97 protein-coding genes, 1 other RNA gene and 2 pseudogenes (1 of these 100 only partly in view) are annotated in these 115,343 nt (G+C 42.4%); 46 read left to right on the forward strand and 54 right to left on the reverse strand.

The annotated features are described in order from the left end of the window. On the forward strand, positions 1-355 hold the 3' portion of the coding sequence (locus IPZ60_RS04140) for a TIGR00645 family protein (protein WP_194196596.1). Its footprint begins 170 nt before the window's first position; the window shows 355 of its 525 coding nt (coding positions 171-525); its start codon lies beyond the left edge, outside the window; it ends in the stop codon at positions 353-355. Positions 356-484: 129 nt separating this feature from the next. Then, positions 485-2,068 carry a cell envelope integrity protein CreD gene (creD, locus tag IPZ60_RS04145; protein WP_194196597.1) on the forward strand — a complete coding sequence of 528 codons (1,584 nt, stop codon included), beginning with the start codon at positions 485-487 and terminating at the stop codon, positions 2,066-2,068. Positions 2,069-2,165: 97 nt separating this feature from the next. Here creD and IPZ60_RS04150 read toward each other — a convergent pair whose 3' ends face one another. Beyond that, positions 2,166-2,849, reverse strand: a complete 684-nt coding sequence (locus IPZ60_RS04150) for a DUF421 domain-containing protein (protein ID WP_194196598.1) — start codon at positions 2,847-2,849, stop codon at positions 2,166-2,168. 302 nt (positions 2,850-3,151) lie between these two features. Between IPZ60_RS04150 and IPZ60_RS04155 the strand changes: the two genes are divergently transcribed. Beyond that, positions 3,152-4,072: a DMT family transporter gene (locus IPZ60_RS04155; RefSeq protein ID WP_194196599.1), complete on the forward strand. Its 921-nt coding sequence runs from the start codon at positions 3,152-3,154 to the stop codon at positions 4,070-4,072. A gap of 685 nt (positions 4,073-4,757) precedes the next feature. Further along, on the forward strand, positions 4,758-5,087 hold the full coding sequence (locus IPZ60_RS04160; protein ID WP_194196600.1) for a hypothetical protein: 330 nt from the start codon (positions 4,758-4,760) through the stop codon (positions 5,085-5,087). A gap of 95 nt (positions 5,088-5,182) precedes the next feature. On the opposite strand, the gene IPZ60_RS04165 is transcribed toward IPZ60_RS04160, so the two are convergent. The 6 genes from IPZ60_RS04165 to IPZ60_RS04190 form a co-directional block, all read right to left on the reverse strand. Next, positions 5,183-5,788, reverse strand: a complete 606-nt coding sequence (locus tag IPZ60_RS04165) for a bifunctional 2-polyprenyl-6-hydroxyphenol methylase/3-demethylubiquinol 3-O-methyltransferase UbiG (RefSeq protein ID WP_194196601.1) — start codon at positions 5,786-5,788, stop codon at positions 5,183-5,185. A gap of 165 nt (positions 5,789-5,953) precedes the next feature. Further along, entirely contained in the window at positions 5,954-10,087 is a 4,134-nt protein-coding gene (gene hrpA, locus IPZ60_RS04170; RefSeq protein WP_194196823.1) for an ATP-dependent RNA helicase HrpA, read from the reverse strand. 273 nt (positions 10,088-10,360) lie between these two features. Then, the gene (locus IPZ60_RS04175; RefSeq protein ID WP_194196602.1) at positions 10,361-11,119 is read right to left on the reverse strand and encodes a hypothetical protein; all 759 of its coding nucleotides are present in this window, start codon (positions 11,117-11,119) and stop codon (positions 10,361-10,363) included. A 70-nt stretch (positions 11,120-11,189) separates the two neighbouring features. Next, positions 11,190-11,798 carry a DUF1543 domain-containing protein gene (locus IPZ60_RS04180; RefSeq protein ID WP_194196603.1) on the reverse strand — a complete coding sequence of 203 codons (609 nt, stop codon included), beginning with the start codon at positions 11,796-11,798 and terminating at the stop codon, positions 11,190-11,192. Positions 11,799-11,966: 168 nt separating this feature from the next. Continuing rightward, the gene (locus IPZ60_RS04185; protein ID WP_227669215.1) at positions 11,967-12,755 is read right to left on the reverse strand and encodes a metallophosphoesterase; all 789 of its coding nucleotides are present in this window, start codon (positions 12,753-12,755) and stop codon (positions 11,967-11,969) included. Between the two features lie 140 nt (positions 12,756-12,895). Beyond that, a complete protein-coding gene (locus IPZ60_RS04190) occupies positions 12,896-14,317 on the reverse strand; it encodes a DASS family sodium-coupled anion symporter (protein WP_194196604.1) in 1,422 nt (473 codons plus the stop codon). Between the two features lie 446 nt (positions 14,318-14,763). Here IPZ60_RS04190 and IPZ60_RS04195 point away from each other — a divergent pair, with 446 nt between their 5' ends. Beyond that, complete coding sequence (locus tag IPZ60_RS04195) at positions 14,764-14,928, forward strand: hypothetical protein (RefSeq protein ID WP_194196605.1); 165 nt, start codon at positions 14,764-14,766, stop codon at positions 14,926-14,928. 44 nt (positions 14,929-14,972) lie between these two features. On the opposite strand, the gene IPZ60_RS04200 is transcribed toward IPZ60_RS04195, so the two are convergent. Both IPZ60_RS04200 and IPZ60_RS04205 read right to left on the reverse strand, forming a co-directional pair. Continuing rightward, positions 14,973-15,668 carry a YoaK family protein gene (locus IPZ60_RS04200; protein WP_194196606.1) on the reverse strand — a complete coding sequence of 232 codons (696 nt, stop codon included), beginning with the start codon at positions 15,666-15,668 and terminating at the stop codon, positions 14,973-14,975. Positions 15,669-15,812: 144 nt separating this feature from the next. Next, the gene (locus IPZ60_RS04205; RefSeq protein WP_194196607.1) at positions 15,813-16,619 is read right to left on the reverse strand and encodes an enoyl-ACP reductase; all 807 of its coding nucleotides are present in this window, start codon (positions 16,617-16,619) and stop codon (positions 15,813-15,815) included. 342 nt (positions 16,620-16,961) lie between these two features. Here IPZ60_RS04205 and folE point away from each other — a divergent pair, with 342 nt between their 5' ends. Next, the gene (gene folE / locus IPZ60_RS04210) at positions 16,962-17,558 is read left to right on the forward strand and encodes a GTP cyclohydrolase I FolE (RefSeq protein WP_227669216.1); all 597 of its coding nucleotides are present in this window, start codon (positions 16,962-16,964) and stop codon (positions 17,556-17,558) included. A gap of 114 nt (positions 17,559-17,672) precedes the next feature. Here the strand turns inward: folE and msrB are convergent, their stop codons facing one another. The 12 genes from msrB to ffs all read right to left on the reverse strand — a co-directional run bounded on the left by msrB (position 17,673) and on the right by ffs (position 34,011). After that, complete coding sequence (msrB, locus tag IPZ60_RS04215) at positions 17,673-18,896, reverse strand: peptide-methionine (R)-S-oxide reductase MsrB (protein ID WP_194196609.1); 1,224 nt, start codon at positions 18,894-18,896, stop codon at positions 17,673-17,675. A 290-nt stretch (positions 18,897-19,186) separates the two neighbouring features. Then, positions 19,187-20,506 carry an iron-containing alcohol dehydrogenase gene (locus tag IPZ60_RS04220; protein ID WP_194196610.1) on the reverse strand — a complete coding sequence of 440 codons (1,320 nt, stop codon included), beginning with the start codon at positions 20,504-20,506 and terminating at the stop codon, positions 19,187-19,189. A gap of 409 nt (positions 20,507-20,915) precedes the next feature. Next, entirely contained in the window at positions 20,916-22,580 is a 1,665-nt protein-coding gene (locus IPZ60_RS04225) for an ABC transporter ATP-binding protein (protein WP_227669238.1), read from the reverse strand. Between the two features lie 7 nt (positions 22,581-22,587). Continuing rightward, the gene (locus IPZ60_RS04230) at positions 22,588-23,619 is read right to left on the reverse strand and encodes an ABC transporter permease (protein WP_265087440.1); all 1,032 of its coding nucleotides are present in this window, start codon (positions 23,617-23,619) and stop codon (positions 22,588-22,590) included. A 50-nt stretch (positions 23,620-23,669) separates the two neighbouring features. Beyond that, positions 23,670-24,740, reverse strand: a complete 1,071-nt coding sequence (gene yejB, locus IPZ60_RS04235; RefSeq protein WP_194196613.1) for a microcin C ABC transporter permease YejB — start codon at positions 24,738-24,740, stop codon at positions 23,670-23,672. A gap of 58 nt (positions 24,741-24,798) precedes the next feature. Continuing rightward, positions 24,799-25,578, reverse strand: coding sequence for a hydroxyacylglutathione hydrolase (gene gloB, locus IPZ60_RS04240; RefSeq protein ID WP_194196614.1), 780 nt, complete (start codon positions 25,576-25,578; stop codon positions 24,799-24,801). A 103-nt stretch (positions 25,579-25,681) separates the two neighbouring features. Continuing rightward, positions 25,682-27,514: an extracellular solute-binding protein gene (locus IPZ60_RS04245; RefSeq protein ID WP_194196615.1), complete on the reverse strand. Its 1,833-nt coding sequence runs from the start codon at positions 27,512-27,514 to the stop codon at positions 25,682-25,684. A gap of 278 nt (positions 27,515-27,792) precedes the next feature. Then, positions 27,793-28,917, reverse strand: coding sequence for a 3-phosphoserine/phosphohydroxythreonine transaminase (serC, locus tag IPZ60_RS04250; protein WP_194196616.1), 1,125 nt, complete (start codon positions 28,915-28,917; stop codon positions 27,793-27,795). A 166-nt stretch (positions 28,918-29,083) separates the two neighbouring features. Beyond that, on the reverse strand, positions 29,084-29,935 hold the full coding sequence (locus IPZ60_RS04255; RefSeq protein ID WP_194196617.1) for a hypothetical protein: 852 nt from the start codon (positions 29,933-29,935) through the stop codon (positions 29,084-29,086). 156 nt (positions 29,936-30,091) lie between these two features. After that, a complete protein-coding gene (locus tag IPZ60_RS04260) occupies positions 30,092-32,962 on the reverse strand; it encodes a M48 family metalloprotease (protein ID WP_194196618.1) in 2,871 nt (956 codons plus the stop codon). A gap of 72 nt (positions 32,963-33,034) precedes the next feature. Next, on the reverse strand, positions 33,035-33,631 hold the full coding sequence (locus IPZ60_RS04265) for a LemA family protein (RefSeq protein ID WP_194196619.1): 597 nt from the start codon (positions 33,629-33,631) through the stop codon (positions 33,035-33,037). 283 nt (positions 33,632-33,914) lie between these two features. Next, positions 33,915-34,011: signal recognition particle sRNA small type (ffs, locus tag IPZ60_RS04270), an RNA gene on the reverse strand. Between the two features lie 261 nt (positions 34,012-34,272). Between ffs and IPZ60_RS04275 the strand changes: the two genes are divergently transcribed. Continuing rightward, positions 34,273-34,986 (forward strand): SIMPL domain-containing protein, encoded by a 714-nt coding sequence (locus IPZ60_RS04275; protein ID WP_194196620.1) that lies wholly within the window; start codon positions 34,273-34,275, stop codon positions 34,984-34,986. A 139-nt stretch (positions 34,987-35,125) separates the two neighbouring features. On the opposite strand, the gene IPZ60_RS04280 is transcribed toward IPZ60_RS04275, so the two are convergent. Beyond that, positions 35,126-35,833, reverse strand: coding sequence for a DUF4124 domain-containing protein (locus IPZ60_RS04280; RefSeq protein WP_194196621.1), 708 nt, complete (start codon positions 35,831-35,833; stop codon positions 35,126-35,128). A 203-nt stretch (positions 35,834-36,036) separates the two neighbouring features. Further along, the gene (gene glnA / locus IPZ60_RS04285) at positions 36,037-37,446 is read right to left on the reverse strand and encodes a type I glutamate--ammonia ligase (RefSeq protein WP_194196622.1); all 1,410 of its coding nucleotides are present in this window, start codon (positions 37,444-37,446) and stop codon (positions 36,037-36,039) included. 772 nt (positions 37,447-38,218) lie between these two features. On the opposite strand from glnA, the gene IPZ60_RS04290 reads away from it, so the two are divergent. The 5 genes from IPZ60_RS04290 to IPZ60_RS04310 all read left to right on the forward strand — a co-directional run bounded on the left by IPZ60_RS04290 (position 38,219) and on the right by IPZ60_RS04310 (position 42,725). Beyond that, positions 38,219-38,842, forward strand: a complete 624-nt coding sequence (locus IPZ60_RS04290; RefSeq protein WP_194196623.1) for an aminodeoxychorismate/anthranilate synthase component II — start codon at positions 38,219-38,221, stop codon at positions 38,840-38,842. Between the two features lie 85 nt (positions 38,843-38,927). Then, positions 38,928-40,049: an anthranilate phosphoribosyltransferase gene (trpD, locus tag IPZ60_RS04295; protein ID WP_194196624.1), complete on the forward strand. Its 1,122-nt coding sequence runs from the start codon at positions 38,928-38,930 to the stop codon at positions 40,047-40,049. Positions 40,050-40,226: 177 nt separating this feature from the next. Then, positions 40,227-41,096 (forward strand): indole-3-glycerol phosphate synthase TrpC, encoded by an 870-nt coding sequence (gene trpC, locus IPZ60_RS04300; RefSeq protein ID WP_194196625.1) that lies wholly within the window; start codon positions 40,227-40,229, stop codon positions 41,094-41,096. A gap of 115 nt (positions 41,097-41,211) precedes the next feature. Beyond that, positions 41,212-41,943, forward strand: a complete 732-nt coding sequence (locus IPZ60_RS04305) for a Smr/MutS family protein (RefSeq protein ID WP_194196626.1) — start codon at positions 41,212-41,214, stop codon at positions 41,941-41,943. A gap of 149 nt (positions 41,944-42,092) precedes the next feature. Further along, positions 42,093-42,725, forward strand: coding sequence for a DNA-3-methyladenine glycosylase (locus IPZ60_RS04310; RefSeq protein ID WP_194196627.1), 633 nt, complete (start codon positions 42,093-42,095; stop codon positions 42,723-42,725). A 101-nt stretch (positions 42,726-42,826) separates the two neighbouring features. Here the strand turns inward: IPZ60_RS04310 and IPZ60_RS04315 are convergent, their stop codons facing one another. Next, positions 42,827-44,755 (reverse strand): mechanosensitive ion channel family protein, encoded by a 1,929-nt coding sequence (locus tag IPZ60_RS04315; RefSeq protein WP_194196825.1) that lies wholly within the window; start codon positions 44,753-44,755, stop codon positions 42,827-42,829. Between the two features lie 459 nt (positions 44,756-45,214). Here IPZ60_RS04315 and IPZ60_RS04320 point away from each other — a divergent pair, with 459 nt between their 5' ends. From IPZ60_RS04320 to IPZ60_RS04375, 12 genes and pseudogenes are all read left to right on the forward strand, one after another. Continuing rightward, positions 45,215-47,143 carry a TonB-dependent receptor gene (locus tag IPZ60_RS04320; protein ID WP_194196628.1) on the forward strand — a complete coding sequence of 643 codons (1,929 nt, stop codon included), beginning with the start codon at positions 45,215-45,217 and terminating at the stop codon, positions 47,141-47,143. Between the two features lie 346 nt (positions 47,144-47,489). Next, on the forward strand, positions 47,490-48,914 hold the full coding sequence (gene ahcY, locus IPZ60_RS04325) for an adenosylhomocysteinase (RefSeq protein ID WP_194196629.1): 1,425 nt from the start codon (positions 47,490-47,492) through the stop codon (positions 48,912-48,914). A 13-nt stretch (positions 48,915-48,927) separates the two neighbouring features. Continuing rightward, positions 48,928-49,776 carry a methylenetetrahydrofolate reductase [NAD(P)H] gene (metF, locus tag IPZ60_RS04330; protein ID WP_194196630.1) on the forward strand — a complete coding sequence of 283 codons (849 nt, stop codon included), beginning with the start codon at positions 48,928-48,930 and terminating at the stop codon, positions 49,774-49,776. Positions 49,777-50,048: 272 nt separating this feature from the next. Next, positions 50,049-50,909 carry a 16S rRNA (uracil(1498)-N(3))-methyltransferase gene (locus tag IPZ60_RS04335; protein ID WP_194196631.1) on the forward strand — a complete coding sequence of 287 codons (861 nt, stop codon included), beginning with the start codon at positions 50,049-50,051 and terminating at the stop codon, positions 50,907-50,909. A 62-nt stretch (positions 50,910-50,971) separates the two neighbouring features. Beyond that, positions 50,972-52,675 (forward strand): bifunctional diguanylate cyclase/phosphodiesterase, encoded by a 1,704-nt coding sequence (locus IPZ60_RS04340; RefSeq protein WP_194196632.1) that lies wholly within the window; start codon positions 50,972-50,974, stop codon positions 52,673-52,675. A 387-nt stretch (positions 52,676-53,062) separates the two neighbouring features. Continuing rightward, positions 53,063-54,856, forward strand: a complete 1,794-nt coding sequence (locus IPZ60_RS04345; RefSeq protein WP_194196633.1) for an acyl-CoA dehydrogenase C-terminal domain-containing protein — start codon at positions 53,063-53,065, stop codon at positions 54,854-54,856. Positions 54,857-55,273: 417 nt separating this feature from the next. Continuing rightward, positions 55,274-57,058, forward strand: coding sequence for an acyl-CoA dehydrogenase C-terminal domain-containing protein (locus tag IPZ60_RS04350; RefSeq protein ID WP_194196634.1), 1,785 nt, complete (start codon positions 55,274-55,276; stop codon positions 57,056-57,058). 247 nt (positions 57,059-57,305) lie between these two features. Further along, entirely contained in the window at positions 57,306-59,759 is a 2,454-nt protein-coding gene (locus tag IPZ60_RS04355; protein ID WP_194196635.1) for a site-specific recombinase, read from the forward strand. Between the two features lie 86 nt (positions 59,760-59,845). Then, positions 59,846-60,280 (forward strand): annotated as a pseudogene (locus IPZ60_RS04360) (hypothetical protein); the annotation flags it as partial. 73 nt (positions 60,281-60,353) lie between these two features. Further along, positions 60,354-61,133 (forward strand): transglutaminase family protein, encoded by a 780-nt coding sequence (locus IPZ60_RS04365; RefSeq protein ID WP_194196637.1) that lies wholly within the window; start codon positions 60,354-60,356, stop codon positions 61,131-61,133. A gap of 445 nt (positions 61,134-61,578) precedes the next feature. Then, the gene (locus IPZ60_RS04370) at positions 61,579-61,806 is read left to right on the forward strand and encodes a hypothetical protein (RefSeq protein ID WP_194196638.1); all 228 of its coding nucleotides are present in this window, start codon (positions 61,579-61,581) and stop codon (positions 61,804-61,806) included. A 21-nt stretch (positions 61,807-61,827) separates the two neighbouring features. Beyond that, the gene (locus IPZ60_RS04375) at positions 61,828-62,325 is read left to right on the forward strand and encodes a GNAT family N-acetyltransferase (protein ID WP_194196639.1); all 498 of its coding nucleotides are present in this window, start codon (positions 61,828-61,830) and stop codon (positions 62,323-62,325) included. Between the two features lie 150 nt (positions 62,326-62,475). Here the strand turns inward: IPZ60_RS04375 and IPZ60_RS04380 are convergent, their stop codons facing one another. From IPZ60_RS04380 to pdxA, 4 genes are all read right to left on the reverse strand, one after another. Beyond that, a complete protein-coding gene (locus IPZ60_RS04380) occupies positions 62,476-63,315 on the reverse strand; it encodes a symmetrical bis(5'-nucleosyl)-tetraphosphatase (protein ID WP_194196640.1) in 840 nt (279 codons plus the stop codon). 117 nt (positions 63,316-63,432) lie between these two features. Next, complete coding sequence (rsmA, locus tag IPZ60_RS04385; RefSeq protein WP_110923808.1) at positions 63,433-64,296, reverse strand: 16S rRNA (adenine(1518)-N(6)/adenine(1519)-N(6))-dimethyltransferase RsmA; 864 nt, start codon at positions 64,294-64,296, stop codon at positions 63,433-63,435. A gap of 185 nt (positions 64,297-64,481) precedes the next feature. Then, the gene (locus IPZ60_RS04390) at positions 64,482-65,225 is read right to left on the reverse strand and encodes a hypothetical protein (protein WP_194196641.1); all 744 of its coding nucleotides are present in this window, start codon (positions 65,223-65,225) and stop codon (positions 64,482-64,484) included. 300 nt (positions 65,226-65,525) lie between these two features. Continuing rightward, a complete protein-coding gene (gene pdxA / locus IPZ60_RS04395; RefSeq protein WP_194196826.1) occupies positions 65,526-66,599 on the reverse strand; it encodes a 4-hydroxythreonine-4-phosphate dehydrogenase PdxA in 1,074 nt (357 codons plus the stop codon). A 337-nt stretch (positions 66,600-66,936) separates the two neighbouring features. Here pdxA and dnaB point away from each other — a divergent pair, with 337 nt between their 5' ends. The 3 genes from dnaB (at position 66,937) to argF (ending at position 70,693) form a co-directional block, all read left to right on the forward strand. Further along, positions 66,937-68,340, forward strand: a complete 1,404-nt coding sequence (gene dnaB, locus IPZ60_RS04400) for a replicative DNA helicase (RefSeq protein ID WP_110923805.1) — start codon at positions 66,937-66,939, stop codon at positions 68,338-68,340. Between the two features lie 142 nt (positions 68,341-68,482). Then, complete coding sequence (gene alr, locus IPZ60_RS04405) at positions 68,483-69,589, forward strand: alanine racemase (protein ID WP_194196642.1); 1,107 nt, start codon at positions 68,483-68,485, stop codon at positions 69,587-69,589. Between the two features lie 186 nt (positions 69,590-69,775). Further along, positions 69,776-70,693, forward strand: coding sequence for an ornithine carbamoyltransferase (gene argF, locus IPZ60_RS04410; protein WP_110923803.1), 918 nt, complete (start codon positions 69,776-69,778; stop codon positions 70,691-70,693). Positions 70,694-70,806: 113 nt separating this feature from the next. Here the strand turns inward: argF and rpiA are convergent, their stop codons facing one another. From rpiA to IPZ60_RS04435, 5 genes are all read right to left on the reverse strand, one after another. After that, on the reverse strand, positions 70,807-71,466 hold the full coding sequence (gene rpiA, locus IPZ60_RS04415) for a ribose-5-phosphate isomerase RpiA (protein ID WP_194196643.1): 660 nt from the start codon (positions 71,464-71,466) through the stop codon (positions 70,807-70,809). Between the two features lie 229 nt (positions 71,467-71,695). Further along, the gene (locus tag IPZ60_RS04420; RefSeq protein WP_194196644.1) at positions 71,696-73,006 is read right to left on the reverse strand and encodes an arsenic transporter; all 1,311 of its coding nucleotides are present in this window, start codon (positions 73,004-73,006) and stop codon (positions 71,696-71,698) included. Between the two features lie 67 nt (positions 73,007-73,073). Further along, complete coding sequence (gene arsH, locus IPZ60_RS04425; protein ID WP_194196645.1) at positions 73,074-73,820, reverse strand: arsenical resistance protein ArsH; 747 nt, start codon at positions 73,818-73,820, stop codon at positions 73,074-73,076. Continuing rightward, positions 73,807-74,214 (reverse strand): arsenate reductase (glutaredoxin), encoded by a 408-nt coding sequence (gene arsC / locus IPZ60_RS04430; protein ID WP_194196646.1) that lies wholly within the window; start codon positions 74,212-74,214, stop codon positions 73,807-73,809. The genes arsH and arsC overlap by 14 nt, the downstream gene beginning before the upstream one ends. Before the next feature lie 74 nt (positions 74,215-74,288). Next, complete coding sequence (locus IPZ60_RS04435) at positions 74,289-74,651, reverse strand: helix-turn-helix transcriptional regulator (protein WP_194196647.1); 363 nt, start codon at positions 74,649-74,651, stop codon at positions 74,289-74,291. 194 nt (positions 74,652-74,845) lie between these two features. Here IPZ60_RS04435 and ilvA point away from each other — a divergent pair, with 194 nt between their 5' ends. From ilvA to IPZ60_RS04475, 8 genes and pseudogenes are all read left to right on the forward strand, one after another. After that, complete coding sequence (gene ilvA / locus IPZ60_RS04440) at positions 74,846-76,399, forward strand: threonine ammonia-lyase, biosynthetic (protein ID WP_194196648.1); 1,554 nt, start codon at positions 74,846-74,848, stop codon at positions 76,397-76,399. A gap of 355 nt (positions 76,400-76,754) precedes the next feature. Further along, a pseudogene (locus IPZ60_RS14160) lies at positions 76,755-76,901 on the forward strand (excalibur calcium-binding domain-containing protein); the annotation flags it as partial. 141 nt (positions 76,902-77,042) lie between these two features. Next, positions 77,043-77,465 carry an RNA-binding S4 domain-containing protein gene (locus IPZ60_RS04450; protein WP_194196649.1) on the forward strand — a complete coding sequence of 141 codons (423 nt, stop codon included), beginning with the start codon at positions 77,043-77,045 and terminating at the stop codon, positions 77,463-77,465. A gap of 208 nt (positions 77,466-77,673) precedes the next feature. Further along, the gene (locus tag IPZ60_RS04455) at positions 77,674-78,171 is read left to right on the forward strand and encodes a low molecular weight protein-tyrosine-phosphatase (protein WP_194196650.1); all 498 of its coding nucleotides are present in this window, start codon (positions 77,674-77,676) and stop codon (positions 78,169-78,171) included. A gap of 93 nt (positions 78,172-78,264) precedes the next feature. After that, positions 78,265-79,413, forward strand: coding sequence for a UDP-N-acetylmuramate dehydrogenase (gene murB / locus IPZ60_RS04460; protein ID WP_194196651.1), 1,149 nt, complete (start codon positions 78,265-78,267; stop codon positions 79,411-79,413). Between the two features lie 49 nt (positions 79,414-79,462). Continuing rightward, positions 79,463-80,191: a YdcF family protein gene (locus IPZ60_RS04465; RefSeq protein ID WP_227669219.1), complete on the forward strand. Its 729-nt coding sequence runs from the start codon at positions 79,463-79,465 to the stop codon at positions 80,189-80,191. Between the two features lie 139 nt (positions 80,192-80,330). Next, positions 80,331-80,597 (forward strand): cbb3-type cytochrome oxidase assembly protein CcoS, encoded by a 267-nt coding sequence (ccoS, locus tag IPZ60_RS04470; protein WP_194196653.1) that lies wholly within the window; start codon positions 80,331-80,333, stop codon positions 80,595-80,597. Positions 80,598-80,803: 206 nt separating this feature from the next. Next, positions 80,804-81,703: a sulfite exporter TauE/SafE family protein gene (locus IPZ60_RS04475; RefSeq protein ID WP_194196654.1), complete on the forward strand. Its 900-nt coding sequence runs from the start codon at positions 80,804-80,806 to the stop codon at positions 81,701-81,703. 364 nt (positions 81,704-82,067) lie between these two features. Here IPZ60_RS04475 and IPZ60_RS04480 read toward each other — a convergent pair whose 3' ends face one another. Together IPZ60_RS04480 and IPZ60_RS04485 are read right to left on the reverse strand one after the other, a co-directional pair. Continuing rightward, the gene (locus IPZ60_RS04480; protein ID WP_194196655.1) at positions 82,068-83,222 is read right to left on the reverse strand and encodes a DEAD/DEAH box helicase; all 1,155 of its coding nucleotides are present in this window, start codon (positions 83,220-83,222) and stop codon (positions 82,068-82,070) included. 280 nt (positions 83,223-83,502) lie between these two features. Then, entirely contained in the window at positions 83,503-83,718 is a 216-nt protein-coding gene (locus tag IPZ60_RS04485; protein ID WP_110923792.1) for a cold-shock protein, read from the reverse strand. A gap of 464 nt (positions 83,719-84,182) precedes the next feature. On the opposite strand from IPZ60_RS04485, the gene aroQ reads away from it, so the two are divergent. Together aroQ and IPZ60_RS04495 are read left to right on the forward strand one after the other, a co-directional pair. After that, positions 84,183-84,719 carry a type II 3-dehydroquinate dehydratase gene (gene aroQ / locus IPZ60_RS04490; protein ID WP_194196656.1) on the forward strand — a complete coding sequence of 179 codons (537 nt, stop codon included), beginning with the start codon at positions 84,183-84,185 and terminating at the stop codon, positions 84,717-84,719. 337 nt (positions 84,720-85,056) lie between these two features. Continuing rightward, complete coding sequence (locus IPZ60_RS04495) at positions 85,057-86,358, forward strand: AarF/ABC1/UbiB kinase family protein (RefSeq protein WP_194196657.1); 1,302 nt, start codon at positions 85,057-85,059, stop codon at positions 86,356-86,358. A 43-nt stretch (positions 86,359-86,401) separates the two neighbouring features. Here IPZ60_RS04495 and IPZ60_RS04500 read toward each other — a convergent pair whose 3' ends face one another. Continuing rightward, positions 86,402-87,232 carry an ion transporter gene (locus IPZ60_RS04500; protein WP_194196658.1) on the reverse strand — a complete coding sequence of 277 codons (831 nt, stop codon included), beginning with the start codon at positions 87,230-87,232 and terminating at the stop codon, positions 86,402-86,404. A 318-nt stretch (positions 87,233-87,550) separates the two neighbouring features. Here IPZ60_RS04500 and IPZ60_RS04505 point away from each other — a divergent pair, with 318 nt between their 5' ends. From IPZ60_RS04505 to IPZ60_RS04515, 3 genes are all read left to right on the forward strand, one after another. Further along, complete coding sequence (locus IPZ60_RS04505) at positions 87,551-88,300, forward strand: YebC/PmpR family DNA-binding transcriptional regulator (RefSeq protein WP_194196659.1); 750 nt, start codon at positions 87,551-87,553, stop codon at positions 88,298-88,300. A gap of 231 nt (positions 88,301-88,531) precedes the next feature. Further along, positions 88,532-88,870, forward strand: coding sequence for a ferrous iron transport protein A (locus IPZ60_RS04510; protein WP_194196660.1), 339 nt, complete (start codon positions 88,532-88,534; stop codon positions 88,868-88,870). 198 nt (positions 88,871-89,068) lie between these two features. Next, positions 89,069-90,988 (forward strand): ferrous iron transporter B, encoded by a 1,920-nt coding sequence (locus IPZ60_RS04515; protein ID WP_194196661.1) that lies wholly within the window; start codon positions 89,069-89,071, stop codon positions 90,986-90,988. Positions 90,989-91,186: 198 nt separating this feature from the next. On the opposite strand, the gene IPZ60_RS04520 is transcribed toward IPZ60_RS04515, so the two are convergent. Then, complete coding sequence (locus IPZ60_RS04520; protein WP_194196662.1) at positions 91,187-91,759, reverse strand: methylated-DNA--[protein]-cysteine S-methyltransferase; 573 nt, start codon at positions 91,757-91,759, stop codon at positions 91,187-91,189. Between the two features lie 226 nt (positions 91,760-91,985). Then, positions 91,986-93,326 carry a signal recognition particle-docking protein FtsY gene (gene ftsY / locus IPZ60_RS04525; RefSeq protein WP_227669220.1) on the reverse strand — a complete coding sequence of 447 codons (1,341 nt, stop codon included), beginning with the start codon at positions 93,324-93,326 and terminating at the stop codon, positions 91,986-91,988. 333 nt (positions 93,327-93,659) lie between these two features. Here ftsY and IPZ60_RS04530 point away from each other — a divergent pair, with 333 nt between their 5' ends. From IPZ60_RS04530 to IPZ60_RS04540, 3 genes are all read left to right on the forward strand, one after another. After that, positions 93,660-93,824: a hypothetical protein gene (locus tag IPZ60_RS04530; RefSeq protein ID WP_194196663.1), complete on the forward strand. Its 165-nt coding sequence runs from the start codon at positions 93,660-93,662 to the stop codon at positions 93,822-93,824. 188 nt (positions 93,825-94,012) lie between these two features. Continuing rightward, complete coding sequence (locus IPZ60_RS04535; RefSeq protein ID WP_370463017.1) at positions 94,013-95,512, forward strand: M16 family metallopeptidase; 1,500 nt, start codon at positions 94,013-94,015, stop codon at positions 95,510-95,512. 54 nt (positions 95,513-95,566) lie between these two features. Beyond that, positions 95,567-97,135, forward strand: a complete 1,569-nt coding sequence (locus IPZ60_RS04540; RefSeq protein ID WP_194196664.1) for a pitrilysin family protein — start codon at positions 95,567-95,569, stop codon at positions 97,133-97,135. Between the two features lie 80 nt (positions 97,136-97,215). On the opposite strand, the gene IPZ60_RS04545 is transcribed toward IPZ60_RS04540, so the two are convergent. After that, complete coding sequence (locus IPZ60_RS04545) at positions 97,216-97,785, reverse strand: hypothetical protein (RefSeq protein ID WP_194196665.1); 570 nt, start codon at positions 97,783-97,785, stop codon at positions 97,216-97,218. A gap of 232 nt (positions 97,786-98,017) precedes the next feature. Further along, positions 98,018-98,914: a D-Ala-D-Ala carboxypeptidase family metallohydrolase gene (locus tag IPZ60_RS04550; protein WP_227669221.1), complete on the reverse strand. Its 897-nt coding sequence runs from the start codon at positions 98,912-98,914 to the stop codon at positions 98,018-98,020. A gap of 301 nt (positions 98,915-99,215) precedes the next feature. On the opposite strand from IPZ60_RS04550, the gene rodA reads away from it, so the two are divergent. Further along, positions 99,216-100,358: a rod shape-determining protein RodA gene (gene rodA / locus IPZ60_RS04555; RefSeq protein WP_194196667.1), complete on the forward strand. Its 1,143-nt coding sequence runs from the start codon at positions 99,216-99,218 to the stop codon at positions 100,356-100,358. An 852-nt stretch (positions 100,359-101,210) separates the two neighbouring features. Then, positions 101,211-101,825: a septal ring lytic transglycosylase RlpA family protein gene (locus IPZ60_RS04560; RefSeq protein ID WP_194196668.1), complete on the forward strand. Its 615-nt coding sequence runs from the start codon at positions 101,211-101,213 to the stop codon at positions 101,823-101,825. 146 nt (positions 101,826-101,971) lie between these two features. Here IPZ60_RS04560 and radA read toward each other — a convergent pair whose 3' ends face one another. The 11 genes from radA to IPZ60_RS04615 form a co-directional block, all read right to left on the reverse strand. Then, positions 101,972-103,408 (reverse strand): DNA repair protein RadA, encoded by a 1,437-nt coding sequence (gene radA, locus IPZ60_RS04565; protein ID WP_110923779.1) that lies wholly within the window; start codon positions 103,406-103,408, stop codon positions 101,972-101,974. A 315-nt stretch (positions 103,409-103,723) separates the two neighbouring features. Continuing rightward, on the reverse strand, positions 103,724-104,503 hold the full coding sequence (gene lptB / locus IPZ60_RS04570; RefSeq protein WP_194196669.1) for an LPS export ABC transporter ATP-binding protein: 780 nt from the start codon (positions 104,501-104,503) through the stop codon (positions 103,724-103,726). A 77-nt stretch (positions 104,504-104,580) separates the two neighbouring features. After that, the gene (gene lptA / locus IPZ60_RS04575; RefSeq protein ID WP_227669241.1) at positions 104,581-105,069 is read right to left on the reverse strand and encodes a lipopolysaccharide transport periplasmic protein LptA; all 489 of its coding nucleotides are present in this window, start codon (positions 105,067-105,069) and stop codon (positions 104,581-104,583) included. A gap of 163 nt (positions 105,070-105,232) precedes the next feature. Next, complete coding sequence (gene lptC / locus IPZ60_RS04580; protein ID WP_194196671.1) at positions 105,233-105,817, reverse strand: LPS export ABC transporter periplasmic protein LptC; 585 nt, start codon at positions 105,815-105,817, stop codon at positions 105,233-105,235. Continuing rightward, on the reverse strand, positions 105,814-106,380 hold the full coding sequence (locus tag IPZ60_RS04585) for an HAD family hydrolase (RefSeq protein ID WP_194196830.1): 567 nt from the start codon (positions 106,378-106,380) through the stop codon (positions 105,814-105,816). Before IPZ60_RS04585 ends, lptC begins: the two co-directional genes overlap by 4 nt. A gap of 65 nt (positions 106,381-106,445) precedes the next feature. Beyond that, entirely contained in the window at positions 106,446-107,438 is a 993-nt protein-coding gene (locus tag IPZ60_RS04590; RefSeq protein ID WP_194196672.1) for an SIS domain-containing protein, read from the reverse strand. Between the two features lie 232 nt (positions 107,439-107,670). Further along, positions 107,671-108,204: an RNA chaperone Hfq gene (hfq, locus tag IPZ60_RS04595; protein WP_194196673.1), complete on the reverse strand. Its 534-nt coding sequence runs from the start codon at positions 108,202-108,204 to the stop codon at positions 107,671-107,673. 429 nt (positions 108,205-108,633) lie between these two features. Next, entirely contained in the window at positions 108,634-109,812 is a 1,179-nt protein-coding gene (gene miaA / locus IPZ60_RS04600) for a tRNA (adenosine(37)-N6)-dimethylallyltransferase MiaA (protein ID WP_194196674.1), read from the reverse strand. Positions 109,813-109,880: 68 nt separating this feature from the next. Then, positions 109,881-111,734 carry a DNA mismatch repair endonuclease MutL gene (gene mutL, locus IPZ60_RS04605; RefSeq protein ID WP_194196675.1) on the reverse strand — a complete coding sequence of 618 codons (1,854 nt, stop codon included), beginning with the start codon at positions 111,732-111,734 and terminating at the stop codon, positions 109,881-109,883. Between the two features lie 44 nt (positions 111,735-111,778). Then, positions 111,779-112,309, reverse strand: coding sequence for a tRNA (adenosine(37)-N6)-threonylcarbamoyltransferase complex ATPase subunit type 1 TsaE (tsaE, locus tag IPZ60_RS04610; protein ID WP_194196676.1), 531 nt, complete (start codon positions 112,307-112,309; stop codon positions 111,779-111,781). Further along, on the reverse strand, positions 112,309-112,914 hold the full coding sequence (locus IPZ60_RS04615) for a 6-carboxytetrahydropterin synthase (protein ID WP_194196677.1): 606 nt from the start codon (positions 112,912-112,914) through the stop codon (positions 112,309-112,311). Before IPZ60_RS04615 ends, tsaE begins: the two co-directional genes overlap by 1 nt. A 450-nt stretch (positions 112,915-113,364) precedes the next feature. Between IPZ60_RS04615 and IPZ60_RS14270 the strand changes: the two genes are divergently transcribed. Further along, positions 113,365-113,487 carry a hypothetical protein gene (locus IPZ60_RS14270; RefSeq protein ID WP_264753840.1) on the forward strand — a complete coding sequence of 41 codons (123 nt, stop codon included), beginning with the start codon at positions 113,365-113,367 and terminating at the stop codon, positions 113,485-113,487. Between the two features lie 75 nt (positions 113,488-113,562). Here the strand turns inward: IPZ60_RS14270 and IPZ60_RS04620 are convergent, their stop codons facing one another. The 3 genes from IPZ60_RS04620 to IPZ60_RS04630 all read right to left on the reverse strand — a co-directional run bounded on the left by IPZ60_RS04620 (position 113,563) and on the right by IPZ60_RS04630 (position 115,282). Then, a complete protein-coding gene (locus IPZ60_RS04620) occupies positions 113,563-113,895 on the reverse strand; it encodes a YnfA family protein (RefSeq protein ID WP_194196678.1) in 333 nt (110 codons plus the stop codon). A 138-nt stretch (positions 113,896-114,033) separates the two neighbouring features. After that, positions 114,034-114,495 (reverse strand): isoprenylcysteine carboxylmethyltransferase family protein, encoded by a 462-nt coding sequence (locus IPZ60_RS04625; RefSeq protein WP_194196679.1) that lies wholly within the window; start codon positions 114,493-114,495, stop codon positions 114,034-114,036. A 145-nt stretch (positions 114,496-114,640) separates the two neighbouring features. Further along, positions 114,641-115,282: a hypothetical protein gene (locus IPZ60_RS04630; RefSeq protein WP_194196680.1), complete on the reverse strand. Its 642-nt coding sequence runs from the start codon at positions 115,280-115,282 to the stop codon at positions 114,641-114,643. Between the last annotated feature and the right edge of the window lie 61 nt (positions 115,283-115,343).

Here is a 115,343-nt window from a genome sequence, read left to right on the forward strand (position 1 = left end):
AATCGTAGACATACTGGTCCTGGTGGACATCTCATTAGTTGCTAGCTTATTGCTCATCATCATATTCAGTGGTTACGAAATTTTCGTTTCCAAAATCGATACAAATGATCATGACGATCGACCTAACTGGATGGGCAAAGTAGATTTCTCTGGTTTAAAGCTAAAAGTCATTGGTGCTATCGTCGCCATTTCTGCAATTGATCTTTTAAAGTCATTTATGGACATCACAAGTGGTATGAGCGAAGGTGATGCAGACAAGCTCATGTGGAAGGTCATTATTCATATGACATTTGTCCTGTCAGGCTTGCTATTTGCCATTATGGATAAAGTCGTTGGCGATACAAAAAAACACTAGCGCTTATTTTTCCACATACTCTCCACTGTTCTTACATATTTTTTCTTCATCCCTCCTCTATCCTTTTCTTTAAACCTGCTGACTGTTGTATTGACAGTTTTGGACTAAAGATTTATATGAGGAGCTCCCATGCAAAAGACATTACTGATTAAATTATCTATCATCGCGGGGCTATGCGTTCTGTTTGCCATTGGTCTCAACATGATTGGCTCGGTCATCTATGAGAGGCAAAGTTATTCAGAGTCGGTTATCAGAGAAATCGCTCAACAGCACGTCAACCCACAAGAAGTCATTACGCCATTTATCGCCATTCCTACCACGGTCATACCTGAATGTGAGATTGAAGGGTCCGAATCAACCAGTAACTGCGCCGCCCCCTACTCAAAAATTGAAACCGTTTTTGCCAATCAAACCCAAGCAGTTCAAGATCTTGAGGTAAACACGGACACCTATAAGCGCGGTGTTTATCATGCGACCAGTTATAACGGTGCGCTGAAATTTGACCAAAATTATAATTTTGATTCGGCCCTTAGTAGCTTAAACGATTCTAACAGCACGAACAGCCAATCATCAAATTTAGTCGATAGCGCTAAAAACCCATTTATCAATAAAATAAAACCTGAAAAAACCATCATTCATTGGAATAAAGCCAAATTAATTATTCCTGTATCAGATCTACGCGGTGTAGCGACACTACCGACAGTGACCATTGATAAAAAATCAATACAAGCAACATATCCACAGACACCTATGCTGAAAGAGCTAACCTATGTAGAGGTGGCAATTCCTCAAAATTTATTGAATCGTCTAGCAAAACCTGTTGCTAGCCCGCAGGATAACGAAACATTATCTGGTACAGACTTGACCAATCAGCCATCCGATACCGAAAGTACTCAAGCGATTAGCATCATAGTAGACTTACCTTTAGCAGGTATTAGCAATTTAAATACGGTTCCTACTGGGCAGAACTTTAGCCTAACCATGCGCAGTAACTGGCATGCACCCAACTTCATTGGCAAAGCCCTTCCAAATGCTAAAAAATTCACTACGAAAGGGTTTGAAGCCAATTGGCAGAATCAATATTTAACCGTCACTAACAACCAATATTTATCACATTGTATCGGTAGCGCCAATAATGAATGTGCTGTTACGAGTCAAGCCAGCCTTGATACTAGCAGTCAGTCGATGTCTCGCAATGACTTGATTGCAGTAGAAGGTGGCACAATGCCTGATAGTATGCGCCTAAGCAGCTTTGGGGTTAGTTTTGCCGAGCCTAATGATGTATATCTACAGACTCAACGAACCATGAAATATGCGCTGCTATTAATCTTAGTATCGTTTGGTACCTTCTTCTTATTTGAGGTCATTAAATCCAGCCGTATTCACCCGATTCAATATCTATTAGTCGGTTGTGCGCTATTTGTCTTTTATGTGTTGTTACTACCGTTGGCTGAGCAGATTGTGTTTTGGAAAGCGTATGCCATTGCGGCTAGTGCCTGTGTCGGACTCATTGGCTGGTATACCTACTATGTGTTCGGTGGTATAAAACGAGCAGTGATATTTACCATCACACTCGCAGGATTATACGCATCGTTTTTCGGTATTCTTACCACAGAAGATATGAACTTATTGCTTGGTGCCGTATTCTGCTTTGTACTGCTCGCCTGTGTGATGGTCATGACTCGTAAAATTGACTGGTATAAAGTCGCTTAAGTTCATCAAAATATCTAGAAAGGATGACACTTTAAATAATTGGGCTGTTCCCGTCTGCATAATAGAACTGCATAAGGAGAACAGCCCAAGCATTTTCTCATCTCACAATTTCGCTCTTCAACGCTATTGCCCAGTTTCGACAGTCATCCTCACAGCGTATACACAGCTGTTTGGCGTCAGAGATAGTGTCAATATAGCCACAATGCATACAAGCATAATAACCCCCTGACTCTACTTGCTCGACTGGCTGGTACTGCTTGGGAAATAGTGGCATGCCATAGCCTGTGTTTTCAGGTGGGTATAATAAGATACTAAAGTTGCCATCTGTTTCCAAAAGCCCCGTACGCACTTGACCCAAATGCTCAACGCCTTGTTGACGCATTTCCGCAAAAAACTCATCATGCGACATCTTACCTTTTTTAATCTTTTCTAGTACCAATAATCCATCTTCGACAATGTATAGCGACTTACCCTCTAGTAAATCTTCGAACGGCTGAAACTTCATCATTGCCCACGTACACAATCGGTAAAGAAAAATAACCGAACTCATGATCAATACCGCCTGAACAATCGGCAGGTCTTCAGTAAACATTGGATCACCTGCGATAGAGCCCAGTGATAAAATAATAGTCAACTCAAAAATTGACAACTGACGGACACCGCGCTTACCCGTAAAGCGTAAAAATGAAATAATAAGCACAAACATGACGGTGACGCGTACCAATATTTCAAGTACGAGTACCCACGTTGTGTCATATATAAAAATACCTGCCCAATCCATGTTATCGTTTCCTACGTATAATTTTTATTTGACTGATTAAATGAGATTGATCGCCTATTCGTCTTACAGGCCTTATCATCAATGCAACTATCGTTATTCTCATTTAAAAAAGATTTTTGATTGTAATTACGACAAAATATCACTTCTTTTGAACCAGCTATTGAGCGTATTTTGAATGAGCAGCCCTCATTTTCGCGAAGCAGTCAGTCCTAAGAGGTCGGTATTATAATACAGCCAAAACTCATAGCCAAAAGCATGTACTCGCTTGTTTGAAGCGCCACTTCTTTATTGTAGGAATTATTGTGAAAGCCACGCTTTATACTGTTATCGCATTGATCGCATTTGCTGCAAATTCTCTCTTTGGAAGAATGGCACTAGCAGAAAGCTATATAGATGCCTGGAGCTTTACCATTATTCGCTTAGTGAGTGCAGCTGTCTGTCTGGCTATCATTATGACGATTCATACCTATCGATTACGACATCAAGCGCTCCATCTAGGTAGCACCTCTTATGAGGCTATTTTGAATGATAAAGGCAGTTGGCTTAGTAGCGCCAGCTTGGTGATTTATGCGTTGTGCTTCTCGATTGCTTATGTAGAGCTAGATACTGGCACTGGTGCACTGATTTTGTTTTCAGCGGTTCAGCTCACGATGATTGGCTGGGGCATTTATAAAAAAGAACAATTAAGCGTATTGCAGTGGATCGCTTTTATCGTTGCAGTCGTCGGATTTATTTATTTAATGCTACCGTCAGCAGCTGTACCTTCATTATTCGCAGCGGCACTCATGACAATAAGTGGTGTAGCTTGGGGCATCTATAGCATACGCGGTAAATCATGCGTGTCACCGCTACGTGCCACTGGCTTCAACTTTATCCGGAGCCTTGTCGCTGTTCCTATCCTGTTATTAATCGGCATGGTGTATCTTGATAATATCGGCTTGGAAAACATCGATTTAGGTAATATTACTGTCAAAGGAATACTGTTGGCATGTGCATCAGGGGCGATAGCATCGGGTATGGGCTATAGCATTTGGTATATGGCAATGCCGCTGTTAAAGAATACCCAAGCAGCTGTGGTACAGCTGTGCGTGCCTGTGCTTGCCGCTATACTGGGCGTGGTGTTTTTATCTGAGCAATTGACCATGCAGTTCGTAGTGGCAAGTACGGTGATATTGGGTGCGGTGTTGGTATTTATTTTGAATAAGAAAGCAGTAAGAGTTTAGAAAACTCTAGAGTCTATTAGTCACACCATTTAAAGACATTCTGGAAAACTATTCTTTTTGTTGCGAGAAAAAATAAAAAGACCCTAGCATTATAAAAAAGTAGCTACTTGCATAGTGGCCAACTGTCTATCAGTCATCCCAAGCCGTATCATCAATGAACATATTTACACATTGAACGATATTAAAATGGCTAAATATCGTCAGAAGTTTTGCCAATATGTTCATATTAACGATAATTGTTTGCATGCTTATCTACAATTTTTCCCATTTTAAGTCTCACAATCTAACTGATGATATGCCGTAGCTAACGCGATCGTACATTTGGAATCCCTCAGTATAAAAACACAGCATTTGTATATAAATACCATGCAATAGCTGTGCATAAACCACTATCTCTATTTTATACCATCACTTTTTGAGTCATAACGACTCTATATTGGGTATCTAACTCGACAATTAGAAGCCACTGATTTTCTTATAAAAACTAACAATAGTCAATTTTAATACAAGGATATACTTTAGTTTTACTAAAAGGACATGCGTATCGATCTTTTGTAGTAAAAAATCAAAAAAAACAGTTGACTTATATATTCATTTTTAAACATATATGTTATATTCATTACTATGGAATTATTACAACAACTTCTCTAAATGTCATTATCAAAATACTTTGGGAGAAACTAACATGATTCGTTTAAGCTACACTCTCAAATGCTGGATGCTAGGTATCACCTATTTTTCAGTGTTTTACTTCATAGTTGTCATGAGCGACCCTAGCTTTGCTAAGTATGTTTATGCATTAGCACTAAGTACTCTACTATTCCCTATTGCCAAGCGTGCAGTCGATGTGATGACGGACTTTTTTGCACCGGATATGGAGCTATTCAATGGATTACTGCCATCAGTCTTAGTCAATGTCGTAATTTGGATATTCACACCAGTTATTGTTGCGCTAACAGTAGTTGCATACGTACTATATAGTATGGGTGTGCTGACAGAAAATATTAGCGACTGAACATTGGACAGCTATACAAATAATGCTTTATACAAGAGCTTCTTTAATCATGCCTGATAGTCTTGACAACCTTCAGCCATCTACTCCTAACTATTTTACTTGCTATCCTTTTTTCCAACAAACTGTACAACAGCGCTAAGTCCTTGATGACGTTTTCCCTCTGACACCATACGCAGCTTTTCGACACCAATGATTTCTGTAAGCCCTGTGAGTTCACTCTGAAAGTAATGTAGTGATCCAAAACGCTCTATTTGACTCGCAGGTGGTCCTCCGATAGCATCTGTCTCAAGCTGGTCTTTGGTATATGCTTCAACGATAAAAACACCCTTTGGCTTTAGTGCAGTCGCAATCTGTGTATGTATATAGTGACGTATCGTGTCAGGTACATGTACCCAAATAGAAACAATGGCATCCCATTTATTCGTACCGAATGGATAATCGGCTAAATCAGCCACTTGAGTTGTGATTGTCACCCCTCTGTCTTTTGCCAACTGTGTCGCTTTTGTCAGACCCACTTCGGACATATCCATCGCAGTAACGTTATAGCCTTGCTGGGCTAAGAAAATGGCGTTCCTACCCTCGCCTTCTGCCAGACATAATACGTGCCCACCTGTGGGAATCTGCTCAAACGTCTCTCTCAAAAAATCATTAGGCTCTTTACCAAATGCAAATTCTGTGCCGCTGTAGCGTTCGTCCCACATGTTTATCATCCTTTTTGTTTGAGATTGTCTCTTACTTTAGTAGCAGTTTGCATAAGATAGGCATAGAGTGCCAGTAAAATAGTCTGTGTTAAATCAGTGGTTTAAAATTCGTCACACTACCAAATTTTAAAAAACTTATGATTGTTTAGCACTATAACTCTCTGACTAACTTACCTTATCCCACATCTTACTAAGACGCTTCGGCGATACTGCCATACGGGTCTTCATTGGCTGGGCAAACAGCTGAATACGATACTCCTCCACCATCCAGCGGTAGTCACTAATGGCGTCTTTATCCGCACGCCCTGCTAGTCGCTCCATGTGTAAATCTAGCGCATAGACGCCATCAAGATCTGCATCTAGGTTATGCTCAAGGCGTTCAAGACGAATCTCTAACGCTTCTAGGTAGCGTGGATACTGTTGCCAATGGCTATAATCCATCCGATAGACAAAATCAGCCAAATGTAAATCTTCTAGCTGGTCTTCAATATCTTCGATAGACTCACCGAATATCTCTCGATCTAGCATCAATAATCCTTGGCGAATACGCTGCCATCGGGTATAGACGTTTTTGAGGGTTTTGATGACGCTTTGACCAGTCAATAAGAAGTTGCCAGCCACTACTTCTAATGTTTTTTGATACTCTTCTGAGGTAAACGGTAGCTCCTCAGCAAGCGCCACAGCGATATCGTCTGCATTTTCAGGCAAGTCTGTACTGTGATCAAATAGCACGTAATGCTCTTCAAGCGCCGCGTCTAATGCTGCATCGATGATGATGGTCTTAAGCTTACCCATATCGCCAAGTGGTGCAAAGGCCAATTTAAAGATGCTATCAACTTGACTAGTGAGCTGTTTTTTCTTCGCGCCAAGCTTACCTTTTACTAAGGTCAACACCCCGATGCGATGCGCCTGTAGTGCCGCATTGACATCCGTATATTGATGAATCGATACCGCTTCACCTGCTTCATCAGCGACCAAAGCCGCAAACTGCTTCATCACCACGCCTGCACTATGATGGTTTTTGCTAAAGGCAAAATGTTCAGGGAATTCAGTATGTGCCCCTTGCTGCTCATTAACGGCTTGACGGGTTTCACTGGCATGTCGAACCTGCAACGTTTGCAGGTCACGACCTTTTTCGATAATACGGTTTTTATCATCGACTACACAGATTTGGGGCTGTAAGTAGCGGTCAATCGTAGACGGATTAAATTTATCTGGTGTCACTGACATAATACCGCGACGATTCAACGCTTGGCAGAGCTGCTTCAATAGTCCTTGTCCACCAGCGGGTTGCAACTCGTCAAACAAACCATCAGCCGTATCAGGAATAGGTACTATCTGACGGCGAATGTCTTTAGGTAATGACTTGAGTAGTTGCAGCACTAGCTCATAGCGCCAGCCAGGCACGCCCCACAATAGCTCGATGGCATCAAGCTGCGGCAACGCGACAAGTGGTACGCGAATGGTTACACCATCATCATCACTTGCCGGGTCAAAGATGTAACGTAGCGGTAGTTTTAAGTCACCCAACTTCCATACTTCTGGGAAGTCTCCCGTGGTCGGTGCTTGGCTATTGAGTACGTCATCATCGGTAAAGAATAAATGCTTGGTGTCAGATTTTTCAACCTCAGCGCGCCAATCTTCAAAAGATTTACGACTGGCAATATGCTCAGGAATTTTTTTGTCATAAAACTGGTACAGCGACTCTTCATCGACCAACAAATCACGGCGACGTAACTTATCTTCAATGCGTTCGATGTCTGCAATTTTATCCATGTTGTGCTGTAAAAATGGCGCTTGACGACCTAAATTACCAGTGACCAGACCATCACGGATAAAGATTTCACGTGACTCACTTAGATTGACTTGCTCATAATTGGTCAGCTGCTTACTGATAATAATCAAACCAAATAGACTAATCTGTGCGTAGGCTTTGACGCGACCTGTCTTCTTCGACCAATGTGGCTCAAAGTAGTGATACTTCAACAAGTCACCAGCAGCGGAGATAATCCATTCCGGTTCAATCTTGGCCACCGTACGCATAAATACCTGAGAGGTTTCTACCACCTCAAACGCCATCACCCATGGTGGTATTTGCTTAAATACCGTACTGGCTGGAAATATCTTGGCTTTTTGTTGTCGAGCAGCGAGATATTCGCCACGATTTTCAGTTTTGTGAGCGATAGTAGATAACAGACCTGTCATCAATGCACGATGCAGGTTCGCGTATTTAACCGCTTTTAGCTCTTCATCTTCAATCGCTGTAGGATCACTAGTAGTAACCTCTAGCGCCTTGCCTTTAGCAGTAGCTTTAGCATCATTGACATCCGTAAGCTTCAAATCAGTGACCATTTGCACCAGTTGACGATGCGTCTGATGCCACTCTCGTACACGTGGAAAGCTTAGATAATTTTTCTTAGTAAACTGCTTTCGCTGATTTCCAGACAACTTATTGCCGTCTTCATCCTTTTCAAACAATGCTTTCCATAGGCTTAAATAGAACAAGAAGTCAGAGTCATCCTGGCGAAACTCAGCATGCTTTTGATCCGCTTGCTGACGTTTATTAACAGGACGCTCGCGTGGGTCCTGAACTGCAAGTGCGGCGACGACAATGAGCATTTCACGAATACAATCAAAGTCAGAACCAGCCACCAACATACGTGCCAGCCTTGGATCGATCGGCATGCGTGCCATCTTTTGACCAGTAGGCGTTAGGGCGAGATGATCGAGACCTTTTTTTGGTTTTGGCTTATTGGTTTTATTCGCAGAAGTGGCTTCAGTTTTAGAGGTAATTGCCCCTAGCTCGTCGAGCAATTTATGCCCGTCCGTGACCAAGCGACTGTCAGGTGGCTCGATAAACGCAAAATCATCGACACTACCTAAGCGCAGATTGGCCATCTGTAAGATGACTGACGCTAAGTTGGTTCGTAGAATCTCAGGTTCAGTGAACTCGGGACGACCGCTAAAGTCTTCTTCACTATATAGACGAATACAGACACCCGGCGCAACTCGACCACAACGACCTTTACGCTGATTCGCTGCTGCTTGTGAAATCGCTTCAATAGGCAAACGCTGTACACGTGAGCGGTAGGAATAACGGGAGATTCTCGCAAAGCCCAAATCAATGACATAGCGAATACCGGGTACGGTCAGCGCTGTCTCAGCCACGTTGGTAGCGATAACGATACGGCGGCCGCGGCCGGACGGCTGAAAAATACGCTGCTGCTCTTCGTAGGTCTGCCGCGCAAACAAAGGCAATACTTCGGTGTGCTTAGGCCCATGACGCTCTAAGACCTCTTGTGTCTCACGAATCTCGGCTTCCGTCGCGGCAAATATCAAGATATCTGCCTGATCAGCATGTCCTTTGCCTTGTGCATCGCTAAAGCACTCTTCTACTGCGGCAACGATGGCACGCGGTAAGTTTTCTTCAAAGTCATCATAACTGTCATCATCGGAGCTCGTCACAGGCTCATCAGTGAGTGGACGATAGCGTACTTCCACCGGAAAACTTCGACCTTCCACATTGAAGATTGGCGCAGGCACTTTACGTTTAAGTTTGGCATCGTAATGACTAAAATACTCACTAAAGCGTTTGGTATCTAACGTCGCTGAAGTAATAATGACTTTTAAATCAGGGCGTTTGGGTAGCATCTTTTTCAGATAACCCATAATAAAGTCAATATTTAAACTACGCTCATGCGCTTCATCGATGATAATCGTATCGTACTTACTCAAGAACCGATCATGACCCAGTTCAGCCAATAAAATACCATCGGTCATAAGCTTCACAACGGATTGCGCCGACCCTTGCTCATTAAAACGAATTTTAAAACTAATGGTATTCCCTAAGGGTTCGCCTAATTCTTCTGCAATGCGGTTTGCCACGCTTCTCGCTGCTAGACGCCTCGGTTGCGTATGCCCTATCTGCCCTTTGATGCCACGCCCTGCCAGCATCGCAAGCTTCGGTAACTGCGTCGTCTTACCAGAACCGGTCTCACCTGCGACGATAATGACTTGATTATCGATGATGGCTTGAATCAAATCATCAGCACGTTGACTCACGGGCAAATCAAGGTTTAGCTTGGCTGGCAAGTCTGCAGGAATGCTATCCATACGTGCCTGTACCGCTTCCTGAGATCGAGTTTTGATTTTGTCGTATTGCTCGCGTTTTTTCGTTAACGCTTCATTGGCTTTTTCACTATTCTCTTTTTTACTTGACACAACAGCACGTGCCAGCTCTCGCTCTAGACGCGTTAAGTAATAGCTGTCTTTAGCGAGTACTGGAAAATCAGCGCTCATATGAGATTGAGCAGCTGTTTTATCACTGCGTGGTGTGGCACTTTTTGGTGTGATATTTAAGTTTTTGTGGTTTGTATCACCGTTTTCTTGATTCGGATTTATGGTGTTGTTGGTTTGACGAGTAGCATTTTCGTTAGATGCTTGTGTGGTATTTTCAGAATTATTGGGCATATATACTTAGGCTATTTATTATTTAAAAGTGTTTAGATTATGGGGGTAATTTGAGTGTGATTCAAGTTGGTTCTGATGTTTGGTCGGTAACCAAAAAGGCTTTTACTGATTTTCAAAGCGCTCATTCAAAATATTTCTAAGCTCATCAGTCATAGGCTTAAATTTAAAATGTTCTGGCTCCATTTGAGCAATCAAAGCATACTGATCATTTTCAATCGAGTTATTCTCACAAGAAAAATAATTCATCTCCTGACCAGTGATGGCATTAATAATATAAAAAGAGGTATCGCTATCTTCAAACTGTGTCAAATTATAATAATTATTCGGATCCCGCATAACGAGATTAGTACCATTAGAAAGAGTCGTATAATAGGTATCCTCAGTAGCTTGCTGTGCTTCTAGCTTTAAAGGGCTACCTTGAGTGGCAAAATAGTACTTGAGCATATAACCAATATCGCTATTAATCACATCCAAACGTAAATGCTCACCGTCTTCCGTGACACATTGATATATTATAAAGGGCTCGTACACACGTGGATTAGTGGTCGTGTTTTCATCTTTCACACTCTCCCATTCCATGCCCATAATAGGTGCATCTAACATGACACCTCCCTCTTCCATCAATTTATAACCTATTGGTACATCTTGATCATTTACCATAGATTGAGAGCTTGATAACTCACTGTTATCTTCTATAGCATTTTCAGCCTCGTTACTTAATACTCCTGTAGTGTCATCAGATTTTTCTGGTTCATTCTTATTATTCCAAAACGCTACAACCACTAGAACAATGAACAGTCCTATTCCAATGCCAATACCTGCAATAACCCACTTGAAAAATCCTTTCATGAAATTTTGCAAACCTGCTCGCCCTATTTTATTTTTGTGAATGAATCATTTATTTAATCAGCTTGTTAATCATACTTATTAATCACAATGCCAATTTTTTCAAATTCTTGATACTCAAATAGCCGACATATTCTTTATCTGCTAAATCCTCATCTATTGCTTTATCGACAACATCGATAGGCTCAATCACTAACTGAAAGTCTGATATCAGATCATTCACGTTATATATATCGTCTATATCCACTTCAAACTTATCATCAATATGTGAAGCAGCATCAAAAGGCGAGTTGCTATCTTTAAAAGTAAAATTCTGATAAAACGCACTCTGTTTTGCTTGTTTAATAGCATCCGCTTGATTGGTGGCAACGATGAGTAACTTATAATGAAACTCTTCAAAACTGCCCTGCTGGTATCCGCCGAGATTAATGAAAAACAGCTTTAGGCTTTTATTATGGTCTGTGTGATTGTCAATTTCATTACTGGGCTCAACCAATTTAATGGTATAACCATCGACGTTAGTAACCGCACGATACGAATCAATATGCCATTTGTTCTTTACTTCTGGCCAATGCTCATTGATATCTACAATTAACTCACTCACCTGATTGGCCACACCAAAAAAAATATCGTGCTGTTCAATCAAGCGACCTTTGGGCCGAGCGCCCAGTTGAATCATATATAGGGTTGGCATAAATTATTGCCTTATATCGTCATTCCACTATGAAAGTATTACAGCGTTAACCTTGCTTGAAGTATTTAATATACATCTACACTCGGTTGCCTTGTACTACTTTTAAATTGAATCGACTATAGTTAAAGTTATGGGGTAAATTATTAAATAAATAATGTCATACCAAGCTTAAAACACACGTCCCGTCCTCAGTGCAAACGCCCAATCCTCTCGACCATTCTTTGAAGCCAATTGAGCAGCAGCCTCATAATCATAAGGCATCTTAATATGCTCTGCTTGCCAGCGTTTCCCCTGCTCGGTATCAACACATCTAATAATTGCATAACTTGCATGAGGAGAATACGTCTGCATTCTATGGGCATTAGGTAAGTCATCTTCATAGGCGGGATAACCAACGCTACCAGTATTGATAACTATTTGATCGGTCGATAGCTTTACCGTACGGGGAATATGGGTGTGACCACATATGATCACGGCACTATCAATACCATTGAGCAATGCCAAAATATCTGCATCGCTACGTACTCTCGGTTGACCTGTTTCTATATTTTCTAACAGATATACCATGTCATCCATCGGCGACCCATGACACAGATAAACGTCTTTGCTTAAATGGCAATCAAAAGGTAAGTTTTGCATCCACTCAATAGCCGACTTAGGCAAATTTTTAATAATAAAATCTAGCGTTGAATTACTCTCAATATCTGCCGCTATCGCCTCATATATCTGTCTATCTTGATTACCACAAATAGTAATAATATCGTCTCGATATGTCATCAACAGATCATAAGTTGCTTTCGGCGCGATGGGGCCATACAAAATATCACCAAGATTGACGATTTGTTCTACATCACGACGTTTTATATCTGCAAGAACTGCTTCTAGAGCAAAGACATTGCTATGAATGTCAGAAATTGCAGCGATGGTACTTATCTGCTGATCATCAAGGTTCATCATATTACTTACCTCCTCTCACCAATAAGGTCTTATACAAATACTAAGAAGCAAATATTAAAAACCTCAGAAAGTAAAAAACCCGATGTTTAAGCATCACTTAAAACATCGGGTTTAGTTTCATTACTATATTATTTGCTAAGCTATATTAAGAAAAAATATGCCCACAGCCCCACGACAAAGGTGGCGATAATATTAAGAATGATACCAGTACGAATCATCTCTGTTTGCTTGATGAGACCCGTACCAAACACGATAGCATTCGGTGGCGTCGCAACTGGTAGCATAAAGGCACATGATGCACCAATACCGATGACCAATACTAGCACTTCATGTGGCAAGCCCATCTGCTCTGCAATAGCCGCAAATACTGGCACTAACAATGCAGCAGATGCTGTGTTAGATGCAAACTCGGTTAAGAAGATAATGAACGCAGATACCGCAATCATCACCACAACCAGTGGTGCAGAAGACAATGCATTAGCGACCGTTTCACCCAGTACTAGAGACGCGCCTGATACTTTCAACACGGTCGAAAGCGCAATACCGCCACCGAACAGCATGAGTACACCCCAGTCAGTATTGTCAGAGACTTGCTTCCACGATACCAAACCCAAGCTCACCACTGCTGCTGCCGCTGATAAAGCAATAATGGCATCTGTATCAGTAACATCTAGTGCTTCACCAATTTGTTTGGAAAATATCCAACTCAACGCGGTAACAATGAAGACAATAATCGTCACCACACGTGGTTTATTCCAAGCAATAGGCTCATCTTCCACTATCACGATTTTACGATTTAGATTGGGTTTGAGGTACACATACATCGCACCTAATAAGAGTGGCAATAGCACCAACATCATAGGTATGCCGAACTTCATCCAGTCAATAAAGGCGATATCCAGTGCCTTTGCTGCGATAGCATTAGGTGGCGAACCAACGATAGTACCTAAACCACCTAGACTTGCCGAATAAGCAATACCTAATAGTACAAATACAAACGTACCGCGATCTTTCTCACGATCGACCTGTGTCAATATACCAAGCGCTAACGGTAGCATCATCGCCGCAGTGGCTGTATTCGATATCCACATTGACAAAAATGCTGTCACGCCAAATATCAAAAACACAGCGGTGTTTAGCTTACCACCTGACATTGATAAAATCTTTAATGCGATTTTTTTGTCCAATTGCTGTACATGCAAGGCGGCTGCCAAAGCAAAACCACCAAAGAACAAATAAATCGTCGGACTAGCAAAGCTCTCTAAACCAATTTTGGCGTCGAAGTCTGGTATGCCAATCAATGCGCCCACGACCACGACCAATAGCGCAGTAATGGTAACGTGTACCGCTTCCGTTAACCAAAGCACGCCAATGAAAAACAATAAGGCAAGACCTTTATTGGCATTGATATCGAACGGCAGCACATTATAAATAATCATAGCGATAATCGCCGCAATAGCGACGACTATCAAACCTTTACCAGTACCCTTTGGAAAGGTATCGGTAAATAAATACTCATTACCATCATTAGGTAGATGGCTGTCTAGTTTTTGCTCTGACATAAAACGTCCTTATTTCCTCAAAGACAGTGTGAATACACCCTCTGTATAAACGGCATAATAGTATTGACTTTGTCATTAACCCAGAAAATACGTGGCTATCATAGCAGATATATGACAGAAAAATTAATTGACAAATCACTTAATAAATTTACTCCAGAACATCCTTTTAACCATCTTTAATGCTGACATATTTATTCCCAATAAGTTCCATCTTAATTTTGGTGTCATTATGCCTTTTATCCATGCACTAGAAATAGATATACACTATTCAAAGCCTATATGATATCTGGTTACATATATTCACTAAACAAGTGTACACTGTATATATACAAGAGTATAGCTGTCTCTCATACTGACTGTTAAGCCAAATAATAATAGACATGGTTAAAGTCTATTTCTATTAGAGATTTATACTGGAAATACATAAAAATAAATAGGAGTACTTTATGACAGACGCAAATAAAACTGATTCAACCACGAAAATGGCACCAAAAGACATCAATCAAGACGGTCTAGCCAAAAAAGACCAGCAACGTACCGATGACTCTGCATTAGATATGATGCAAGGTATGCATGAACATGAAAACCACAGCGAAGAAGACGATAAATAAATTACCGTTTTATGTTTAACGCAAAAAAGAATAGGCGCTTATCATTATGATGAGTGCCTTTTTTGTCTTGGTTCTCTCTTTTCTGGCAAATGATCTGATGCATAGTTATATATAAATGCCGCCGTCAATACGATGGTGATGGGCACCAATAACGCACCATAGCCTACTTTGGCATACAAAAATGCCCCGACAACACTACCACCGCAAAAGCAGTACCAAATAATAGCCTGAAAACCCAGTGTCGGCTTGCTGATTGAGCGACCTGCTAACCAATTACCCATCGCTGCGCCCATGTCTGACGTCAAGCCTGTGAGATGAGTCGTACGAATGACGGCACCACTATAAGTAGCGACCATTGCATTCTGCAATCCACACGCCATCGCAGCGGCTAGCTGCCCTAAATAATCATGCTGCTGGTACAACCAATAGCTAATCAGCAGTAATGATGCCTCGAGATATAACGCACGGCCATAACGTTTGCCTAGCTTTAAAGGCGCTTGTCCAATCACGAAACCACTCAAGACCGCACCTGCTAAAAAAGACAGCAGCAGCGCACCAATATACAAAATACTGTGTACATCTAAATAAGCAATCGCTGATGCAAACAAGCTTACATTACCAGTGACATGCGAAACTGATAAATTAGCAAAGCCCATCAATGCAGCAGTATTGACACAGCCCGCACTAAATGCAAGCACTGCACCACCCCACAATATCCACTTTGGTAGTTTAGTTATCATATCTACTGCCTGAAGGCTAACTTAAAAATGGTCTCTAGTATAACCAAAAAAGGCAGCCAATTGGCTGCCTTCCTTATTTCTTAAACGCTATTTTTTAAACAATGCTATTAATTACCTAAGAATACTCTTAATTATCTAAAACAGTTACTTTGGTTCGTCCAGCATCATTAACTGCTCGCTAATGGCAACGGTATTAAAACCAGCATCAACAAACATAATCTCACCAGTAATACCGGATGCCCACGGTGATAGTAAGAACAATGCAGCATTCCCTACTTCTGTCTGCGTAATATTACGCTGTAGTGGTGCTATTTTTTCACTAATATCAAGCATTTTACGGAATGATTTGATACCACTAGCAGCAAGCGTACGGATAGGGCCTGCTGAAATCGCATTGACACGAATACCTTCACCGCCCATAGAGGTCGCAAGATAGCGAACACTGGCTTCAAGACTGGCTTTTGCCATGCCCATTACATTGTAGTTCGGTAAAACTGAAATGCTACCTTCATAAGTCAACGTCAGCATAGAGCCATGACGCATGGCTAATAATGCACGAGCTTCTTTCGCCAACGCAACAAAGCTATAGCTTGAGATGTCATGCGCAATATGACTACCTTCACGAGTGGTCGCGTTGACAAAGTCACCATCTAGCTGATCCATTGGGGCAAAGCCAATTGCATGTACCACACCGTCAATACCATCACCCCAATGAGCACTCACTTGCTCAAAGCAAGCAGCAATAGACTCGTCAGATGCTACGTCACACTCTAGTACCAAATCTGCTTCGAATTTTTCTGCGGCCATATCCACACGTTTTTTGATCTTATCGTTTGGATACGTCAAAATCAGTGAGGCACCCTCACGGTGTAACGCTTCTGCGATTGCCCAAGCGATAGAGAGCTTGCTTGCGATGCCCGTTACGACAAATCTTTGTCCTTGAAGTAGCATAGTATTTCCTTTTGAATCGATCAAATTTATTGATATTAAAAAATTATTTAGAGTTGTTATATATGACAGATAGCCAGTGATAATTAAACACAAATGATAGGTGAACTATTATACACGAATTAATTTAAGTAAACAGTCGTAAACTAGATTTGCCTACAATGGCGTCTAATATTGATTAAACATTGAACTACGAACCACAGCAGTATGAAGTTAAGCAGATTTCAAGTATAATCACAGCCCTTCCCAGCTTGCACAATTTTTATAAAAATCCTTTATAACCGTTATTTATAACCAAGGATTTAGCGTTAAGCTACACCCACATTTTGGATGGCTGCCAAACTTATGAGTAACACCCCAACAATAACATTAGATTACCTAGAAAGCGCTGAGTCATATCGTCAATTAATTGGCTCAACTGGCGAAGACTTACAGCGCCCTGGTCTTGAAGAAACGCCCATGCGTGCGGCAAAGGCTTTTGCCCATTTAACCCAAGGTTATCATCAAAACTTAGATGAGGTCGTCAATGATGCGCTGTTCCCATCGAGCAATCGTGAGCTAGTTTTGGTACAAAATATTGAATTCTACTCATTATGCGAACATCATATGTTGCCGTTTCATGGTATCGCACATGTCGGCTATTTACCTAACGGACAAGTCTTGGGCTTATCAAAATTTGCCCGTATCGTTGATATGTTTGCCCGTCGTTTGCAAGTTCAAGAGAACCTAAGCGAACAAATAGCACAAACTATTATGGAAGTCACTGGTTGCCGCGGCGTCGCTGTCGTGATGGATGCCGCACATATGTGTATGATGATGCGTGGTGTAGGTAAACAGCATTCCACTACACGTACGATGTCGATGTTAGGCGAGTTTGTCCATGATAATCAAGCTCGTACGGAATTTTTGAGCGCGATACCTAAGCGTCAACCTGCTTTTTAATTATTAAAATAAGTAGTCATTAAAGATATAATCATTAAATATAGAGTCATTAAATATTCAAAAATAAGAAAAGGACGCATAAGCGTCCTTTTCTTATTTTTATTCTGTCAAAAGTTAAGAAGCGATTGGTTTTACGTCATCAATCCAATCACCGTAACCTTCTTTTTCCATATCCGCTAATGGTACAAAACGCAGTGCTGCTGAGTTCATACAGTAGCGCTTGCCTGTCGGAGCAGGACCATCATCAAACACATGGCCGACATGAGAGTCAGCATAACGACTACGTATCTCCGTACGAACAGAGAATATACCGCGATCTTCTTTTTCAACGACCATATCTGTACTTAATGGACGAGTAAAGCTTGGCCAGCCTGTTCCAGACTTGTATTTATCACGAGAAGAGTACAGCGGCTCACCGGATACGACATCGACATATAAACCAGGCGCTTTATTATCCCAGTATTCATTATCAAAAGCGCGCTCAGTGCCCTCTTCTTGAGTCACTTTATACTGAATATCACTGAGTGATTTCTTTAATTCACTCTTGGCAGGCTTTACAAAGGTCTTTGAATTAAAACCAGTAGTAGCCACGGCGGTACTTGAAGGTGTGGTTGATGTATTTACTTTTACACTACCGGCCGCTGGTTTGAACTGACTAAAGTCCAACTCATAGTTTTTACCATATACGCTCTCGATAAACTGGTAGCGACCAGAGTTGAAGGTATACGCTTTATAACGAAGTGGGTTCTTTTTATAGTAATCCTGATGATACTCTTCTGCCGGGTAGAAGGTGCTGGCAGGAACGACTTCTATCACCACTGGCTTGTCATAGACCCCAGAGTCTTGCAGCGCTTTTTTCGCCGCTTCTGCCGTTTGCTTTTCTTGTTGGTTATTATAGAAAATAGCAGGTCGATACTGGGTTCCACGATCTACATACTGGCCGTCAGCATCGGTTGGATCAGCGATACGCCATAATGCTTGTACTATGCCATTATACGTTATTTTCGTCGGATCATAATATACTTGTGCCGCTTCCGTATGACCGGTACCACCTGCCGATACCTGTTTATAAGTTGGATTCTGAGTCTCACCACCTGTATAACCTGATACCACTTCCACAACACCAGGTATCTTCTCATAACCCGCTTCTACACACCAAAAACAGCCGCCAGCGACTGTCGCCACAGCCAAATTAGGATCTGTAGGCGCATAAGGGTTATTACCAGTGGTTGGTGGCGTGGTCTTCGCAGTATTTTCAGTGGCAGCACAGCCGACAAAGAAAGTACTGCTCGCCGCAACAACCATAGCAGCGACCTTTGTGTTTAGTTTGAGGTTCATTAGAATATCCTAAAAATAATGTTATGGAGTGAGGCTACACAGTTATCATAACCCTTGTGTGTCACTGGAATACACCTAGTTTGTTATAAAAATTTAACGTAGATTAAAAACTCTGTACTTAAACTGAACAATCATCGTCTAATGTTTTTGGTTTAAGCTATTTTTTAGGTTTTTACTTTTCGAATAGCCGTTTTTTGAGTATTTACAAGCTAAACCCATACAGCGTAATATGAAAAAAGAGCATGCTACACTGGTGGTAGCATGCTCTTTTTATACCGCATTTATATATCTTAGGCTACCTTAATACTTTCTCTTTTATCATTCATACAGCGATCACTTGCCTGCTTGATCTTTGTTAAGATATCTTTTATTTCAGATGCTGTGAGGTAAAGTGGTACTGCATAGGTATCACTGACTTCTTTTGCAGCGGCTTTAGCAATATTATCAAAATCACTGGTTTGTAAGCCATTAACAGTGGGTTCTATATTTAAGTCTGCAATCAGCTCACGTACTTGAGCGATTAGATGATCGGTTATCGTACTGTCAATACTGTCACTTCCAGCTGCTTGATCTGTGTTTACTATGCCTGTTTTTCTAGCCAATGCCGCCAGTCTTTTTTGGCTTGCTTGACGGTTCACATCCAAAACGTAAGGCAACACAATAGCATTTGCACGACCATGAGGAATACGATAATGCGCCCCTAATTGATGAGCAATCGCATGCACATAGCCGAGGCCCGCTTTATTAAAGGCAATACCACCATAGTGAGCCGCTACACCCATCGCTTCTCTTGCTTTCAGGTCGCCACCATCTTTATAGACTATCGGTAAGTAATGCATAACAGACTTGACCGCAGAGGCTGCATAATAGTCGGTCTCTACGCTAGCGTTCACACTCATCCATGCCTCTAACGCATGTGTCAATACATCGATACCTGTATCAGCGGTAATATGGGCTGGCATGCCTTTCATAATAACTGGATCAATCGCGGCTGCTAATGGCACCATCCTAGGATCAATGGAGAGTGCTTTTTGATGCGTCTTGTCATCAGACACTACTGCGCCAAGCGTGGCTTCTGAGCCAGTGCCTGCCGTCGTCGGCACGCAGTACAAAGGAATGGCGGGTTTTCTTGCTTTGAGAATACCAATGAGCTGCTTAGGTTTGCAGCCATTACCCTGCGACATCGCCATCATTTTGGCAGCATCAATGACCGAACCGCCACCGATGGCGATGATTGCATCACACTTTGCTGCAATAGACTGGCTTAGACCTTCTTCGATTACCGTAAAAGTAGGATCTGGCGTAATACCATCGTAGACATGATAGCTGATATTTTTTGCCTCTAAATATTCAGTGACTTTCGCAGGTATACCAAGCTTATTTAGCACTGCATCAGTGACAATAAATACGTTAGTGCTTCCTTCATTGATGAGCATATCACACAGCTCATGACAAGCAGACTCACCGACGAACAGCATTGGTCTTCTGATAGGAATGACATAAGAGACAGCTTTAAGCACTTTGGCGCGAGTCTTAGCAACAGCGACATACCCTGCATGTTGCAATCTGTTACTGCTTACTAATTTAGAAATACTATTTTGCTTCTTCATGGGTAAACAGTCCTTTTAATAATACCAAAATAGCAATAACAACCATTTTAATCAGCGACTAAAAGCCATTAGCAAAGTAACAGCTCATCTATAGTTGATTCAGTTTAAAAGAGATACAAGGCAACCGAATGTAGATGTATATGTAATACTTCAAGCGAGGTTAACGCTGTCACTCTTTTATAGAGGATTGGATACGGTGTCAGTCTCGCTTAGTCTACGACTTGTAGTACTTTAACTCGGCTTCCTTGTATCCAAATTATATTGAACTAACTATAGTGTCAAAGTGAGCCTTAATATTTACGCTGAAAAATCACTTTCTAACCGTAGTTTATCACTGCCATCTATATGATATCGCTATTAATATGAACTGCTACAGTCAACTTCATTTAGGTAAGCTATGGGGTCACACTTAAGTAATACTCGCCTGCAGCAAACGCCTAACATACGGATGTTGCGGATTATGAAAAATATCTTCAGTACTCCCTGACTCTACACACGTACCGTCTTTTAACACCATGATTTTTTGGCATAGCGCCCGCACGACTTTTAGGTCATGGCTGATAAATACATAGCTGATTTGCAGTTTTTGTTGAATCTCACGTAGCAGGTTAACCACTGTCACCTGCGTGGTACTGTCTAGTGCGGAAGTCGGTTCATCCAATATTAATAGACTTGGCTGCATGATAAGCGCGCGCGCGAGTGCCACGCGTTGTCGCTGACCACCAGACAACTCATGCGGATAGCGCTGTGAAAACTCAGCTGGTAGATGTACGGTAGCCAGACTATCAATAACTGCCTGCTGACGAGTGGCCTTATCGACACCTTGGACGAGCAACCCTTCTTCAACGATTTGCATTACGGTCATACGAGGATTAATACTGGCAAATGGGTCTTGAAATACCATCTGAATCTGCGAGCGAAAGATGCGTAGATCACGTTTCGATAATGCCGAAATATCTTGCTCATTGACTATTATCTGTCCACTAACACGCCCTGTATTACCAAGTAATTGACTTAAAGCAAGCGCCGTCGTCGTTTTTCCAGAGCCGGATTCACCTACGATACCCAATGCCTGTCCTTTATGCAGCGTTATATCTAAACCTTTAACCGCATCAAACCAACGCTTGGTACCGCCAAATAGACTTTTTTCCATTGGGAACTGTACTTGTAGCGTATTTACTTGTAATACCGTTAACTGTTCACTTTTATTATCATCCAATATAGTCAATACTTGACCAAAATCCTGCTGGATAAGCGTGCGGGTATACTCTGCTTTGGGCTGATTAAATACAGCGGCCGTTTGTCCTTGTTCAATCGTTTTTCCTTGGCGCATGACAATGACATCATCACTATAACGTCTGACCAAATTGAGGTCATGACTGATAAGCACCATGGCCATATTATGCTGACGCTTGAGATCATCTAACAGCTCAAGAATCTCATGTTGCAACGTCACATCGAGTGCTGTAGTCGGCTCATCAGCGATTAAAATATCGGGCTGCTGTGCCAATGCCATCGCAATCATGACGCGCTGACGCTGACCACCTGATAGCTCATGCGGATAGCGATTCAACTTATCAGCAGGATCAGTAATATTGACATCATCTAACAAGGCGATACTTTGTTCGCGCCATTGCTTTTTAGGAATACCACTTAGGCGCAGTGACTCAGCAATTTGTTTAGCAACCGTATGTAGAGGGTTAAGCGCCGTCATTGGCTCTTGAAACACCATACCAATACGCTGCCCACGTATAGCACGTAATGCCGTGTTCTGCCCTTTTCCATTAGCTATCGGTAAGATTGTCATACCTGCTGAATCTGCTAGCTGCACCTTGCCCGTAATGGTCAAGCTATCTGGTAATAATCCTAGCAGCGCGAGACTGGCTATTGATTTGCCAGAACCTGACTCACCAACGATGGCTAGGGTTTGCCCTTGTGTGAGCTCATAAGACAGTGTATCAACCAAAGGCACGCCCACATCGGTATGAATACTGAGCTTATCTACCGACAGTATGACTGTGTTTGTTGCCTGATCATCATTTTTATTTGATCGGTTATTTTTAGCAGTCGTCATTGTCATATTAAGAGCGCCTCGGATCAAACGCATCACGCAGCGCTTCGCCAACGAAGATGAGTAACGATAAAATAAAGGTCAAACTGAAGAACCCAGATAAAGCCAGCCACGGTGCATCCAGATTATTTTTGCCTTGTACCATCAGTTCACCAAGCGACGGTGAGCCCGGCGGTAAACCGTACCCTAAGAAGTCTAGCGCCGTTAAGGCAATGATATTCGCCGTTAAAATAAAGGGTAGTTGAGATAAACTTGAGGCCAAAGCATTCGGCAATATGTGTCTCAGCATAATCTGGCTGTCCGACACACCAAGATTGCGAGCAGCTCGAACATAGTCAAAGTTACGCGCGCGCAAAAACTCTGCCCGTACCAAACCCACCAGACCCATCCAGCCAAACAATAGCATCAGGGCAAACAGCATGGTGATACTCGGACTGAATAAACTGACCAAAATAATAATCATAAACAACTGAGGCATCCCGCCCCACACTTCCATAAAACGCTGTCCAATCAAGTCCACCCAGCCACCGTAATAGCCTTGGATAGCACCAACGATAATACCAATCAATGCGCCCGCAAGTGTCAATGCCAAGCCAAACAATAAAGACACTCGCAGCCCATAAAGTATGCGCGCCAGTACATCACGGCCCAAATCATCCGTACCAAGCCAATTTTGGGCGTTGGGTGCCGCTGGATAAGGAATGCCTAGCTCTACGTTGGGTGTCTGATCGGCAAAGGGAATGAGCGGCATAATATAAAAGCCCTGCTCATCAATCAATGCTTGCACCGCAGGATCTTTGTAATTGGTTTCGGTTTCGAACACACCACCAAAAGTCGTTTCAGGATAAGCCTTTACGACAGGAAAGTAATAATCACCTTGATACTGCACCAGTAGCGGCTTGTCATTCGCAATCACATTGGCTGCCATACAAATGGTAAATATCAGCGCAAAAACAAATAGCGAGATAACACCAAGGCGATTTTGGCGAAAACGATTTAGCCGTGCCTGCCAGATAGGATTTAGCCGACGTTTTTTTGGCATAGAGACAGGAGATTCAGATGAGGGCGTAGAAGGTGATGGATGACTTGACATTAGCGCCCCTCAAAATCAATACGGGGATCAATCAGGTGATAACTTAAATCGCTGATTAATTGTAATAACAATCCCACCAAGGTAAAGATAAATAACGTACCAAAGATTACGGGATAATCGCGCTGCTGAATGGCTTCAAAGCCAAGTAAGCCCAAACCATCTAATTTGAAGATAATCTCAATCAGAAAGTTACCGGCAAAGAAAATGCCAACGATAGCGGCTGGAATACCAGCGATAATGATTAACATAGCATTACGGAAAACATGCCCATATAAGACTTGCCGCTCTCCTAAACCTTTGGCACGAGCAGTAAGTACATACTGCTTACCTAATTCTTCTAAAAAGCTGAATTTGGTCAAATAGGTCAAGCCAGCAAACCCGCCAACCGTACTTGCTAAGAGTGGCAACGCCAAATGCCAAAAGTAATCTTTTACTTTGCCAAAGGCGCTTAGTTGGTCAAAGTTCTCAGAGGTTAGCCCTTGTAGTGGAAAGATATTCCAGTAGCTGCCACCAGCAAAGAAAACCAGTAGTATGACGGCAAATACAAAGACGGGTATCGCATGACCGATAGCGAGCAGCATAGCCGTTGCTTTATCAATCCCAGAACCATGATGCATGGCTTTATAGACCCCGAGTGGAATGGCTATCATATAAATCAGCAGCGTACTCCATAGCCCAAGCGAGATTGATACTGGCAGTTTTTCTACAATGAGATCGGTTACCGTCTGACCTTTAAAAAATGACTCACCAAAATCTAGCTGGACATAGTTTTTTAGCATTAGCCAAAAGCGCTCGGGGGCTGATTTATCAAAACCATATTGCGCATTAATCGCTGCCACCATCTCTTCAGATAGGCCGCGCGTACCTTGATACGTGCTGTTATTGCTACCTGCACTGCCCGCACCAATATTACCAGCTAATGCATTGTCTTTTGCGCCTTGTTCAATAAGCGCAAGCTGCTGCTCAACAGGACCGCCGGGGGCTGCTTGTACAATGACAAAGTTTGCGAGCAATATCAAAAATAGCGTCGGTAATATCAACAGTAATCTTTTTAAGATATAACGACCCATAACAGCAGCTTCCTAGCATAACAAACATGACGACAGAGAAAACGAGCGGTGAACGCAGTTAGAAGTTATTTTTCAGCTCGCGTAAAGCAGCAAATACGGTCAAAGACTTATCATCGTTGATGCTCACTTTAGCCTTCACGCCTGCTATCACACTTGGCTCTTGTGTACGTAAGAATACATTTACCATACGCTCATGCTCTAGGGTCACAGGTAATGTCGGCATACCCTGTGCGGTTTGCGCTTCTGCTTGCGCTAACGCTTGTTGCATTGCCTCATTGGCGGGCTCAATTGATAATCCAAAACGTAAGTTGCTGGCCGTATATTCATGTGCAGGATACAGTAGCGTCTCAGCGGCTAGACCATTCAAACGCTTAAAGCTGTCATGCAATTGCTCAATCGTACCGGTAAATACACGTCCGCACCCTGCACTAAATAGCGTGTCACCACAGAAGCAATGCTTGCGACCATCGATATCTAAAATATAGGCCACATGGCTAGCTGTATGGCCTGATACATCCCAAACTTGCGCGGAGCAGCCCCATGCACTTACCGTACTGCCATCTTTTATGGTTTGATCTTCATCCACATTATGCTCAGTATGCGCCACTAGGTGCGTCATCGGATAAGACTCTTGTAGCGCTGCGACGCCGCCGATGTGATCATGATGATGATGCGTGGTCCAAATAGACGTCAGTTCTAGATTATTTTCTTCTAGGTAGGCAACGACAGGCTCAGCCTGACCTGGATCAATGACAATCGCTTGCTTATTATTTTCATTAATCAATGTCCAGATATAATTGTCATTGAACGCTCTAATCGGGTGAATACGAATACTCATGGCAAATCCTTACGAATAGTTATCTCTGTTACTTAATTTTTATCAAACGTTTTTGTGAAACGCTTTAACATTCAAAATTGTTAGCTTTTACCATTTTAAACAGCTACTTTTTTAAATAGGTATTAATACGAGCTTCTGCTGCTTTATCCGTCCACCAGTAGTCGATACCAACGGCATTGGTAGGCAGTTTTTCAGTATGGCGGTATTGATTCCAGTAGGCGACATTGGTACCCGACTTTCCATATAGTGGCACTAAATAATGACCAGCACGTAATAAGCGGTCCAGCACTTGTGTATATAGCACAATCTCTTCACGGTTCTTAGCGCGGCCCAACTTGTCTATGACATCGTCGATTGCCACGTTTTTAATACCCGCTGTATTTCTATTGCCCGCTTGGTCAGCTGCCGCGCTACCCCAAAAGCTCGCCTGTTCAGCGCCAGGTGATAAACTCTGCGCAAATATATCCACCACCATATCATAATCAAAATTGCGCATACGCTCATAATATTGTGGACCATCCACTTGGCGCAAAGTCGTGTCAAACCCTAAACGCTTTAAATTACGAATATAGGGCAACAGCACTCGTCCCATAGTCTCACCCGTCATCAAAATCTCAATTTGAGCGATCTGCCCATCAGGCTGATACAGCTTCATATCCTCATAATAGAAACCTGCATCTAACAATAGCTGACGTGCCTCTAATAGCCCTTGACGATTAAAACCGCTACCATCGGTAGTAGGCAACTGCCATTCTGCCAATACAGCCTGACGTTGTATGGGTTCAAGCTTGGATAGTAAAGGAGTAAGCACTTGCATCTCAGCAGTCGAAGGCGTAGCCGTTGCAGCAAGCTCCGAGCCATGAAAGAAGCTCTGTAAGCGCTCATATTGCCCATGAAATAAGGTTTTATTCATCCATTCAAAATCATAAGCTGCGGTTAATGCCTGACGAACCCGAATATCTTGAAAAACTGGCTGACGCATATTCATTACCAGACCTTGCATCGGTACTGGATTTTGACTGCTTATCGTCTCTTTGTTAATTAGCTTCGCTTTTACTGCGGGGAAATTATAACCCGTTGCCCAATTGGACGCTTTATTCTCAGGGCGGAAGCGATATTGACCAGATTTAAACCCTTCAAACGCAATCTCATCACTTTGATAATACACAAACTTAATCATATCAAAGTTATAACGACCACGATTGACCATCAAATCACGTCCCCAATAATTGACATCGCGTATATAGCTGACTGCTCGTCCTGCATCTACACGTCCGAGCTTATAAGGACCACTGCCCATCAATGGCGTTAGACTAATCTTCTCAAAATCAGCATCGATAGAGGATTTGGCAAAGATAGGAAACTGTCCAACAGTTAACAAGATTTCTTTATTCTCATCAGAAGCAAAGACAAACTTCACTCGTTGCTCATCCAGAACTTGAATTTCTTTAATATCACCCAAATAGCTGCGAATATACATCGGCCCTTTGTTCAAAATCGCATCATAAGTGGCTTTGACATCATCGCTAGTGACTGGTGACCCATCCCAAAAGCGTGCAGCAGGATTGATATGATAAACAATCCAACTGGTGTCATCAGGGTCATACGTCACCTTGCTTGCCAGCTGCGGATACATCGTAAAGGCTTCATTTAATGAGCCAGTCATCAAGGTATCATACAGATAGTCGGTACCAGCCATTGCCACACCAGTGGTCATCCATTTATTGGCAGCATTAAAAGTGCCGCGCGCATCGAGCGAGAGCGTGCCGCCTGTCGGTGCATTTGGATTGGCATAAGGCATAAATGGTGCGTCAATATAGTTGGTAGGACTATTATGACCAAGCGCAGTCGTGGTGATGGGCGCTGCGATACTGACAGGTGCCCAGCTCACTGCGACAATTAGCATTATGGCTTTTAGCATGGTGTTTTTTATCATAATAAAGTTATAACAAGCCCTTTTGCCAAACCGATGAATATATTTAGAATTTAACTAGTGACTGCATGCTAATTGAAAACTCGCTAAGCATGATAAGTTGCACAAAATTTATCATAACAAACTTCAGTTTTTTAACCTAATGGTTTGCAATGCAAAGTGCGTGGTATTACAAACAAGCCACCTATCCATACACCAGCCTAGCAAACAGAGACGTTGGTTTTAGACAAAAAAAGACGCAGCTCATAAAGTTGCGTCTTTTTTCTAAAACTGGTGCTGATTTAAGCGTGCTTTTTTTCAAAGGCACTCATAAAATCAACCAGTTGCTGTACCCAGTCTAGTGATACGGCATTGTAGATGCTGGCACGCATACCGCCTACATCACGATGACCTTTTAAGTTCATCAAGCCTGCAGCGGCTGACTCTTCTAAAAATACTTTATCAAGACTGCTGTCTGCCAAGGTAAACGGCACATTCATGATAGAACGATGTTTAATAGCTACTGGGTTGTTATAAAAATCGCTGTCATCAATCGTTTTATAGAGTAAGTCTGCTTTTTGCTGATTAATCTTGCCGATAGCAGCCACCCCGCCTTGCTCTTCTAACCAATCAAAGACCAGTCCTGCCAAGTACCAAGAATACGTCGCTGGCGTGTTTGACATAGACTCTTTTTCGGCCTGATGCTCGTAGTTCATTAGCAGCGGACACCACTCACTCGCCTGCCCTAATAGATCCTCACGAATAATCACAATAATCAGTCCTGCTGGACCAATGTTCTTTTGTGCACCTGCATAAATCATCCCAAACTTAGAGACGTCAATTGGCTGTGACAAAATGCAAGAAGACATATCAACGATAATCGGCGCATCAACGATTGGCGGCTCAAATATTTGCAAGCCATGAATGGTTTCATTAGCACAATAATGGAAATATGCTGCATTTTCACTTAACTGCCACTCACTTTGGTCAGGCACATCGGTAAAGTTACTTTCTTTGCCCGTTGCGACCACGTTAGTCTCGCCCAGACCCAGTTTGGCATAGCGATCAGCTTCTTTGATGGCCTTGCCTGACCAAGCACCTGTCGTTAGATAATCTGCGCGCCCACCATTTAATAGGTTTAATGGAATCGCTGAAAACTGTAAGCTGGCACCACCTTGTAAAAATAGCACTTTATAATTATCTGGAATGTCCATCAACGAACGCAATTTCGCTTCAGCTTTTTCCGTAATAGCAATGTACTCTTTACTACGGTGACTTACTTCCATGACCGACATACCGCTTCCCTGCCAATCAAGCAACTCGTCTTGAGCGCGTGATAATACAGCAGTTGGTATCGTAGCAGGCCCCGCTGAAAAGTTAGGCACACGGTTAGGAGCGACGGTATTGATAGTTGATGCGGTGGTCATAGTCATTATCCTAAATATGATGAAATCATCGTTGTTTGTTGGAGCGTAAAAGTTATCGATTAAAATCACTTCAAAAGTGACTTTCGTTGTTTTTATTTGCTAATGTCTGTTGTTTATGCCGATAGTTTATACAAATAATTTATGACCACACCAATGATCAGCTAGCTTAACCAGATAATTTATCCCAAAGCTGGCGCTTGAAGCTGCTATCAGCGAGCATTTCATCTAACCTAGGCACAGCCGTAAGCGTCGGATGCTCAAGCCCTTCAGGCAATTCAGTCAATGCTACCACTTGTATTTCTTCACTGCGACCAATTTTGAAGACATATCCCGCGAGACTGGCATTGGCAAGCTCAGCGGTATCCATTCCTTCACAAATAGGAAAAGAGGTGGTCTCACAAGTGATGGATAACGCTTGGGTGATATTCTGCCATAGCTTTTGACTGTCATTATTGAGTGCTTGGATATCAATCAAAACCACCCAATCACCATAGCGACCGCCTTGCAAATCGAATGGTGCTATTTTTTTAAAGCTCTCATCGTTGTTTATATGAGCAATAGGGCTCTGCTTGATAGCGGCAGTGGTTTGCTGAGCTATGTTATCTACGAGAGGCCTAACTGCCACATCAGGAGTAGTGGTATCAAAACTATAAGTGACAGGGCTTTGTTCGTTAGGTGATTCTAACTCTACATCACTAGCATCATGGTAATAATTACGAGTGGCGTCATCATCGATAGCCGCTGATACAGAATCAGCAAACGCTATATTTGACATCTCGATGCTCACAGCATTATTACTTTGCTGCTCTATACTTGGTTGTTCAATGTTAGTAACAGACGACACAGCCTGAGTAGGCGTATCAATTGTAGAATCAGGAATAGTAGGCGCAGAGATATCTGCCATATTGATGGTGGTGGAGCTTGGCTGTATCCATTGATTGATACCCATCATCGCTAAAATTTGGCGCTGCTGCATACGATGTTGCAATACAATTAGCGGGTCTTGGATATCACTCATACGTCTTTACTATCCTACTCATCTAAGATGGGTTTACAGAATATCTGTATTAAAAAATGTCAAATAACAACTTAAATCATGCTACTTCTAGCCAGCCCAATGCGTGTCAAACAATGCCTAAACACTTCGCTCAGTAGCATCACTCAGTCGCATCATTCAAAAGAGCTTTCGAACGCCTAGCCAGCGCTCTGCTAACAGCATTAAGCAATCATACTCATCTTGGCTGACTATCGTATCGTGTAACATCACTGTATGCAATGTACTCAGCCATTGCTGATAATTATTGTAGGTGTAACTCTCACCAGTCGTATCATTATAATCTATTTGGCTGCTATCCTGTTGTCTCTCTCGATAATTATCAGTGTTTTGAGCGTCTATTACAGACGACTCAACGGTAGATGCTATGAACACAGGCACAGTCTCTATCAAGGCCAATAGCTGAATACTATTGAGGTTTTGAGCCGTCAACAGCAACCACTGTAGATTGGCATTGCTAATGGCTGCTAAATCAATATCAATCAAGCGTGCATGGCGGCGTAAATCCACGATATAGTGGGCCACACTAGCATCGTTATAGTTAAGCATTGAACTATCTAGCGCTGATGTCATTTGACCTTTGACATCTTTTGATAAACGATATGCCAGTAAAATCAGCATCGTTCTCTTAACATCGTTCAGTCGAGCAAACACTTGACCTGAAGGATCAAGCTGAGCATATATACTTTCTGTGCCAGCTCTCAATGTGTACTGCCATGACTCATATTTTCGTACATGTGACGGCTCATCACTTAGCACCGTAGATAGTATCGGTAGCAGCTGTTGTAAATGTAGCGCTTGCCATAGTGACAAAATAGAAGGCGTCCAAGATGTAGCACTTTTGGCGTCAGCTGATTCTGACTGAATACTGTCCGTAAGAAAATCTTTGTCCGTCACCGCCATCTTATCTGCTAAGTCTATACTCAGATCAGCAGTTAGCTGGCCGTTAAAAAGTTCAGTGATACCTTGTTGATAGCGCATGAGCATCATACGACATTTTTTCTGCTGACTATAATATTGATAGCTTTCATTACTGTGGCTGCTCTCATGCTTCAGACGTAGCTCTGCAATCACGCTTTCGGATAAATTATGCTGACTCAGATTTTTTATGGCAGTTGTGATTAGCGCACTGTCCAATCGTCGATCGATACTCGCCACGATTTCTATCAATTTATGGTCGATGGCATGCGGTAGAATTTGCGCTTGGCGATGATCATCGGTTTTATTGGTAGTAACTTCGTACCAAATGTCAGCCAAATCATAAGTGCTCGTCGTTGCTAGGGCTTGACCTTGATGGCATAACATCACCGCTTCAACCAAGGCCTGCGCACCTAACGGGTGGTGACTGTGATTGAGCACATACTGTGGTAGCGAGACTTTTTCAATATCATCAATGCTAATCAGCGCTGCCGATGGCAAATCGCTATCAGGTTTGGCCTGCCAAGGTTTTAACCGTTCATGGATATCCATATCTTGCGACTGCACTTGCAATCGCCCATCAATGACAACATCTTCTGTTACAACGAAATCTAGCCCTTTTTCTTCTTCTTTCTCTAATTCACTATTCAATGCTTGAGTAGAGAGTGGTTCTGCGTGGAGTGATTGTTTGTTAGTATTTTCTTTTTTATCTATACTTAGGCTATTTGTTTTTACTTTCTCCACGTCCCCGAGTCGACGCTGCTCATATATTTCTTTTATTTTTTGCTGGTTGATGCGTTTTTCTTTAGCAACTTGTACGGCAAACTTATGGTAAGCGTTGGCATTAATAGCACCCATACGCTCAGACAAACTGGGATGAGTCGCAAACCAAGAAACATCTCCCAGGTCTGTGCCACTACTGGCAAAGAAAAAATGACTGAGTCCATTGATATCAGTGATACCTGTCAAGCGTGAACCAAGTGAATCTTGATGAATGGCTTTTAGTGTCTCCATAATCGCAGGAGAGCGCGTCAGCTGCACACTGGTCGCGTCGGCAAGCAGTTCACGCTCACGATTGAAGCTATGTTTGATAAGTTGAGCACTGGCCATGCTCGAAAAGCTCAACCCATGTAACAACAATGTCCAAACGCTACGAGGCGCTTTGATATCTACTACTGGTTTATTTTGTAGCCATTTCGACTGACTTTTTGCGGTTGACTGCTGATTTTGCGACTGACTCTGCCAGTACGCCACCCACTCACTATGGGTGGTAAAACTTGCGGTTTTCGCTTCAGTACTGCGAGCATGATTATCGATGGACTTCTGTGATAGATCAAGGTTTTGATTGACGGCATTATCAAAATAATTGCTATTACCGATAGGATCGCTCCAGTCATATAGTATCTGCAAGCCTGCCAAAACTACCATCAGCTGCAGATTGAAGGTGGCATCGCCATGGAGGATGTGACCATATTCATGACCAATGAGCCCGTACAAAGCCTCATCAGACAACTTATCCAGCGCACCTTGCGTCACGACCAGCACCATATCCTGACTATGCCGACCAGCCACAAAACCATTGATGCCCTGCTCATCAGGCAGCACATATAAGATAGGCATACTTAAGCCTGAAGCAATGGCCAACTGTTGCGCAATTTCATGATAGCGGCGGTAGACTGGTGGAAAATCACGCTCATCACGCACTGCGATATGACGTGCACTATAGCGAACCTTTTGTATAGGCTCATGCTGATGAGCAATGCCCTCACTGTGTTCCCAAGCGTCTTGGCTATGATCAATAAACAATCTAACAGCACCTACGCGCTGAGCAATAGCACGACCGCCCGCTTTTAGACGACGATACTCTAAAAAACTACCACCAGCGAAGCTACCTAATGTCCAGATAATGACCAGTACTAATGCCCAATAATAAATGCCACCCGTAAATAACGTGAGCAACAGGGCCATGACACCGAGTGCCACTGCCATATGCGCAAATACAATGAGAAAAAACAGCCCATAGAGCAATAGACTGCGCTGAGTACGTGTGCGCTGTTCACCAAAAAAATCCATCTACTTGTCTTACCTAAACTTTATATGGTCTAAATTTTATATTATCTAAACATAGCCGAACGCATGTGAATATCAGCCCATATTGACAACGGGGGCTTGAGCAATCGCTTTTCTATCTTCAAACACCAACTGACTTAATGGGCGAAAGCCAAAAGTAGTGCTAACCAGATTGTTGGGGAATACTTCGCGATCATTATTATAAAACATCACACTATCGTTATAGTGCTGACGTGCAAAACCAATTCGATTCTCTGTATTGGTCAGCTCATCCATCAGCTCTTTAATGATACTGTCTGCTTTTAGCTCAGGATATGCTTCCACGACAGCTGAGAACTGTCCCAATGCTTTGGACAGCATACTCTCTGCTTTGGCAAATAAGGCCATATGTTCCAGTGAGTCTGGCTGATGTTTACTAGAGTCTTGCAAGCTTTGGGCATGATTACGCGCGCTGATGACACGAGTAAGCGTTTCTTCTTCATGCGTCAAATAACGCTTGGCCGTCTCAACAAGATTTGGAATCAAATCATGACGGCGCTTCAATTGCACATCGATCTGAGCAAAACCATTTTTTGCTTGGTTACGGGCGCGTACCAATTTATTAAATATGGATACCCCAAATACAACTACCAACACCACAAAGGCAATAAACAGCCAGACAAACATCTTCATAATCAAATCCTAAAACGTTTCGTATTGATATTAAGGCCTGTTGCATACTCCACCATGGCACTGACAGCAACTATCGGTAAATACTCAACACACTCTAATGTTACTAAAAAGTTAATACATTGTATTTTAACTCATATTAATCAATGAAGTTTAGAAATCGAACTAGAAAGCGAATAAAATTCACGCAAAAAAAAGCCCTTTACAATGAAGGGCTTAACACATAATACGAGTGTTTATGACTGATTATAAAACCAATTATCAAATTTTAGGCAAAAAAAAGCGACTCCAAAAGCACATCCTCGGCACACATTGTGACTATTACCGTTGCTACCTTCCGGTCCTGGCGGGATTCATAGAACAATGTTGCGAGGCTACCAATGGAGCCACCAGTTGCAAATTATACAAGAATTTTTTAATTTTACAACCCCTATTGTAAAACTGTTTTTGTAAGGCAAAAAAATCAGTAACTTAGGTGACAAAATTATCACAGCATCGCGTCTGAATTTTGCTATGTTAGCCTATAAAGCTGAGCATGATGGATAGCAACTAACAAATAAAATGCACCGCTTTTAATAGAGAGAGACAGCGTTTGATGATGGCTTCTCTCTTTATCATTGATATAACTTACTGAGGAGATAGTAATGAAAACCACTCTACTAAACAAAGCAGCCCTAACGACTGGCTCTGCACTTCTATTAACCGCTATGATGGGTAGCGCGCATGCAGAACCAACTGGCTACGACCAACTTACTTTTCAAACAGAAATAAAAGAAGAAGTGCAAAATGATGAAGTACGATCCAGCTTATACAAAAAAGCACAGGCAACTGACTCAAAAGCATTGGCCACTACGCTCAACACCTCTATCAACAATGCCATGAAAATCGCCAAACGCTATCCTAGCGTCACTGTCAGCACAGGACAGCAGCGCACTTACCCACGTTATGATAAAAACAACAAAATCATAGGCTGGACAGGACAAGCCAATATAGATTTGAAGAGTACTGATTTTGCCGCGACCAGTCAGCTCATCGCTGATCTACAAGAAACGCTCGTCATGGAAAATCTCAGCTTTGGTGTGTCAGACACCAAAAAAGATGCGCTAGAACAGAAACTAATGACAGATGCCTCGCGCGCGTTTCAACAACAAGCTAAAAACCTAACTAGCGCATGGAGTGCTCGCGGCTATCGTGTGGTGAACGTCAACCTAAATACAGGTAGCAACTACCCGCGTCCAATGTATAGCGCCATGAGCATGAAATCAGACTCACTTGAGTCAGTACCAAGCCAAAGCTTTGAGTCTGGCAACAGTACGATCTCTGTGACCGCAAATGGTACGATTGAGCTGACTAAATAAATCAATTTATACCCGCAGTTGGTTCGTTCATAAATCGAACTATTCATACTAAAAAGGCAAGTACCATTATGGTGCTCGCCTTTTTTCTTAAGCTGTTATTTATGCTGTCATTATTCATCATTCATCAATAAGACAAGCTCTAATCACTTTGACGTAACTTTAATAATAGTTTTTGGTACAACGATAGGTTCTGATAAGCCAACAGCTGCTCTGCCTTTCTTTTATTATCTTGCAAGGTTGTATTGTTTTGAATCACATAAATGGTACGCGCAACCTGCTGGAGCGTGCCTCCTTTCTTATTGGTCAAAACTGCCGTGATACTATGCGCACCTGGTAAAATATCTACCGTTGGAATGGAAGCACTGAGACCTTGCGCCACCTCATTACCATCCAAGTAAATACTCACGTTATCGCCTGCTTGTAAAGATGGCTTTACTTGTACATTTACAGCGATATTTTGGGCAGGGCGACGATAAGCACGCTCTGCGCTTGGTTCAGTGATCGTAAGCTGATAATTGACGGTTGAACTGTTCTTATCCTCATCAGGCGTCTCTGTGCTGGCAGCTTGCGCAGTACTGCTAGACTGACCACTCGTATTGCTATTGTTACTTGAGTTAAGCGTATCATTTCTAGTCATCACACTGGTCTGAGTGACTTGCTTGTCTGCTTGCTGCTCATAATTCTGTGGACGATCGGTGAAGGTGACTTGACCCGTCTTTTCATCAACGACTTTATAAATAGCAGAGGCATTTGCTAAAGGCGCACAGAGACTGGCGGCACTCACAATCATAGCCGTCAACAGCCCTATATTGCCTTTTGAAAAAATCAGTTTTGATAATGAGATCATAATCAGTTAACCCAGTTATAGTGTTCACTATTAATATAGTATTATGACAACCATTATGCGATATTTTTGGTGTTAAATCAGCAATGATTTCAAGGAAAGTTAGTTATGGCATCTAACCAATTATTTCGCGCATAAAAAAAACCAGCTAAGAATAACTTAGCTGGTTTTTTTGATTCAAAATAAATGAATGCTTTAGCGACTAATTAGCAGCTGTAGTACATATCGAACTCAACTGGATGTACAGTCACATTCAGACGTTGTACTTCTTCTTCTTTCAAAGCGATAAACGCTTCTAGCATGTCTTCAGTGAACACATCGCCTTTTAATAAGAAGTCATGATCGTCACGCAGTGCTTGTAGTGCTACGTCTAAGCTCTCTGCAACCGTTGGGATTTGTGCTTCTTCTTCTGGTGGCAAGTCATACAAGTTTTTGTCTGCAGCTTCACCTGGATGCATTTTGTTTTGGATACCGTCAAGGCCAGCCATCAACAATGCAGCAAATGCTAAGTAAGGGTTCGCTGTTGGATCAGGGAAACGTGCTTCTACACGTACCGCTTTAGGGCTGCTCACGTGTGGAATACGGATAGACGCTGAACGGTTAGATGCTGAATAAGCAAGTTTAATAGGCGCTTCATAATGTGGTACTAGGCGCTTATAGCTGTTGGTCGATGGGTTGGTAATCGCGTTTAAAGCACGAGCATGCTTGATGATACCACCAACGAAGAACAGAGCTGTTTCAGACAAACCAGCGTATTCATCACCAGAGAACGTGTTTACGCCATCTTTAGAGATAGACATATGCACGTGCATACCTGAACCATTGTCACCAACGATTGGCTTAGGCATAAAGGTAGCCGTTTTACCAAACTGATGCGCAACGTTATGAACAACATACTTTAGCTGTTGAACTTCATCTGCCTTACGTACCATCGTGTTGAACGCTACGCCAATTTCAGACTGGCAAGACGCTACTTCGTGGTGATGTACTTCAACGCTACCTACACCAACGATGTCTTCGATACGTTCACACATCACTGAACGCATATCTTGTGAGCTATCGATAGGCGGTACTGGGAAATAGCCACCTTTGACACGTGGACGATGCGCCATGTTGCCCCATTCATACGTCTCGCCTGTTGACCATGCTGCTTCTTCAGCAGTGATTTTATGGCTAACACCAGACATATCAATTGACCACTTCACATCATCAAAGATAAAGAACTCAGGCTCAGGACCAAAATAAGCAGTATCACCAATACCAGTAGACTTTAAGTACTCTTCAGCGCGACGTGCGATAGAGCGTGGGTCACGATCATAGCCTTGTAGCGTTGATGGCTCGATAATGTCACAAGTAACGACAACGGTAACTGAATCAAAGAACGGGTCAACAAAAGCGGTTTCTGGATCTGGGCGCAAGATCATATCTGAGGCTTCAATACCTTTCCAACCAGCAATAGATGAACCATCAAACATCTTGCCGTCTTCCATTACTTCTTCGTCAATGGTATGTGAAGGAAAGCTGATATGTTGTTCTTTACCACGGGTATCGGTAAAACGAAAGTCAACCCATTTAGCATTTGTTGATTTGATAAGGTCTAATAATTTGTTCGACATAAATAATCTCCGTTGTGTTGATCACGTTATTGCGATTTAAAGTGACTGGTGCAATTTACTGGTTCAAAAATATCAGCTGTGCTCTTAATACTAAATAGCGCCTTCAATATTATGCTTATTATCAGCACTGTCAATGTCTTTAGTCAAGACATGGTTGTAATGCTTTTGCTCATTCTAACAATATATAACTCACAATAGTAAATTCTTCCAGCACTTATTAATAATTATTTTTGAATCGATTTTCAGCCATAAATAATCATGAAAGTAGTGATGCAAACGCTATGCCAACTTATAAAAATAATCATACCTGAGACAATACCCATCAACTTAATTAGCAACTATTACAATTACCTATGACACACTTTATTCTATATTAAGTATGGCCTGTCAACGAATAATACGTCTCTTATATCTCGTTTATAGACATGAGACACCATATTTTTGCACTATTTTGGTTCCGAAAAAATGCACCAAATTGAATTATGTTCTATTTTGGTGCGTGTCTAACACTTAAAAATATCAAACAAGCCAATAACCAAAGTCTCCTCGCAAGTATTTCGTCAAAAGTATTGTGAGGTAAAATAATTTTACGCATGACTTACTTAGATAGTATGTACCCTACATTTGATAGATCACAAAATAATGGTAAGATAACCGCGCCTCACAAACGTATGATTCAAGAGGCATCTGAATCAAAAAGCACTTGAGTAATGAAGCACTATAAATAAATATAAGTCTAAAAATACAATCACATCCATAAGTTGAAAACCCAATGATTTTGATGATCGATAATTACGACAGCTTTACGTACAATATCGTGCAGTACTTCGGTGAGTTACAGCAGGACATCACCGTCTGGCGTAATGATCAGGCTACCATTGAACAGATTCAAACCCTTGCACCAGATGTGATTGTCATCGGTCCTGGGCCGTGCGATCCTGATCGAGCTGGTATTTCTTTAGCAGTGATCGAAACATTCAAGGGTGTTATACCGATATTGGGTATTTGTTTGGGTCATCAGGCCATTGGACAAGCATTCGGTGGTCAAGTGGTCAAAGCAGGTGAAGTCATGCACGGCCGGCTATCGGCCGTCTACCATAACGGTCAAGGTGTGTTTGATGGATTGCCCAATCCATCACAAGTCACTCGCTACCACTCGCTCGTCATTGACAAACGCAGCCTACCCGATTGTCTCGAGCTGACCGCATGGACACAGTACGCTGATGATAGTATTGAAGAAATTATGGGTATCCGCCACAAAACTTTTGCCATTGAAGGGGTGCAATTCCATCCTGAATCTATTTTGAGCGAGGCAGGTTATCAGCTGCTCAATAACTTTTTGCAAACACACAATTTGGCAGTGTTGGCCTCGAACGAGTTACCACAAGTTGGTTGATTAGCGACTAAATATAAGCGACCTGCATTAAAATAGAACCCAATTTAATCAAAATAAACATATAAAAATATTAAGCGAGAATATAATGAGTACAACAAAAATAGAGGGCAATCACACGCCAGATAATATTGCTAAAATGTCTGATGCAGATATTCATAAATTGTTGACGGCATCGTTAGAAAGAATTTTTCAACACATTGATTTGACCTTCGATGAAATGTACCAAGTCATGCTGATCATCATGCAAGGCAGATGTAGCGACGCCATGATGGGCGCTATTTTGACTGGCTTACGTATGAAAGGCGAATCAATCGATGAGATTACTGCCTCCGCTAGCGCCATGCGAGCATTGGCTTCTAATATCGAACCAAAGAACTGTGATCACCTAGTAGACATCGTCGGTACTGGTGGCGATGGCGCTAATTTATTCAACGTGTCTACCGCTTCTGCTCTTGTGGCAGCAGCGGCTGGCGCACAAGTTGCCAAACACGGCAACCGCGGCGTGTCTAGCAAATCGGGTAGCTCAGACTTACTCGAACAAGCAGGTATTAGTTTGGCGCTGAATCCTGAACAAGCAAAAGACTGTATCGAAAACCAAGGTATCGGCTTTCTGTTCGCACCAAATCACCACAGTGCCATGCGCTATGCCATACCCGTGCGCCGCGAACTCAAAGCGCGTACAATTTTCAATATCTTAGGGCCATTAACCAATCCTGCTGGCACACCCAATCTGGTCATTGGTGTTTTCACTGCCCAACTTTGTGAGCCTATCGCCAAAGTCATGAAGAACTTGGGCGCCCGTCATGTGATGGTCGTGGGTGCAAAAGACGGCTTGGATGAAATTAGCCTTGCTACTTCAACTACTGTCGCTGAATTAAAAGATGGCGAGATATCTGTTTATGAGATGATGCCAGAAGATGCTGGCATTGAATCGCAGACACTGATCGGTCTCGATGTCGACTCTCCAGCGCAAAGTCTGGAACTGATTCGTGCTGCACTATCTGGAGCCGATACTCATGACCGTTCTGTACTCAAAGCGCGTGATATGATTGCGCTTAATGCAGGTGCGGCAATATATACAGCAGGACTTGCCAGCAACTACGCCAATGGTGTGAGCCGAGCGCAAAAAGCCATCCAAAATGGTGATGCGTTGCTCAAGCTTGAGTCTCTGGCCAACTACACACAGCAATTAGTGGCTCAGGGTTAACTTATAAGCACTCATATGATGCAAACTTTGCCACCACTGTCTATAGTTAAAGAAGCCTAAAACGGATACAAGGAGCCGACTGCAGATTGTACAAGTCGTACATCTAGGAAGGGTAACACCGTAGCCGTTTAGTCGTTCTTTGACTATATTTACATTTAATATTATTTGGATACTAGTATGACCACAACTCCTTCAGACATACCTTCAGTATTGCAGCGCATTGTCGCAACCAAAATAGAAGAGGTGAAAGCCGCACGTGAGAGTCTTTCTCTTGAGGATTTAAAAGCGCAAGTCACAGCTGATAATAAACCACGCCGAGGCTTTGCTGCCGCTTTACGAGCGGCCAGTACGAACAAAAACAGTGTCGGTATCATTGCTGAAATTAAAAAAGCATCGCCGTCCAAAGGCATTATCAATCATAACTTTGCACCAGCGTTATTTGCCCAGCAATATGAGCAAGCTGGTGCCAGCTGTTTATCAGTATTGACTGATCGTGATTATTTTCAAGGTGATGATAGCTATCTTCTTCAAGCGGCTAATGCCACAAGCCTACCGATACTGCGCAAAGATTTTATGGTAGATGTATACCAAATCTATCAATCTTATCTGATGGGTGCAGACTGTATACTGCTCATCATGGCTTGCCTTGATGATACGCAAGTACACGAGCTGCATGCACTGAGTATCGAACTAGGTATGGATGTGTTGATAGAGATACATACTAAATATGAGCTTGAGCGCGCCCTAACATTGCCACGCTCAGAGCACAATATTTATGGTATTAATAATCGCGACTTAAATACCTTTGACGTCGATCTGCAAACCACACTGGATCTAAAAAATATTTTGATTGAAGCCTTAGCAGTAGACAATACAACCCTTAAACCGCTCGTCGTTACCGAGAGTGGCATTCATAGCAGTGATGACATTCGTTTGATGTTAAGTCATGATATTCAGCACTTTTTGATCGGTGAGCAGTTTATGAAAACCGATCATCCTGGACAAGCGTTACAATCCTTACTTGCGGGCGTCGCAACAGACGAGTAAAGTAACTAAATTAGCTTAAACTACGATACGACTTGTGAGCTTATATTAGTATAAAACCAGCGACGATATAGACTATTAAGTCATTCATTCATCAACCAACGATACATTAACTTTTATGTCAAATTCTCTATTTTCAAAAGAAATGCAAGACCAACTTAAAGAGCTAAAAGGCCAACTAAGTAAAGGTCGTGATACCACGTCACCTGAAGGTGAGGATCAGAAGCCAACTGAACCTGTGTCATTACCCACGCAAAAACAAGTAAATAAGACTGTTAAGCAAATGAACAGCGAACATGTTGATGATGATAAAGTGCTGTTTATGCAAGCCATGCATGGTGTCAATCAGCTTGAAGATAAGAATGTCCGCTCACCTGCCAATGCTAGCAAAGCAGGAAAACCTGATGCGACCACACTGTCTAAACGTGCGGCTGCTCAAGGTAGTGAAGCCAGTGACTTGGGTGCAGGCTTGTCAGATATGCAAGCACTGCTCAACCCTGTCGCTGCTGAAGCGTTTTTATCGTACAAACAGCCAACCTTGCAAAACAAAATCTTTGATCAACTTAAGAAAGGCAAGCTACGTTGGTATGATGCTGTAGATATTCATGGTTGCACGATAGAAGAAGCTCGTGACGCCATGACACAATTACTAAGTCAAGCAAAACAGAAAAATGAGACGATGGTAAAAATAGTCCATGGTAAAGGCTCTGAGGCCATTTTAAAGACGTGTGTAAATGGTTGGTTACGTCAATTACCAGAAGTGCTAGCATTTTGCTCTGCTCCGCCTAAAGATGGTGGTAATGGTGCGGTATTGGTACTGCTTAAAAAGCCTAAAGCGGATGGTGAATAGTCTGTATTGATAGCTCAGTATTAGAAATAAAAAGGACTGCCATTTGCAGTCCTTTTTTATATAAATAAATCGTCTATTTCTATAGTAGCAAGCTGTAAGCACATAGCTATACGACTGTCATGCACAATTTTTATTAGAGTGAATCTATCATGAGCATACAAACAATTGAAAGTGTTGAAGCACTAAATGAGCATATCACTGCTTTGATTGCTATCGAACCAAGGTTTTCGCCTGTCCATAAGCAAGTTGGCACGCCAAGCCTTAGACACAATACAGGTGGGTTTGAGCAGCTGATGAGAGCAATGGTTGGTCAGCAGTTATCTGTCGCTGCCGCAGCCAGCATTTGGCAACGGTTGGTTGATGCAGGATTGACGACACCGAATGCAATCATTGAGGCAACGGATGAGACTTTGCGAGCACAAGGACTGTCTAAACAAAAAACTCGTTATATCCGCTCATTGGTCGAGCACGATATAGACTTTAGTGCATTAGAAACTATGTTAGACGAAGATGTCATAAATACACTAACCGCCGTCATTGGTATTGGTCGCTGGACAGCTGAGATGTACTTATTGTTTTCTTTAAAACGCGCAGACGTATTCGCTGTCGATGACTTAGCCATCAAAGTGGCGGCTATGGAGTTGCTAGGTTTGGCAGAGCGACCTACACCGAAACAATTAAAGAACCTGACCCAAGACTGGTCACCGCACCGTAGCGCTGCCAGCCTGTTGCTATGGTCATATTATGGTGCATTACGTAATAAAACTGCAGTGCCTTTATAAAGACCTAGTATTAAAAAAGTGAGTAAGGCAATCGTTTGAGTCTTATATTGCTAGCGACCTCTGTATTTAAAACCATGACAAAGGTCTCTTTAATCATTACTCTAAAATTGGTTCCATATAGAAAAGCTAGGTCTTTTTTTGACATGCTTAAACTTGCTTTTCTTTAATACATGGCTTTTATGTATGAGTCCTTTGAGCATGTGGCCTTTCTTGCTTTTCAATATTGCCTTCTTTTTTTCATTGAGGGCTTCATCGCTATTAGTACTGTCATTGCCTTTATCTTTATTTAAATCCACAGCAGTATGGTCATCAGAACTGTCATTGCCAGCATCAGTATCCTTGCTAATTGATACATCTTTTACCGATTCAATGGGGTTATTTTCTTGATTATGGTTTTGATCCTCATTATCAATGTGATCTTCTAGCTCGGCTTGATTGACAATAAGCTGCTGAGTCGGTAATGCATGTTCTACTTTATATTTCGCGACTTTCTTTAATACATCGATAAATAACGTATTTTGCTTGTCATAGAATTCAATGATTCCAGTAGCATTGACATAAGCCTGCAACTGAATGACATAGCAATCTTGACGCAGCTCTAAGATATTGACCTGATTCCACTCTGGGTTGGTTAAATCATGCTCTTTTATGAATTCATCCAAGTCGTTTACCATTTTGAAAATCACATCAAGATCAGCGGTACGCTTAAGATATAAATGATGGAAAAAACGAAACATATCCCGAGAAGTAAAGTTTTCGATCTGCATCGATGAAAAGTCACCGTTCGGTACCGTCACGATCGTACGCGTCAATGTCCGCACACGCGATGAGCGAATACCAATATCTATCACCGTGCCTTCATAAGTGCCAAATTTACAATAGTCGCCGATTCGTACTGGCGAATCTGCCACGACGACGACACTACCGACAAGGTTTTCAATGGTCTTTTGTGCACCCAGTGCCAATGCCAAACCACCCACACCCAATGCAGCAATACCTGTGGTCAAGTCAAAACCTAAATTACCAAAGATGACAATCACAGCAAATATAAGTAGCAGCGCTTTTACCACTTTGCGCAGCAGCCCTAAGATTGAGACTCGCTCAGTATAGTTTTTCTTATAGCTCAAATTTACCGCACGAGTGAATATGGCATCGATGACTCGCAGTAGTAACCATGTTATCGCAACCCACGAAGCTATTTCCGTGAAACGATTGACTGGCTCACGCAGGGTCACTGATACGCCAGCGTATACCATCACCTCAGACAGTATCAGTGCCATAATCACCACGGAAAGCGGCAGTATCACCTTATCCGGTAATGGCAATGTCACACCGCGTACACGCGGATAAGTGATTCTCAATAGATGATACAACAGCCAAACCATGATATAAGTCAATATAAAGCTACTGACGATCATGGTAAGTGCCGCGACCAAATCAGCTAACTGATAACCGAAGAGCTTTTTGCCATCCAATGAATCAATGGTATAGCGAGATACCAAAGTCGGTTCAGTGTTCTCTATTACTTCTGGTATCGAGCTGAGCGTATCGCTTGAAAACTGCCAATACTTTTCATCTCTCTCAGACGTCACTTTTTCGAGTATCAATGACACACTTTTTTCACCAATATTAATCGCACCCACGTTTTCTTGATCTGGTGGTAGCTGATCAGTGAGGTTACCTTCAGGCGTATTGCTCAGCTGCAAATCCGGCTGAAAACGGCCACCTGCATCCAATGCTTGCTTGAACTGCCGTACGATGGTCGTTGGGTTGTCAGACTTCGATAAATTTAGATAGTTACTCGCCAGCAGGTAGTCATTTTCACCCAGGGCGCTGATAAACCCTTGCACTGTATTCCTTGGTGTATCTCGCCCGAATGAGTCCGGTCGCGGTGATCTTGCTGACTCTTCACTGCTACTCTCACTAATACCCAATGAACTGGCTTCTGCCGCAAAGGTATGAGTTGGCCATAATAAACTCAGTAGCAGCGCAAGTAAAAACACCATAGCAAGTAATGGTATTTTAATCATTGAGTATAGTGAAGATAACTCGGTGCGGGGAATCAGGCGATACTTAGTAGACAAAACAAACCTCTTAGCTTTATGGATAGTACAACAGAGAACAATGAAATCCTGACTATGATAACAATTATTTATAACAGCAGTACTTTTGATTACGCATTTTTGTAGCTATCTATGTCAATGACTACCCACACCACTTCTCATCAATTTAGCTCAAATCTTTCATAAACATCAGCGTATTTAAAAGCCGAAAAAACTGTAAAATGAATCATTAGCAACTAACCATGAAAGTTATTCATGTTAGCGTGAAGAAACATTAGGTTAAAGTAGTTTATAAAGTAGTGATTTTTATAGATAATGAGCATAGTTTTGCTAACTTATTGCTTTTTGTAATTTTTAACCATATTAGCGTCAAAATGGTTATTTTTTATTTCTGTACTCCTTAATATGATTACTCTGGAATTGACTATGTTTTTACCACGTTCATCTTCGACTGCCTATCTTCGCTTATGCATTTTGAGCGCACTTGGCGTATTTTCTCTAAATGCAACAGCAGCGACTGACGTAAGCAACAACGAACTACCAGAAGTTGAGCTCGATGAAATTGTGGTGACAGCTACTCGTACACAGACTAAGACCAGTAACATCATTGCTCAGACACGAGTTATTGATAGCGAAGAATTGCAGCGTTATCAGGGTCAAACAGTGATTGATGTACTAAAAAATCAATCTGGTATGAATATTGCTCAAAGTGGCGGCACAGGAACAGTCAGTAACTTTTATATGCGTGGCTATGATAGTAAGCAGGTGCTTGTAATCATTGACGGTATTCGCTACAGCTCTATTTCTACAGGCGCGCCTGCGCTAAATCTATTATCTGCCGATCAAATCGACCGTATAGAAATTCTATATGGCGCATCAGGTTCTAGTATTTACGGTTCTGATGCAATGGGCGGTGTCATTCAAATATTTACTAAAGGCAATAACGTAAAACAATCTAACGTTTCAACGACCGTTGGTTATGGTAGCAATAATCATTATCAAGTAGGTATAACAGGTCAGCTTAAAAATGAGACTTCTTCATTGAGTTTAGGTGTCAGCCGCAACGAAACAGACGGTTTTAACGCCATTGCTAGTCCTAGTTCTTATGATTACAATTCTGATGATGATGGTTTTAAATCTACCAATGCCAGTCTAGCATTACAACATAAGATCTCAGACTCTCTAAGTGCTGGAATCAGTGCGTTATATTCTGACTCTACAACAGATATTGATTCTGCAGGCAATGTTTTTCCAAATGCTTATTCAGATCAAAAAAATGGCAGCGCCAACGTTTTTATTCAGCATCAAACACCATTAGCTGTCACTAAATTTAGCTATGGTCAAAGTGTCGATAAATCCACTACTCATGATGCTAACTCTATAAATTATCAAGATGGCAATCAATTTGATACCATTCAACAGCAGGCACGTTCAGAAACAAGTATTAATGCACAACCTGGCACCGTTATCATTGGCGCAGAATGGTTATCACAGAAATTAGATGCATCTGATGTTTTAGATTTTTCAGGTTATCCTGCCCCTGCCGCTCAAACTGCTTATGATCCTGAAGATAGAACTGTTAAAAGTGGTTTCGTTGGCTATCAATTATCAGAAGATAGTTATGATCTACAAGCCAATTATCGTGTCGATGACAATTCACAATATGGCAATGAGAACACATATAACATAGGTGCCGCTATACGTCCATTAGATGGCGTGCGTATCGGTGCAAGCTATGCGACAGGCTTTCGCGCGCCCACCTTCAACGATTTATACTACCCTGGTTACAGCAACCCAGACTTAAAGCCTGAGACCAGTAAAAATACGGAAGTGTTTGTAGAGTACAATAAAGGCAATCAAATTTCCCGTCTGACTGGCTATCATACTGACGTTGATGACTTGATTGGTGGTAATACCAATACGAGCGAGGCACAAATCAAAGGCTTAAGTTTGACTTCAGACTGGAGCGTTAGTTCGTTTGTATTTGGTTTGGGTTATGACTATCTAGAAGCTAAAGACAAAACCACCAATAGTGCTAACTATAATAACGACCTTGTATATCGCCCTCAAAATAGCAGTTTGATTTATCTTGGTTATCAGCAACCTGCTTTTGATGTGCGTTTAGAAGCTAAATATACTGATGAAAGATTCTCTGATGCTGCGAATACTACCAAGTTGGATGATTACACTTTACTAAACTTAAGCGGCGTTATCTATCTGACGACCAATCTTCGTGCTAACTTACGCGTTGACAATATCACTGATGAAGATTACACACTATCTAATCAATTCGGTACAGAATACGCTACTGAGGGCACTAGCTATTTCGGCTCTTTAACCTATGACTGGTACTAAACTGGTCGGAAATTGAGATAGTATTTATTGCAAGCAATAGAAAGGTCATCAATCGATGGCCTTTTTTTATGGCCATAAAATTTGAAACCAAACATAACACTGCTGTCTATTATTTCTATTAGCCAGTAGGTGACATTTTATCTGTCATCTATTACAATGACACCCTCCGAGAGGTGTTGCGCCATGACCAAGAATATTGCATTGAAAGCTAAAATCATGCAAATCATAGGTTATGTTAGGCTCGGTTAACTGTCGAGTGTCCTATTTTTGGTCACTCACAGCGCAAACAACGGCACCTGCGTTTTTATTCTTTTTATCATAAATTAACCACTGATAGGAGCATATTATGGACGCAGTGTCTAACACCCCATCTGCCCATACGATCGACCCCTCTTTCACTGACTATAAAGTCGCTGACATCAGCCTTGCTGATTACGGCCGCCGTGAAATCACCCTTGCCGAAGCCGAAATGCCTGCCCTAATGGGTTTGCGTCGTCGCTACGAAGCCGATCAGCCACTTAAAGGCGCTAAAATCGCTGGCTGTATCCACATGACCATCCAAACTGCCGTTCTTATCGAGACATTAGTCGCGCTAGGTGCTGAAGTACGTTGGACCTCATGCAACATCTTCTCAACTCAAGACCATGCTGCTGCTGCGATTGCTGCTGCTGGCATCTCTGTTTATGCTTGGAAAGGCGAAACAGAAGAAGAGTACGAGTGGTGCTTACGTCAGCAAGTTCACGTTGGCGGCGAAGCGTCAGGCCAACTTTGGGATGCCAACCTAATTTTGGATGACGGCGGTGATTTAACGGCTTTGATTCATAATGATTATGCTGAGCTTCTTGATAGCATTCATGGTATCTCAGAAGAGACTACTACTGGTGTACATCGTCTGGTTGAGATGCTTGCCAAAGGTACACTTAAAGTACCAGCAATCAACGTCAATGACGCCGTTACTAAATCTAAAAACGACAACAAGTACGGCTGCCGCCATAGCTTAAATGATGCTATCAAACGTGCAACTGACATGTTCCTTGCTGGTCGCCGCGCTTTGGTTATCGGTTATGGCGATGTGGGCAAAGGCTCTACGCAAAGCTTACGTCAAGAAGGCATGATCGTACGTGTATCAGAAGTCGATCCTATCTGTGCCATGCAGGCATGTATGGACGGCTTTGAAGTATTATCGCCTTACATTAACGGTGATAACACTGGCGGCGCAGAAAACATCAATACGCGTCTGCTAGAAGATACCGACATGATCGTTACTACTACTGGTAACTACCATGTTTGTGATCGTCATATGCTAGCTGCACTAAAGCCTGGTGCAGTCGTTTGCAACATCGGTCACTTTGATACCGAAATTGACACCCAATTCATGCGTGACAACTGGCGCTGGGTTGAGATCAAGCCACAAGTACATCAAATCTTCCGCTCAGACGACGAGAACGATTATTTGATATTGCTTGCTGAAGGTCGTCTAGTGAACCTAGGTAATGCGACTGGTCACCCATCACGCGTGATGGACGGCTCATTTGCCAACCAAGTATTGGCTCAAATGTATTTGTTCGAAGAAAAATTCGCTGAACTACCAGCAGACAAGCGTACTGATAACTTATACGTAAAAGTATTGCCTAAGAAGTTAGACGAAGAAGTAGCCGCTGCGATGGTTGCAGGCTTTAACGGTACTTTAACCAAGCTGACTGAAAAGCAAGCTGAATACTTAGGTGTATCAGTCGAAGGCCCATTCAAGCCTGACGCTTATAAATACTAAAAGGAGCCAGACTGTGAGTAAGCCTGCGTTCTCTTTTGAGTTCTTCCCTGCAAAAACTGAGCAGGGACACGAAAAGCTACTGAGTACTTATGATGAGCTAAACAAGCTGTCACCGAGTTATTTTTCGGTGACTTATGGCGCTGGTGGTTCCACCCGTAGTCGAACCTTGGATATTGTGCAAGCATTATGCACACGTGGTGATACTGGTGTTGCTCCGCATATGTCCTGTATTGGCGATGATAAAAGCGAAATCGCTGAACTATTGACGCATTACAAAAGTTTAGGCATCAATCGTATTGTCGCGCTTCGTGGTGACTTACCATCAGGTCAAGTTGGTATGGGTGAGCTGCCGTTTGCGTTAGACTTGGTCAAGTTTATCCGCGAACACTCAGGTGATCACTTTCGTATCGAAGTAGCCGCTTATCCGGAGATGCATCCACAAGCCCGTAGCTTCGATTCTGATATCGACAACTTGGTCAATAAGTTTCAAGCGGGTGCGGATGCAGCGATTACCCAGTTCTTCTACAATGCTGATAGCTATCTATACTTGCGCGACACCTTAGAAAAGCGCGGTGTTGATACGGTTGCTAAGCCGTTGGTCGCTGGCATCATGCCAATTACTAATTCTAGCAATTTGATGCGTTTTGCTGATAGCTGTGGCGCTGACATTCCACGTTATGTACGTAAGCAATTGGCAGATTTTGGCGATGACCGCAAGGCCATCCGTGAATTTGGCTTTGATGTGGTGTATCGTTTATGTGAGCGTCTCATTAGCGAAGGTGTACCTGCCATGCATTTTTATAGCATGAACAAGGTTGAGCCTAATAAACGCTTAGTCGAGGCCTTAGGTTTGACTGCTTAAACGACCATCAGATCCCTTATTTAATGACTGGCATTCTTCGGAGTGCCAGTTTTTTTTTGTCAAAATTCTAATAAACAACCATCTATAGCTGTCATAATACAGCTTATCTTATTTAACTTTTAAAAATTTCTTTACTGTGTAATACTGCTATTTTATAACAATCGCTTTTATTAAGAAAAATTCTCATAAAAGAAATGTCTTTAATTGTCTCAAGTGATATTCTATTGAACTAATAATAAGTACGACCAATCAAATAATAGGAATAAGAATACGTGCGACGTTTTTTTTATAGTAGTGACAGTAATTATGATCATAGCTTACTCTCAACTCAACTGGCTACCTTACCGTTAGGTAGTGATATTGAATTGCCAGACAGTATTGTTCATCACTGGTGCCGTGTGCTACGCGCAAACATTGGCGATCAAGGTGTTTTATTCGATGGGTTTGGCGGTGAATATCAGGTAGCGCTACAAACCATTAGTAAAAAGCATGCCACTGTGACTTTATTGGCTCATATAAATGATGATCGTACTGCCCCATTTATCAGTAAAATTGGTTTGGTGATGAGTCGCGGTGAGCGCATGGATTATGCGATTCAAAAGTCAACCGAGCTGGGTGTAACGGCTATTCAATTATTAAGTAGCCATCATGGTGAGGTCAACCTAAAACCTGCGCAAGTGGAGAAAAAACTGGCACATTGGCAGCAAGTGGCCATTGCGGCCTGCGAGCAATGCGGCCTCAATCGTCCACCGCTCATTCTCGCACCAGTCTCTATCAATGACTGGTTACTTAAGGTAGCAGATAACAACCAAGAAATGGCCATCAGCCCTATAGTCACTGCACTCAGTCAAGATACTTACTATCAACGGCTACAGCAGCCAGCTGACTTGCGTATGCAGTTGAGTGTACCAGCATTAGGACAGCCTGCAATGCCGGAGTTGTTGACAGTCACGCTAAAGCAGTCAGCACCTTATATCGAGCTATTGATTGGCCCTGAGGGCGGGCTCAGCGACTATGAATGCCTGAAAGCAGCAGAGGTAGGTTTCCATCCTTGGCAAATTGGCACGAGAGTGTTACGTACCGAAACCGCACCAGTCGTTGCATTAGCGACCTTACATGCTTTAAGTCATTAGTTATCAAAATACCATGTATCTAACCTTATTTATTCTTCAACTTTGACGTTGTGAGTCCAATTATGACTAATGCCGCCGCCATGCCAATCGCAGACAAGCAGCAGTTGCTAGCGCAGTTATGCGAACAACTTGATGACTCAATATTCATCTTAGATGCCAATTTGCGCTATTTATCGGTCAATGCTTGTTACGAGATGACTATTGGTTACACCGAGTCATTTTTACTTGGTCGACCCCTAGGTATCTACGCGGCAGAATTTTTATCAAAAGAAGAAAGAGATATTTTAGCGGATATCACTAGCCACCTAGATACTAATGGTTTTTATACAAATGACTTTTCGATGGCCAATCGCTATGGCGAAATCGTTGATTGTCATATTACTTATCGCAAACTCTATATCGAACAGACTGTTTACTATGTCGGTATGCTGCGTGATACCTCTTCTGCCATCAAAGACAAAAAACAATTGGTACATTTGCTCAATTACGACCAGGTGACAGGCCTGCCAAACCGTAAAGTATTTTTGAGTCAAGTCAGTGACTTACTATTAGACAGCTACCAAGAAGTCGTTATTGTACGTTTAAATATCGACCGTTATCGTAGCCTTGCAAGCTTACTCGGTCCTGATGGCATAAACGCTTTGATTAACAATTTTGTCAAACGCGTCAAAAAGCTCAAACTCGATAACTTGCATTGTTTTTCCCATTTTGGTGGTGATGATTTTGCCTTATTATTCGAATGCCCTGATGCTAATACAATTCGGCACCAGCTAGACAGCTTAATGCAAATGTGTGAACGTCCTTTTTCTCCAGACAAATCAGAGGCAAAGATATATTGTCATGTATCCATTGGTGTTAGTTACTTTCCTAAAGATGGTGAAGGATTAACAGGACTACTGACCAACGCCGAAAAAGCGCTGCATTATGTCAAGAGTCAAGGTGGTGACGATATTTGTTGGTATGACACCGCTATTGATGAGGCCACCACTGATAGTTGGCAGTTAGAGGCTGAACTCAGAGCCGCTGCCTCTGAAGGTCAATTTATTCCTTATTATCAGCCAAAATTTGAATTAGCAACGGGCACTATCACTGGCTTTGAAGCCCTAGTACGCTGGCAACATCCGACTCGTGGACTGTTAAGCCCAGTACACTTTATCGATGCCATTATCACCCATAAGCTATCATTTGAGCTATTCTCACAAATGGCTATCCAAATTGCCAAGCAGCTGTCGGTTTGGCAAAAGCGAGGCTTTCTTCAACATATCTGTATCAATGCTGACGCCGCGGAATTTAGCCATCCTAATTTTTCTGAGATGGTAAGCAGCCTCCTTACACAGCACGATATTTCTGCTCATCAGTTACATATTGAAGTGACTGAATCTTCTCTCATTCAGCGCCATAGTAACGTTAAAAAACAACTGGAGTTACTCAAAGAGTTGGGGATCTGTCTGGCCCTAGATGACTTTGGCACCGGTTATGCCTCGTTAAGTTACTTACAAGAGTATCCGTTTGATTTTATTAAAATCGACAAAAGCTTTATCTCTAATATCGAAAAAAATCCTACCCAACATGCGATTGTCAAGGCTATCTTAGATTTGGGCAATGCCCTTAATATGCAGGTTATCGCTGAAGGTATCGAAACCGAGGAGCAGCGTGACGTGCTATTTGCCATGGGATGCAAGCAAGGTCAAGGCTATTGGCTGAGCAGACCCGTGCCAGCTGAGGCTGCAACCAATATGTTGATTCAGCAGCACGGTATGACATAACCCAAACTGATTGAAATTTTTTATCCAGTATAGCCAATACTTTCATGTGGTTATTCGCCTTCATCTTGAACGCCTAGCTTCGATTGCATAACGGATGCAAGGCAGGTTCATGACTTATCAGTCCTGTCACCAAACTTGTATAATCATCTGTGAAAGCCTATCTTTTATAGTGAATTTGTTAGGTCTTATTCAGCCTCAAGCCGACTCTAACAATCACCATTCTTTTCAATACGATTTTATGTAATCGATAACTTAGTCAATCTGTATTACAGCCTAGCATTTATTTGGGCTGTTCAGATTAAAGTGATCAGGGCTTTTGTGCTATCTAATAGTGCAGCGACCTACTCTTGACGATTATTGATTATATTCCAAAAAGGACAGGAAGTTATGCAATATAAAGCGCCCTTACGTGATATTCAATTCGTAATGCATGAGTTACTTGATAGCGAAAGCCACTATAAAACTTTACCTGCGTTTCAAGAGGCTGACCGTGAATTGATGGACAGCTTGTTCGAAATGGCTGCAAGCTTTGCTGAAAATGAGCTATCACCATTGAACCAAAGTGGTGATGCTGAAGGCTGTAAATTCGATAATGGTACTGTCACTACACCGAAAGGCTTTAAAGAAGCTTATACAGCGTTTTGTGAGCTTGGCTTCCCTGCTTTGTCTGCTGAAGAAGAGTTCGGTGGTCAAAACATGCCTTTTTCATTGTCTACGGTCATCAATGAGATGGTTGGTACAGCTAACTGGTCATTCTCTATGTACCCTGGCCTATCACATGGTGCTATTCAAACCATCGAGCATCATGGTACTGACGCACAGAAACAAACCTATCTAGAAAAAATGATCAGCGGTGAATGGTCAGGTACGATGTGCCTTACTGAAGCACATGCTGGTTCTGATTTGGGTATCATCCGTACTAAAGCTGAGCCTAAAGAAGACGGTAGCTATAGTATTACTGGCCAAAAGATATTCATCTCTGCAGGCGAGCATGACCTAACCAGTAACATCATTCATATCGTATTGGCTCGCCTGCCAGGCGCGCCTGCTGGCACAAAAGGTATCTCATTGTTTATCGTTCCTAAAATGACGGTCAACGAAGATGGTAGCATTGGCGAAGGCAATAATGTCGTTTGTGGTTCTATCGAGCACAAAATGGGTATCAAAGCCTCTGCGACTTGTGTTATGAATTTCGATGGCGCAACAGGTTACTTGATTGGGCCGGAAAACCGTGGCCTACAGTGCATGTTCACCTTTATGAACGTCGCCCGTATTGGTACCGCTGTTCAAGGCCTAACAGCTGCAGAATATGCATTCCAAGGTTCACTAACCTATGCAAAAGATCGTCTGGCAATGCGTTCACTATCAGGTACTAAAGCGCCAGAAAAAGTAGCTGACCCTATCATTGTGCATCCAGCGGTTCGTAACATGCTATTGACCGAAAAAGCCTTTGCTGAAGGTGGCCGTGCATTGGTTTATTATCTCTCACATTTTGCTGATATCGTCGCAAAAGGCGAAGGCGAAGAGCTTAAATTTGCTGACCAAATGCTATCACTATTGACACCAATTGCTAAAGCGTTCTTGACCGAAACTGGTCTAGAAGCTGCTAACCACGGTATACAGGTTTATGGTGGTCACGGCTTTGTAAGCGAATGGGGTATGGAACAAAACGTCCGTGACACCCGTATTGCTTGCCTATACGAAGGTACGACTGAGATCCAAGCACTTGATTTACTAGGTCGTAAAGTATTGGGTTCACAAGGCAAACTACTGGGCAACTTTGTTAACATCATTCAACAGTTCTGTGAAGATAACAAAGAAAATGACGAGATGGGTCAATTTGTTCGCCCACTGGTCAAGCATCTAAAAGAATGGGGTGACCTAACGGCACGTATCGGCATGCAAGCAACTGAAAACCCAGATGCTGTCGGTGGCGCTGCTGTTGATTACATGTACTTCAGTGGTTATGTCACACTAGCTTACTTATGGGCTCGTATGGCACTAGTCGCACAAACTGCTATTGCAGAAGGTACGAGTGAAGCCGCATTCTACGATGCTAAAGTAAAAACTGCACAATTCTACTTTGCTAAATTATTGCCACGTACCACTACTCACGTACAGCGCATCAGCACTGGTGTTGAGCCATACATGAGCATGGACGTCGATCAATTTGCTTTTTAATTGACCGTTTGATGAGTCTTTAATACATTAACTGCTTGCAAGTTAATCTAGCTAACGTCATTCTATCGGCAACATACTCAGGTATGTTGCCGATTTTCTTATTACTGTCTGGCTGATACTAATCAAACATAATGTCGGGCTTACTCAGTCTATTACCTCCAATATTAATCCTCGCCTGCTCTTTATCTAAAGTATCTTTAAACCAACAACAAGAGCTTAATTACTATTGGCAATTTTCGTATTTTTATTATCAATATAGTCGTAAGTACTTTTGGTGCACGCACGATTCACGAAGAAATACACCCGCTCACACGCTTATTTGTTAAACTTTAATTATTAATCGCTCAGGTTAAATTAGAAAAACAATCTATAACTTTAATACTCTTAACTCTACTCATTTGAACCAAAGGAATGTTTATGGCTGTCTATAATGCCCCTCTTAATGACATGCGCTTTATCTTAAATGATGTGTTTAATGCGCCTAAATTTTGGCAAAATAACGAAAACTTGGCTCATGTTGACATAGAAACTGTCGATATGATTTTAGAAGAAATGGCAAAATTGTCAAAAAACATTCTATTGCCTATCAACCGCAGTGGTGATGAAGAAGGCGCAACCTTTCAAGGTGATGGTGTCGTCACTACTCCAACTGGGTTCAAAGAAGCTTATAAGCAGTTTGCTGAATCAGGTTGGGTTGGCTTAAGTGGTAACGCTGAATACGGCGGTCAAGGCTTTCCAAAAATGGTCACCATGCTCACTGAAGAGATGGTTTTTACTGCCAATCAGTCTTTTGCCCTTTATCCAAACCTCACCGTTGGTGCAACACTTTGCCTTAACGCAGCAGCGTCAGAAGAGCAAAAACAAACCTACTTAGAAAAAATGTATAACGGCGAATGGGCTGGCACCATGTGCTTGACCGAGCCGCATGCTGGTACTGACTTGGGTATCATCAAGACCAAAGCGGTGCCTAATGATGATGGTAGCTTTGATATCTCTGGCACCAAAATCTTTATCACTGGTGGTGAGCACGATCTGACTGACAACATCATTCATTTGGTATTGGCAAAAACACCTAATGCACCAGAAGGTTCAAAAGGTATCTCCCTGTTTGTGGTACCAAAATTCTTGGTCAATGAAGATGGTAGCCTAGGCGAGCGCAACACATTGGCAGTGGGTTCTATCGAACACAAAATGGGCATTAAAGCCTCAGCCACTTGTGTCATGAACTTTGACAATGCTAAAGGTTGGATGGTTGGTGCAGAAAACACAGGCCTATCTTCAATGTTCATTATGATGAACTATGAGCGTGTCACGATGGGCCTACAAGGGCTTGGTGGTTCTGAGCTTGCTTATCAGAATGCTGCTTTATATGCCAATGATCGTGGTCAGGGTCGTAGCGATACGCAACTTCAAAGCCCAGAAAAACCTGCTGATGCTATCATTCATCATGCTGACGTGCGCCGCATGCTATTGAACGCTAAGGCAAATACTGAAGCCTCTCGTTGCTTTGCTATGTATGTTGCAAAAAATCTTGATGAAGAGAAATTTAGTACGGATCCTGAGTTGGCAAAAGCGGCTTCTGCCCGTGTTGCCCTACTCACGCCAGTAGCTAAAGCGTTTTTGACTGACAAAGCGTTAGAAGCCACGATTGATTGCCAGCAAGTATTTGGTGGTCATGGTTATATCCGCGAATGGGGTATGGAGCAAATCGTACGCGATACCCGTATTGCACAGATTTATGAGGGCACCAACGGTATTCAAGCACTTGACTTATTAGGTCGTAAAGTCGCCCGTAATAACGGTAAATACGTGACGCATTTCTTGGGTGAAATTCGTGACTTTATCAGTGATATGAAAGCAGATCATGGTATCAAACAAGCGACACTAGATGCTGCAGATACGATCGAAACGTTGACTCAAACTGTACTTGGCAACATTGGCGAGCGCAAAAATGAAGTCAATGGCTGTGCCGTTGATTATATGCATGCCTTTGGTTATCTAGCGTATTCATACATGTTTGCACTGATGGTCGAAGCTGCCAATGGCAAAGAAGGTGATTTTTATACCAACAAAGCCAAGCTTGCTGATTATTTTGTCGGTCGTATATTGCCACGTATCGAGTCACATGCACAGATGGTACAAGCTGGTAGTGATCCAATGATGAACTTTGATCTTGATTACTTTAATGTACCTGCTAGCTAAGTAATTATCGTATAAAACACTCTTAAAAAAGGACAGCCACGTTGAGCTGTCCTTTTTTGTGCCAAAATGATTCTCATCATAATTGCTAACAAAATAAGTGACTATCAATGAATGGTTCAGATTAAAATGACGTACAATAAAGCGTTATTTTAACCAAATAAAGAGGTTGTCATATTTTTAAAAAAACTCTTATTGTGACCAATTACACAACAAAAATTACTAAAATAATCATAACAAAGGGTATGACGTGTCAGAAATGAAACACATTTTACAGCAGATTACTGCCTTAAGTGATGTACCCGACAACGCGGTACTAAAGCGTTTAATAGACGAGCTGCGGGTGAACGATAAAGAGCCTGCCCTCGCCAACGCAAATATTCAATCACTTATTGATATTCTTCGTCAGCATCCAGAATATGCTGATGGACTCTCTAGCTTTGTGCTAAAGATAATCATTCAATACCGTCAAATTGCTCTGTATACCGACACTGGCATCATGTCAGACCAAGGGTTTTTTAACAGCTTACGCCGTTTGGTCGGTCATCGTTTTTTACCGATACTACCGCAAGAAGACTCTGTCGTTGAGCTGGTTGGCTACTTGTTTGATAAAAAATCTGATGAACGCTGGCTTGCCAATATCGAAAAAGGTAAATGGGATACATTAATAGAGCTGCTTAAGGTAGAAGAGAAGCATTTAGACTTAGTCGCCACCGTAAAAAACAGTATTTTGAATGCGATTATTATCTTATCTTATCGCATCAGTGGTATCGGCTTGCATCCTGATTTAATGGACTCTTACCCGCAGATGTTGAATTACTCAGCGTCTTTTGTGGCTCAAAACCAAGAAGCGGTACTATTTGTCAATGAATACAGAAAAGCGCATGAGCTTGACACGTTAACGGATATCACTCCTGAACAAGCGGTTGACCCAGCGCCCTTACTCGTGATGATTGAGCAGTGTGAAGATATCGTTGCTACTGTACGCAAACGTATATACAAAACTGGTATCTCTATTCGCCTGACGAATATGATGCTGCGTTTAGACCAAAGCTTACAACGTATGCGCATCTTGACGGAACTGGTCACTGATGACGATCACAAGCGCGATCGTGCGGTGATTGATCTGATTCAAACGCTGATTACGACTGCCAATCGTCGCTATAGTATTGGTTATTTAATCGATAACAATACCAAGCTACTCTCTCGTAAAGTGACAGAAAATGCGAGTCGCGTCGGTGAGCATTATATTAGTACCGATAAGTCTGGCTACCGAAAGATGTTCAAAAAAGCCTCTATTGGTGGCTTTATTATTGCATTTATGGCCACGATTAAAATACTGGCTTATCAATTGGCACTGGCTCCGATAGGTCGAGCATTCGTCAACAGTATGATTTATGGTTTGGGCTTTGTCTTCATCCATGTCATCCGTGGTACCGTTGCTACTAAACAGCCAGCCATGACTGCGGCAGCGATTGCCTCTACTATATCCGAAAGCTCTGGTAAAAAATCCCATCAGCTAACCAAGTTGTCAGAATTGGTTGTCGATATTTTGCGGACTCAGTTCGTTGCCATCATGGGTAATGTGATGCTAGCAATACCTGTTGCTCTCATCATCTCTTTTGCATGGCTGCAATATACGGGTATGCCGATGATTGACTCCGAAAAAGCGGGTCACCTACTCCATGACCTAAACCCCTTTCATTCATTGGCACTGCCCCATGCTGCGATTGCTGGTGTGTACTTATTTTTATCGGGTCTGATTGCTGGTTATTATGACAATTTAGCGGTATACAATAATATAGGTGCCCGTATCCAACGCCATAAATTACTCATGTATATACTACCGAAATCATGGCTTCAGCGCCTTGGTGGCTTTATAGAAGCCAATTTGGGTGCCATCATGGGTAACTTTTTATTCGGTGTGTTCTTAGGTAGTACCGCGACGATTGGCTTTATCTTTGGCTTGCCAATTGATATTCGCCATATTGCGTTTGCCTCCGCGAACTTGGCACATGGGTTGTTTAATAGCTCTGCCGATGAGATAAGTTGGAGCGTTATCTTAGTCTCTATTCTTGGCGTGGCGCTTATTGGTATCGTCAACTTAATGGTCAGTTTTTCATTAGCACTGTTTGTCGCATTACGCTCAAAAGAAGTGCGTTTCTTCGAATGGAGTCGCCTAACTAAATTAGTGTTCGGTCATATTATTAGCCACCCTTCTGACTTTTTCTGGCCACGTGACAAACCAATGAAGTATGCACGTATCGACAGCCAAGGGCATATGATATTTGACGATACCTCAGCGCAAAAAAATGGTAAACATTTACCAAGTAATTATGTGGTACGACGCTTGTCTGATGTCAGAATTTTACCTGAGTCTAAGCAAGCTAATGCCCAGCATTCTCAAACAAACACCGATATATACTATGACAATCAACCTGAGGGCGATCATGCACAAGCTCACGCCCCTTCTCACACGACTGTAGACCTTGACGATGGTTTGATGGATGAAGAGCTCAATAGCATGCCCTACACCAATGACATTCAGTATAATCAAACGGACAAAACACCGAATAACCATGATTACGATGCTAACAGCGATATCAGCAAAGAACCACATCATGTAGATCCTGATAGTAAAGCAGCGGGCGATGCAAAAACACCTCTGCCAAAACCAAAAAAGCCGCCAAAACTGCCTAATTAATAGGATGGTTTAGGTGGATTTATACTTGGTTAACTGAGTACGGCAGTTCTTATTTACCATGAAGTCTGATTATGTGAACAGTGGCAGCGTTAAATCAAGCGCTAGCAGATAGAGACAAGCCCAAAGATGTGATTTATCATAGCAATTGCGGCACTCAGTATCTATCCATTCGCGATACGGATGAAATGACTGATTGCGGCATTATTGCTTGTGTTGGTACAACAGGTGACTCATACGATAATGCCTTGGATGAAACCGTCAACGGACTATATAAGTCCGAGATGATTGAGTACCTAAAAGAGCAGTGGCATGGGGTGAACGATGTTGAACTGGTAATTCTTGAATGGGTGGCACTTCGAGCACAGCTCTCGTCTTGCAAAGCTAGATCGATAATGAATCGATTTTTGACGCTTCTCAGGTTTAATAAAGCCCGACTGCATAGTGCAATTGGTTATGTCTCACCTTTTAAGTTTGAAAAGCGGTATTATGATAATTTAACCCTGTCAGGCATTGCTGCCTGACTCAAGTAAGCCAGTCTCTGATATAGTCGGGGCGGTTCAGCCCGCCAGATCAATACCCTTAAGGAGTTCGAACATGATCCTGAAACTTAACGTCAAACTCCATTATCGGCTCTCCGCGCCGATGGACCTTTTGCTTCAGATCGAAGCCGCCGATCTTGCGGATCAGCGGGTGCGTTCGGCCGAGATTTGGACATCAGACGTTGCGCATTTTTCACGGGTCACCGCTGATGATGGCCTAGGAGAGCGGATTTGGATCCACGCCGAAGGGGATTTTAGCTGCACTTACATCGCAGAAATTATCGTTGACCGTCCTACCTTGGACATATCGGCACTGTCCCAAACGCCCCTCCATCTTTTGCCGGGAGAGACGATCAAGCATTTGATGCCGTCTCGCTATTGCCCGTCAGACGAGTTCCAAGCCTTCGTGGACGCCGAGTTTGGCGATCTCGCTGGCGGCGCACGAATTGCCGCGATGCGCGATTGGATCGAGTCGGCGTTTAGCTATGTGCCTGGATCTAGCCACGCACAAACCACCGCGCTCGACAGCTTTGTTCAACGTCAGGGCGTATGCCGCGATTTCGCGCATGTTCTCGTGACACTAGCACGCGCATCGTCGATACCGGCCAGGTTCGCGAGCGTTTACGCGCCTGATGTGACACCACAGGACTTTCATGCCGTGGCCGAAGTCTATCTCGAGGGGAGCTGGCACCTCATTGATCCGACTGGCATGGCAGATGCCGACACGATGGTCCGCATTGGTGTTGGATCCGACGCGTCCAGCGTCGCGTTCCTAACCGCGTTTGGATCTATGGAGTTTGTCAACCAATCGGTATCCGTGACTAGACAATCTTAGTATCCCGATCCTAGGCATGCGGGTCTACGTTTGAGACAATGACCGCCGCCAAAACAGAAGGGATGCGGAGTGGTCTTGCTCAATCGGTTTCGCGCTCTTCACTTTCTTTACCCTGCAGATCAAGGCCTTTGTTCAACGGATCAAGCACACGGTAGACATGCCATGTTGCTCGTCCAAAAATAAGCGAGATCAAGATCTACTACAAACGAGCAACGGCTTCAGTGTTATTGTCTCAAGACAGATACTGCCCCTCATGCACGATAAAAACTTCACTAAAACGTCTCAGGCTACTAGTCTTTAAACCCAGTTTCAAAGTGGTATAGTCACTCAATGAGTTATCAGTATATGTTCGGTGCGCTACACAGGCATCGAACTATAGGTTTATTTGAACACAAGAAAGCCTATACAATGATTATCTAAATAATATTAAAAACGTGGATCAAATATGAGTATTTTTTCAAAACCACGAGAAATAGAAAGTAAGTATAAGATTAAACTACATGAAGGTGAGAGCTTTAAACAAGCTGTGTACAACGGGGAGATGACAGATTCGGAAGATTGTATTATTGATAAAATTGAATTAATTTTAAAAAATCATCCTGACAGCCAAGATATTTCCACATCTACTTACCAATCAGATGATGCATTTTGCTACGTTATGGCATTACCCTAATACTTAACTATGGAGCGCCGCATGTTTTTTATACGGAAGGCAGACCAGAACGATGTATCAGACATTGCTCATATACACTTTGAAAGTTGGAATGCTACGTATTCGAACCTTTTACCCGAAACGTATAGAGACAAAGAAAATAACTTGTCTCAAAAAATAGAAATGTGGGGGAAGGTATTATCTAGCTCTGGTGTGAATACATGGATAGCATATAATACTAAGAATACTGCTGTAGGGTTTATTTCTTACTTTAAAAAAGATCACGAGTGCGAAATAACCACTTTGTATCTCTTACCACAATACCAAAATTTAGGAATAGGTACTAAATTAATGGAATCAGCCCTAATTGTTGCTTCTCAATGTAACAGCTGCTCCAGTCTATCTTTATGGGTGTTAAAAACCAATCTATCTGCAATTAGTTTCTATGAGAAATTTGGTTTTGAATCTGACGGGCAATGTGATGAAGAACTATATGAAAACACCAAAATAACAGATATTAGAATGGTAAAAGCATTCTAATATCTGTTATTTTGACTATACCCCAGAGGAACCAGTTATTTCACCCTTCAAACGTATTAATAGGCTACTCAAAATAGACTGCTATCACAGAACCACCAATAATAGACAGACCGCTTATCTAGCCTGATACATCAAGGTCAGCTATAATCCTTATTCAGAACTTGGGCACTGCTCGCTTGAGGTTATTACTTTACCGTCACTGAGACGATAAGCCAATAGACAGTTGCCCCAAACACAGCCACCGTCGAGTGCGCGCGCATGTGGCAAATCAATCTCACCTTTTAGCGCCGCCCAATGTCCAAATAGTATCTTACGCGTGCGTGGCACTTGCCATTCAAACCAAGGCAAGAAGCCTTCAGGCATCAGCTCATCCAAACCTGCTGAAAAACCAAACTCGAGCGTGCCATCCTGCTGACATAGACGCATACGCGTAAAATAGTTAGTGATAGCGCGCATTTTAGTAAAGCCATTAATGTCTGGCTGCCAATCATCAGCTGACTTGCTATACAAATTCGGTAATAAGCGATCGAGTTGCCATAAGCTACTTTGTAATTGCGCTTCTACTTGTTGTGCATAGCTTGCTGCTTCATCGATACTCCAATGCGGTGGAATACCAGCATGCACTAGTACGGTCTTTTCATCAGGGTAAGTCAATAGCGGCTGATGGCGTAACCATTCAAGCAACTCATCACAATCATCAGCAGCAAAAATCGGCGCTGTTTTGTCTTTCTTTTTGAGCTTCGCCGCGCCGCGCCAGACAGCAATCAAGTTAATATCATGATTACCGAGGACTGTTGCTGCCGCTCCTTGTTCACATAGTGCTTTAATATGACGCAACGTACTCAATGAGTCTTCACCACGTGCTACCAAGTCACCGGCAAACCATAGCTTGTCTTGGGCTGGATCAAAATTCAATACTTCAAGTAATTTGAGATAAGCAGCATAGCAGCCTTGCAGGTCTCCAATGACATACTGGTGGCGAAAACTCATAATACCTCTATGCTTTTTAGATATTGATTTTTGTAATAGCACTCTGATATGAGTGCTATTATATGAATAGTTTTATGTGAATATTTTAAAAGGTGTTAAATGTTAGGTTTGATTAAACTAACCTTCTACTTTGCGTGCCTGATTGCTCAAATTGACAAAATCTTTCACACTTAGGACTTCAGGGCGCGCTTGTGGATCGATAGCGCAAGCCGCAAAATCTTCTTCGCTCAACGTTGGCAATAGCGTAGATTTCTTAAAAATAGCACGTAGTGTCTTACGACGATGGTTAAAGGTTTCGCGTACGACAATCGCGAAATACTCTTCATCTTCTGCCACGACTGGTTTAGTGATATGCGGCGTCAGACGAAATACAGCACTGGTTACTTTTGGTGGCGGATTAAAAGCACCGCGTGGCACGGTCAATAGATAATCTGTACCACAGTGATATTGCATAATGACTGATAAGCGGCCATAAGTTTTGCTACCAACATCAGCAGTGATACGCTCAACCACTTCCTTTTGCAACATAAAGTGCATGTCTTGAATCACATCGGCATAACTGAGTAAATGGAAAAGTATCGGGGTAGAGATGTTATATGGCAGGTTACCGACCACACGTAGCTTGCCACGCTCAGGACTATAAAGCTCGCGATAGTCCACATGCATCGCGTTATCTTTGATAATCTCAAAATTCGGATGACTGTTGGCACCAATACGGATACGCAAACTGTCTGCCAAATCACGATCCAACTCTACTACGGTCATTGCATCAACCTCTGCCAATAGTGGCTCAGTCAACGCACCCATTCCCGGCCCGATCTCAATTAGGTTGTCATCGCGCTCGAGACGAATGCTTTCAACGATTTCGCGAATGACGCTGCCATCATGCAAGAAGTTTTGACCAAAGCGCTTACGCGGTTGGTGTTTAACAGCACGTAGGCTGTTGGAAATAGATTGAGCATCAAACGGAGTTTTGGACATAGAAGAGTCTTAATGTATAAAAGATAAATGGGCGATAATGGCAGTAATATGCCAATTATATAATGATGAATTATACCACAGCTCAGAATTAGGCTGTATTGTTGAAACATTATTATCGATAAGCTACCCATACTTTATCGCAACAGATACAGTGAATTTTTCTCAAACTATTTGCTCTAGCGCCTCTATGACGTTTTTTGGAAGCCTAAAACATGCTGTCTGACTACTTGCTCAATTTGTTGCCAATCAGCAAGATTGTAGCGAGAATAATGCGCCTTAATAGATAGATTTCTCTGTGGTCCTAGATTAAAAAATTGGGTACAAGGTGGTCTTGGTACGTCTCTATTACTGCACTCTATATGAGTTATGATTTGACCCGTTTTATCTCGCTGAATAAAGACATCCTCTGCATATCTATTTTCACGCCACGGTTTATTAGTAACTGGGTCAATATTTGGCGGCGCATAAACCTCCAATCCGAATTGATCATTATCAAGCCGTTCATATTCATGAACAGGACCTGCTTCTTTGCTAGGGTTAAGTGTGCCATAGCCGATACGATGAACAGGGTTGGGAACAGTCACTCTGTCGCCTGAGTTGACGGTGACCGATACCCAAGGATTATCTCCTAAGTTTCTTTTATTGTCTCTACGATAAGCGCTCTTAAGGGCTTTATTAGTCGTATCTAGCATAGTATTGTCGGTATAACGCAGATCAAAACCGAAACTGTTAATTTTTGAGTCATAAGTGCGCATGGGTTTTGGATGCTCACGTTTGTTACCAAACGTAGGGTCGCCGTCATACGCAACAAAATGCACAAGGTTTTTAGGCATATCAACAGGAACACCGCCCAGATCGCCAATATGATTCGGGCGAAGCCCTTCACCACAAAAATTAATAATAGGTAGGGATAATACGATGGTTATCATTTGGCTAAATTCTTTAATAAACATGCAACCCCATAATAAAAGAATACTGTCCTCTGACGTCACATCATTAGACATTAATTTGGAAGATTATTACTTGAAATAAGTCTGATTGGCTGTTTTTTTATTAGGATGCACTTCAAATGAACCACACAATAAAACTCGTTAATAAATAGACTGCTATAATCGAACCACTTACATTAGGTCGTATTTTATTATTCCTAAACAGGCATTGCCCACACTAAAATTATCAAGCATTGTGTGAAAAATATCTATAAGGCAATGAATCATAAAAAAGGTATATCAGCTAGTAAGCGACTTATTAGCCATCTCATTGGCCATATTTAACGCTTGATATAAACTGGTCGCACTCGCGCCGCCACGTCCTGCCAAATCTAGCGCCGTACCATGATCGACAGACGTTCGAATATAAGGTAAGCCCAAGGTTAGATTGACCGTATCACCAAAGCCGTGTGATTTGAGCACTGGTAAGCCTTGGTCATGATACATAGCAATCACTGCATCACAGTTTGCTAAATGCCTTGGGGTAAATAACGTATCCGCTGGCATCGCCTCTGATATATCGACCCCTGCTTCGATAAACTCATTCAACACTGGATTTATAATCTCAATCTCTTCGACACCCAAATGGCCGCCCTCGCCTGCATGTGGATTAAGCCCACAAACTAAAATGCGAGGCTGCGTTAAGCCAAATTTCTCTCGCATATCATCGATGACAATCTGTACCGTTTGGCGTACATTGTCGGTAGTGATAGCTGCTGGTATGTCTTTTAATGCTAAATGAGTCGTGACAAGTGCGACTTTCATCGCTTGATTGGCAAGCATCATCACTACTTTTTCACAGCCACTTTGCTGCATAAAAAACTCGGTATGACCGCTAAACATAGTGCCATCTAATAACTTAATGCCTGCATCAATGAGTGCGGATTTTTGCAATGGGCCGGTAATGATAGCAGCGACTGTTTTATTGAATGCTAGCTTATGCGCAATGTCCAATTGTTTGGCCACCATTGCTGAATTGCTAGTATTGATTTGCCCAGAGATGACTGGTGCTGCGCAAGGCGTATTAAGTAGGATGAAAGCATCGTCACTACGATTCATATTCGTTGACATCTGCTCTGAGAAATCATCGGCATCTATATGTGCGTCTACAGTCTGCCAAGATGGGCAAACTTTTAAGACACCAGCAGTGGTAAGCTCTTTTGCACGCTTTTTCATTGCGTCTGCATCCGCAGTTACCCAAATTGGCCGCGAAAAATCTTGCAACTTATTTTCTGACGCTAGTAGCAGTACGACGTCCATACCAATGCCAGCAGGTTCGCCTGTCGTGATTAACAACGGTAATTTATTTTGCATCATAAAAATAGTCCCATATCTTAATTAAACATCTGATTTTATTGTTTTTATGGTTAAATATAATGGTTTTTATATCTAAAAACTGCAATCCATCTCTTCACTGATCAACCCTAATAGCTTCAGATTTAGTTACTGTATGCGTCTAAAAAAAGCCCATAATGTGTTAAACTTTCGCATCTGATTGTAGCATTTACTGGTAAGCGTGAGACTGCATTTTGTGTTGTATCGTAGCAGCACACCGCATTTGCTTTGCTGTATTATTGCCAATCACCAAACACTTATATTAAATATCTATTTATACCCTTTTTCATACCGACTCTTGATACATTAGGCACTCATGGCAGATACCGAAAAAAACGACGACTTGCTCAATCAAACACCGCCGCACAATATCGATATTGAAAAGGCGTTGCTTGCCTCTTTGATGAGCATCGAAGAAGCGTATGACAAGATTGCCGATATCGTTACCAAAGACGATTTTTATGCTGGGCGACATCAATACATCTTTGATGCGATTGCCCATTTGGCAGCGGTCAATGAGCCTTATGACACGGTCATGGTGCATGACTGGTTGGAGGCACAGAAACTACTCAAAGGTGCGGGTGGTGACAGTTACTTGGCAGATATTTTGAGCCAAAGCCCTGCTACCTTATTTAACCTCACGGCCTACGCGCAGCGTGTACGTGAACTATCAACGTTACGTCAGCTGATTACCACTGGTAATGACATGCTGACACTGGCTTATAACCCGAAAGATCAAAGCGTTAGTGACATTTTAGACAGTGTCGAGGGCAAGATATTTAGTATTAATGAGCAGCATAACAAGCGCGCTGAACAGCGTGGCCCTGTCGGCATTACCTCTGTGTTGACCAACGTCATCGATAAAATCCAAGAGCTTAAATCCAATCCCGATGGCATGATTGGTTTACAAACCCCCTTTGCTGAGCTGAATAATAAAACACAGGGCTTGCAGGCAGGCGATTTAATTATCGTCGCCGCGCGTCCTTCGATGGGTAAAACCACCTTTGCGATGAACTTGGCAGAAGGCATTTTATTTAACGAAGACTTACCAGTCGTGGTGTTTTCGATGGAGATGCCCGCAGAGTCTATCGTCATGCGTTTGCTGTCATCGTGGGGCGCGATTAATCAGACGCATTTGCGTTCTGGACAAATGAATGAAGATGAATGGGCAAAGATGATGAATGCTATTCAGCATTTACAATCTAAGCACCTGTATATCGATGATAGTACTGCCCTGCCACCATCTGAGATGCGTTCACGCTGTCGCCGTATCGCCAAAAATCACGATGGCAAGCTTGGCGCTATTGTAGTCGATTATCTCCAGTTGATGAAAGTGCCAAACCTAGATGGCAACCGTGTTGGGGAAATCTCTGAGATTTCTCGTAGTCTAAAAGCATTAGCACGCGAACTTGAATGCCCAGTGATTGCGCTATCGCAGCTTAACCGTAGTCTAGAAAACCGTCCGAATAAACGTCCGATTATGTCAGATTTGCGTGAATCTGGTGCGATTGAGCAGGATGCCGATTTGATTATGTTCATCTACCGCGATGAGGTTTATAATGAGAACTCAGATCACAAAGGCGTGGCTGAAATCATCATCGGTAAACAGCGTAACGGCCCTATCGGTACCATACGTTTGGGTTTTGAAGGACAATTTACTCGCTTTATCAATCTGACGCCAGAATACTATCAAAACGTCAGTTTCGAGAATGATGAATAGTCATAGCTTTAAATATTATGCTTGCTCAACCTTAGACACTTAATACAAACAGCTCTCAGTAACCATAGCCAGTGCCACATCAATTGGGTTGATGTAGCATTGGCTTTATCACTTCATAACTTTGCTAATAAAGAAGCCAATTATGCGTACTATCACTATCAAACCAAAAGCCATTACTCATAACCTAAACCAAGTCAAGAAAATGGCGCCACACTCTAAAGTTCTGGCCATGGTGAAATCCAATGCTTATGGACACGGGATAGCGGCAGTTTTGCCAGCATTACAGCAAGCAGATGGTATTGGAGTCGCCACCTTAAATGAAGCACTAGAAGCACGACAATTGGGTTGGAATAAAACGATTGGTTTGATAGAAGGTGCGTTTACCGCTGATGAGTGGCAGCAAGCTATTGACAGCGATATTAGCTGTGTCATTCATCATGCACCACAGTTACAGTGGGCATTGGAAAACATCCCACCAGCTAGTAGTGCCACTAGAGTGGTGTGGATTAAATACAATACGGGTATGAATCGCCTAGGTTTCGATGCCGAGGGGGTGATTGCTGCGGCCAAACAGCTTCATGAAGCAGGATATAAACTGATCCTCACAACGCATTTTGCCAATGCAGATAACAGCACTCATCCATTAAATGCGATGCAAATACAGCGTTTTTCAGATGCTTTAAACACTTTACAAGAGACTGTTAGCGCTGAGATTCAGGGTTCATTGTGCAATTCAGCTGGCATCGTCAATTTTTCAGAGCATCATTATGATTGGATACGTCCAGGTATTATCTTATATGGTAGCTCACCTGTCGTTGATCAAAGCGCACAAGCATTAGATTTACAGCCAGCGATGGATTTTAGCGCGCAAATCATTGCTCTACAAACGGTCAATGCAGACCATGCTATTGGTTATGGCAGTCGTTGGATCGCACAAAAAGACACTAGAACGGCTCTGGTCAGTATCGGCTACGGAGATGGCTACCCTCGTGTCGTCAGCGATGACGCTTATGTCTCTGTCATTGACACGAGCAATAATCAAAGCTATCGATGCGCGGTCATTGGACGCGTGGCAATGGATATGATTGTCATTGATGTCAGTACTGCGCCAGAAGACATTGCTTTAGACAGTAAGGTAATGTTATGGGGCGATGCACCGCACGTTGATGAGGTCGCTGCACATGCAGGTACCATTAGCTATGAACTGCTATGCCGCCTGAGCATACGTCCAAAGCGTGTGCAAGCCTAATAATCATAATACGACGGTGAAATTGCCGAGTACTGGAGTGACTGAACAATCAGACTAAATTGGGCGTTTACATTAGAAGTAATTGCGCTATACTAAAAGTTTGTTGTCACCCCAGTATGCGCACTGATGCGATGCTATTGAAGACTGATAACGTTTCACTGACTGCGATCGACTGCTAGGATTACTATGAGTTTGCGCCATTTTTTGACCCTATCTGATTTAACCAAACAAGAACTAGAAACCCTTATCAAACGCGCAAGCGAATTACGTAAGATGCAACATGCTGGCGAGATATATCAGCCTTTTGTTGGTCGTACGCTGGGTATGATTTTTGAAAAATCCTCGACCCGCACGCGTATTTCTTTTGAAACAGGTATGGGCCAGTTTGGTGGTAGTGCTATCTTCTTGTCACCGAATGATACGCAGCTTGGACGTGGTGAGCCGCTAGAGGACTCTGCTCGTGTGATCTCTAGTATGGTTGATATCATCATGATCCGTACCTTTGGTCACGAAAATGTTGAGACGTTTGCTGAATACTCAAGCGTTCCAATCATTAATGCTCTAACTGATGAGTACCACCCTTGCCAGTTGCTTGCTGATATGCAGACCTATTATGAGCATCGCGGCAGTATCGAAAACAAGATTGTAACGTGGGTCGGTGATGGCAACAATATGTGCTCATCATTTATGCAAGCGGCCAATCAGTTTGGTTTTGAGCTACGTGTGGCAGCGCCTTATGGCTTTGAGCCAGACCCTAAACTGATGGAGCGCTTCTCTCATTGCGTCAGCCTCGTCGAAAATGTACAAGATGCGGCAAAAGACTCAAACCTAATCGTCACTGATGTATGGGCAAGCATGGGACAAGAGTCAGAACAAAATACCCGCGCCCGTCGTTTTGCGCCTTATCAGGTAACACCATCACTGTTAGACAAGGCTGATCCTGAAGTCGTATTTATGCACTGCTTGCCTGCGCATCGTGGTGAGGAAATCTCTCATGATATGTTGGATGATCCACGTTCAGTCGTGTGGGATGAAGCAGAGAACCGCTTGCATGCACAAAAAGCATTAATGGAATTTTTGCTAAAAGACAAAATCAAAATCTAAAAAATATAGCTATAAGCTATTTATCGAAGAGTAAATAAACAAAAGGCAGACCACATTGATTGCGGTCTGCCTTTTTATTTTTTCTGAGAAATGAGAAATTGCTTAACAGGTATTTAACGAGTTAGTGTTGTTACCCCGTCACTGCTAGCTTTGAGCAATACATCAGCTTGATTGGCAGCGAATATACCATTGCATACTACGCCAACGATATTATTTAGCATTTGCTCAAGCTCTATTGGATTACTCACATCCAAATCATAGGTATCTAAAATCACGTTTCCATAATCGGTCACGAAATCTTCACGGTAAACTGGCTCGCCGCCCAGACTAACCAATTGGCGTGCAACATAAGAGCGTGCTTGTGGTAATACTTCAATCGGTACTGGGAACTCACGTCCAAGCATCTCGACACTCTTACTCTCATCAACCATGCATATAAATTTATTAGAAGCTGCTGCCACGATTTTTTCACGAGTAAGCGCACCGCCACCACCTTTAATGAGCTGCAAATTCTCATTCACTTCGTCCGCACCATCGATATAAATATCAAGCGTACCAGCAAAGTTTAAATCAACAATCTCAATACCAAGGGCACGAAGTTTGTCTTCAGTGACCTGTGAGCTAGCAACTGCGCCAGCAAGCTTTACTGTCGGTAATAACTCAATCAAGCAATTGACTGTGCTGCCTGTGCCTACACCAAGTATCATGCCATCTTCGACATAGTTTAGAGCAGCTTTGGCTGCGGCTTGCTTTTGTGCTTGCTGATCACTCATCATAAATCCTTGGAAAATAAACGGACAGTCAATTCTATATAAGTTGGATACGGCGTTAGACTCGCTTAGCCTACTACTTGCAGCACTTTCACTCGCCTGCCTCATATCCAAATTATTTTGAACCGACTATATCATTATAAAAGAGGTAAAATGCGCCGCTATTATACCCGATGAGTTTGATCGATGTCAGCGTAATAACCACGCTAATCACAAGAGATTTACTCAATCTTTAAAATGTAGACAGATAAGGTAACCATAAGACTAAGGCCAATAGCGTTACTAGTAATACGGGCGGTGTAATAATCAGCCCGATTTTCATGTACTGTCCCCAACTGATTTTATAGTCTTTTTCTGCCAATACATGGAGCCACAATAAAGTTGCAAGACTACCGATAGGTGTAAATTTCGGCCCTAAGTCATTACCAATCACGTTGGCATAAATCATGAGCTCACGAGTGGCGGCTGGTACCTGCGCGCTATCGATAGCCAGTGCACCAACTAAGGTGGACGGCATATTGTTCATGATAGACGCTACAATAGCAGAGAGGAATCCAGTTCCTAATGTTGCGATGACCGTACCCTGCTGTCCTAGCCAATTCAAAATCTGAGCACCATAGTCCGTCAACCCTGCATTGCCCAAACCATAAACCACCAAGTACATACCAATTGAAAACAATACAATTTGCCAAGGGGCTTTTCGCAAAACATCGGATACTGAAACCACTGCACCGCGTCCACCTTGCCACCAGCGACCTGCGATTGCCATTAGCACCAACGCAGCGACGCCTGTCACAAACGAGATAGCAATCCCCAATGATTCAGTCGTAAAGTACGCGACGAGTAGTAAGGCTAAAAGCGGAAACGCCGCCTTAAAAACGAGCGGATCTTCAATCGCGGACTCTGGCGCACTCAGTTCAGCAACAGAGTAGTGTTTTGGAATGTGCCGCGCATAGACGACCCATAACACGGCGAGTGTCGCTAATACAGAGATGATATTGACTGGCACCATGACTGCCGCATAACGACTAAAGCCAATGTCAAAATAATTGGCACTGACGATATTAACTAGATTGGACGTCACTAACGGCAAGCTCGCGGTATCGGCAATAAAGCCTGTCGCAATGATAAACGCTAAAGCAGATGGTGGCGAGAACTTAAGACGCAGCAAGATAGCGATGACAATCGGGGTCAATAGTAATGCCGCCCCATCATTGGCAAAGAAGGCAGAAATAAACGCGCCTAATATCACAATCATAGGAAATAATAAACGCCCTTGTCCATTGCCCAGTCTAGCGACGTGCAGCGCCGCCCAACCAAAGAATCCGGCTTTGTCTAAGATAAGAGAGATAATAATAAGTGCGACAAAGGTAAAAGTTGCATCCCAAACGATGTCCCACACAACTCCAATATCGGAGATCTGTACCACGCCAAACGCTAAGGCGATCAATGCACCACCCATTGCGCTCCAGCCGATACCCAGTCCTTTAGGTTGCCAAATTACTAAAATTAACGTGACGATAAATATAGTCAATGCGATCATCGAGTAACCTGTCTAAGCTCAATTATTATAAGAAGCCGTATTAAAAAATACATGATAAGAGAGTGAATTAAAGTGATTTTTGATTGACACGTTTTGATAACTCTTCAGCGCTCTCTACCCGTTCAGAGTAGCGGTCAGTGAGATAGGCTGAGCGTCCACGAGTCAACCAAGTAAATTTCACCAACTCCTCACAGACATCAACAAGACGCAAATATAAAGGTGACTTATCCATGCGATCGTCGTCATTAAATTCCAAAAATGCCTTGGGAATAGACGATTGATTGGGAATCGTAATCATCCGCATCCAACGGCCGAGTATGCGTAGTTGATTGACGGTATTGAAGCTTTGACTACCGCCACTGACTTGCATCACTGCCAATGTTTTACCTTGGGTCGGACGCACGCCTCCCAATGATAGTGGAATCCAATCGATTTGTGCTTTCATGATACTGGTCATGCTGCCATGCCGTTCTGGACTTACCCAGAGCATACCCTCTGACCACTGTGCCAGCTCTCGTAGCTCTTGCACTTTGAGATGATCTGCATCGGCAGCATCAGGCAGTGGCAAGCCCGTCGGATCAAATGTCCGAACCTCACAACCATACCAGCGCAGTAACCGACTCGCTTCCTCGCTTGCCAGCCTAGAAAATGAGCGGGCACGCAAAGAGCCGTATAACACCAGTATCTTGGGTGGATGACGCGAATCATTTGGACCAATCAACGCCTCAATATCGATAGGCTGTATACTGTCTGCATCAATATTGGGCAAATCACCAAAGCCAGCCATGTTCGAATCCATTTTATCCTTTGCCATGATGAATGACTTCCCCATCTTCTTTTGTGAAACTACTCACTGGGTGCTCTAGCAACTCAAACACTCGCTCTGACGGACGGCATAACGCGGCGCCTTTATTGGTGAGCACTATAGGTCGGTTGATTAAAATAGGATGGGCAATCATCGCATCGATGATCTGATCATCAGATAATTCAGGATTGTCTAACCCTAATTCATCGTTAATAGACTCTTTACTTCGTAATAACTCTCTTGGCGTGATATTCATTTTTGCCAACAGCTCTACCAAGTATTCACGGGCTGGTGGGGTTTTGAGATACTCGACCACTTCAGGATGCTCACCTGACGCATGCATAATGGCTAAGGTGTTACGAGAGGTTCCACATTTGGGATTATGAAAAATTAATGATGTCATAATGATTTCACTTATTGTCTGAATATGTTTTTGAACTCTGGATATATTATTTGAATATAGTCTTAATAGTTATCTTACTCGCTGTTTGAGTCATTAGTATTAACGACCCCACATCCACTTAGACTGTCCATAAGGGACGCACACAATTCTGGATGACCCGCGCAGCAGTCTTGCAATAGAAACTGAACAACAGCTTCCATGTGCGATAGCGAAGCACGATAGATAATTTGTCGGCTTTGGCGTTGCGAAACCACCCACCCTGCTCGTGCCAGCACTGATAGATGCGCTGACATGGTGTTATGTGGTACGGATAATTGACGGGCAATTTCACCCGCAGGCAGTCCCTCAGGCTCTTGACTGACAAGCAACCTAAAGGCTTTTAAACGAGTATCTTGAGAGAGCGCAGCAAAGCTTGCGATAGCATTATTTATTTCCATATGTCCAATAATATAGACATATTAAAATTATTCAATATTTTTTAATAAAATATTTGTACGAAGCCAACCTTATCTCTCATCAAAACTTGAAATCATTGCAAAAACTGCAATAGGGTCTTGCAAGATAATCAAAATCGGCATAGGCTAATCTATTTCGTTTTTATATTCATCTACAACCTGTATTAGGGATCATTATGCTGTCAAACTGGGTACGAGCCATCTTACAAGCCACCGTCTATGACGTTGCGATTCAAACACCACTTGAAGCGGCACCCAAGCTGACCCAACGTTTTGCCAATGACATTCGTTTTAAACGCGAAGATTTACAACCGGTCAAATCCTTTAAATTGCGCGGTGCTTACAACCGTATTAGCCAATTGAACGATGAGCAAAAAGCGCGCGGTGTCATTTGCGCATCGGCGGGCAATCACGCACAAGGCGTGGCCTATTCTGCTCGCAAACTTGATCTTAACAACATCATTGTGATGCCGACCACCACACCTGACATCAAAGTAGACGCCGTTAGAGCATTGGGCGGTAACGTCGATCTCCATGGCGACAGCTTCGATGAAGCCAACCGCTATGCAATCAATCGCGCTGAGACCGAAGGCTTAACCTTTATCCCGCCTTACGATGATGAATTGGTTATTGCTGGACAAGGTACTATCGGTCTGGAGTTGACACAACAGTGGCGAAATATGGATTACGTATTCGTCGCGGTTGGCGGTGGTGGTCTCATCTCTGGCGTCGCGGCATTTTTAGGCGCCGTGGCTCCGCATGTCAAAGTCATCGCTGTAGAGGCGGAACAATCGGCTTGTTTAAAGGCAGCACTAGAAACAGGTGAACGCGTTAAGTTAGAACAAGTTGGCTTATTCGTCGATGGTGTAGCGGTTGCTCAAATTGGCGAGCTGCCTTTTGAAGTCGTCCGTACACAAAAAAGTGATAACTCAGGCCCTATCGTAGAACCTGATGTGATTACTTGCACCAATGATGAAGTCTGCGCCGCCGTCAAAGATATCTTTGAAGAAAACCGTAGCATCGTCGAGCCTGCTGGCGCATTATCAGTTGCGGGCATGAAAAAATATATCGCAGCCAATAACCTACAAGGCAAAAACTGCGTCGGTATCATTTGCGGTGCCAATATGAACTTTGACCGTCTGCGTTATATCGCTGAGCGTACCGAAATCGGTGAGAAAAAAGAAGCCATCTTTGGCGTGACTATCCCTGAGCAAACGGGTGCTTTCTTAAACTTCTGCCGTAGCCTGCATGGACGTAATATCACTGAGTTTAACTACCGTGCTGATAGCAAAAAATCACCAGACTCTATGGAGCCTGCCTCGATATTTGTCGGTATCGCCTTAAAAGAAGGGGATAAAGAGCGTCAAACTATCAGCAATCAATTGGCCGCTGATGGCTACACTGCCCACGATTTAACCGATGATGACATCGCTAAATCTCATATCCGTCATTTAATTGGTGGTCATGCACACGTCGAAAACGAGCAGTTACTAAGTGTGGTGTTCCCAGAACGTCCAGGTGCGTTGCTTACTTTCTTAGAGAAGCTTGGTGATGATTTTAATATTACCTTGTTCCATTATCGCAATCACGGTGCCGCTGAAGGTCGTGTACTGGTAGGCCTACAAGCCTCAGAGAGCAACTCTCGCCAGCTACAAGACGCGCTGCTTGATATTGGTTACGACTGTACGATGCTCAATGACAATATCGGCTATCAATTGTTTTTGAAATAATAAAGCAGGTATCAATCACTCTCTACCCTGTCAGTTTTTTAATCCATTAAAAGGCTGACAATAGCGAGCGGATGGTAGCAACAGTTAGTTTTTAACGGTTATTGGTGAGTATAATGCCATGATGAAAAATATATTAATGATACTGGTACTGCTGGTTTTGGTAATTGTGGGTTATAAACTTTTTCAACCTGAGAGCGCACCGAGTAGCTCTATCACGGATTCATCCAATACGCCTCCAGTAGGCGCTGCACTAACCACTGCTGACTTTGACGAGATACAACCAACGTATGTCGATTTAGACCCAAATTCAGAAGCAGCCCCAGTAATCACTTCAACAACAAATTCACAGCCAACAACGTCAAGATTTTCATGTGATGGTAGACAACACTGCTCTCAGATGACCTCATGCGAAGAGGCAACTTACTTTATACAACACTGTCCTAATACAAAAATGGACGGCAATCATGATGGCGTACCTTGTGAACAGCAATTGTGTAACTGATTTCTATCAACTAAAAATGCAATATATCCCCTATCCAGCCCATCAATCACAAAAACTTATTTGCAAATATAAAATATGCCCTAATCTCACTAAAATTAGCTTATTTTAAATAAATACAGACATCCATATAGAGTAGCTGTTATGCAGAATAATACAAATAGCAAAACCCAAGGCTTAGCTAAAATTCGCCTTGATAAGTGGCTTTGGGCAGCACGTTTTTATCGAACACGTACGCTTGCCAAACAAGCCATTGAAGGTGGACGAGTTCACTACGCTGGTAGCCGTGTAAAAACCAGCAAAGAGATTGCAGTCGGAGATGAATTAACCATCCGCCAAGGGTCAGCCACTGCCATGACTGAAAAAACCGTCATCGTGGAAGCGCTAACCACTCAACGTGGTAATGCAAGCGCAGCTGAAGTATTGTATTCAGAAACTGACGAGAGCGAAAATCGCCGCGCCTATCATGCAGAGCAACGCAAGCTTGCCAATCTTGCTCGCCCTGATAATAAACCCAACAAGAAAGAGCGCCGTGATTTGCATCGCTTTAAAAGCAAGCAAGACTAAAATACTGCCCGCACCACACTGAATTATAGATAACATCGCCATCAATATTGTGTCATATGACCATATTGTTCAGCCTATACTCTTGCCATTTACAGCATTAAACGTTACGCTGACAGCCGATTCAATCAATCAATTGCATGCTGATAAAAGCCGCACTAATAATGCTGGTCTCTTATGGCATGTTTTTTTTGTTATACAAGGTCATATTATGCTGATGAAAACCTGTACGCCATCGTCTGTATTATTGGTTTGTTTAGGAAATATTTGCCGTTCACCAACTGCTGAAGAAGTGTTTCGTCAGCAAGCAGCGATTGCTGGATTATCAATAAAAGTGGACTCTGCCGGCACAGGGGATTGGCATATCGGTCATAAACCCGATGAGCGAGCACAGCGTCATGCCAAAGCACATGGTTATAAAATCAATAAACTCATCGCACGCCAAATAAATAACGATGACTTCCGCAATTTTGATTTGATTTTGGCAATGGATGCGCAGAACTTAGCCGACTTGCAAGCGCTCAAAAACAATATAGCAGATACTGAAAATAGTATGGCCAAGCTGGCATTATTCAGTGAAGAAGACCCAACGTATGGCGGTGATGATGTACCAGACCCTTATAAAGGCGGGGCCGATGACTTTGAAGAAGTCATTGAACGTATAGAATCAAGCGCACAAGCTTGGATTGAGAGCTGGAAAGCTTGCTAGTGATAAAAGCTAGATTTACACGCATTTTGTGTCTCGCATCCTTTATAATGATTACTGTTTAATTTCTTATCTATTTGCCATATGGGTTACGTTATGACCTCAGCTTCATGCATTAATTCTAGTGCTCAACTTGCCACGACAACGGTTTCAGCAGCAAAATTATTGCCTAGCGAGTCCATTGACTTGTCACATAGCAATACTATGGCACTGACCTGTATCGCTGACTATGGTGTGACGTTGACAGATGAGGCTCAACTTGACACCTTTATGGCAGACTATGCGAAAAATACAGATCAAAAAAAGCCATTGTTTGTGCTGTCTGGTGGTAGCAACGTATTACTGCCAACACAACTAAATGCAATTGTATTGCAGCCGAAAATGCGCGGCATCAGCTTGACCGCTCAGACGGATAGTTACGTCGATATTGAAGTGATGGCAGGGGAAAACTGGCATGATTTGGTTGTCCATACGGTCAGTCAAGGTTGGTACGGGTTAGAAAATCTTGCGCTGATACCTGGCCTCACTGGTGCTGCACCGATACAAAACATTGGGGCTTATGGTGTCCAGTTAGAAGACCACTTACAGTATGTCCGTGCTTACCACATCCCTACCCAGGCGTGGCACCAACTATCAATCTCAGACTGTGATTTTGGCTATCGCGACAGTATCTTTAAACGGACTCCCAATACATGGCTAATAAGCCGTGTGGGGTTCAGATTACACACAGATATAAGCAAAGTGTTAGCCAGTTACGGTGATGTACAGACAGTTGCACAACGCTATGCTGAACAGCAAGACCGAAACAAGGCTACTCCTGCTGATGTGATGCACGCTATTATAGAGATTCGCCAACAGAAACTTCCGGATCCCAAGAGTCTGGCTAACTGTGGTAGTTTTTTTCAGAATCCGATTATTCCCCAAGAGCAGTTCATTGCGTTACAAGCCTCTTATCCAGCTATCGTTGGTTATCCAATGCCTGATAATAAAATAAAAGTTGCAGCCGGTTGGCTCATTGAGCAGGCAGGGTTAAAAGGTGGTGGTATTGCACCCATTGTCACCCATCAGCAGCAAGCACTGGTACTCACCAACCATGCTCCTTATCAAGCAACCCAAGAAGATGTAGCGATAGCACAGCGTTATATCACTGATGCGATCTATGAGAAATTTGCGATTCAGTTATCACGTGAGCCGGTTTGGGTAAATACTGATAGCTCGATTGGGCATGATGAGCATGTGGCCTAAAAAGTCACGGTCTAAGCGGCTGTTATCTAAACGATTATGGCATTATTACTTGCGTTCAGCTGAACGTATGATAACGCTGTTTCGTATCATCAATATTACCTTTTTGCTTGGCTCCACGGCCGTTATTTTAGTCCTCATTAGTTTATTCACCCCCCTATTTTCGCAAGCGATTGTTTATCTATTTACGCTACTGCCTTTGCCAAATATCCCCTCTGGAGCGGCGAGCTCTCCACCGACGGCCTATGTAGTATTAGGCGGCGGACTGACCAACGACCAGAACAATCAAATCATTTTAAACAGCTATAGTCTCAATCGTGCTCGTACTGCTGCGGGCGCTTATCACGACCTGCCCTTACCTATTGTGCTCAGTGGTGCTGAAGCGCCTTGGCTCGGTCAATGGCTCATCGAGCATGATATTGATGGACTGATAAGCGAAAACGCCAGTATGAATACTTGCGAAAATGCACGCTTTACCGCAAAGCGTATACCACTACGTCACGTCTACCTCATCACTGATAGCTACCATATGGCACGCGCCCGTAGACAGTTTGCGCTAAATGGTATCAATACCACGCCTCTCAGCGCTCCTCTACCAGTTGGTCGAGACTGGGAAAAACCTGCACAGAATCTAACTCATTCACGGCGCGCCGTTTATGAAGTCGCCGCTTATTTACGTGATGTGATACGTCCGCAGATGGATTGTCGTCATGCCAGAGAGGTTACTTCACAGCAGCTATTAACACCTAGAGGCCATGCGGCAAAGTCACCTACAGAATAGAACTGGATTAGCATTTGAACTAGATTTTATTTAATAATGAGCATAGCTAGCAGCTATTTCACTTTTATGTTCACAGGCAATCACCACATTAATAATAGGTGTATAATGCCACCAGAAATTGCTATCTAAGAGACTCTCCATGCTCAGTATATTTTTATTAATTCCGTTAAGTCTCATGTTATTTGTGGTTGCCATTTGGGCAGTACGTTATGCGGTAAAATCAAACCAATTTGAAGATTTAGACAATGCATCACAGCGCATTATATTAGATGATCGTCAAGAGCGCAGACAAACCATGCAAGCTCATGAGAATGCTACATCTACTCAGCAAACAAATGATCAAACAAACCTTGCTGACACAGAGTCCGTCAATCCTTCTAATATTGATAGCAATCCAAAAATATAGCCTCGAGAGATAGTCGGTTCGAGATCATCTAGAGGCAAGTAAGACAAATTCAAGTGTTACACATAATAGACTGAACAAGCCTAGCACCTTGCTAATCAGTATAGAACTGACCATATTTTGACTATACGTGACTCACGATTATGTTTCGTCCAATACCATCTATTTAAGTAGATTCAATCTTTCACTGTTTTTAGGAGAATCACCCCATGACCACAGCTTTACTCGTTGCGGCATTACTAATGGGATTTTTTGGTTCACCACATTGTTTGGGTATGTGTGGTGGTCTTGTGACAGCGTTTGGCCTATCGATGAAAGATGCCAGTCCTGCTAAACGCCGCGCCCTTGTCGCCACCTATCATCTAGGCCGTTTGAGCAGTTATGCATTATTAGGCTTAATCGCAGGATTGATTGGTACCACTGTACTAGCGCCATTAATGATGGGCAATAGTATGCCACGTATTTTATTAGGCTTAGTATTAGTGTTTGTTGGTGTCACCATGCTTGGCGCACCATTTTTAAACAAACTTGAACGTTTTGGTATGCGTTTTTGGCAATACCTAAGCCCACTTCGTCAAAAAGTATTCCCGCTAAACACGTTTCCACGTGCACTCACCGCTGGCTTACTTTGGGGTTTCTTACCTTGTGGATTAGTGTATGGTGCCTTACTCATCGCAGTAGTTGCTCATAATCCATTGAATGGTGCGGCACTCATGTTTGTCTTTGGCTTAGGGACAATACCGATGTTGGTCGCCACGCACGAAACAGTTGGCTGGTTACGTGACAAAATTGGACGCTTTCGCTTAAGACAGCTAAATGGCGCTGTCATGGTCATATCAGGTTTGGCCGTTGCGGTCGTGCCGATGGTCATGTCAAGTATGCATGGTGGGCATGATATGTCTAATATGCATGGCGATCATATGCAAATGAGTGACTCAGAAATGATGGACATGCCTATGGACGCAGACATGGATCACAGCAGTCACCATATGATGCCAGCTGATGATACATCCCACCAGGGAATGGATCATAGTATGCATGATATGAGTGATGCGTCAATGGACATGAACCACCATGAGCACTCTGAAACGATGGAACACGCTCAATAGAGTCGTCGACCACAGATATATATAGTCAATGAACTACTAAACCGCTATGGCGTTATCCTCCTTAGATGTACTACTTGTACAATCTGCAGTCGGCTGCCTTGTACCCATGTTAGAGTTCTTTGACTATATTATTAAAATAGAACATTGCGTGCTATCAAAGCTTACCGTATGAAAAAGCCCTTAACATCAATACGAATGTTAAGGGCTTTTATCATTTTATTCGCTGCACACTATAGTTAATTCAGTTTAAAAGAGAGTCAAGGCAACCGAGTTCAGATGTATATGTAATACTTCCAGCAAGGTTAACGCTGTCACTCTTTTATAGAAGATTGACTACATAGAAAAACTAGCAGCTTTAAAAGTACTACTCTTGCCATTGCTCAAGCGAAAACTTAGTATCCAAATGCTTTTCTAAGGCTGGTACATTAAACGCGTCATCCTCACTCACGAAGCTAATGCTAATACCTGTTTGCCCAGCACGCCCCGTACGACCAATACGATGTACGTAATCATCTGGCTGGTCCGGCAAGGTGTAGTTAACCACATGACTGATATCGTCGACATGGATACCGCGCCCAGCGACATCTGTTGCGACCAAGATAGAAGCATGGCCATCTTTAAAGCGCTGTAGGTATTTTTCACGTTTTTGCTGAATAACATCACCTGACAGCATCACGATTTTGTGGTCTGCACGCAGCTTGTGATATAAACGCTTAACTTGGTCTTTACGGTTGGCAAATACGATGACTTTGTCCACTGCAGGATCACTAATGATGCGCTGTAGGGCTTTTAACTTCTGATCTTCTGTCAATAAGTAAAAATGCTGATCGACCAACTCACTGGTTTTGTGCTCAGGCTCAATTTCAACAAACTGCGGCTCATGTAACCAGCGATAAGCCAAATTCATCACATCTTGGTTAAAAGTGGCAGAAAATAGTAAGCTCTGACGGTCTGTATTGGCTGGCATCCGGCCTACCAGACGCTTGATATCAGGAATAAACCCCATATCCAACATACGATCTGCTTCATCTAATACGAGTACTTCAACGCGATCTAAGTAGACCATGCCTTTATTCGCAAGGTCAATTAAACGTCCAGGCGTCGCAACCAAAATATCAACATATTGACGCTCAAGCTCATGCTGCTGGGTTTCATAATTAGTACCACCCATGATACACACGCTATGTAGCGCCGTATATTTGGTCAAAGCAATACAATCATCAAATATTTGCTGCGCAAGCTCACGGGTGGGTGCCATTACAACTGCACGCGGCTCACCTAAATAGCGCTCTTCATCATTGGTAAAAGGACGCTTAAGCAATGCCTCCATGATCGTTAATAAGAAAGTCGCTGTCTTACCAGTACCTGTTTGAGCCTGTCCAATAGCGTCTTGATTTGCCAACGTATGTGGTAGTATTTGTGCTTGGATAGGCGTCAATGCAGTAAACCCTAAATCACTGACAGCACGTAATGTCGGTGCTGAAAGCGGCAAATCAGTAAATGTCGTAAAATTACTCAAAAAAATATCCTTTTTGTATTAATTACTTGTATGTTGTCCATCGTAAGCAAATGCATTATCAAACGTTATAATACTATATAGCGTCACCAATAATCATTGCCACATCAAATCTATAGATAGCGGATAGTCATGCAGACATAAAAAAGCCAAGCCCGATACTTACTCTGACCTAATATGCGGAGATTCACTCAACATAGGTAAGATAAGACGGGCTTGACTCAGTAGTATATCAGTAGTTTGTACAGACATTATAGCTAAACCGCTCTAATGACCGGATAGATTACTCGTCTACTTTTCTGACTTCTTCAGCTTGAAGGCCTTTTTCGCCTTCTACTACACTGAATTCAACCTTTGCGCCATCTGTTAAAGAGCGATAGCCATCACCTTGAATCGCGCGGAAATGGACAAAAATATCTTCTCCGCTATCACGTTGAATGAAACCAAAACCTTTTGAGTCATTAAACCACTTAACAGTACCTTGCTCACGAGCTGACATAATATTACTTCCTAAAAAAGTCCGCTTAGCCCCAAATTCCTTTGCAACATTGCATACAAACGGGATCTAAAATTATGAAATCAAAAAACTTAAGAGTCCTACACTAACCACTATTACTAACATATAGCTTTTATGATAGACAATTACCTCTATAAACATTCTTTACGCTTATAGAGACAATAAGGGACTTTCATATTAGCCTTACTTTAGCTATAGCAACAAACTTGCAATAATTATTGCATAAAAAATATCATAGCACGGGTTTTTAGCAACATAAAGACTTTTAGCATGCTTTTTTACTTTCAGGTTGATTTTTCATGTAATTTTTTTATAACCACTACTGGCAAGCTGTTATCATAAACCAATAAGCACCATTGAGTGACATAATTCGCTTTTTCTACGACCCTTATGCCTTACAATAAAAGATAAACCACTAACCTTACTTAATCGCTATAGAGACCAGTATGACGACCTCATCACAACCTACCACAGCATCAAAGCCTTCTAGTCAGAGCAACAGCAATACACTCACTCATAAGCTGCTGCTGGTTAACGGGGTCAATCTAAATTTATTGGGTAAGCGTGAACCTGATATTTATGGTCATGCGACACTTGCTGATATCGAAAAACGTTTGATTGCGCGTGCCGCTCAGCATGATGTCGAATTAATTTGCATACAATCAAACCATGAAGGTCAGCTGATCGATGACATCCAACATCATGGACTGTTAGCAGAAGCGACAGCGCAAGTAGATGCTATTATCCTTAACCCTGCAGCATTTACGCATACTTCAGTTGCTCTACGTGACGCATTACTAGCTACACAAAAGCCATTTATAGAAGTACACTTATCTAATGTTCATGCACGTGAGTCTTTTCGCCATCATTCTTATTTGAGCGATGTCGCAGTCGGTGTTATTTGTGGTTTGGGACAGATGGGTTATCAAATGGCACTAGATTATTGGCTCAACAACCTCTACTCTATCAACCTTAGCGACTAACATTTATCGGTTTTTTGAAGTACTAGTTTTAAGTGCTAATAATAATTGTTTATATGTACTAAAGATGGCTCAGTCAAACAGCAATATAGTTGATTCAATTTAAAATAGTTTGATTAAAATACTAGGGCGTGTCCTCATTTTAGAAATGGTGATAAAAACGAGATAAATTGCAGTCAAACAAGGAAAATAGCGCAGATAATATCGAGATATTAGTCAGCTATTTAACGCCGTTTGGCAAGATTTAGCCATTTTTAACCCATTTAGATGACTATCGATTGAATTGAGGACACGCCCTAGCATTATGGCTGAATAAACAACCCAATATACGGTGATATGAATGGCAAAATCGTCTGGAAAGCGCTTTATGAAACTCGCTGGCATGACTGCAAGTATTGCCGGAAAAGCAGCTAAAAACTCATTTAAGCACCTATCAAGCGATGAAGAGAAACGTCTGCAAGCACGCTCGGAGCTCATGCAAGATGTGGGGATTCAAATAGCTGAGACGCTTGGTGAAATGAAAGGCGCCGTCATGAAAGTGGGGCAAATCGCGTCACAATATAAAGACGTGTTTCCACCTGAGGTTGCCACAGCTCTAGAAAAGCTGCAAAAAGATGCGCCGCCCATGCCATATGCACAGATACAAGCTCAAATAGAACGTGAGCTTAAAGCGCCTGTTGGAGAGCTGTTCAACGAATTTGAAGAAACACCATTTGCCGCTGCCTCTATTGGACAAGTGCACAAGGCAGTATTGCCCTCTGGTCAAAGAGTCGTGGTCAAGGTTCAGTATCCCGATGTGGATGAAAACTGTGATAGTGACCTCAAACAAGTACGTATGGCATTGAAAATCGCTGGCGTGCTCAATATGAGCAAGCAACTACAAGAACAGTTGTTTCATGAGATTCGCCAAAGTTTGCATGATGAGTTGGACTATATTAAAGAAGCGCATAACTTACGCGTATTTGGTGCATTTCATGCAGAGGACGAAGGTCTTATTATTCCGAAAGTTATTAGTAGCCACTCTTCTAAACGGATTTTGACACTGACTGAAGAGATGGGAGAAACTCTCACCGTCGCAGCGAGTTGGGATAATGACATCAAACAAGAAATAGCCAAACGCCTGTTTCATTTTACCGCAGGGCAGCTATTTGGACTGTATCGTATGCACTGTGACCCACATCCTGGCAACTTTGCCTTTCGCAAAGATGGTAGCGTCGTGGCTTATGATTTCGGCGGTATTCGCAGTTATAGTGACAACGAGGTTCAACTGTTTCGACGTTTCGCTAAACATGCGATTAAAAGTGATGTAACTGCCCTTGAGCAAGATTTGGTGGCGTTAGATATTCGCCGTGATGATGATAAAAACATCCCTGGTGAATTCTATGAAAAATGGCTATCCATTGGCCTAAAGCCCTTTTCCATTGAACCTTACCAGAAAGGCGCTTTCGATTTTGGTAGCAGTCAAATACACCACGAAGCCATTGCACAAATGCGAACATCTTTGAAGTATTTCGGTCAGTTTCAGCCTTCTGCGACGACCATGATGCTCGACCGAACCGTGTCAGGACAATATTGGAATCTGGTCAATTTGGGCGTAGATATTGACTTATCACCGCTTATCAGTGAGTACATCGATATATAGCATGATACGAAGTAAAAACTTATATCAAAGCAGCTAGGCCATACTAAACGTGCAGCGCATGTCCACAGCGATCACAAAACTCTGCTGCGATGGCATGACCAAACTTACCACAGTTGGGACAAGTAACGGGATTGAGTTGAGGACGCATATTACGTGCTAGCTCAGAAGTAAAAATACCTGTAGGTACGGCAATGATCGAATAACCCGTAATCATGACCATGCTCGCAATCGCTTGACCAAGCGGGGTCTTGGGTGACATATCACCATAACCGACCGTCGTCATCGTAACGACCGCCCAGTAGATAGACAGCGGAATACTGGTAAAACCGTTCTCGGGCCCTTCTACTACGTAGATAATCGAGCCAAAAATCGTAACCAATAGTACGAGAGATAAGAAGAATACCGTGATCTTCTGCTGACTGGTCTTAAGCGCCGAGGCCAAAAAACCTGCTTGTTGCATATAAGCTTTGAGCTTGAGTACGCGAAAGATACGTAAAATGCGCAAAACGCGTATGACGAGTAGATACTGCACACCTACGAACATTAGGCTTAAGTAACTTGGTAATACGGACAACAAATCCACAACCCCAAAAAAACTAAAAGCGTAACGCAAGCGATTAGGGGCTGAAAATAACCGTAAGGCATATTCCATCGTAAATAAAATGGTAAAAAACCATTCTGCGTAAAAGAATATAACGCCATACTGCAAGCGCATATATAGCACACTATCAAGCATAACCACAGCCACACTGGCCAAGATTGCAATCAATAATACAATATCAAAAAGTTTGCCCAAACGAGTATCCGTGCCTTCAATAATGACATGAATACGGTTACGCAAGTGTGTAATGGCTTCGGCAGTGAGTTGCTTCATAGAGTCAGTAGCTTCATAAAATCAATGGCTTGATGGCATCCAATGACTTAAAATGTGATGGATAAGGCCAAGTTAGTCAAAATACACAAAACTGGTTTATAATATTGCTCACCTATCACAGTGAATACAATCTATAAGTTGCCACAGTGTAGCAAAAAAGCACTCTCAACAACATACAAATCGTTAACGTGTCAGTAGCTCTATTACTTTAAAGAGATAGCGCCATCTATATGATAAGACACGTGACTTAGTATGAAAGATGATTAATAAACACTTTTTTAAGCACAATAAATAGTACGTAGAACTTAAGGATGTTATATGGCAGGCCATTCAAAGTGGGCAAATATCAAACACCGCAAAGCTCGTCAGGATGCGGTAAAAGGTAAAGTATTTACTAAGATTATCCGTGAAATTGTTTCTGCTGCCAAGCAAGGTGACCCCGACCCTGATAAAAACCCGCGCTTACGTGCCGTTATCGAAAAAGCATTATCTGTCAATATGACCCGTGACACGATTAACCGTGCGGTCGACCGTGGTACAGGCGGCGGTGACAATGAAAACATGGAAGATGTCAGCTACGAAGGTTATGGTGTTGGCGGTGTGGCAGTATTGGTCGAAACCATGACTGATAACCTAAATCGTACGGTCAGCGAAGTACGTCATGCTTTCACAAAAAATGAAGGCAATCTTGGCACTACAGGTTCAGTGGCTTACCTGTTTACCAAACGCGGTGAAATCACCTTTAACGATGTGAGTTTAGAGGATGAAGTCATGCTGGCGGCACTAGATGCGGGTGCCCTCGATATCGAAAATGATGGCGAAAGCTTACTGGTCATCACTGAATGGGAAAGCTTCGGTCAAGTTCAAGATGCGCTTAATGCAGCGGGCCTTGTTTCTGACAATGCGGAAGTAACCATGTCACCATCAACCATTGCTGAAATAGACAATGTTGAAGATGCCGAAAAAGTCATGAAGATGATTGATATGCTAGAAGATATCGATGATGTACAAGAGGTTTATAGCAATGTAAACTTCTCTGCTGACGTAATGGCACAGCTTGAAGGGTGATTAATATAGTCTCAAATGTGGCCTATGTTACTGACCTTTGAGATCTAAATATTAGAAATAATCTTTAATATTAATCATTTACACTTTAGAGCCAGACAGTTTCTTACTGTCTGGTTTTTTGTTGTCACAAGCACCCTTATAAATATTGTTTTTGTGAAAGTTGAGGAATATAATCGCACACAAACAGTAATAGTTATTATTTGCAATAATGCGAATAATTAAGGACTCTCTATGAGTATTACGATCCTACCTTCTCAAAACCTCACTACCGATACATCTACTCCTTCTGATCATAAAACCACATCATCGCCTGTGTGTTCATTGCTGGATTTCAATAAGCGTCAACCTGCCATTATTGATGAGATTGTCGCCAATAGTCGGTTTGGTGAGATCGATGGCGCTATCAGTCAACGACTAAAAGATTTAGGGTTTTTACCTAATACTTTGATTCACATTGTAGCCAAAGGGTTATTTGGTAAGCCACCTTATGCCGTACAGCTGAGCACTGGCGCACAGTTTAGCTTACGTGCCGATGAACTGATAAAAATACAATGCCGCGCTGTCACATAAAGGCAAATGATAAAAGGCACTAATTATTGGATGCCCATGTGCTCTATCCAAATGCTTTTCTCATATAGTCGATTCCATTTAAAAGTAGTACAAGGCACCGAGTGTAGATGTATATTAAATACTTCAAGCGAGGTTAACGCGGTAACACTTTTTTAGTGAAATGACGATACCAGTCCTTTAACAGCGATTCATAAGCTTATGTCCTCTTCAGCAACCCTTTCAGTACCAGCCAATCAAATAAAAGCCAGCACTGTTCCTATCACACTGGCTTTGGTCGGCGCACCCAATTGCGGCAAAACAGCTACCTTCAATGTGCTTACAGGCTCCAAAGCTAAAGTGGCAAACTACTCTGGCGTCACGGTTGATAAACGCAGTGCTAGCCTACTTGGGCACTCAAATGTCAATATTTTAGATCTACCGGGCACCTACAGTTTAAAAACAGCCAGTCTCGATGAAGAAGTCACTCGTAAAGTACTGTTTGGTCAGATGCCTGGCGAATCTGTCCCTGATGGGATTATATTTGTGGCTGATGCAACCAATCTACGTATGTCATTACGTATGTTGCTAGAGCTGAGAAACTTAGGCTTACCCATCATCGTGGCGCTCAATCTAAGTGATGTGGCGCAGAGCCGTGGTTTGGTTGTAGATGAGTCGATACTATCAAATGAGCTAGGCGTTCCTTTCGTACAAACAGTCGCCATTAAACGTAAAGGCTGCACGCAGTTACTCACCTTAGCTGATGAGCTGATTGATTATATTGGTAATAGCGAGCAGCCCATACATTTTTTTGAGACTGATACTGACACCCATACGATGTACCAACAGGCTGACGATATTCTCAGCCGAGCCGTGACGGCAGTACAGCGTTTGCCCAAATGGCATGAACGTTTAGACCAATTGACACTTCACCCCGTGATAGGTGTTGTCATCTTATTGATGATTTTATTTGTCATATTTCAAGCAGTATATGCATGGGCCACACCGCTGATGGACAGCATTGAGTGGCTAGTAGGCAGCGTGGGAACCCTCTTATCACAGTGGCTGCCGGATGGAATATTACAAAGTCTCATTGTAGATGGCATTGTGGCTGGTGTGGGTAGCGTTGTGGTGTTTGTGCCACAGATTGCATTACTGTTTTTATTTTTGTTAATACTTGAAGATTCAGGGTATCTGCCCCGAGCCGCTTTTTTATTAGACAATCTACTGGCCAAGATAGGTCTATCTGGACGCTCGTTTATTCCCTTACTATCAGGTTTTGCGTGCGCCGTACCAGCAGTTATGTCGACCCGTACTATTCCTAGTCACACAGAGCGATTGGTAGCGATTGCTGTATTACCCATGCTAACCTGTTCGGCTCGCTTACCTATCTATGCGCTCATTATTGCCGCTGTGATACCCAATCATGCGGTGCTTGGCATATTTAATTTGCAGGGTATTACGTTATTTGTATTATATGTGGCTGGCACATTTTCAGCGGCGCTCATCTCTTGGCTGTTCAAACATTTTCATAACACAAAGTCAGAGTCTTCTGCTTTTCCGTTATTGATGGAACTACCCACATATCGTATGCCCAATGTTAGGCATATAGCAGGTGAGCTTTGGGACAAAGTAAGTGCGTTTCTAATGAAGGCTGGTACCGTTATTTTCACCTTGTCCGTTGTGCTATGGGTGTTGGTTACCTTTCCAGAAGCCCCTACTGGTGCAACTGGACCCGCTATTGATTACAGCTTTGCTGGTATGCTTGGCCATTTGATTGAGCCTATTTTTGCGCCTATTGGCTTTACCTGGCAGATGTGTATTTCTTTGATTCCAGGGCTTGCAGCAAGAGAAGTTGTGGTTGCCGCTTTGGGTACAGTATATGCCGTGGGCAGTGTCGGTGATGAAGCTATCAATCAGACGCTTATTCCAATCATTCATGCCCAGTGGGGACTTGCGACTGCATTTTCGTTTTTAGCATTTTACGTATATGCGCCTATGTGTTTGGCCACGCTGACGGTTATCCGCCGTGAGACAAAATCGCTAAAGCAGACGTTGGCCATCACTGGCTATTTGTTTGTATTGGCTTATGTCATGGCTTGGGTAGTTTATCGAATAACGGGCCAAATTTTTGGATTCTAAGGAGTTAATAATGAGTATATGGTTAGAATATTTTATCGTCTTTATAATCGTTGCCATCTCTATTTACTATGTATGGACAAAGGTTATATTTAAGAAGTCACAAGGCTGCTCTGGCTGTAATAAATGCGCCAAATAAAAAAGCACCAAACCTCATGACAGGTTTGGTGCTCAATCAATTCGTAAAAAGTAGATTTACGCTTATGGTTTGCATTTGACCCCTTCAAGCGCTAACAGATATTCTTTTTTATCTAGCCCGCCTGTATAGCCGCCAAGCTTACCATCGCTAGCAATCACTCGATGACAAGGCACGATAATACTAAAAGGGTTTTTGCTATTGGCATTAGCAACGGCACGAAACCCTTTAGGACTATCAACACGCTTTGCCAATGTAGCATAGCTGATCGTTTCGCCATGCTTGATATCTTGTAGTGCATGCCATACTTGCTGCTGGAATTTAGTACCCAAGCTCATATCTATCGGCAAATCAAACGCCTGAAGTTCACCTTTAAAATATGCCGTTAATTGCGCGATGGCTTCTATTAACAATGCTTGAGAAGGTTCATTATCGCTTAGGCTATTATTGTCTATAAAGGTAAAGTCTTGCTCTATAAGTTTATAATGCTTTTTGAGTTTGGGAATAGATTTTGAGTGCTGCCAAGAGTTACCTGCCAGCAACCAATTGGCCTCAACGAGCATAGGGTGACCATGCTCATTGACACGGGCGATTAGCGTTAATCGATGTGTTCCAAAAGATGCGGTGGTAACTATCATGGCGTCTATTTTCCAATTGTCTTAAAAATGATTTACTAGGGCATGTCCTCAATTCAATCGATAGTCATCTAAATGGGTTAAAAATGGCTAAATCTTGCCAAACATCGTCAAATATCTGGTTAATATCCCGATATCATCTGCGCTATTTTCCTTGTTTGACGGCGATTTATCTCATTTTTATCACCATTTTTGAAATGAAGACACGCCCTAAATGAAAACAGCTATTTTATTCTTTATCGTCAGTCTCAAATAACGCGGCAACAAACTGTTTTGGACTAAAGGCACGTAAATCATCAATCGACTCACCCACCCCAATATAGCGAATAGGCACGTCCGTTGTCTCAGCAATATTAAAGACTACGCCACCTTTTGCCGTACCATCTAACTTGGTAATGGTAATACCGGTCAATGGTACGATTTTATTAAATAGCTCTACTTGGTTAATCGCATTTTGCCCTGTGCCAGCATCAAGTACAATCATGCCTTCATGCGGCGCGCTTGGATCAGCTTTACGCATGACACGTACGACTTTCTCTAGTTCGGCCATCAAGTGAGTTTTGTTTTGCAAGCGACCAGCAGTATCCGCGATTAACACATCAATGTTTTTTGCTTTGGCAGACTGCATGGCATCGAAGATGACAGACGCACTATCAGAGCCATGACCTTGCGCTACTACTGGTATGTTATTACGCTCACCCCATATCTGTAGTTGCTCTGTGGCTGCCGCACGGAACGTATCTCCCGCCGCTAACATAACTGATTTACCTTCACCTTGTAGGCGCTTGGCAAGCTTACCAATCGTTGTGGTTTTACCCACACCATTGACACCAACGACTAGGATGACAAATGGCTTTTTGGTGCTATCAATTACTAAAGGTGCGACTTTCGGGGTTAAAATATCGACTAGCTCACTTTGCAGTGCTTTATATAATGAGTGTGCATAAATCAAATCACCACGGGCGGTCTGTTCAGTGAGACTTTTGATAATACGATTGGTTGCATTTACCCCAATATCAGCCACTAGCAGTTGATCTTCAACTTCTTCTAATAGCTCATCATCAATCTCTTTGCCACCGATCAAGATACTGACCATACCTTCAGCAAGATTTTTACGTGACTTACTCAGTCCCGTTCTCATACGGTTAAACCAACTGCCTTTTTTGTTATTTTCTTGGCTCTCTGCTGATTCTGGCGCTGTCTGAGTTACCGCTTGCGAATTGCTACTTGCAGCGCTAACAGCTGGTGTATCGCCTAACTGGTCCTGTAATGGCATAGTTGGCGCAGTAGAAATGCTACTAGGTGTTGCAGAGTTATCTTTATTAACTGTATCACTTTCGATTGGCGAACCCAGAGCGATATTATCTGCTGCATTGGCGACAGCATTGATACTTGGTACTTCTTTATTTACCGTGCTGTCTTTTTGCGATGCTGCAACATCGACAGTCTCATCGATAATGGGTACGGATTGTGCCGGTAGACTGGGTAAAGTAATATCGTCGTCATCCAAGTCATCAAGATCTCCATCGAGGTTAATGACCACACGGCTATTATTGTTTGGGTTATTCATAAGCTTGCCCTAAAAGTTGTCACAATCAGTTATTTGTTTATTTTAAATGGGTTTATCGGTCATGATGTTTTGACCATCGACATGACAAATAATTTTGCCCTAGTTTAGCATAATTCAGGTTATGCTCAGCCCTTACCATCATAGACTATCATCAAAATTTATAAGTTTAAGAGATCATATAACCGACTGAGAAAGTTTTGCTTAAGGTTTGGACACAAAAATCTGACTTTACACATGTTAAACTTCACCTACTCTACCAGTCTTACTTTCTTGTTCTAGCTTTTCATTCTATACCTAGAAACCACTTTGGTTATCACCTTTTAGGAGTTACCTATGTCATCACTATCTAACACTTATAAAAAACATGCACAGAAAATAATCAGTATCAGTACCGTAATGCTGATAGCGACCGTCACACTAGCAACAACAGGCTGTAACACCACACATGATATTAAGCCAACTGCTACTGTTATGGTCGGTGCACATACTTCTCTATAGCACTTTATCACGACAACTAAAGCCTATTAGACATTCACAAATTATCAGTGCTTTTCTAACGTTAAATCGTCTAAACAATAGCCACTGTCTGTCTATACCATAGCTGAATAGTGAACCTGTCCTAATATATTGTTTGATTTATCAATCATCAGTTTACAAGCTATCATTTTATATGAGTAGAACACATCATGATATTGTCTTTACCACTACCTAAAACCGCTTTACGCATTGCTTGTTCCATCGCAATGATGACGACCCTTGCTGCTTGCCAAACCAATGCTATCGATCCAAAGCCATTGTCTACCGCTCAAATTCCAGCAACTCCGAGCATATTAAACCAAGATAAAGCGGGTCAAAACCAAACAACCAATGACAATCAGTCATCATCATTAACCATAGACATGTCAGGTCGACATGAGTATCAGTTAGAGAACGGTCTGAAAATAGTGATAAAAGAAGACCATCGTGCACCAGTGGTCATGTCTCAGATTTGGTATCGCGTAGGTTCAACTGATGAACCTATTAACAAGGGCGGTATCTCTCACTTACTTGAGCATATGATGTTTAAAGGCACTACAGATGTATCAAGTGATGATTATGAACGCTTAATTGCCAAGTTTGGCGGCGTCAATAATGCCTTTACGAGCTACGACTATACGGGTTATTACGAGCTGTTCCCTGCCAATCGGTTCACTCTAGCGCTTGAGCTAGAAGCAGATCGCATGAAAAACCTGCTGTTCAATGAAAAAGAGTTTGTTAAAGAGCACCAAGTTGTCATGGAAGAGCGCCGTCAACGTACCGATGACAATCCATTGGCAAAAGCATACGAGTCATTTCGTTTACTCGCATTGCCTGATAGTCCAAAAGGTGAATCCGTTATCGGCCCTATGAGCGAGATTGAATCAATCACACTACCAGAACTCAAAGACTGGTATCAAAAATGGTACGCGCCAAACAATGCAACCTTAGTCATCGTCGGTGATGTCGACCCTCAAGACGTGTTGGCTCAGGCCAAACGATACTTCGGTGAGCTAACGCCAAGCGCTTTACCGAAACGCCCTACTGTCAGCCAAAAAGGTTTTCGTGGCTATCAGAAAGTCGATTCCGAGCAAGCCGTACAAGTACCGGTTTTATTAATGGGCTATAACGTACCTAGCCTCGTCACAGCAGATAAAAATAATGAAAAACAAGCGTATGCGCTCTCACTGGCCCAAGATGTATTAGATGGTGGCTTGTCCGCTCGCCTTGAGAGTCGACTGATACGTGAGCAAGGGCTACTGACCACAGTAGGAACGTCTTATGATTTGCTCGATCGCGGCGATGGTCTGTTCCTGATTCAAGCAACTCCACGTGAAGGCGTGAGCTTAGAGCAAGCGCAGCAAGCCATCATGACTGAGATAGAGAAGCTAAAAACTGATCCAATTGCCGCCGATGAAATCAGCCGTGCCAAAACCAACACGGTGACAGGACTTGTCTACGCACAAGATAGTATGGAAGGTCAGGCACGTATGATTGGCTCATTACAGTCCATTGGACTGGATGATAGACTGCTTGCCGAGCTACCCGCCAAACTTGATGGCATCTCGATCACTGATATACAAACCGCCAGTAAAAAATACTTAGTAAAAGACAACTTAACGGTCATGCATGTTATCCCGCCTAAAGATCAAGTAAACACAAAAAAATAATGGTGTGGTAATTGCGCCGATCATAAAGACGTTACTATTAATAAGAAGAAAACCATGACTCAAAATAATGACTTATTACAGATACGAAAAAACCCTCTAAATCATGCACGAATGCCAATGCAACGATTAAACACCGCCTCTAAAAAGCTCTCTCATCTAGGCATAGGCGTATTGTTCGGTATGACGATATTGACGATACCCGCACAAGCGGACTCAGCGGCTACTGAAGAATATCGTGGCTCAGCGGCTGCCGTAGATACGAGCGCACCTATTGCAGCACTATCGAAATTGACGAGCTTAAATGACGCCAAACCTTTGACCGTCACCGTACCGACAATTCAGCAGTTCAAAACCGAATCGGGTGTACCTGTACGCTTTGTACAAACAACAACATTGCCAATTGTCGATGTCGATTTACGTTTTAATGCGGGTAGCGCACGTGATGGCAGTATCCAAAAAGATGGATTTGGTATTGCTAATATGACAGCCACCATGCTGACTCAAGGCTCTAAAAGCTTGGACGAAAATAAATTCACACAAGCAGTTGAAACATTGGGTATAAACCTAGATAGCAGTGCCTATAAAGACATGTTTATCGTCTCATTGCGGAGCTTGTCTGATGATAAGCATCTACTGCCTGCCATTGATTTAATGACACAGATGCTCAGTGAACCTGCTTTTGACGATGCTATCTTAGCGCGCAATAAAGCACGATTGTTGGTCGGTTTGCAGCAGCAAAAACAAGATCCAAACAGCCTTGCTAGCATTGCTTTTGATCAGGCGCTATACGGAGAGCACCCCTATGCTCACCCATCCGCTGGTACGCTTGAAAGCGTCCCTAATATCGGCAAACAACAGCTGATAGATTTTAAAAATCGTTATTTAGTTGCAGCTAATGCCTCGCTTGCTATGACAGGAAACCTAACCTTAGTACAAGCGAAAAAATTGGCTGAAGATATCACCGCCGAGCTACCGACAGGTCAGGTAGCACCTGAATTGCCTGAGCCAAAATCACTAAGCCAAGCAAAACACATTCATATTCCATTTCCAAGCACCCAAACTACCGTACTGATGGGCCAGTTGGGCAGCAAACGCGCTACCAATACAAAAGATCAGCAGCAGCAAACAAACTTTGCTGTCGGCAACGAAGTCATGGCTGGTGGAGATTTTAATGCACGGCTGATGACTGAAATCAGACAAAATCTTGGCTACACCTATGGCATATCAGGATCTATGAACCCAATGCTTGCAAAAGGTCCTTATCAGATTGGATTTTCGACTCGTAATGATAAAGCTCGTGCTGCCATTGACGCCAGTTTAGAGGTTATCAATGATACTTTAGATGAGGGTATTACCAGTAGCGAGATGCAACTGACAACAGATGGTCTTAAGAATAGTTTTCCAATGGGATTTGCGAGTAATGCGGGGATCAATGGTTTACTTGGTATGATGAATTTCTATCAGTTACAAGACAATTATCTGACTAATTACGTCAATCGTATTGACCAAGTAAAGCTATCGGAGGTCAATCAAACAATGCGTGACACGCTAAAGCCTGATGATTTTTTAATTGTCACTGTCGGCCAAGATGACCCTTGGAAAGATAAGAAGTCTAAAAAGTAATTATTTAATTTAAGAGCGATGCCAGAAATAGCATCGCTCTTGACGTTTATCTTTAGCAACAAAGACAGTTAAGGACATATTTAATTGGCAATCGTTACGGCAACGTCATAAATAAAATTTTCAGGTTTATAGTCTGCCCCATTGTAAGCCAGTCGAATCACGTGCTTGTCGTAAGAGCTTACTTGATAATCACCATTGGCAAAGTTATATAACGTAGGGACTATTAATAATGCTTCGATTTGACGATTGTTAACTTTAACAGAAATATTTTGACCTTCTTGTGGATATAGAAAATAATCACAATAATCATTTACCATAACTTCTGCAGTACGCTCAACGACCTGACTGCCTACATCCTCTTGTATCAGTTTTGGACAGACATCTGAACGTTGTGAAGCCAATCGAGCATAAGAGTTTCGAATATTGTCTTCAATCTCTTGCGCTTCTTGCAAGGTTTTATCAGCATTGTTAGCAGTCGCCTCGGTCATTGGCATACTGTCTTCAAAAATAGAATCTGGACTGCAAGCACTGATAAATAAAATCGAGAATATGACTGAACCAAATAAAACAATGTGCTTGTTATTTGACTGCAAGAATGTTTTGGTTGGTTTATAGGTATTATTATTTTTTGCTGAGTACTGCTTTTTCATAAATTCTACTTATAATAAATTACTTGCAAAAGTATGGAATTACTAAGATTGATAGGCGAGCTTTGCAAGCTGTCTAGCGACTCAATCAAGAGGTCAAATAAGTGGTACTTTTAGTTATACGAATATAGTCTATCAACATATTCGTTAATACCAAAAAAATTTATGACTTATGCGTTTATTTCTTACTTTTGAACCATCTCATAGCTGATAATCTACTCACTGATAAGCAATCCTAATAGCGACAGGGCGAGCCACTACTCGCATGGTTGAACCCCCACTTACGATAGCCATCAGTATCTAAATGAATAGCGCCTGTCGCATATAACCCTAAACCAAAATTATGCCCACTTCCCTGATATTGCCAAAATTGACATAATCCATCCTGCATCGTGCTACGCTGCCATGGGTTATATTCATATTCTGGCACCCAGATGTCCATAGCACTAGCATTCATGTGCTTGCTGCTGTCAGCACCGCCTGCACAATCATTGAGGCCGGGACTACGATATACCGAACGTATTTCACTACTTGCAGGCAAGATGCCCTGCTGCTTGAGCTCACTATACAGACGTAACGTCGGTACAATGTTTGCCCATAATTCTTGCGGTGGCAACTGATAAGGCTCATAGCCACATTTACTCCAGCTACGAGCAGTAGTCAATAACTGTGATAGTGGTGGTACGTTTTTTGAGCCCACTTGCGAGCTGAGATAGCGTTGATACTCTGCCACTTGTTTGGCACGGTAACTGTTGTTATTCAGCCATACGTTAAAGTCCATACTAACGGCGTCATTGTAATCATTGTTTGCTGCGTCCTGTCCTTCATGATTGTGCTCCGTGCCATAAGTAGGACGCCGGTTAATATTGACACGTTTGTTTTCTTCGATAGATAGACGGGCATCCAAATTAAAATCACGCTGTTTTTGAGCAATCAATCCCTGCATACTATCGCCATTGGTAACATTGTCGCCACTCAGCATCGTAATACCAGGGCTGTGAATTGAGCCATTTGTGGAAGGTTCAATGTAGACATTGCTACCTTGACGTACTTGTATTCGACGTTCACTATTATCACTGGTAAGCGCAGCATGGGCAGATATACTGCTGGCACACACAAGTAATGCAATCATAGGCTGCTGAATATGCCTATAGTTTCGGGCTGTTATATTGATCATCGCAAGAGACTACCGCTAAAAACGTTTTATCGATACTATCAAATTTTCAGCAAGCAGGCTAAACTATCGCTTCCAATCAGAGGTGTGATATTCGTAATTAACACTTATCCTCATAATTTTTATAATTATGTGACTTTATTGCTTAGGTGTTACTTTTTACGCAACATTGCACTAGTAAATAACATCCTGTTCTCTCTGAATCTATATCATTAGATAAAACTTTTCTTTTACACCAATTGCCAGACTCACTTTGCCTATGTCTTCTAATCCGCAATATCGTTTTTCACGTCAGAGCCATCATTTCGGCCAAGGTCATGCACCAACGCTATGGCAGCGTATTCATATCGACCCATGGCTAACCCTGCTTTTATTAACGGTTTGCTGCATTGGTTTGACGATTTTATACAGTGCTGCAGCCCAAGACGTTAATATGGTCATACGCCAGATGATCAGCTATGGTGTGGCGTTTACCGTCATGATTATTATGGCGCAGATACCTCCTAGTATTTATCGTACCTTTACGCCCATATTTTATGTGCTTGGGCTCATACTGTTGGTGCTAGTTGATATCATCGGCGAAGTACGTATGGGTGCTCAGCGGTGGATTAACCTACCTGGGTTTGGTAGTGTTCAGCCATCAGAATTTATGAGACTGGGCATGCCGATGATGTGTGCTTGGTTTCTGTCCAAACGTGAGTTGCCACCATCCGCTTCCAGTATCGCTATCACGTTAGGGTTAATCATAGTACCTGTCTTATTGATTGCAAAAGAGCCTGACCTTGGTACTTCGATATTGGTAGCAGCCAGCGGTATTTTTGTGTTGTTCTTAGCAGGTCTATCTTGGCGACTGATTTCAGCAGCAGCCATTCTAGCAGTACCTCTTATCGCCTTCGCTTGGAACTTTCTATTGCACGACTATCAGCGAACACGCGTCATGACATTGCTAAACCCTGAAGCCGATGTTCAAGGGGCTGGTTGGAATATTATTCAATCCAAAACCGCTATTGGGTCTGGTGGCCTCACAGGAAAAGGCTACTTAGAGGGTACGCAGTCGCACCTACACTTCTTACCAGAGGGTCATACGGATTTTATTATTGCGGCTTTTTCTGAAGAATTTGGCTTGCTAGGTGTATTGCTATTGATGTTTATTTACTCTTGTATCCTCATGCGCGCCTTGTACATTGCCTTTACCCACCCTGATGCCTATAGCAGATTGTTAGCAGGTGCTATTGCGATGTCTTTCTTTGTTTATGTATTCGTCAATGTCGGCATGGTTGGTGGTATTTTACCTGTGGTTGGTGTCCCTCTACCTTTTATCAGCTATGGTGGTACTGCTATCGTAACTCTCATGGCAGGCTTTGGGCTGCTAATGTCTATCCACACCCATAAATCAGGTTAACACTGATTTGTCAAAAAACACTTAAAGATAACTGGGAGGAATAAAATAGAATGTCACTCTTCCCAGTTATCTTTTGACTATTAAATTAACGGATTAAAGTGGTGGATTTAGACAGCAGTGAATTTGAAAACAACTGAGCATGAATATTAAACAATCAGATATTAGACCCAACTAATGATTTCTAGTATCTGACTATTTCAATAGAAAATATAATGGCCTTCACAAAAGCACTCATACACGTCATAAAAAACACTTATAAATAGTTGATATATATCATATAAACACCAACTTTATCTTTAATTCTTTTCTCGAAAAATACACCTCTATAAATAGTAATGATAGATTTTAATCCTTGTTTTTTACAAATAATTGCGTTAACCTCGTTCAAATGTACTTTGATACATAACCCGTACAGAGCTACTAAAAAAGTTTTCATTCAATTATATTCTAGTTGTAGCCCAGCCGTATAGTAAGCAGCTTGTAGATTTTGAGCTTTCAAATACACTACTTAATTAACGGTTTAGCCACAAAGTTATACGTAAAGACATTTATTAAGTAATAGGTTTAGTACTTAACTTTCCTATTTGATTAATGTGTTTTACGGGTATCGTTGACTATCATTTGAGCGTGTCATAAGTACCTTCAGTTAAGTAACTGTAACCGACTTATGATGATGAAAAATCACCCTATATTAAGATCTATAAAAGCCCTATCTGGTATTAACTATTACATAAAAATCAGATGAATAATGCGGCTTCAGAGTGTATGACACAGTTAAGTTGAACAGATACTGTGACACTCTATCTAATATGATTAGAGTTAGGTTTTAATGTACACGTTATAGAGGTATCTATGAACAAGCGTTTATCTGGTTTACTTACCGTCTCAGCAGTATTGTTTGCTGGCTCTGCAGCCGTTACTAATGCAAATGCTGTAGAATCAAAAACCTCCCTTGCGATGATTTCACAAGATAACGCCTCCCATATCGATCGTGTGCTTGGTGAGCTTAGCCGTCAACATGATGGTGCATCAAGTTTGGTTAAGTCAGCACGTCAACCTACTTCATTAGCGCTTAGCAGTTCGCTGTTGGCTAATGACACGACCCAAGTAAGCAATGATGAAGATGTACTAGAGCGTCTGACAGCTGTCGCCTCTAATTCAGTCAGCAAATTTAAGCAGACTGGTCTCGCTTCTTGGTATGGTCGTAAATTCCATGGTCGTAAAACAGCCAGTGGCGAAACATTTGATATGAATGCATTGACGGCTGCCCATCGCTCATTACCATTGAACTGTTATATTAAAGTCACCAATAAGACAAACGGTAAAAGCGTCGTGGTAAAAGTGAATGACCGTGGTCCATTCCATGGCAACCGTGTATTAGATTTATCTTATGGCGCTGCTAAAAGCCTAGGTATTACGAACAAAGGGGTTGGCAACGTTTCTATTGAGCGTGTTTCAGGACCATAGTTCTACCACAATAGTTCTGCCCCAGACTTTATCTAAAAAATACGTCAAAATCTGATAGATATATCAAACAATAAAAAGCGCCTAACCATGATGAGTTAGGCGCTTTTTTATTTAGCTCAAATTGGCTATATTGAAGATATAAGACCTTACAATTCAAATGCGCTTTCAATCGCATCATCAAGCCGCTCTACAGCAATGACATTAATACCTTTAAACTGAGGCGCATTCTTAGCAGGCGCATTCGCCTTTGGAATGATGGCATGCTTGAATCCATGTTTCATCGCTTCTTTTAGACGCTCTTGCCCATTAGGTACAGGGCGAATTTCACCAGAGAGTCCTACCTCACCAAAGACCGCCAATGAAGATGGCAATGCCCGTTCCTTAATGCTTGAGGCACAGGCCAACAATACTGCTAAATCAGACCCTGTCTCTATGACTTTGACTCCGCCGACCACATTGACATATACATCTTGCCCACTGGTATGAATACCACCATGACGGTGCATGACAGCTAGCAACATGGATAGACGCTGAAAGTCCAACCCCAACGCCATCCGTCTAGGTGAACCTTGCGAATCATCAACTAAGGCCTGTACTTCTACCAATAGAGGTCTTGTACCTTCGCGGCTGACCATGACAACAGAACCAGCCACAGGTTTGTCATAACGACTCAAAAATATCGCTGATGGATTGGCAACTTCTTTAAGACCCATGTCAGTCATACCAAAAATACCTAACTCATTAACCGCACCGAAACGGTTTTTGACGGCACGAATCATGCGAAATTTAGAGTCTGACTGACCTTCGAAGTACAACACCGTATCAACCATATGCTCAAGTACACGGGGTCCTGCTAGTGTGCCCTCTTTCGTCACATGACCCACTAAGAATAGTGCGGTGCCCGTTTGCTTAGCATAGCGGGTCAAAATAGCTGCAGACTCTCTAATCTGACTGACACCGCCCGGCGCAGAATTGATCGCATCTGTATAAATAGTTTGTATAGAGTCAATAATGGCAATGGCTGGCTGCTCTTGCGTTAAAGCCGCGCAAATTGTCTCTACATTGGTTTCAGCAAGTACGCGTAGCCTATCTGCAGGCAAATCCAAACGTTTGGCGCGCATGGCTACCTGCGCAAGTGACTCTTCACCTGTCACATACAGTGCACTACCTGCTAATGAGTCAGCACGTGCCATATTAGTCGCCGTTTGCAATAGAATAGTCGACTTACCAATACCAGGGTCGCCGCCTATCAGTACTACAGAACCAGCGACCAATCCACCACCCAGCACTCGATCGAACTCACCAATGCCCGTCGGTAGACGCGTGTCTAACGTTACGCTGACTGCGTTGAGTGGCATGACCGCACTATGCGTACCTGAATAATTACCCGCAGGTGCGCCAGTACTACGAGAAGCGGCACGACTGGCATTAGGCTTGGCTGTACTTTTATTATGATGTGGCATGCTGACATTAGGTGCTTCAACCAAGCTATTCCACTCGCCACAATCGGTACACTGCCCTGCCCACTTGCCAAAATGCGCACCGCAATGCTGACAGACATAGCTGCTCTTATTTTTTGCCATAATTTATGAGCCTTATTCAGGTGTTCAATCAAAAATAACTGAGAAAATATCGTGGCACTTGTATGAGTGCTAGTCTATATATAAGTATTAGCTTAAGAATGACTTTGAGACCAATCAGTTGTAATCATGACGGACTATGCGCGATAGGGGTGATGGCATCAAATATAGTCAAATCAATATAAATTCAACTATAAAATGATGTTCTAGAAATAAGAAAAGTAGCTATAGTAGTAACTGGCTGAAATAAATCATTAAACCTTTTAATTCTAGCAGCCAGCTTAAATATTAGCGTGGTATATATGAAAAGGTATCAATTTATACCTGAAAATCCTTACCTAAATAGACGGATTTCACTAGCTCATTGTCTAAGACTTCAGCCGAAGTACCTTCCGCAATGATGGCGCCCTCTGAAACGATATAAGCCTTTTCACAAATGGCCAATGTATCGCGTACATTATGATCCGTAATTAAAACCCCAATACCACGATTTTTTAGGGACAGAATAACGTCTTTAATATCACCAACAGAGATAGGATCAACGCCTGCAAAAGGCTCATCTAGTAAGATAAATTTTGGGTCAGCTGCCAATGCGCGTGCAATTTCACAGCGACGACGCTCACCACCTGACACACTCATTCCCAAAGATTTCCGCACATGCTCTAAATGAAATTCACCGATTAACTTTTCAAGCTCTTGCTTTTGTTCACTTTTACTTAACTCTTTACGAGTTTGCAAAATAGCCAGAATATTGTCTTCGATAGACAATTTACGGAAAATAGAGGCTTCTTGCGGTAAATAGCCAATACCTGCACGAGCACGCTCATGCATCGCATACTTAGATAGGTCCATTTTTCCTAACGTCACACGGCCTTTATCCATGTTAACCAGACCCACCACCATATAAAAACTAGTCGTCTTACCTGCACCGTTGGGTCCTAACAACCCAACGACTTGTCCTTGTTCAACAGAGAACGAGACATCTTTTACGACCCAACGTTTACCATAGCGCTTACCTAGATTTTGCATCGATAATCGCTCAGCAGGTACTATATTATTACCCGTGGCTGGAGAGTCTATATTTTTACTATCACTCATAACTTACTCATACTGTTGAAGAATCTAAGCACTGGTGCAGGCTGGTTAGTATATTGGTACATAGACGATTTAACGTCTTAGCGTACGCCACTTTGGCTGCTGCCACTACTGGGCGGAAATACCAATTCTACTCGCTGATTACCACCAGCAGTTGCCTCAACATCGCCTGCTTTTAGGCTATAACGAATGACATTACCAGCAAAACTTGCACCATTCTGAACCAACTTGGCATTACCTGTTAAAGTAATGATGCCGGTAACCGCATTATAATCGATCTTGCTGGCTTGGCCTTTTGCTAAGCCTTTTTCTTGAGTCACTACCTGCTGCATAGTCGCTGGACGTCCGGTCGCTACGGCTGAGTTAATACTACGCTGCTGCGATAAGTTGACAGTGATATTGTCCGCTGTCATCTTAAACGTACCTTGAGTGATACTGACATTGCCTGAGTAACTGGTCACCCCTGTACGCTCACTATAAGTCGCTTTGTCAGCCAGCAGTTTTATTTCTTGATTAGAATCTGATGGTAGTGCATGGCTGTAAAGTGGCAATGCTAGCAGCATGACCATTGGTAACTTGCGCAGTTGACGCAAGCTATGTACTTTTGAATTTGAGCGCAAAGTAGGCAAAAATTTAGATTTCATAAAATCACTCGTTTTATAATGGGTAGTAGAATTTGCAAACTTTATGCTAGCTGCTGTCTTTTAATATAAGCAATAAGCACAGTTATCATTAGAACAATGCTTTATCTTGGCGTTCAGAAGGGGTAAAAGCAACAGCGACGTGGCCAAACTCATACTCACCTGTTTCAAGATTGGCAGTCATACTAGAAGCTTCAAAACGATTCATCCCTTGCACAACCTGAACAGGCTCGTCACTATATACTTTACCTGACTTAGTATTACCTTTAAGGGTACTACCTGTGACTTTTATTGGCTCAACCTCAGACGCGTCTTTGTTGCCTTCACTAACAAGTGAGAAGCCACCTGATAGACTAAGCTCACCTGTCTCTTGACTGATAGCAGCCGTACCTGCTTCAATACGATAGCGCTGTTCAGCGGACGGCTCCCAATTCATAATGATACCTGACATTTCGTCCAAATTGGTCTCTGGATTATGCGTCAAGGACTCAGCTGTCAGCTCATACTCAGTCTCACCTTCATCGTTAGTCTGTACCGCCTTAATTTCTGTTGCCTCATAATCGACATCAGTGGGCGCCATACTAACTGGTGGCGCAACATCACCCTGCTGCTGAAAAAACCAACCTGCAATACCAGCAATAATTAATGCAATAATTACTAAAACACGAGTATTCACGACAAATCATCCTGAGTTTTTACTTCATCAAGCGTATAGTGCGCAATAAAGTCTTGATAGTGTCCATGACCCTTTAAGATGAGATCACATATTTCACGTACAGCGCCAGTGCCACCTGCACGAGTCGTGACCATATCGCTTCGATTGATTACTTCCGCATGTGCATTAGGGACCGTGGCAGAAAACCCAACCGTTTGCATAGCTTTAATATCTGGTAAATCATCACCCATATAAGCACAATCAGCTACCGTAATATTGAGCGCTGGATCAAGTGTTGATAGTAGCTCATTCAAAGCAATCAGCTTATCGTCACGCCCTTGTACCACATAGCCAACACCCATCTCTAGGGCACGCTTATCAACCATAGCGCTGCTACGACCAGTAATAATAGCTGTTAAGATGCCATAACGCGCTAAAGACTTAACACCAACACCATCATGAACTGAAAATGCTTTGGTCTCGATACCATTGGCATCATAGATGATTTGACCATTTGATAAGATGCCATCAACATCCATTACCAGTAATTTTACCTGTCCAGCTTTTTTGATTAAGTCTTGCATCATGTACCTCTTGCTTAACGCTACTTATTAGATTTTATTATGATAAACCGATAATACCAGTCTGCTTACTTTACACCAGCTTGCAACAAGTCATGTACCGTAATAATCGCTTCTAAACGATCTTCGTCATCAATAATTAACAACTGACTGATGCTGTTTTCGTTCATCACGCTAAGCGCATCTGAGGCACGCATAGATTTACTAATACGGCGTGGATTGCTGACCATTACGTCACCCATCGGCGTTTGTAAATCAATGCCTTTTTCTAGGCCACGACGCAGGTCACCATCTGTAAACACGCCAATGACTTTATCACTATCATCAGTCACCACTGTCATACCTAAACGCCCAGCAGACATCGTAAATAAAGCTTCTTGCAGTGGAGCGTTCTGATGAATAAGTGGCAGATTCTCAGACTGAGTATGCATTAAATCTTCAACTCGCGTTAGCAGCTGGCGGCCTAGTGCACCTGCCGGATGCGACAATGCAAAATCTTCTGAGGTAAAGTTACGGGCATGTACCAAAGCAACTGCCAGTGCATCGCCAAGGGCCAAAGTAGCTGTGGTACTCGAGGTAGGTGCTAGATTAAGAGGACAAGCTTCCTGAAACTGACCCAGTGTCAAGACAATATCAGCGGCACGAGGCAGCATGCCACGCTTATCACGGCTAATGCTAATCAATGGAATATTTAAACGTTTAACAACAGGCAGTAGCATCTTAATTTCATCAGACTCACCAGAGTTAGAGATAGCAAGTAGCACATCACCTTTTACCAGCATACCCAAATCACCATGTCCCGCTTCACCAGGATGCATAAAAAATGATGGTGTACCAGTAGAGGCAAATGTTGCCGCGATTTTACGTCCAATCAGCCCTGACTTACCCATACCGGTCACTACTACTCGACCCTGACAGGCCAAAATAGTATCGCAAGCTTGTGCGAATCTATCATCTATCTGTTCTGTCAATAATGTTAGCGCAGATATTTCTGTATTAATCGCTTCGATAGCTCTACTGATAAATTGCTTATGGGTCAAATTAGCTTGGGTATTATCCATAAAAACGCTCTATTTTTATAATGAATCAATCAGGTATTTTACTACACTATGACTAATATTAATAATATTAGGCTGTTAATAGCATCAGGCAAAACCTATCGATAGCCATTACGAACTACCTATTAAATCATTATTGTGTGTTTATTTATACAAAAAAAACCCACTATAGTAGCAGGTCTTAATCGAATAAGTCATATCTTAACGATACAGTTGAGGCAATGCACTGAGATATTTAACCGTTGTTATCATTAGATCCATCATTTGGCTTATCTTCAAATCCTGCACTGTCTGCTGGATTCTCAAACCCACGATCTTGACCAAATCCACCACGTTCAAATCCGCGTTCTTGACCTTGACCAAAGCTACCGCGTTCAAATCCGCGCTCTTGGCCTTGGCTAAACCCACCACGATTAAAACCACTACGGTTAGATGCAAAACCACGCTCTTCAAAGCCACCCGTACTAGCAGGGTTACTGCCACGCTCGAAACCACCACCTTGATAAGCCGTTGGCGCTGCGCTTTGAGGTTGTTGGGTGCTAGTGCCAGTCGTCGTGCTACTACGAGGATTTCGAGCTGGCACTACGGTTGAGATAGCATGTTTGTATACCATTTGACTCACAGTATTCTTAAGCAAAACAACATATTGATCAAATGACTCAATTTGGCCTTGCAGTTTGATGCCGTTGACCAAAAAAATAGAAACAGGAATGCGATCTTTGCGCAGCGAATTCAAGAACGGATCTTGTAAAGTTTGTCCTTTTGACATGAAATCTCTCCTAAATATTATATAGTTATGTTTTGAGCGCCAATTATTTTAAGTGTTGATTTAATTATAATGGCTGAAGGTAGATACAATAATAAGCTATCTTTATAAAACGTATCTAAATAAACCCTAATTGTTGTCAAGTGATTCCACTTTATCGTGAATACATTATTATTGTAAATAATTAAGTAACTACTTGTATCATTGATGATTATTTTCAACAAGCATCAGTAACTAGCAATTAGGAAAGTAGTGTTAAAGCCGTTACTTTCATAGATTTAAATTATAGCAGTTATCTACGTTATAATTTGAAACTAATTGTCACTACTTTCTGATGGCTGTGTAGCGTCTGTTTCTATACCAAATTTTCAGTACGTTACGCTTTGCGCGCAACTTACCTTTGAGCTGATAGTCTACTCATACGAGCAATTTTTAGTATAGATACTCTCTTGCCTGCGCCATCGTTGTAAATGTCTTTATAATCATACCCGTGTCTATAGAGGTATTCTCATCGTTAGGTAAATCCGGCATCTTTATCACCTCTGTCGTAGCATGAGGCAATTGCATGACTTTACGCAACCAAGTGTACTGCCGTTTTGCCAGTTGTCTTGTAGCATATAATGCCTTATTTTGCATTTGCTGACAAGCAAGTGCCTCGGTCTCTTCACTGTGGAGCAATGATTGTGCTGACAGCTCAACAGCATTATTTGATATTACTTGTGCATCAACTGATTCTGAATATCCTCCAAAAGCATCATAAAACTGCGCTTTGTCCAAATGCGGCAATTCAAATATCGGATGATTAATATGTACCAAATACTCCAATACTTGTCTATAGCCAACACAGCGCATAGCAGGCAAATTAGGTGTCAACTGATACTGCTCAAGTAAGCCAATCACTTCAGCTACCAGCCCTTCATCCCACATTATATCTAGACGCTGAGCAATACGCGCATGCAGCCATGGACGATCCGGCATAATTGTCAATGCATGCCACTGCTGATTGGGATTATGTGCCAGTGCTTGTTTAGGCTGACGTTGCCAATCACTGATTGGGATGTTTGTTTGCAGATAAACTTCAATCGCTCGGGTAATGCGCTGAGTATCAGTTGCATTAAGACGCTCATGACTTATCGGGTCAACTTGACCAAGGTAATCATACAAAGCTTCAATACCTTCCTCTTGCCGCCACTGCTCCACACGTGCACGCACGCTATCGTCACTATCAGGTACAGGTGATAGTCCATCAAGTAGCGCCATGTAATACATCATGGTACCGCCCACTAATAACGGTATCTTGCCATTCTTATGACAGTTATCAATCAAACTAGCGACATCTGCGACAAACTCCGCAACACTATAGCTCTGTGTCGGATCAATGATATCAACCAGATGATGCGGATAACGTGCCAGCTCACTAGCCGATGGCTTTGCTGTACCGATAGTCATATCACGATATATCAGTGCTGAATCTACTGAAATCAGCTCGTAGCGCCCTGTATCATATAGCTCATATGCCAATGCAGTTTTGCCACTCGCAGTTGGCGCCATCAAGCACACCACGCTATTATCTGTCAGCTTATGAGATAAACCATCAGACGAATGTCTCATAGAATTGCCTTTAATCATTATTTATAGGTAAGTAATATTTATAGGTAGTAATTAAGGTGTTGTCGAACCTAACTTAGTATTGCTTCAGGGGTAGACAGAAGCATCAATATTACTAGGTGACTGCTACTAATCGTCTTGATAGAGTTTTTAATTAACAACGCTTCAATATCTGTTATAAATACCATCAAGTCTTGCGTAGACATCTGCTGGCTCATGGTAATAAGCTGCTGATTTATTTCTCTCGCACTAATGATAGGCTTATCGTGCTGCAATACATTACTGCGTAGCATCTGTGATTCAAACAGTTGGTTCAACTTTGATTGCCAATCCTGTTCTCCAATAAGAAAGCACTGTCCTTGGTGGAAAAATAACAACCAAGGTAAGGTCTTATCATCAATATCTTTAGCAATATCAGTGCAAAGTGCTAACTTATCTAAACCACTAATAACCTCTAAGAAAATTGGTAAAGGTCTCGTTCCTACCAACACACCATTAGAAATATCAGTACGCTGACTTGTAAACTTATTACTACCTAATTCTGACTCTGCTGGATATTGAGATTCAGACATTGTCTGACTGGCTGGCAGCTCATAGAATTGCTTAGCAGTATTTACCTGTCTGCTTCGAGGCTGTGATAAAGCATTTTCGTAAGGCTGATCGGTAGCTACCATATCTACCCTTTCATCACTTGTCAGCTTGTTATCTTCTATTAATGGTTTGTCAAATTTTTCAGGCTGTTCGTTGACTTCGATATTTTTCAGTTGGGACTGTACCGCATGGTTTAAATGCGCCATGATATTATTTAGCGGGCTAATCTTAATACGCTGCTTCGATGGATGCACATTGATATTGAGCCACTGGGTTGGCAGGTCAAAATAAAGTGCGTAACCCATACCAGTTAATTGCGCACTCTGAGCCAATTGACGGAGCTGATTATTAATTAAGGCTTCTTTGACCAGTCGACCATTCACATAGATTAGCTTCGGTAACGCCGATGACCCCTTGGCTTGCTGCTCGTGATATATAGGCCATAACCAACCACTGATACTCGCTTGACTGCCAAAGCTATTATTATTGGCATAGTCCATCGTCTGTTGCATCAGGCTAGACAAATCAATCGTGATCTTTATGGCATTATCTACTAATGAAATGCCTGTGGCTTGCTCCAGACGTGATAACGGCAGACGGCTAGCATTTTCGTTGCCGTTTCTATTAGCCCCTATCGTGCTATCATCTATATGCACGCTATTTGAAGGCGTTGAACCTACAGATAGTGACGTTGAAGACAGTGTATCTGAGGATAGAGACATGCGTTTTTTATTGTCATGAAACAGCGTCAGCGACACATCGGCTCGCGCCAAAGCAACTTCTCGCACGATGGTCTCAATATGCCCAAACTCAGTGGCAATAGACTTCAAGTTACCGCGACGGGCTGGTACATTGAAATATAAATCTTTGACGGTAATCGTCGTTCCACGATTGTGTACAACAGGTACTAATTTTGGCGTATCAGCCAAGACACCAGCGACCTGTAACTGACGACCAACACCACTATCATCATGACTACTCGTCAAAGTCAGACGGGACACCGCCGCCGTTGCTGCTAGCGCCTCACCGCGAAACCCCAAAGTGGTGATTCCGTGTAGATTAGCGACATCGGCGACCTTACTGGTTGCGTGACGGGTAATCGCCATGACCATATCATCGGGATGGATACCAACGCCATTGTCTATGACTTCTATCATCCCCATGCCGCCTTGGGTAATATGCACCTCGATATTGTTAGCACCAGCATCGATGGCATTTTCAAGCAGCTCTTTAACCACAGCTGCCGGACGCGTCACTACCTCACCCGCTGCTAATTGATTGATTAACAATGGCGACAGTTTTTTGATACGTGTATTAGCGTAATTATTAGACATTAATGAGCATCATATATTTTGGACTACAGGCATTTTGTATAACGTTAAATTTTGAGCGTTGATAGATCTAAATCTAGCGCTTGTCCTGCTTTCGATAGTCGCAGCTCAACCAAACGAGACTCTTTACTATGATTATCACCATCACCTTGCGTCATATCAATAAACAAAGTCGGCAGCGGTAAATAGCCATCCGCACGGCTTGCCCATTCGATAATGACCAGAGCATTCGGCTCATCTAAATACTCATCAAACCCAATAAAAGACAGCTCTTCTGGGTCTTGAAGACGATACAGGTCTGCATGATAGACTGGTTTAGTTGTGCCATCACCTTGCTGAATACTATAAGGCTCTACCAAGGTATAAGTTGGACTTTTTACTGCCCCTGTATGACCAAGCGCTTGCAGCCAGTAGCGAGTCAACGTGGTCTTACCTGCACCCAAATCACCTGCCAGCCACACACTACCAGTCAATGGCAAATCAGCCAACTGCTGAGCCAATGATTGAGTATCTTGCTCAGAGTTCAGTATCAATGTTTGCGAGTATTTACTATTTTCTATAGATTTATCAGTGTGCATCAGTTTGAACCCGTCTGTACTTGCATAGTCACTGATGGGTTGATAAAGCGCTCACCGCGAATCAGTTTGGCATACAGCTCAGGGTCATGCCATTCTTTAGAGACTTGGTCGCTAAATGCAAACTCTTCCAAAACCAGTTTACCCATTTGATCATTGGCTACGTCATCAGAAAAACACTGCGCATAACCCGTTGCTGTTTCGTGCGCAATAACTGAATAGACACTGACATCAGACTCGCCATTTTGCATTTGAGTCTGGCGCAAAATCTCTTGCGCCCAAAAGAAGATAACACGCGAGAATTGCTCTGCTGACGGTGATACTGGCAAGCTTATCCAGCGTGCACTGAACTTTTTGCAGGCATCGATATATTCAGGATCGTCTTTATTCCAAAAACAGATAGCATGATCAAAGCTGTCGATAATGTCTTTGATCGAAGACTTTAACAGACCAAAATCATAGACCATCTGACCATGGTCTAAACGCTTAGCTTCTAGAATCAGCTCAATCTGATAGCTATGACCATGGATAGAATGCTTGCAACGCTCAGAGCTACAATTACGAACGATGTGGGCATTTTCAAATTTAAAAAGTTTACGAATACGCATAATAATTTTGACCAAAACAGTAAGCACCATCGTGCTAGATATTAATATCATCAACTCCATATAAATTCGCTACATCGTCAGCCTCGCTAACCATACTAGTGTATAGCTTGGTTCGACTTCTTTGTATCAAAGTTATTTGAATTCAATTATAAATAAGGGTTTGCCGCGTCTATTCATCGGCTTGTCGCTCATTATAGCAAATCGCCATGTATCCGTAAGTAAGCACTTATGAATACTCATATTTATTATACGAATTGACATGACGCATTTGGGATTAACAAAGGTATTGATTGAATCGTAGGTGAATTGTGCGCGTGCTATCTATTAGCCTCTCTTAAGCCTATACTCATGAAAGTGCGCGATATTTGCGTTATTCGTACCAATATATTCCTTGAAGTCTGCTTATTTCGACTTTACGGGTATTGCAGCTTATTTCAAGAGGAAAAAACCATGAGCAAAGGTCAAGACAGTAAAAAAAACGTAAAAAAGAAACCACTTTTGACGGCAAAAGAAAAGAAAGCAGCGAAACAAGCTAAAAAAGAAGACAACGGCAGTATCTTAGGTAAACACTAATAGTAAATGCAACAATATGCCAATCAAACCTAACCGTTTGATTGGCATTTTTTTGTGTTAGCTACTAATTTTTAATTAGCCACTGCGGGGTGCAAACATAATAATCGCCATTCCTATCAGTGCAACTATCGAACCTATAACATCCCAAGTGGTTGGTCGGATACCATTCACCGTCCACAACCATAGAATTGCCATGACAACATATACCCCACCGTAAGCGGCATAGACTCTGCCCACAGCCGTCGGATGCAATGTCAGCAACCATACAAAAGCTGCCAAACTCAGTACAGCAGGTATCAGAAGCCAGATTGACTTACCTTCTCGCAGCCATAAATAAGGTAGGTAGCAACCGATAATTTCTGCTAATGCGGTAAGCGCAAACAGCCCAACGGTCTTCAATTCTGTCAAAACTTACTACTCCTCACCCATTACTCTGCAATCGTGATAAATCCAGTCAAATACTTTATAGCATTACCAGAGACCAGCACCCTATCCTCTACAACTGTGCAATCGAGGACCCCACCTCGACTGGATGCTTGATAGGCCTTATATCCACCTTCGTACACTAGCTAGATAAGCCTGATATTCTCTGCCAAAATTTTGTGTCATTATTCTTTCTTCTGGTTGAATTTGAAAGCGTGTCATATAAATCATAAAAACGGGCACTAACACAAATGGCAAAAAATGAGACAGATAGAATGCCCAACCTAATAAGATAAGCACCAGTCCTAAATACATTGGATTGCGAGTATATTGATAAATACCGAGTGTTACTAAATCCGTAGATTTTTCGGGCGTATGCGGATTAACAGTGGTTTGTGCTTTTTTAAATTGAACCACACCCATAATGCCACTGCTCAACCCTATGATACTCAGAGCAATCGCAAACATATTTTTTCCATCAAAATAGAACTGTAGACTTGGTATGATTCTAGAAGCACCATACATAACAGCTGCTGTAATAATGACTTGCGCTACAGGTGGAACTTTGAGCTCTAGAGCGTTCATGGTTAGACCTTCTCTATTTCTAATGAATATTATGGTGGTATCCACAAAGCATACTAACAAGGAAAGTTAAGAAAATACCCTTTTTACGTTCTCTCGTTTTACAAAGGTTTTAAAGCATTAATAATATTTCTACATTTTTTAAAGATTAACCTTGGTCATCGTTATTATCCTCTCCGGAAAAGTCAAAATAAAGAATGTTTGACCAAAGTCCAAGGCCGAGAGCGTAGATCGCTTGTTCTGGATTATTCGCGGACAATGCTTTTAGCGGTGTTGAGCGACGACCGAACAGTTTTGCCCAGAAGCCAATAGTTTTAGGCTGCTCGCTCACTACTGGCGCAGGTGGCAACAGTGACTGATATGCGGCCTCTATCTCAGGCTGAAGGTTCTGCACTTGATTGAGAAGTGCCAGATTTTGCGCTTCTACTGGCGTCTCACTCATCTCAAAAATCTCGCCACATTCCAAAATAAAATATTGATTTTGGTTCTCAGGCATTTTTAAAAATTCAAGTGCCTCTGCGATTGGGGCCTGAGCAGCAGGTAACGTGATACTTGCTAAGAATGCTTCAAGGTTTTGAACACCACTAGCATAATCCCCAATGAGAGCAATCTTTTCGGAGTTTTCCCAAATTACTGATAGACAGGCTTGCGGATTGCCAGAGAGTAAAATTTTAAAGACGATTGGAATGTCATAATTATGTTCTGAAATACCAGTCAGCACACGGCTGCTATCATCTTGATTTGGTTCGGGGATAGTCTTGGTCGAATATAGATAACTACGGTTCGCCATAATAATCACTCCAATTTATAATAATTAAATCAATCGCCATACGTTCTTTTGTTTACAATAG

The sequence above is a fragment of the Psychrobacter sp. NG25 genome (genome assembly GCF_015234355.1).
Lineage (GTDB): Bacteria > Pseudomonadota > Gammaproteobacteria > Pseudomonadales > Moraxellaceae > Psychrobacter.

Excerpts from the sequence above, each read along its gene's own strand:
- IPZ60_RS04205 (WP_194196607.1), bottom strand. The coding sequence starts at position 16,619 with ATGCTACTTCAAGGACAAAGATTTGTCGTAACGGGCATCGCAAGCAAG.
- IPZ60_RS04390 (WP_194196641.1), bottom strand. The coding sequence starts at position 65,225 with ATGATAACCATCGTATTATCCCTACCTATTATTAATTTTTGTGGTGAA.
- rsmA (WP_110923808.1), bottom strand. The coding sequence starts at position 64,296 with ATGTCCAAAACTCCGTTTGATGCTCAATCTATTTCCAACAGCCTACGT.
- msrB (WP_194196609.1), bottom strand. The coding sequence starts at position 18,896 with ATGAACCTCAAACTAAACACAAAGGTCGCTGCTATGGTTGTTGCGGCG.
- IPZ60_RS04585 (WP_194196830.1), bottom strand. The coding sequence starts at position 106,380 with ATGCAAGACTTAATCAAAAAAGCTGGACAGGTAAAATTACTGGTAATG.
- IPZ60_RS04310 (WP_194196627.1), top strand. The coding sequence starts at position 42,093 with ATGAGCATACAAACAATTGAAAGTGTTGAAGCACTAAATGAGCATATC.
- rpiA (WP_194196643.1), bottom strand. The coding sequence starts at position 71,466 with ATGAGTGATCAGCAAGCACAAAAGCAAGCCGCAGCCAAAGCTGCTCTA.
- IPZ60_RS04545 (WP_194196665.1), bottom strand. The coding sequence starts at position 97,785 with ATGAAAAAGCAGTACTCAGCAAAAAATAATAATACCTATAAACCAACC.
- arsC (WP_194196646.1), bottom strand. The coding sequence starts at position 74,214 with ATGACATCATTAATTTTTCATAATCCCAAATGTGGAACCTCTCGTAAC.
- IPZ60_RS04420 (WP_194196644.1), bottom strand. The coding sequence starts at position 73,006 with ATGATCGCATTGACTATATTTATCGTCACGTTAATTTTAGTAATTTGG.
- mutL (WP_194196675.1), bottom strand. The coding sequence starts at position 111,734 with ATGTCTAATAATTACGCTAATACACGTATCAAAAAACTGTCGCCATTG.
- IPZ60_RS04165 (WP_194196601.1), bottom strand. The coding sequence starts at position 5,788 with ATGTGGGACGAACGCTACAGCGGCACAGAATTTGCATTTGGTAAAGAG.
- IPZ60_RS04630 (WP_194196680.1), bottom strand. The coding sequence starts at position 115,282 with ATGGCGAACCGTAGTTATCTATATTCGACCAAGACTATCCCCGAACCA.
- IPZ60_RS04340 (WP_194196632.1), top strand. The coding sequence starts at position 50,972 with ATGACTAATGCCGCCGCCATGCCAATCGCAGACAAGCAGCAGTTGCTA.
- IPZ60_RS04265 (WP_194196619.1), bottom strand. The coding sequence starts at position 33,631 with ATGAAGATGTTTGTCTGGCTGTTTATTGCCTTTGTGGTGTTGGTAGTT.
- lptB (WP_194196669.1), bottom strand. The coding sequence starts at position 104,503 with ATGAGTGATAGTAAAAATATAGACTCTCCAGCCACGGGTAATAATATA.
- trpD (WP_194196624.1), top strand. The coding sequence starts at position 38,928 with ATGAGTACAACAAAAATAGAGGGCAATCACACGCCAGATAATATTGCT.
- lptA (WP_227669241.1), bottom strand. The coding sequence starts at position 105,069 with ATGGTCATGCTGCTAGCATTGCCACTTTACAGCCATGCACTACCATCA.
- IPZ60_RS04315 (WP_194196825.1), bottom strand. The coding sequence starts at position 44,755 with ATGATTAAAATACCATTACTTGCTATGGTGTTTTTACTTGCGCTGCTA.
- IPZ60_RS04200 (WP_194196606.1), bottom strand. The coding sequence starts at position 15,668 with ATGATAACTAAACTACCAAAGTGGATATTGTGGGGTGGTGCAGTGCTT.
- IPZ60_RS04225 (WP_227669238.1), bottom strand. The coding sequence starts at position 22,580 with ATGACGACTGCTAAAAATAACCGATCAAATAAAAATGATGATCAGGCA.
- IPZ60_RS04370 (WP_194196638.1), top strand. The coding sequence starts at position 61,579 with ATGAGTATTTTTTCAAAACCACGAGAAATAGAAAGTAAGTATAAGATT.
- gloB (WP_194196614.1), bottom strand. The coding sequence starts at position 25,578 with ATGAGTATTCGTATTCACCCGATTAGAGCGTTCAATGACAATTATATC.
- IPZ60_RS14270 (WP_264753840.1), top strand. The coding sequence starts at position 113,365 with ATGAGCAAAGGTCAAGACAGTAAAAAAAACGTAAAAAAGAAACCACTT.
- IPZ60_RS04190 (WP_194196604.1), bottom strand. The coding sequence starts at position 14,317 with ATGTCAGAGCAAAAACTAGACAGCCATCTACCTAATGATGGTAATGAG.
- IPZ60_RS04590 (WP_194196672.1), bottom strand. The coding sequence starts at position 107,438 with ATGGATAATACCCAAGCTAATTTGACCCATAAGCAATTTATCAGTAGA.
- IPZ60_RS04320 (WP_194196628.1), top strand. The coding sequence starts at position 45,215 with ATGTTTTTACCACGTTCATCTTCGACTGCCTATCTTCGCTTATGCATT.
- IPZ60_RS04455 (WP_194196650.1), top strand. The coding sequence starts at position 77,674 with ATGCTGATGAAAACCTGTACGCCATCGTCTGTATTATTGGTTTGTTTA.
- IPZ60_RS04160 (WP_194196600.1), top strand. The coding sequence starts at position 4,758 with ATGATTCGTTTAAGCTACACTCTCAAATGCTGGATGCTAGGTATCACC.
- ilvA (WP_194196648.1), top strand. The coding sequence starts at position 74,846 with ATGCTGTCAAACTGGGTACGAGCCATCTTACAAGCCACCGTCTATGAC.
- IPZ60_RS04510 (WP_194196660.1), top strand. The coding sequence starts at position 88,532 with ATGAGTATTACGATCCTACCTTCTCAAAACCTCACTACCGATACATCT.
- pdxA (WP_194196826.1), bottom strand. The coding sequence starts at position 66,599 with ATGCAAAATAAATTACCGTTGTTAATCACGACAGGCGAACCTGCTGGC.
- miaA (WP_194196674.1), bottom strand. The coding sequence starts at position 109,812 with ATGAGACATTCGTCTGATGGTTTATCTCATAAGCTGACAGATAATAGC.
- dnaB (WP_110923805.1), top strand. The coding sequence starts at position 66,937 with ATGGCAGATACCGAAAAAAACGACGACTTGCTCAATCAAACACCGCCG.
- IPZ60_RS04625 (WP_194196679.1), bottom strand. The coding sequence starts at position 114,495 with ATGAACGCTCTAGAGCTCAAAGTTCCACCTGTAGCGCAAGTCATTATT.
- yejB (WP_194196613.1), bottom strand. The coding sequence starts at position 24,740 with ATGGGTCGTTATATCTTAAAAAGATTACTGTTGATATTACCGACGCTA.
- ftsY (WP_227669220.1), bottom strand. The coding sequence starts at position 93,326 with ATGAATAACCCAAACAATAATAGCCGTGTGGTCATTAACCTCGATGGA.
- IPZ60_RS04380 (WP_194196640.1), bottom strand. The coding sequence starts at position 63,315 with ATGAGTTTTCGCCACCAGTATGTCATTGGAGACCTGCAAGGCTGCTAT.
- IPZ60_RS04515 (WP_194196661.1), top strand. The coding sequence starts at position 89,069 with ATGTCCTCTTCAGCAACCCTTTCAGTACCAGCCAATCAAATAAAAGCC.
- IPZ60_RS04495 (WP_194196657.1), top strand. The coding sequence starts at position 85,057 with ATGGCAAAATCGTCTGGAAAGCGCTTTATGAAACTCGCTGGCATGACT.
- rodA (WP_194196667.1), top strand. The coding sequence starts at position 99,216 with ATGTCTTCTAATCCGCAATATCGTTTTTCACGTCAGAGCCATCATTTC.
- serC (WP_194196616.1), bottom strand. The coding sequence starts at position 28,917 with ATGACCACCGCATCAACTATCAATACCGTCGCTCCTAACCGTGTGCCT.
- IPZ60_RS04520 (WP_194196662.1), bottom strand. The coding sequence starts at position 91,759 with ATGATAGTTACCACCGCATCTTTTGGAACACATCGATTAACGCTAATC.
- IPZ60_RS04535 (WP_370463017.1), top strand. The coding sequence starts at position 94,013 with ATGATATTGTCTTTACCACTACCTAAAACCGCTTTACGCATTGCTTGT.
- IPZ60_RS04450 (WP_194196649.1), top strand. The coding sequence starts at position 77,043 with ATGCAGAATAATACAAATAGCAAAACCCAAGGCTTAGCTAAAATTCGC.
- IPZ60_RS04245 (WP_194196615.1), bottom strand. The coding sequence starts at position 27,514 with ATGATAAAAAACACCATGCTAAAAGCCATAATGCTAATTGTCGCAGTG.
- creD (WP_194196597.1), top strand. The coding sequence starts at position 485 with ATGCAAAAGACATTACTGATTAAATTATCTATCATCGCGGGGCTATGC.
- IPZ60_RS04485 (WP_110923792.1), bottom strand. The coding sequence starts at position 83,718 with ATGTCAGCTCGTGAGCAAGGTACTGTTAAGTGGTTTAATGACTCAAAA.
- IPZ60_RS04540 (WP_194196664.1), top strand. The coding sequence starts at position 95,567 with ATGACTCAAAATAATGACTTATTACAGATACGAAAAAACCCTCTAAAT.
- argF (WP_110923803.1), top strand. The coding sequence starts at position 69,776 with ATGAGTTTGCGCCATTTTTTGACCCTATCTGATTTAACCAAACAAGAA.
- IPZ60_RS04255 (WP_194196617.1), bottom strand. The coding sequence starts at position 29,935 with ATGAGTGATATCCAAGACCCGCTAATTGTATTGCAACATCGTATGCAG.
- trpC (WP_194196625.1), top strand. The coding sequence starts at position 40,227 with ATGACCACAACTCCTTCAGACATACCTTCAGTATTGCAGCGCATTGTC.
- IPZ60_RS04350 (WP_194196634.1), top strand. The coding sequence starts at position 55,274 with ATGGCTGTCTATAATGCCCCTCTTAATGACATGCGCTTTATCTTAAAT.
- IPZ60_RS04500 (WP_194196658.1), bottom strand. The coding sequence starts at position 87,232 with ATGAAGCAACTCACTGCCGAAGCCATTACACACTTGCGTAACCGTATT.
- IPZ60_RS04180 (WP_194196603.1), bottom strand. The coding sequence starts at position 11,798 with ATGCCAACCCTATATATGATTCAACTGGGCGCTCGGCCCAAAGGTCGC.
- alr (WP_194196642.1), top strand. The coding sequence starts at position 68,483 with ATGCGTACTATCACTATCAAACCAAAAGCCATTACTCATAACCTAAAC.
- hfq (WP_194196673.1), bottom strand. The coding sequence starts at position 108,204 with ATGTCAAAAGGACAAACTTTACAAGATCCGTTCTTGAATTCGCTGCGC.
- folE (WP_227669216.1), top strand. The coding sequence starts at position 16,962 with ATGAGTAACACCCCAACAATAACATTAGATTACCTAGAAAGCGCTGAG.
- IPZ60_RS04560 (WP_194196668.1), top strand. The coding sequence starts at position 101,211 with ATGAACAAGCGTTTATCTGGTTTACTTACCGTCTCAGCAGTATTGTTT.
- IPZ60_RS04230 (WP_265087440.1), bottom strand. The coding sequence starts at position 23,619 with ATGCCAAAAAAACGTCGGCTAAATCCTATCTGGCAGGCACGGCTAAAT.
- radA (WP_110923779.1), bottom strand. The coding sequence starts at position 103,408 with ATGGCAAAAAATAAGAGCAGCTATGTCTGTCAGCATTGCGGTGCGCAT.
- IPZ60_RS04365 (WP_194196637.1), top strand. The coding sequence starts at position 60,354 with ATGATCCTGAAACTTAACGTCAAACTCCATTATCGGCTCTCCGCGCCG.
- IPZ60_RS04185 (WP_227669215.1), bottom strand. The coding sequence starts at position 12,755 with ATGATGAACCTTGATGATCAGCAGATAAGTACCATCGCTGCAATTTCT.
- IPZ60_RS04305 (WP_194196626.1), top strand. The coding sequence starts at position 41,212 with ATGTCAAATTCTCTATTTTCAAAAGAAATGCAAGACCAACTTAAAGAG.
- IPZ60_RS04435 (WP_194196647.1), bottom strand. The coding sequence starts at position 74,651 with ATGGAAATAAATAATGCTATCGCAAGCTTTGCTGCGCTCTCTCAAGAT.
- IPZ60_RS04550 (WP_227669221.1), bottom strand. The coding sequence starts at position 98,914 with ATGATTGCATTACTTGTGTGTGCCAGCAGTATATCTGCCCATGCTGCG.
- tsaE (WP_194196676.1), bottom strand. The coding sequence starts at position 112,309 with ATGCACACTGATAAATCTATAGAAAATAGTAAATACTCGCAAACATTG.
- ccoS (WP_194196653.1), top strand. The coding sequence starts at position 80,331 with ATGCTCAGTATATTTTTATTAATTCCGTTAAGTCTCATGTTATTTGTG.
- IPZ60_RS04505 (WP_194196659.1), top strand. The coding sequence starts at position 87,551 with ATGGCAGGCCATTCAAAGTGGGCAAATATCAAACACCGCAAAGCTCGT.
- IPZ60_RS04375 (WP_194196639.1), top strand. The coding sequence starts at position 61,828 with ATGTTTTTTATACGGAAGGCAGACCAGAACGATGTATCAGACATTGCT.
- IPZ60_RS04290 (WP_194196623.1), top strand. The coding sequence starts at position 38,219 with ATGATTTTGATGATCGATAATTACGACAGCTTTACGTACAATATCGTG.
- aroQ (WP_194196656.1), top strand. The coding sequence starts at position 84,183 with ATGACGACCTCATCACAACCTACCACAGCATCAAAGCCTTCTAGTCAG.
- glnA (WP_194196622.1), bottom strand. The coding sequence starts at position 37,446 with ATGTCGAACAAATTATTAGACCTTATCAAATCAACAAATGCTAAATGG.
- IPZ60_RS04150 (WP_194196598.1), bottom strand. The coding sequence starts at position 2,849 with ATGGATTGGGCAGGTATTTTTATATATGACACAACGTGGGTACTCGTA.
- IPZ60_RS04220 (WP_194196610.1), bottom strand. The coding sequence starts at position 20,506 with ATGAAGAAGCAAAATAGTATTTCTAAATTAGTAAGCAGTAACAGATTG.
- IPZ60_RS04345 (WP_194196633.1), top strand. The coding sequence starts at position 53,063 with ATGCAATATAAAGCGCCCTTACGTGATATTCAATTCGTAATGCATGAG.
- IPZ60_RS04475 (WP_194196654.1), top strand. The coding sequence starts at position 80,804 with ATGACCACAGCTTTACTCGTTGCGGCATTACTAATGGGATTTTTTGGT.
- ahcY (WP_194196629.1), top strand. The coding sequence starts at position 47,490 with ATGGACGCAGTGTCTAACACCCCATCTGCCCATACGATCGACCCCTCT.
- IPZ60_RS04195 (WP_194196605.1), top strand. The coding sequence starts at position 14,764 with ATGACAGACGCAAATAAAACTGATTCAACCACGAAAATGGCACCAAAA.
- murB (WP_194196651.1), top strand. The coding sequence starts at position 78,265 with ATGACCTCAGCTTCATGCATTAATTCTAGTGCTCAACTTGCCACGACA.
- arsH (WP_194196645.1), bottom strand. The coding sequence starts at position 73,820 with ATGGCAAAGGATAAAATGGATTCGAACATGGCTGGCTTTGGTGATTTG.
- IPZ60_RS04615 (WP_194196677.1), bottom strand. The coding sequence starts at position 112,914 with ATGCGTATTCGTAAACTTTTTAAATTTGAAAATGCCCACATCGTTCGT.
- IPZ60_RS04260 (WP_194196618.1), bottom strand. The coding sequence starts at position 32,962 with ATGGATTTTTTTGGTGAACAGCGCACACGTACTCAGCGCAGTCTATTG.
- IPZ60_RS04275 (WP_194196620.1), top strand. The coding sequence starts at position 34,273 with ATGAAAACCACTCTACTAAACAAAGCAGCCCTAACGACTGGCTCTGCA.
- hrpA (WP_194196823.1), bottom strand. The coding sequence starts at position 10,087 with ATGAGCGCTGATTTTCCAGTACTCGCTAAAGACAGCTATTACTTAACG.
- IPZ60_RS04280 (WP_194196621.1), bottom strand. The coding sequence starts at position 35,833 with ATGATCTCATTATCAAAACTGATTTTTTCAAAAGGCAATATAGGGCTG.
- IPZ60_RS04530 (WP_194196663.1), top strand. The coding sequence starts at position 93,660 with ATGTCATCACTATCTAACACTTATAAAAAACATGCACAGAAAATAATC.